Annotated in this window: 79 protein-coding genes, 3 tRNA genes, 3 rRNA genes and 1 pseudogene; 72 read left to right on the plus strand and 14 right to left on the minus strand. The window is 55.3% G+C overall.

What is annotated here, in order from left to right; all coding sequences use genetic code 11:
* The first annotated feature begins 425 nt into the window (after window positions 1-425).
* The 18 genes from G556_RS0105445 to G556_RS0105530 all read left to right on the plus strand — a co-directional run bounded on the left by G556_RS0105445 (window position 426) and on the right by G556_RS0105530 (window position 19,548).
* Window positions 426-1,946 (plus strand): 16S ribosomal RNA (locus tag G556_RS0105445).
* 278 nt (window positions 1,947-2,224) lie between these two features.
* Window positions 2,225-5,319 (plus strand): 23S ribosomal RNA (locus G556_RS0105450).
* An 84-nt stretch (window positions 5,320-5,403) separates the two neighbouring features.
* Window positions 5,404-5,520, plus strand: a 5S ribosomal RNA gene (gene rrf / locus G556_RS0105455).
* The 16S, 23S and 5S rRNA genes sit together here, the layout of an rRNA operon.
* Window positions 5,521-5,730: 210 nt before the next feature.
* Window positions 5,731-7,674: a hypothetical protein gene (locus G556_RS11420; protein ID WP_155941751.1), complete on the plus strand. Its 1,944-nt coding sequence runs from the start codon at window positions 5,731-5,733 to the stop codon at window positions 7,672-7,674.
* Window positions 7,658-8,650, plus strand: coding sequence for an HAD-IIA family hydrolase (locus tag G556_RS0105465; RefSeq protein WP_028822039.1), 993 nt, complete (start codon window positions 7,658-7,660; stop codon window positions 8,648-8,650). The genes G556_RS11420 and G556_RS0105465 overlap by 17 nt, the downstream gene beginning before the upstream one ends.
* 10 nt (window positions 8,651-8,660) lie before the next feature.
* A complete protein-coding gene (locus tag G556_RS0105470) occupies window positions 8,661-8,849 on the plus strand; it encodes a hypothetical protein (protein ID WP_162139759.1) in 189 nt (62 codons plus the stop codon).
* Window positions 8,849-9,589, plus strand: coding sequence for a TlyA family RNA methyltransferase (locus G556_RS0105475; RefSeq protein WP_028822041.1), 741 nt, complete (start codon window positions 8,849-8,851; stop codon window positions 9,587-9,589). Before G556_RS0105470 ends, G556_RS0105475 begins: the two co-directional genes overlap by 1 nt.
* 46 nt (window positions 9,590-9,635) lie before the next feature.
* Window positions 9,636-10,520, plus strand: a complete 885-nt coding sequence (locus G556_RS0105480) for an NAD kinase (RefSeq protein WP_016455655.1) — start codon at window positions 9,636-9,638, stop codon at window positions 10,518-10,520.
* A complete protein-coding gene (gene recN / locus G556_RS0105485) occupies window positions 10,520-12,196 on the plus strand; it encodes a DNA repair protein RecN (RefSeq protein ID WP_028822042.1) in 1,677 nt (558 codons plus the stop codon). The genes G556_RS0105480 and recN overlap by 1 nt, the downstream gene beginning before the upstream one ends.
* A gap of 219 nt (window positions 12,197-12,415) precedes the next feature.
* Window positions 12,416-13,456, plus strand: a complete 1,041-nt coding sequence (gene pyrB / locus G556_RS10355; protein WP_036916101.1) for an aspartate carbamoyltransferase — start codon at window positions 12,416-12,418, stop codon at window positions 13,454-13,456.
* 36 nt (window positions 13,457-13,492) lie between these two features.
* A complete protein-coding gene (locus G556_RS0105495) occupies window positions 13,493-14,134 on the plus strand; it encodes an NUDIX domain-containing protein (protein WP_016455658.1) in 642 nt (213 codons plus the stop codon).
* Window positions 14,134-15,063 (plus strand): site-specific tyrosine recombinase XerD, encoded by a 930-nt coding sequence (gene xerD / locus G556_RS0105500; protein ID WP_028822043.1) that lies wholly within the window; start codon window positions 14,134-14,136, stop codon window positions 15,061-15,063. The genes G556_RS0105495 and xerD overlap by 1 nt, the downstream gene beginning before the upstream one ends.
* A gap of 62 nt (window positions 15,064-15,125) precedes the next feature.
* A complete protein-coding gene (locus G556_RS0105505; protein WP_028822044.1) occupies window positions 15,126-16,004 on the plus strand; it encodes a ParA family protein in 879 nt (292 codons plus the stop codon).
* Window positions 15,995-16,354 carry a hypothetical protein gene (locus G556_RS0105510; RefSeq protein WP_051176719.1) on the plus strand — a complete coding sequence of 120 codons (360 nt, stop codon included), beginning with the start codon at window positions 15,995-15,997 and terminating at the stop codon, window positions 16,352-16,354. The genes G556_RS0105505 and G556_RS0105510 overlap by 10 nt, the downstream gene beginning before the upstream one ends.
* A 2-nt stretch (window positions 16,355-16,356) precedes the next feature.
* A complete protein-coding gene (locus tag G556_RS0105515; protein ID WP_016455662.1) occupies window positions 16,357-17,181 on the plus strand; it encodes a segregation and condensation protein A in 825 nt (274 codons plus the stop codon).
* Window positions 17,178-17,804, plus strand: a complete 627-nt coding sequence (scpB, locus tag G556_RS0105520; RefSeq protein ID WP_028822046.1) for an SMC-Scp complex subunit ScpB — start codon at window positions 17,178-17,180, stop codon at window positions 17,802-17,804. Before G556_RS0105515 ends, scpB begins: the two co-directional genes overlap by 4 nt.
* Window positions 17,797-18,528, plus strand: coding sequence for a pseudouridine synthase (locus tag G556_RS0105525; protein WP_028822047.1), 732 nt, complete (start codon window positions 17,797-17,799; stop codon window positions 18,526-18,528). Before scpB ends, G556_RS0105525 begins: the two co-directional genes overlap by 8 nt.
* A gap of 18 nt (window positions 18,529-18,546) precedes the next feature.
* Entirely contained in the window at window positions 18,547-19,548 is a 1,002-nt protein-coding gene (locus G556_RS0105530) for an FKBP-type peptidyl-prolyl cis-trans isomerase (protein WP_162139760.1), read from the plus strand.
* A 9-nt stretch (window positions 19,549-19,557) separates the two neighbouring features.
* Here the strand turns inward: G556_RS0105530 and gluQRS are convergent, their stop codons facing one another.
* The 4 genes from gluQRS to G556_RS11425 form a co-directional block, all read right to left on the minus strand.
* The gene (gluQRS, locus tag G556_RS10360; RefSeq protein WP_081675525.1) at window positions 19,558-20,454 is read right to left on the minus strand and encodes a tRNA glutamyl-Q(34) synthetase GluQRS; all 897 of its coding nucleotides are present in this window, start codon (window positions 20,452-20,454) and stop codon (window positions 19,558-19,560) included.
* Window positions 20,455-20,590: 136 nt separating this feature from the next.
* Entirely contained in the window at window positions 20,591-21,472 is an 882-nt protein-coding gene (locus G556_RS0105540) for a hypothetical protein (protein ID WP_028822049.1), read from the minus strand.
* Complete coding sequence (locus G556_RS0105545) at window positions 21,456-22,505, minus strand: hypothetical protein (RefSeq protein ID WP_155941752.1); 1,050 nt, start codon at window positions 22,503-22,505, stop codon at window positions 21,456-21,458. Before G556_RS0105545 ends, G556_RS0105540 begins: the two co-directional genes overlap by 17 nt.
* 42 nt (window positions 22,506-22,547) lie before the next feature.
* Entirely contained in the window at window positions 22,548-23,006 is a 459-nt protein-coding gene (locus G556_RS11425) for a hypothetical protein (RefSeq protein ID WP_155941753.1), read from the minus strand.
* On the opposite strand from G556_RS11425, the gene G556_RS11430 reads away from it, so the two are divergent.
* From G556_RS11430 to G556_RS10365, 13 genes and pseudogenes are all read left to right on the plus strand, one after another.
* Complete coding sequence (locus G556_RS11430; protein WP_155941754.1) at window positions 22,993-23,709, plus strand: hypothetical protein; 717 nt, start codon at window positions 22,993-22,995, stop codon at window positions 23,707-23,709. The genes G556_RS11425 and G556_RS11430 overlap by 14 nt on opposite strands.
* 482 nt (window positions 23,710-24,191) lie before the next feature.
* Window positions 24,192-24,344, plus strand: a pseudogene (locus G556_RS11860) (glycine zipper domain-containing protein); the annotation flags it as partial.
* A gap of 22 nt (window positions 24,345-24,366) precedes the next feature.
* Window positions 24,367-24,834, plus strand: a complete 468-nt coding sequence (locus tag G556_RS11440; protein WP_155941755.1) for a hypothetical protein — start codon at window positions 24,367-24,369, stop codon at window positions 24,832-24,834.
* Window positions 24,791-25,264, plus strand: a complete 474-nt coding sequence (locus G556_RS0105560) for a hypothetical protein (protein ID WP_028822053.1) — start codon at window positions 24,791-24,793, stop codon at window positions 25,262-25,264. The genes G556_RS11440 and G556_RS0105560 overlap by 44 nt, the downstream gene beginning before the upstream one ends.
* A complete protein-coding gene (locus tag G556_RS0105565; RefSeq protein WP_028822054.1) occupies window positions 25,265-25,984 on the plus strand; it encodes a hypothetical protein in 720 nt (239 codons plus the stop codon).
* Between the two features lie 116 nt (window positions 25,985-26,100).
* Entirely contained in the window at window positions 26,101-27,069 is a 969-nt protein-coding gene (locus tag G556_RS0105570; protein WP_028822055.1) for a helix-turn-helix transcriptional regulator, read from the plus strand.
* A complete protein-coding gene (locus G556_RS0105575; protein WP_036916103.1) occupies window positions 27,059-27,997 on the plus strand; it encodes a helix-turn-helix transcriptional regulator in 939 nt (312 codons plus the stop codon). The genes G556_RS0105570 and G556_RS0105575 overlap by 11 nt, the downstream gene beginning before the upstream one ends.
* On the plus strand, window positions 27,994-30,714 hold the full coding sequence (locus tag G556_RS0105580) for a DEAD/DEAH box helicase (protein WP_028822057.1): 2,721 nt from the start codon (window positions 27,994-27,996) through the stop codon (window positions 30,712-30,714). Before G556_RS0105575 ends, G556_RS0105580 begins: the two co-directional genes overlap by 4 nt.
* Before the next feature lie 52 nt (window positions 30,715-30,766).
* The gene (hisF, locus tag G556_RS0105585; protein ID WP_016455670.1) at window positions 30,767-31,531 is read left to right on the plus strand and encodes an imidazole glycerol phosphate synthase subunit HisF; all 765 of its coding nucleotides are present in this window, start codon (window positions 30,767-30,769) and stop codon (window positions 31,529-31,531) included.
* Window positions 31,532-31,755: 224 nt separating this feature from the next.
* The gene (locus tag G556_RS0105590; protein WP_016455671.1) at window positions 31,756-33,504 is read left to right on the plus strand and encodes an acetolactate synthase large subunit; all 1,749 of its coding nucleotides are present in this window, start codon (window positions 31,756-31,758) and stop codon (window positions 33,502-33,504) included.
* Window positions 33,504-34,013 carry an acetolactate synthase small subunit gene (ilvN, locus tag G556_RS0105595; RefSeq protein WP_028822058.1) on the plus strand — a complete coding sequence of 170 codons (510 nt, stop codon included), beginning with the start codon at window positions 33,504-33,506 and terminating at the stop codon, window positions 34,011-34,013. The genes G556_RS0105590 and ilvN overlap by 1 nt, the downstream gene beginning before the upstream one ends.
* 29 nt (window positions 34,014-34,042) lie before the next feature.
* Window positions 34,043-35,071 carry a ketol-acid reductoisomerase gene (gene ilvC, locus G556_RS0105600; protein WP_024110946.1) on the plus strand — a complete coding sequence of 343 codons (1,029 nt, stop codon included), beginning with the start codon at window positions 34,043-34,045 and terminating at the stop codon, window positions 35,069-35,071.
* Between the two features lie 179 nt (window positions 35,072-35,250).
* On the plus strand, window positions 35,251-35,925 hold the full coding sequence (locus G556_RS10365) for a DUF3152 domain-containing protein (RefSeq protein WP_051176723.1): 675 nt from the start codon (window positions 35,251-35,253) through the stop codon (window positions 35,923-35,925).
* On the opposite strand, the gene G556_RS0105610 is transcribed toward G556_RS10365, so the two are convergent.
* Both G556_RS0105610 and G556_RS0105615 read right to left on the minus strand, forming a co-directional pair.
* On the minus strand, window positions 35,922-36,977 hold the full coding sequence (locus G556_RS0105610) for a 3-isopropylmalate dehydrogenase (RefSeq protein WP_028822059.1): 1,056 nt from the start codon (window positions 36,975-36,977) through the stop codon (window positions 35,922-35,924). The genes G556_RS10365 and G556_RS0105610 overlap by 4 nt on opposite strands.
* Window positions 36,978-37,033: 56 nt before the next feature.
* Window positions 37,034-37,318, minus strand: coding sequence for a YgaP-like transmembrane domain (locus G556_RS0105615; protein ID WP_028822060.1), 285 nt, complete (start codon window positions 37,316-37,318; stop codon window positions 37,034-37,036).
* A 115-nt stretch (window positions 37,319-37,433) separates the two neighbouring features.
* Between G556_RS0105615 and G556_RS0105620 the strand changes: the two genes are divergently transcribed.
* The 7 genes from G556_RS0105620 (at window position 37,434) to G556_RS0105650 (ending at window position 42,751) form a co-directional block, all read left to right on the plus strand.
* Window positions 37,434-38,513, plus strand: coding sequence for a branched-chain amino acid aminotransferase (locus G556_RS0105620; RefSeq protein WP_028822061.1), 1,080 nt, complete (start codon window positions 37,434-37,436; stop codon window positions 38,511-38,513).
* A gap of 23 nt (window positions 38,514-38,536) precedes the next feature.
* Window positions 38,537-40,132, plus strand: coding sequence for a citramalate synthase (gene cimA / locus G556_RS0105625; RefSeq protein ID WP_028822062.1), 1,596 nt, complete (start codon window positions 38,537-38,539; stop codon window positions 40,130-40,132).
* A gap of 25 nt (window positions 40,133-40,157) precedes the next feature.
* The gene (locus G556_RS0105630) at window positions 40,158-40,958 is read left to right on the plus strand and encodes a fumarylacetoacetate hydrolase family protein (RefSeq protein ID WP_028822063.1); all 801 of its coding nucleotides are present in this window, start codon (window positions 40,158-40,160) and stop codon (window positions 40,956-40,958) included.
* Window positions 40,955-41,893: a CPBP family intramembrane glutamic endopeptidase gene (locus G556_RS0105635; RefSeq protein WP_028822064.1), complete on the plus strand. Its 939-nt coding sequence runs from the start codon at window positions 40,955-40,957 to the stop codon at window positions 41,891-41,893. The genes G556_RS0105630 and G556_RS0105635 overlap by 4 nt, the downstream gene beginning before the upstream one ends.
* Window positions 41,894-41,952: 59 nt before the next feature.
* Window positions 41,953-42,026, plus strand: a tRNA-Gln gene (locus G556_RS0105640).
* A gap of 28 nt (window positions 42,027-42,054) precedes the next feature.
* A tRNA-Glu gene (locus tag G556_RS0105645) sits at window positions 42,055-42,127 on the plus strand.
* 147 nt (window positions 42,128-42,274) lie between these two features.
* Window positions 42,275-42,751, plus strand: a complete 477-nt coding sequence (locus tag G556_RS0105650) for a hypothetical protein (protein WP_028822065.1) — start codon at window positions 42,275-42,277, stop codon at window positions 42,749-42,751.
* Between the two features lie 143 nt (window positions 42,752-42,894).
* On the opposite strand, the gene G556_RS0105655 is transcribed toward G556_RS0105650, so the two are convergent.
* Complete coding sequence (locus tag G556_RS0105655; RefSeq protein WP_028822066.1) at window positions 42,895-43,614, minus strand: IclR family transcriptional regulator; 720 nt, start codon at window positions 43,612-43,614, stop codon at window positions 42,895-42,897.
* 50 nt (window positions 43,615-43,664) lie between these two features.
* Between G556_RS0105655 and leuC the strand changes: the two genes are divergently transcribed.
* From leuC to G556_RS0105745, 18 genes are all read left to right on the plus strand, one after another.
* Window positions 43,665-45,062: a 3-isopropylmalate dehydratase large subunit gene (gene leuC, locus G556_RS0105660; RefSeq protein WP_028822067.1), complete on the plus strand. Its 1,398-nt coding sequence runs from the start codon at window positions 43,665-43,667 to the stop codon at window positions 45,060-45,062.
* A gap of 9 nt (window positions 45,063-45,071) precedes the next feature.
* Window positions 45,072-45,671 (plus strand): 3-isopropylmalate dehydratase small subunit, encoded by a 600-nt coding sequence (gene leuD, locus G556_RS0105665; RefSeq protein WP_028822068.1) that lies wholly within the window; start codon window positions 45,072-45,074, stop codon window positions 45,669-45,671.
* 88 nt (window positions 45,672-45,759) lie between these two features.
* On the plus strand, window positions 45,760-46,542 hold the full coding sequence (locus G556_RS10370; RefSeq protein WP_051176724.1) for a lysophospholipid acyltransferase family protein: 783 nt from the start codon (window positions 45,760-45,762) through the stop codon (window positions 46,540-46,542).
* Between the two features lie 27 nt (window positions 46,543-46,569).
* Window positions 46,570-47,694 (plus strand): D-alanine--D-alanine ligase family protein, encoded by a 1,125-nt coding sequence (locus G556_RS0105675; RefSeq protein WP_028822069.1) that lies wholly within the window; start codon window positions 46,570-46,572, stop codon window positions 47,692-47,694.
* A gap of 5 nt (window positions 47,695-47,699) precedes the next feature.
* Window positions 47,700-48,653, plus strand: coding sequence for a thiamine-phosphate kinase (locus G556_RS0105680; protein WP_028822070.1), 954 nt, complete (start codon window positions 47,700-47,702; stop codon window positions 48,651-48,653).
* Window positions 48,654-48,718: 65 nt separating this feature from the next.
* The gene (locus G556_RS0105685) at window positions 48,719-51,199 is read left to right on the plus strand and encodes an FtsK/SpoIIIE family DNA translocase (protein WP_211219439.1); all 2,481 of its coding nucleotides are present in this window, start codon (window positions 48,719-48,721) and stop codon (window positions 51,197-51,199) included.
* Between the two features lie 182 nt (window positions 51,200-51,381).
* A complete protein-coding gene (gene rimO, locus G556_RS0105690; protein WP_028822072.1) occupies window positions 51,382-52,770 on the plus strand; it encodes a 30S ribosomal protein S12 methylthiotransferase RimO in 1,389 nt (462 codons plus the stop codon).
* A gap of 18 nt (window positions 52,771-52,788) precedes the next feature.
* Window positions 52,789-53,460 (plus strand): CDP-diacylglycerol--glycerol-3-phosphate 3-phosphatidyltransferase, encoded by a 672-nt coding sequence (gene pgsA, locus G556_RS0105695; protein ID WP_028822073.1) that lies wholly within the window; start codon window positions 52,789-52,791, stop codon window positions 53,458-53,460.
* The gene (locus G556_RS0105700; protein WP_028822074.1) at window positions 53,457-53,927 is read left to right on the plus strand and encodes a CinA family protein; all 471 of its coding nucleotides are present in this window, start codon (window positions 53,457-53,459) and stop codon (window positions 53,925-53,927) included. Before pgsA ends, G556_RS0105700 begins: the two co-directional genes overlap by 4 nt.
* Before the next feature lie 102 nt (window positions 53,928-54,029).
* On the plus strand, window positions 54,030-56,084 hold the full coding sequence (locus G556_RS0105705; protein ID WP_233418194.1) for a beta-glucosidase family protein: 2,055 nt from the start codon (window positions 54,030-54,032) through the stop codon (window positions 56,082-56,084).
* Between the two features lie 65 nt (window positions 56,085-56,149).
* A complete protein-coding gene (locus tag G556_RS0105710) occupies window positions 56,150-56,344 on the plus strand; it encodes a DUF3046 domain-containing protein (protein WP_016455693.1) in 195 nt (64 codons plus the stop codon).
* Window positions 56,345-56,541: 197 nt separating this feature from the next.
* Window positions 56,542-57,603 carry a recombinase RecA gene (gene recA, locus G556_RS0105715; RefSeq protein ID WP_024110908.1) on the plus strand — a complete coding sequence of 354 codons (1,062 nt, stop codon included), beginning with the start codon at window positions 56,542-56,544 and terminating at the stop codon, window positions 57,601-57,603.
* A gap of 35 nt (window positions 57,604-57,638) precedes the next feature.
* On the plus strand, window positions 57,639-58,097 hold the full coding sequence (locus G556_RS10375) for a regulatory protein RecX (protein WP_016455695.1): 459 nt from the start codon (window positions 57,639-57,641) through the stop codon (window positions 58,095-58,097).
* Between the two features lie 135 nt (window positions 58,098-58,232).
* Window positions 58,233-59,687 (plus strand): ribonuclease Y, encoded by a 1,455-nt coding sequence (gene rny / locus G556_RS0105725; RefSeq protein WP_028822076.1) that lies wholly within the window; start codon window positions 58,233-58,235, stop codon window positions 59,685-59,687.
* Between the two features lie 41 nt (window positions 59,688-59,728).
* Window positions 59,729-61,198: a tRNA (N6-isopentenyl adenosine(37)-C2)-methylthiotransferase MiaB gene (miaB, locus tag G556_RS0105730; protein WP_028822077.1), complete on the plus strand. Its 1,470-nt coding sequence runs from the start codon at window positions 59,729-59,731 to the stop codon at window positions 61,196-61,198.
* Entirely contained in the window at window positions 61,198-62,142 is a 945-nt protein-coding gene (gene miaA, locus G556_RS0105735) for a tRNA (adenosine(37)-N6)-dimethylallyltransferase MiaA (protein WP_028822078.1), read from the plus strand. Before miaB ends, miaA begins: the two co-directional genes overlap by 1 nt.
* Window positions 62,143-62,154: 12 nt before the next feature.
* Window positions 62,155-63,585 (plus strand): GTPase HflX, encoded by a 1,431-nt coding sequence (gene hflX, locus G556_RS0105740; protein WP_028822079.1) that lies wholly within the window; start codon window positions 62,155-62,157, stop codon window positions 63,583-63,585.
* A gap of 88 nt (window positions 63,586-63,673) precedes the next feature.
* Window positions 63,674-65,542, plus strand: a complete 1,869-nt coding sequence (locus tag G556_RS0105745; RefSeq protein WP_233418195.1) for an ATP-dependent DNA helicase — start codon at window positions 63,674-63,676, stop codon at window positions 65,540-65,542.
* On the opposite strand, the gene lexA is transcribed toward G556_RS0105745, so the two are convergent.
* The gene (gene lexA / locus G556_RS0105750) at window positions 65,539-66,321 is read right to left on the minus strand and encodes a transcriptional repressor LexA (protein ID WP_051176726.1); all 783 of its coding nucleotides are present in this window, start codon (window positions 66,319-66,321) and stop codon (window positions 65,539-65,541) included. The two genes, G556_RS0105745 and lexA, sit on opposite strands and share 4 nt — an antisense overlap.
* Before the next feature lie 216 nt (window positions 66,322-66,537).
* Here lexA and G556_RS0105755 point away from each other — a divergent pair, with 216 nt between their 5' ends.
* From G556_RS0105755 to G556_RS0105785, 7 genes are all read left to right on the plus strand, one after another.
* The gene (locus G556_RS0105755) at window positions 66,538-66,876 is read left to right on the plus strand and encodes a hypothetical protein (protein WP_155941757.1); all 339 of its coding nucleotides are present in this window, start codon (window positions 66,538-66,540) and stop codon (window positions 66,874-66,876) included.
* A 248-nt stretch (window positions 66,877-67,124) separates the two neighbouring features.
* Window positions 67,125-67,583: a transcriptional regulator NrdR gene (gene nrdR / locus G556_RS0105760; protein ID WP_028822083.1), complete on the plus strand. Its 459-nt coding sequence runs from the start codon at window positions 67,125-67,127 to the stop codon at window positions 67,581-67,583.
* Between the two features lie 72 nt (window positions 67,584-67,655).
* Window positions 67,656-70,496, plus strand: a complete 2,841-nt coding sequence (locus G556_RS0105765; RefSeq protein ID WP_028822084.1) for a vitamin B12-dependent ribonucleotide reductase — start codon at window positions 67,656-67,658, stop codon at window positions 70,494-70,496.
* A 66-nt stretch (window positions 70,497-70,562) separates the two neighbouring features.
* Entirely contained in the window at window positions 70,563-70,889 is a 327-nt protein-coding gene (locus G556_RS10380) for a TraR/DksA family transcriptional regulator (RefSeq protein ID WP_036916106.1), read from the plus strand.
* 21 nt (window positions 70,890-70,910) lie between these two features.
* The gene (locus tag G556_RS0105775; protein ID WP_028822085.1) at window positions 70,911-71,876 is read left to right on the plus strand and encodes an ABC transporter substrate-binding protein; all 966 of its coding nucleotides are present in this window, start codon (window positions 70,911-70,913) and stop codon (window positions 71,874-71,876) included.
* A gap of 258 nt (window positions 71,877-72,134) precedes the next feature.
* Window positions 72,135-72,824, plus strand: coding sequence for an amino acid ABC transporter permease (locus G556_RS0105780; RefSeq protein ID WP_446250271.1), 690 nt, complete (start codon window positions 72,135-72,137; stop codon window positions 72,822-72,824).
* A gap of 5 nt (window positions 72,825-72,829) precedes the next feature.
* Window positions 72,830-73,594, plus strand: coding sequence for an amino acid ABC transporter ATP-binding protein (locus tag G556_RS0105785; RefSeq protein ID WP_155938447.1), 765 nt, complete (start codon window positions 72,830-72,832; stop codon window positions 73,592-73,594).
* 52 nt (window positions 73,595-73,646) lie between these two features.
* On the opposite strand, the gene G556_RS10385 is transcribed toward G556_RS0105785, so the two are convergent.
* Window positions 73,647-74,138: a DedA family protein gene (locus G556_RS10385; RefSeq protein WP_036916108.1), complete on the minus strand. Its 492-nt coding sequence runs from the start codon at window positions 74,136-74,138 to the stop codon at window positions 73,647-73,649.
* Window positions 74,139-74,233: 95 nt separating this feature from the next.
* On the opposite strand from G556_RS10385, the gene G556_RS0105795 reads away from it, so the two are divergent.
* Together G556_RS0105795 and G556_RS10390 are read left to right on the plus strand one after the other, a co-directional pair.
* Entirely contained in the window at window positions 74,234-75,172 is a 939-nt protein-coding gene (locus G556_RS0105795) for an AEC family transporter (RefSeq protein ID WP_016455716.1), read from the plus strand.
* An 89-nt stretch (window positions 75,173-75,261) separates the two neighbouring features.
* Window positions 75,262-77,712 (plus strand): phosphoketolase family protein, encoded by a 2,451-nt coding sequence (locus G556_RS10390; RefSeq protein WP_036916109.1) that lies wholly within the window; start codon window positions 75,262-75,264, stop codon window positions 77,710-77,712.
* A gap of 188 nt (window positions 77,713-77,900) precedes the next feature.
* Here G556_RS10390 and thrB read toward each other — a convergent pair whose 3' ends face one another.
* On the minus strand, window positions 77,901-78,803 hold the full coding sequence (gene thrB, locus G556_RS0105805; protein WP_028822087.1) for a homoserine kinase: 903 nt from the start codon (window positions 78,801-78,803) through the stop codon (window positions 77,901-77,903).
* A 73-nt stretch (window positions 78,804-78,876) separates the two neighbouring features.
* On the opposite strand from thrB, the gene hrpA reads away from it, so the two are divergent.
* A complete protein-coding gene (gene hrpA, locus G556_RS0105810) occupies window positions 78,877-82,770 on the plus strand; it encodes an ATP-dependent RNA helicase HrpA (RefSeq protein WP_028822088.1) in 3,894 nt (1,297 codons plus the stop codon).
* Between the two features lie 45 nt (window positions 82,771-82,815).
* Here hrpA and G556_RS0105815 read toward each other — a convergent pair.
* Together G556_RS0105815 and G556_RS0105820 are read right to left on the minus strand one after the other, a co-directional pair.
* Window positions 82,816-82,889: transfer RNA gene (locus G556_RS0105815), tRNA-Ile, on the minus strand.
* A 46-nt stretch (window positions 82,890-82,935) separates the two neighbouring features.
* Window positions 82,936-83,862: a hypothetical protein gene (locus G556_RS0105820; protein ID WP_028822089.1), complete on the minus strand. Its 927-nt coding sequence runs from the start codon at window positions 83,860-83,862 to the stop codon at window positions 82,936-82,938.
* A gap of 94 nt (window positions 83,863-83,956) precedes the next feature.
* Here G556_RS0105820 and G556_RS0105825 point away from each other — a divergent pair, with 94 nt between their 5' ends.
* Genes G556_RS0105825 through G556_RS0105845 form a run of 5 tightly spaced genes read left to right on the plus strand, consistent with a single transcriptional unit; the run spans window position 83,957 to window position 88,890 of the window.
* Window positions 83,957-85,174: an AAA family ATPase gene (locus G556_RS0105825; protein WP_028822090.1), complete on the plus strand. Its 1,218-nt coding sequence runs from the start codon at window positions 83,957-83,959 to the stop codon at window positions 85,172-85,174.
* Window positions 85,175-85,180: 6 nt separating this feature from the next.
* Window positions 85,181-86,230 (plus strand): DUF58 domain-containing protein, encoded by a 1,050-nt coding sequence (locus G556_RS0105830; protein WP_028822091.1) that lies wholly within the window; start codon window positions 85,181-85,183, stop codon window positions 86,228-86,230.
* The gene (locus tag G556_RS0105835) at window positions 86,227-87,219 is read left to right on the plus strand and encodes a VWA domain-containing protein (protein ID WP_051176728.1); all 993 of its coding nucleotides are present in this window, start codon (window positions 86,227-86,229) and stop codon (window positions 87,217-87,219) included. The genes G556_RS0105830 and G556_RS0105835 overlap by 4 nt, the downstream gene beginning before the upstream one ends.
* 3 nt (window positions 87,220-87,222) lie before the next feature.
* Window positions 87,223-88,161: a VWA domain-containing protein gene (locus G556_RS0105840; protein ID WP_028822093.1), complete on the plus strand. Its 939-nt coding sequence runs from the start codon at window positions 87,223-87,225 to the stop codon at window positions 88,159-88,161.
* Window positions 88,162-88,179: 18 nt separating this feature from the next.
* On the plus strand, window positions 88,180-88,890 hold the full coding sequence (locus tag G556_RS0105845) for a YggS family pyridoxal phosphate-dependent enzyme (RefSeq protein WP_028822094.1): 711 nt from the start codon (window positions 88,180-88,182) through the stop codon (window positions 88,888-88,890).
* On the opposite strand, the gene G556_RS0105850 is transcribed toward G556_RS0105845, so the two are convergent.
* Entirely contained in the window at window positions 88,877-90,691 is a 1,815-nt protein-coding gene (locus tag G556_RS0105850) for a S9 family peptidase (RefSeq protein WP_028822095.1), read from the minus strand. The two genes, G556_RS0105845 and G556_RS0105850, sit on opposite strands and share 14 nt — an antisense overlap.
* A 171-nt stretch (window positions 90,692-90,862) precedes the next feature.
* On the opposite strand from G556_RS0105850, the gene G556_RS0105855 reads away from it, so the two are divergent.
* Complete coding sequence (locus tag G556_RS0105855; RefSeq protein ID WP_028822096.1) at window positions 90,863-91,345, plus strand: DUF3145 domain-containing protein; 483 nt, start codon at window positions 90,863-90,865, stop codon at window positions 91,343-91,345.
* 103 nt (window positions 91,346-91,448) lie between these two features.
* Here the strand turns inward: G556_RS0105855 and G556_RS0105860 are convergent.
* A partial coding sequence (locus tag G556_RS0105860; RefSeq protein WP_028821653.1) for an IS3 family transposase occupies window positions 91,449-91,752 on the minus strand: 304 nt, incomplete at its 5' end.

Genomic DNA, 91,752 nt, shown 5'->3' on the forward strand with positions numbered 1-91,752 from the left:
AAAATTCCACAGTGGGCTTGACTTTTTGGGGATTGTCTGTTAGACTGTTTCTGCTGGGTTGTGACCTTGCAGGGCTTTGATGGTTCTTGTTGGTCTGGTCTGGTGTGTATCAAACGATTTAGGGATTTGACAAGGGTTCTGGTTGTTTGGTAGAGTTTTGGAGCTGCCTTTTCTGGGTCCTGCTTTTTGTGGGGTTTGGTTTTGTGCGTCCGATGTTTGAGAACTCAACAGCGTGCTTTTTAGTCAATGCCAATGCATTTTTGCATTTTGTTTTTAATCCCGTGCCATTCTTTTTGGATGGTTCGAGATTCCTTTGATTACTAATGATTTGACCAGTTTTTGGTCTTTTGTCAGTTGTCGAATTTTCTGTTGACGGTTTTTTGCAGGCTTCCTTTTGTTTGGTTGCCTGTTTTGCCGATATTTTTTTGACGGAGAGTTTGATCCTGGCTCAGGACGAACGCTGGCGGCGTGCTTAACACATGCAAGTCGAGCGGTAAGGCCCTTTCGGGGGTACACGAGCGGCGAACGGGTGAGTAACGCGTGAGTAACCTGCCCCCCTCTCTGGGATAACAGTTGGAAACGGCTGCTAATACCGGATATTCAGACCTTTAGGCATCTTTTGGTTTGGAAAGTTCTGGCGGTGGGGGATGGACTCGCGTCCTATCAGCTTGTTGGTGGGGTAGTGGCCTACCAAGGCGACGACGGGTAGCCGGCCTGAGAGGGCGACCGGCCACATTGGGACTGAGATACGGCCCAAACTCCTACGGGAGGCAGCAGTGGGGAATATTGCACAATGGGGGAAACCCTGATGCAGCAACGCCGCGTGCGGGATGACGGCCTTCGGGTTGTAAACCGCTTTCAGCCATGACGAAGCTTTTGTGACGGTAGTGGCAGAAGAAGCACCGGCTAACTACGTGCCAGCAGCCGCGGTGATACGTAGGGTGCGAGCGTTGTCCGGAATTATTGGGCGTAAAGAGCTTGTAGGCGGTTTGTCGCGTCGAAAGTGTAAACTCAGTGCTTAACGCTGAGCCTGCTTTCGATACGGGCTGACTAGAGGAAGGTAGGGGAGAATGGAATTCCCGGTGGAGCGGTGGAATGCGCAGATATCGGGAGGAACACCAGTGGCGAAGGCGGTTCTCTGGACCTTTCCTGACGCTGAGAAGCGAAAGCGTGGGTAGCAAACAGGCTTAGATACCCTGGTAGTCCACGCCGTAAACGGTGGGTACTAGGTGTGGGGGACATTCCACGTTCTCTGTGCCGTAGCTAACGCATTAAGTACCCCGCCTGGGGAGTACGGCCGCAAGGCTAAAACTCAAAGGAATTGACGGGGCCCCGCACAAGCGGCGGAGCATGCGGATTAATTCGATGCAACGCGAAGAACCTTACCTGGGTTTGAAATATACCGGAAACGTCTAGAGATAGGCGCCCCGTAAGGTCGGTATACAGGTGGTGCATGGCTGTCGTCAGCTCGTGTCGTGAGATGTTGGGTTAAGTCCCGCAACGAGCGCAACCCTCGTCTAATGTTGCCAGCAAGTTATGTTGGGGACTCGTTAGAGACCGCCGAGGTCAACTCGGAGGAAGGTGAGGACGACGTCAAGTCATCATGCCCCTTATGTCCAGGGCTTCACGCATGCTACAATGGTCGGTACAGTCAGTTGCGAGCCTGTAAGGGTTAGCGAATCTGTAAAAGCCGGCCTCAGTTCGGATTGGGGTCTGCAACTCGACCCCATGAAGTCGGAGTCGCTAGTAATCGCAGATCAGCAACGCTGCGGTGAATACGTTCCCGGGGCTTGTACACACCGCCCGTCAAGTCATGAAAGTTGGCAACACCCGAAGCCAGTGGCCTAACCCTTGTGGGGGGGGAGCTGTCGAAGGTGGGGCTGATAATTAGGACTAAGTCGTAACAAGGTAGCCGTACCGGAAGGTGCGGCTGGATCACCTCCTTTCTAAGGAGCCATTTTCAACCGTTTGGTTGGTGGTTTTGTGGAACATTGACTTTTGACTGATCAGGTTTTTCTGGTTGTTTAGTACTGCTTGCTTTTGTGAGTGTGGAACGCGCTGGTTTGGTTTGGTTGGTTTTTTGCACGCTGTTGGGTTTTGAAGCCTCGGATTTTGGCTTCGTGCGGTCAAGCGCGCATGGAACGTTTTGTTTGTTTTGTGTGGTTTGGTTTCGCCCGTATTTTGAGAATTACACAGTGGACGCGAGCATCTTTGTAGATTTAAACAACAAGCTACTAAGTGCAATCGGTGGATGCCTTGGCACCAAGAGCCGACGAAGGACGTAGTAACCTGCGATAATCCCTGGGGAGCTGGTAAACGAGCTTTGATCCGGGGGTCTCCGAATAGGGAAACCTCGAAGTTACCGGAGTTGTGTCCGGCGGCCTGCACCTGAATTTATAGGGTGTTTGGAGGGAACGTGGGGAAGTGAAACATCTCAGTACTCACAGGAAAAGAAAACAATTGTGATTCCGTTAGTAGTGGCGAGCGAAAGCGGAAGTAGGCTAAACCGCATCTGTGTGATAGTTGACAGGCGTTGCAGGTGTGGGGTTGTGGGAAGTGTTTTGATCAAGCTGTTGATTGGTCGGAGAGTTAGAAATCATTAGTTAAGTAGAAGCGTGCTGGAAAGTTGCGGCATAGAAGGTGAGACCCCTGTATGCGTAAGCTAGTGACTCTTTTAATGCTTTTTCCCAAGTAACACGGAACCCCTGAAATTCCGTGTGAATCTGGCGGGACCATCCGCTAAGCCTAAATACTCCTTGGTGACCGATAGCGGACTAGTACCGTGAGGGAAAGGTGAAAAGTACCCCGGGAGGGGAGTGAAATAGTACCTGAAACCGTTTGCATACAATCCGTCGGAGCCCGAGAGGGTGACGGCGTGCCTTTTGAAGAATGAGCCTGCGAGTTAGTGGTGTGTGGCGAGGTTAACCTGTGTGGGGTAGCCGTAGCGAAAGCGAGTCCGAATAGGGCGTTTTAGTCGCATACTCTAGACCCGAAGCGTTGTGATCTATCCATGGCCAGGTTGAAGCGACGGTAAGACGTCGTGGAGGACCGAACCGACTTAAGTTGAAAATTGAGCGGATGAGCTGTGGATAGGGGTGAAAGGCCAATCAAACAACGTGATAGCTGGTTCTCCCCGAAATGCATATAGGTGCAGCGTTACGTGTTTCTTTCCGGAGGTAGAGCACTGGATGGTCTAGGGGGTCTATAAGCTTACCGAAATCAACCAAACTCCGAATGCCGGAAAGTTAGAGCGTAGCAGTGAGACTGCGGGGGATAAGCTTCGTAGTCGAAAGGGAAACAGCCCAGATCATCAGCTAAGGCCCCTAAGAGATAACTAAGTGGAAAAGGATGTGGAGTTGCGGAGACAACCAGGAGGTTGGCTTGGAAGCAGCCACCCTTGAAAGAGTGCGTAATAGCTCACTGGTCAAGTGATTCTGCGCCGACAATTTAGCGGGGCTCAAGTTATTCGCCGAAGCTATGGCATTTACACATGTACTTGATCTTTGATCCAGGTGTGTGGATGGGTAGGGGAGCGTCGTGTGTGTGTTGAAGTGGTGGGGTGACCTGACCGTGGAGTGCACACGAGTGAGAATGCAGGCATGAGTAGCGAATGACGGGTGAGAAACCCGTCCGCCGAATATCCAAGGGTTCCAGGGTCAAGCTAATCTTCCCTGGGTAAGTCTGGACCTAAGGCGAGGCCGACAGGCGTAGTCGATGGATAACGGGTTGATATTCCCGTACCGGCGTGTCAGCGATCCTGCTGAACGAGATAATGCTAAGCATGCAAGGGACTTTTTTTCACCTTCGGGTGTTTGATTGTTTCCGAGTCTGTGACCCAAGTCTCTTTTAGGCAAGCTACGGAGGGACGCAGGAAGGTAGCCGTACCGGGCGATGGTAGTCCCGGGCTAAGAGTTCGAGGGTGTCTAGTAGGTAAATCCGCTAGGCGTTTATCCTGAGGCTTGACGGGTAGACCGTATGGTCGAAATCGGTGATCCTATGCTGCCTAGAAAATCTTCGTTAGCGAGTTGTCATGTCCGCCAGTACCCTAAACCGACTCAGGTGGATGAGTAGAGAATACTAAGGCGTTCGAGAGAATCGTGGTGAAGGAACTCGGCAAAATACCCCCGTAACTTCGGAATAAGGGGGGCCGGAGAGGTTTATAGCCTTGATGGCCGCAGAGACCACGCCCAAACGACTGTTTATCAAAAACACAGGTCCGTGCCAACTTGAAAGAGGATGTATACGGACTGACTCCTGCCCGGTGCTGGAAGGTTAAGGGGAAGTGTCAACTTTTGTGAAGCACTGAACTTAAGCCCCAGTAAACGGCGGTGGTAACTATAACCATCCTAAGGTAGCGAAATTCCTTGTCGGGTAAGTTCCGACCTGCACGAATGGAGTAACGATTTGGGCACTGTCTCCACCATGAACTCGGCGAAATTGCATTACGAGTAAAGATGCTCGTTACGCGTAGCAGGACGGAAAGACCCCGGGACCTTTACTATAGTTTGGTATTGGTGATCGGAACGACTTGTGTAGGATAGGTGGGAGACTTTGAAGCTCAGACGCTAGTTTGGGTGGAGTCATTGTTGAAATACCACTCTGGTCGTTCTGGTTATCTAACCTAGGTCCATTATCTGGATCAGGGACATTGCCTGATGGGTAGTTTGACTGGGGCGGTCGCCTCCTAAAAGGTAACGGAGGCGCCCAAAGGTTCCCTCAGCCTGGTTGGCAATCAGGTGTCGAGTGTAAGTGCACAAGGGAGCTTGACTGTGAGACTGACAAGTCGAGCAGGAACGAAAGTTGGGACTAGTGATCTTACGGTGGCGTATGGAAGCGCCGTAACTCAACGGATAAAAGGTACCCCGGGGATAACAGGCTGATCTTGCCCGAGCGCTCATAGCGACGGCATGGTTTGGCACCTCGATGTCGGCTCGTCGCATCCTGGGGCTGGAGTCGGTCCCAAGGGTTGGGCTGTTCGCCCATTAAAGCGGCACGCGAGCTGGGTTCAGAACGTCGTGAGACAGTTCGGTCCCTATCCGCTACGCGCGTAGGAGTCTTGAGAAGGGCTGTCTTTAGTACGAGAGGACCGAGACGGACTAACCTCTGGTGTGCCAGTTGTTCTGCCAAGAGCACGGCTGGTTGGCTACGTTGGGAAGTGATAACCGCTGAAAGCATCTAAGTGGGAAGCACGCTTCAAGATGAGGACTCCCGCCCTTTGTGGGGTAAGACCTCCGGTAGACTACCGGGTTGATAGGACAGATGTGGAAGTGTAGTAATACATGGAGCTGACTGTTACTAATAGGTTGAGGGCTTGTTTTTTCTACAAAGATGTACGCGTCCACTGTGTTGTTCTTGGGGTACGGACGGCAACCCTTTTGGGGGTTGGTCCTAACTCGATAGTGTTTCGGTGATGATAGCGGAAGTGAAACACCTGGTTCCATTCCGAACCCAGAAGTTAAGCCTTCTAGCGCCGATGGTACTGCAGGCGGGAGCCTGTGGGAGACTAGGTAGTTGCCGGACTTTTTAATGCCCTCCAGGCTTTTGTTTGGAGGGCATTAACTTTTCACACACAAAAATTTTTTGTTGGTGCAAGAGATCTCCATTGCTATGGGGTTAATGAGTTGTTATTCTCCCTTGCTCATTGACAAATCATGTTTAGTGCATTATCTGTAACCATCACTAAATGGTTATGATTGGTCGAACGCCTCTATATCAACTGGAAAGAGTTTCATGGATTCACGCTCAAACGACGGAAGAGACCGTCGTAATTACGAACAACGCGCAGATCGAGCCGGTGGACGAAAGCAGAACTGGGGATCTAGAGGGCGCGGGCGCTCCGGCGGAGGTTCATGGGGCAACAGTTCCAAATCCGAACGCTCAAACTATTCTTCTGGACGCAGCTTCGGAGGAAAGAAACGATTTGATCTTGATCACAAGCAGGGGCGTCCATACGGAAAGTTCGACAATCGTCGGGACGATCGCAACTTCGAAGACCGTTCAGAACGCAGGGATCGTAAGCGTTTCGATTCTCGAGGCGAAGGCAGCAACTGGAACCGCAAGGGCTCCGAAGACAGAAATCGTCGTAACAGTTGGAATGATCGCAGGGACGGCGACAATCGTAACGGGCATTCGTGGGGCGGTGACCGAGAAGACAAACGCAGTTGGAACAAGAACCGTTCCACTGACAAACGCAATTTCGGCCGCGACGATAACAAGGGACGCAAGCGTAATTTCGATAACCGCTGGAGCGATTCAGAAGATCGTAATAATCGTGGTTTTGACCGTGGCGAGCGTCGCGATGATCGTCGTGGGTCTTGGAACAAGTCCCGGGATTTCGATCGCAAGCCTTGGGGAAATAAGCGAAACGATCGTCACGACGATAGGCGAGATGGCGCGCGTGGCGAAAAGCGTTGGAACAACAACCGTAATGATCGTCGCTGGGACGATCGGGGCGGTGAAAATCGCTGGGAAGAGCGTAAGGACAGGCAGCCAAGAGAACGTCGTTGGAATGACCGACGTGAGGAACGTGGCTTTGACAGGCATGATGATAGACGCGGCCAGAAGCGTTGGAATGATCGACGTGACGATCACGGCGGCGAAAAGCGCTGGGGCGATCGCAGTGGCTTCAAGAATTATGACAGAGACTCTCGTCGCGATGACAGGCCAAATAACCGTTCGTGGGATCGCGAGCCCGGTAAATTCGATCGTCGTGACGAAGACAGGCGATCGCGTGAAGACCGTCACGAGGTCAAGCGAGATCACAGGAGCTTCCGTGAAGTTCGCAACGAGCGTCTAAATCCTGGCCTGCAGAGGCCGGAAAACGAGCCCGAACCGCTAGTAGATTTCGACGAGAAGTCCATTCCGTTCACTGTGCGGGCTGAACTTCGCGGTCTTCCCAAGGATCTTTCTGAACAGATCCAGGGCCACATCGCCGGCGCGATGGCAAGCATTGAAACTGACATGGAACTTGCTCTGGGGCATGCTCGGGCAGCTCGGCGCCTAGCTGCCCGTCTGCCAGTAATTCGTAGCATCGCTGGTGAGGTTGAGTACCAGGCTGGAAACTTCGATAAGGCACTCAGCGATTATCGAGCCGTCTTGAGGATGACCGGTAATCAGAACTATCTTCCCGTGATCGCTGACTGTGAGCGAGCCGGCGGTAAGCCTGAAGCTGCACTCCGCACTCTTAGGAATGCCAAGGATCTTGACGTTGAGCAGCAGGCTGAGGCCGTTCTTGTCGAATCAGGCGCTCGCGAAGACATGGGACAGCGCGAAGAGGCCCTTCGAGTTCTCAAGAATCAGATTTCTAGCGGGCTGGGCGGCCGATACGAGCAGGCCAGACTGCGATACGCCTATGCGAACCTCTTGGAACTAGCGGGTCAGACCAGGCAGGCGGAAGAGTGGTTCACGTCAGCTGCTAAGTATGACGACAATAACGAACTAGATACCGCAGCGCGCATCTCTGCGATAACGGGTGAGGAAATCGTTGAAGAAGCTACTGAGGAGTTCGAGGTTCTCGATGTCGACTTCGAGGAAGAACCAATCCATGACGATAGCCTCGATGGCAGCGAAGAAGAAATGGTTCAGGACGAGACTTCCGAGGAAGACGAACAGCCCGAAGAAGACGCTGATGAGCTCGAGCAGGACGAGAAAGAGGAAGATGAATCGTCTAATTGATCCGTACGACTGCGCCCTTTTCGACCTCGACGGGGTCGTATATCTGGGCCCCGAACCGGTAGTTGGTGCCCCCGAAGGCATCGGCAAGCTCAGAGAGCTGGACAAGAAGATCGGGTTCGTGACTAATAACTCCGGCAGGCTGCCCGAGACCGTCAGGGACCAGCTAAATGGCATGGGCGTCTATTGCGAACTCGAAGACGTCGCCACAAGCGGCCAGGCATCCCAAGATATGCTGCGCAAGGACCTAAAGCCGGGCGCTAAGGTGCTCGTCTGCGGAGCAGAAGCCTTCGACGACAAGGTTCGCGAGGCGGGTTTTGAGGTCGTCAAAACCTACGCTGATTCTCCCGAAGCAGTGATTTGCGGTTACAACCCCAAGATGCCTTGGGAACTTATCGACGAGGCGGCTCTGGCGGTGCAGAATGGCGTGCCCTGGTACGCCTCTAACCCGGACGCGACACGTCCCACCGATCGAGGAATCGTGCCGGGCGCTGGCGGTGTGCTGATGTTGATCGAGCTTTGCGCTCCTGGTCACAAGCCCGTGATTGCCGGTAAGCCGTACCGGCCGTTACTGGACTACACGATCGAACGAATGGGCGTTTCCGCTCCGATTTTCGTGGGTGACAGGCTGGACACCGATATCGAGGGTGCATACAACGTGGGCATCGACTCGTTCATGGTGTTTACCGGAGCTCATGGCAAACGCGATCTGATTTACGCAGCAGAGCACCAGCGTCCCACTTACATCGGCGCCGATATTCGTTCCATGAGCGAACCCGCACGCACTGCAACCGTGGATGGGCACGTCGCCACATGCAACGGGACCACCGTTCGGATCGAGAACGGCAGATTAGTCGCGGATGCAATGCCTTCCGACTACGAGGGCCAGCTCGATGCCCTCTGGGCGGGTAGCCAGCTTTCTTGGGCTAACGATGTAGACGCGGAAGACTTTCTGGTGGCACTAGATGACGTCCACTGATGATGCTCCGATGAGTGACGCTGGACGGATTCCCGTTACGGGCAATCACGCGGTCGACAGGGTCTTAGAAGAGTTGGGCGATATATCGGAGTTCTCTCCGAGCGATCGACTAGCCAAGCTTGCTAAGGCCCAAGACGGCCTGACTAGGGTCCTCGAAAGGTCTCGGGAATCAATTCCTATGCCGAAACCGAAAAATTGATTCGGCTAGACAAGGCGGTCCAGGCCCAGGTCAGGTCGCGCACTCGGGCGCAGAAACTGATCAGGTCGGGCAAGGTTCAGGTTAACGGTAAAACCGTCCTTAAACCCTCATTTGGAGTCGGCGAATACGACGTAATTGAGGTTGAAAACGATCGCTGGGTTTCCAGGGCAGCCTACAAACTTCTTGGCGCGCTTGAGGGGCTTCAGGAAGCTGGCATCCAACTTCCGGAAAGCCCGAGGGTGCTTGACGCAGGTGCATCGACAGGTGGCTTCACTCAGGTGATGCTTGATGCGGGTGCCCGTCGGATCTATGCGGTTGATGTCGGCCACGATCAACTCGATGAGACAATCCGCTCACACGAGCGAGTAGAGGTCAGGGAAGGTCTCAACCTGCGCGATTTAGTGCTTTCAGATTTGGATTCCGAGCCAGTCGACTTGATTGTCGGGGATGTGTCATTCATCTCGTTAAAACTGCTATTGAAACCGCTAGCGGGTGTCCTCAAACCAGATGGATTGGCGCTATTACTAGTTAAGCCACAGTTCGAAGTTGGCAAGGATCAGCTCGGAGCTGGCGGTGTCGTGCGAAGCGATGAGCTTCGTCGTGAAAGCGTAACCGCAGTAATAGAGGAGGCAAGAGGGGTCGGATGGAATCCCATCTGGAGCGCAGACAGCAAGCTGCCTGGACCATCTGGGAATCGCGAGATTTTTGTCTGCTTCAGCGCGACCGGGCAGAACAATTGAATGGGCTGGCTTAGGCAGCCTAGAACTAGCAGATAAGCTCGAAGGTATGAGTCGAAAAGTCGCGTTCGTGGTGCATCCTGCCAAGCCTGAGGCGGTAGATGCCGCATTGGAATTCGCTCAAGGGATGAGCGAGAAAGCGATTGAGTGCCTGGGATTGGGGCAGCGCGCCGAATTAGTTGCAGATAAGTGCGCGAACGTACAGATTTGTCGGCCTGAAGACCTCACCAACGATGTCGAGGTGATGGTCGTTTTCGGTGGCGACGGCACAATTCTCGCCGCGGCAGAGATGGCCGTGCCACATGGCATACCTCTGCTGGGTGTTAACCTTGGACACGTCGGATTTCTCGCGGAACTCGACCCCTCGAACATTCCAGAACTAATCGAACAGGTTATTTCTAGGCACTACGATGTCGAGGAGCGCTTGACTCTCGACGTCAGCGTCAACGACAACGGAGAAGAAGTCTGGCATTCTTTCGCCGTCAATGAGGTGACGATCGAGAAACATGCCAAGACGAAGATGCTGGATCTGCTTATCGAGGTCGACGGGCTACCGCTATATCGGTTCGGGTGTGACGGGTTGCTAGTCTCAACTCCAACGGGGTCTACCGCTTACGCTTTTTCGCTTTCTGGGCCGGTTGTGTGGCCTGACGTCGAGGCCTTTTTGGTTGTTCCGATGGCTGCCCACGCGCTGTTCGCGCGTCCACTGGTGCTTGCCCCTGACTCGCAGGTGGATGTCTGCGTTGCCGACGACACTGGGTCCCAGCTTGTCTTGTGGTGCGATGGACGTAGAACCGTCGACATGCCGCCGAGCGCGAAAATTAACGTCAAGCAGAACGCTAAGAAAATGCTCGTGGCGCGCCTTTCGGAGCAGCCTTTTACTTCCAGGCTAGTTAAAAAATTCAAACTAAATGTCGAAGGATTTAGGCACTAATGCTCACTAGTCTTCGCATTAAAGATTTAGGCGTCATCTCGTCGTCAACCCTGGATTTTGAGTCAGGAATGACTGTGCTCACGGGCGAAACCGGAGCCGGTAAAACGATGATTGTTAGCGGCCTCGGGCTGCTGCTCGGAGCGAGAAGCGACTCTGGGCTTGTCCGTCTAGGTTCCCAAAAGTGCCTGGTCGAGGGAACTTTTGATGCAGACAAAATAGTTGACGAGCTAAGCCAGTGCGGTGCCGAGATCGATGACGGCGAGGTTCTTTTCGCTAGACAAATAAGCAAAACTGGCAGATCTAGATCTTTCGCGGGTGGTGTGCAGATTCCGCTTGGCAAGCTAGGAGCTCTGACCGGAGAGCTTGCAACTTTGCACGGGCAATCCGAGCAGATTCGGTTGGGCACTTCGGAGCGTCAGAGGCAGGTGCTAGATCATGCTGCAGCACATGAGCAACTGCTCGAGGAATACCGAGAGCTATATGCGTTGCGGGCCCAGACCAGGGATGAATTGACGGAGGTCCGAAACAACGCTCAGGCCAGGGCCAGGGAACACGACGTTCTTGCTTACGGCTTAGACGAGATCGAAAAGGTGGATCCCCAGCCCGGCGAGGATAAGGAACTCGCCGCAGAGGCCGCAAGGCTCCAGGCAGTCGATGATTTAAGGACCCTGGCGGCACGAGCTAACCGTGCACTGTCTGGATCTCCGAGCGGCGATATAGACGAGCCTGGCGCATCTGGGCTGTTATTCGAAACCGTGAAAGCTCTCGAGCAGGTTGCCGACCTTGATGATTCTGGTGCCCAGCTTGCCGAAGCTGCTCGGCAGGCGAGTTTTGCTGTCGAAGATCTGTCTTCGAGCGTCGCAAGCTATCTCGCCAACCTGGAGGGCGACCCTCTGAGGCTGGAGGCTATTGGCCAACGCAGGGCAAAGCTGCAGGAGCTGACCCGCAAGTACGGTGATTCTATTGATGACGTGATTGCCTGGGCGCAGAACGCCAGCAAACGCGTTCTAGAGCTAAGCGACGATGACTCGAAGATAGCCAAACTATCGGAGCAGTTAGCCAAAATCGAGGCAAAGCTGCTTGAGGTCGGCAAGAGACTCAGCACGAGCAGAAAAAACGCAGCGGACAGGCTGGCTGAGAAGGCGATGGGGGAGCTGACCGCGCTCGCCATGCCGCATGCCAGGTTGATTTTCCACCTAGACCCTTTAGACGAACCCGGCCCTTGGGGTTTGGAAAAGGTTCAGCTACTGTTTTCCGCCAATCCAGGGAGCAAACCTGCGCCGCTAGCCAAGGTCGCATCTGGCGGTGAGCTGTCCCGAGTCAGGCTGGCACTTGAAGTGGTATTGGCGGCAGGAGACGAGGGCCACGTCTTCGTGTTCGACGAGGTCGATGCCGGCGTCGGCGGTGCGGTGGCGACCGAGATTGGTCGCCGCTTGGCCATGCTAGCTAAGCATTCCCAGGTGATCGTCGTAACCCACTTGGCCCAAGTAGCAGCCTTCGGCGACGCACATTACATGATCGCGAAATCAAGCGACGGCGAGGTTACAACCAGTGGAGTGACGCGGCTCGACGACGAAGCCAGGCTTACCGAGTTGGCAAGAATGATGGGCGGTTCCGATACGAAGACCGCTCTTGCCCACGCCAAAGAACTCAGGCAGCAGGCTGAAGATATTTAGAGGAATCGTGCCCAATTCCTAAGCGAGCTAGCCCAAATTGATTAGCGACACTGGTCACAATCTCTAATGAGACTATTTAGTCTCGACGAGTGGGCTTGAGGAGATGGCGAAAACGCTTAAAGTGCGAGAGTCTTCGGCGCCTTTTCTCACCTTTAAATCTCGTCTTTCAATGGGTAACGCTTCAGCGGTATTCTGCTAGAAAACACCTCGGAGGTATCGATGAATCAGCTGCCATTATTTGGTCACGGCAGGCACTTGCTATCTACCCAACAGTTCAACGACGAAAATCTGAGCAATCTTTTTGCCCTGGCGGATGCAGTCGATCCGATCGCTGCCGGCGAAGCGGTTTGCACGGTCCTTGACGGTGCAATCCTTGGCTCGTTGTTCTTCGAGCCCAGCACGCGAACTCGCCTAAGCTTTGAGTCCGCATTCCTCAGGCTCGGCGGCGAAGTAACGACCACTACCGGGTTCACCTTCTCGTCAATGGCTAAGGGGGAGTCGATTCACGACACCGCTCGAGTAGTTTCCGGATATTCCGATGTGTTGGTCGTTCGCCACCCGGATGAGGGCTCTGTACAAGAATTCGCCAACGCTTCGCTTGTTCCAGTTGTTAACGCTGGAGACGGGGCAGGGGAGCACCCAAGCCAGGCGCTTCTTGACGTTTACACCCTCAGCCGTGAGCTGAAGAAGCGCGATCTCGGCGTCGATAGCAGGACCATCGCGATCATTGGCGACCTGAAATACGGCAGGACCGTTCACTCTCTGATGAAGCTGCTCAGCTTGCACAAGGGCCTCACCTTCAAGGTGTACAGCCCGTCCAGCCTCGAACTGCCCGAGCCGATTGCTGAATACGCTAGAGCGCGCGGCCATGAGGTAGTTGATTGCGACAGCGTCATTGAAGCCGTATCCGGTTCGGATGTTGTTTACTGCACACGTGTCCAGCGCGAGCGCATGACCGACGAGGTTAAGCGTGGCGACAAATTCCGCGGCAGGCTGCTGGACAAGCAGATGCTCCGCGAAGCAGACGCGCTCGACATCATCATCATGCACCCGCTGCCAAGGGATTCGCGTTCGGCAAGCTTCGACCTGTCTGACGACGTCGATGACCTGCCTGGCCTGTCTATCTTCCGTCAGACCGACAATGGCCTACGAATCAGGATGGCAATCTTCCTGACCGTTCTGGGGTGCTCCGTGGACTCGGTGAAGGCCACGCTTAAGCAGCGTCCGTGGCACGCGAAGCTGGATTGGGACGTAAAATAGGTTCCTCTGTTCTCTCGATCGCCTAATGTTGTAGACATGATCGATCAACAGGAGTCGTGGAAGGTAATCCGGCACACGGTTAAGGCCGAGGGCAGGGTTCAAGACTTCATCGAGGACGAGGTTGAGCTTCCCTCCGGTGGGTCAATGGTTCGTCAATACGCCGATCACCCCGGAGCGGTGAGCATCATCGCGCTGGATGACAAAGGGCGAATCGCGGTCGTCGATCAATACCGGCACCCGGTTCGGATGAGGCTGATCGAGCCCCCCGCAGGGCTGATGGACGTCGCACACGAAGATCCGCTAGTGGCTGCCAAGCGCGAGCTTGCCGAGGAAGCGATGCTTTCTGCCGGCAAGTGGTCTGTCTTGGTCGATATCTTCACTTCGCCTGGTGGTCTTGCCGAGCCCATCCGTGTCTACTTGGCCCGCGATCTCAAACCCGCGCCTCGTCCGGAAGGCTTCGTCGTGGAGGACGAAGAAGCCGAAATGAGCGTGCACTGGATAGATCTGGACGAATTAGTCGAAAACGTCTACGCGGGTAAGATCCAGAGCCCGACCATGGTCAACGGCGTGCTTAGCCTCAAGCTTGCGCTGGAACAGGGCCGCGTCGAAGATCTGCGCCCAGCCGATTCGCCTTGGCCTGCACGTGAGCGTCTGGTCGAACGCAGGTCGCAGTCTTAATGGGGCTAGACCGGCTGTTACAGGGCTATCTCGATCACGTAATCGTCGAACGAGGGCTATCTATAAACACTGTCGCCGCGTATCGCAGAGATCTAGGCAGGTACATAGACTGGCTAAAAGCTAGGGCCGTAGACGATATAGACGTCGTCGATTCAGAGACGATCAACGCGTATCAAACGCAATTGTCGACTGGAGACAGCGAGCATCCGGCACTAGCGAAATCTTCCGTCGCGAGGTCGATGGTGGCCATCAGGAACCTGCACTCTTTCGCCGCCCAGGAGGGGCTGACGAAAGAGGACGTCGGTAAGTCGATAGCCGTCCCGAAACTGGGAAAGAGGCTGCCGAAGGCGCTAGATATCGACGAGGTGCAAAGGCTGCTGGGCTCTATCGACACCTCTGAACCGCTAGGGCTCAGAGACTCTTGCCTCCTAGAACTTTTATACGGCACCGGAGCCCGAATCAGTGAGGTTCTTGATTTAGACGTAGATGACGTCACTCCTGTGCTGGAAGATCCCGATTCGGGGCTGAGGCTATTAGGCAAAGGCAGTAAACAGAGGATCGTCCCGCTTGGTTCATACGCCCGGAAAGCGCTAGATGCGTGGCTGGTTCGTGGGCGTCCCGCTCTGCTGGGAAAGGCTAGAAAATCTACTGCTGCGCTTTTCCTGAACACGCTAGGTCGCAGGCTTTCCAGGCAATCCGCTTGGGCCATCCTGCGTGAGCGTGCGGCCGGTGCTGGCATCACTAAGGAGATAAGCCCGCACAGCCTTCGGCACAGCTTCGCCACCCACCTTCTCGAAGGCGGAGCCGACATCAGGGTCGTCCAAGAACTGCTAGGTCACTCGTCGGTAACAACGACTCAGATCTACACCGAAGTGACGATCGAAAAGTTGCGTGAGGTCTATATAACCGCACACCCCAGGGCAAGGTAATGCGCCAGTTCTAAAAAGCAGACTTGTCGACTATTGTTGTTTTCGAACGATAGGAGCGTGTGATGAGCGATGAGCTCTTTGAATTGCCAGAACAAGACGAGGAAAACGTCGATTTAGCTGGCCGTCCCATTCCGGACTATCCCGAGCCTCAGCCCCCGGCCCCGGGCCCAAAGAACGCCATCGTCATCTCTATGACGAACCAAAAGGGCGGGGTCGGTAAGACCACTAGCAGCATTAATCTCGGCGCAACGATCGCAGAGACCGGACGCAAGGTGCTGCTCGTCGACTTCGACCCGCAGGGTTCTCTTTCCGTTGGGTTGGGAGTAAACCCGCACACTCTCGAACTGAGCGTGTACAACCTTTTACTCTCGGATCAATACAGCTTCGACGACGTGGTTATTCCCGACGCGGCGCCAGGCTGCGATCTGCTGCCCGCAAACATTGACCTGTCAGCCGCAGAGATCCAGCTCGTCAGCGAGGTTGCTCGCGAGTTGACGCTCAAGAGGCTGCTTTACAAGGTTCGCGATCGCTACGACTACATCATCATCGACTGCGCGCCTTCGCTCGGCCTGCTTACGGTCAACGCTTTGACGGCGTCGAATTGGGCCCTGGTGCCTCTCGAGTGCGAATTCTTCGCGCTTCGTGGCGTCGCTCTGCTCTACGACACGATCAACAAGGTGAAGGACAGGCTTAACCCCGAGCTCGATCTGCTGGGCATCCTGCCGACGATGGTGGACACCCGAACGATCCACACTAGGGAGGTCTTCGAGCGAATCATCGAGGCTTTCGGAGACAAGGTCTTCCACACCATAATCAAGCGCACCGTCAGGTTCCCGGAGACGACCGTGGCTGGCGAACCAATCACCAGCTACGCTCCCTCTTCTCCTGGAGCTGACGCATATCGCCAGCTGGCCAGGGAGGTGCTCGCACGATGCGAGTAGATCGCAGCTCGATAGCAGCTAATCTCGAGGCCAAGACTTCGGATCTGCCGGGAGCGAACGAACTCTTTCGTAAGACGATGGGCCAGCCTGCGCAGGAGCAGACCAAAAAAACGCCAGCTCCGAAGCAGCAGGACCAGGCTCGTCCGAAGCATGACGAAAAAATCACCGTCTACATCTCCAGCGAACAGCTGATGGCCTTAGAACAGGCGAGGCTGAGGCTCAAGGCGGAGTTTGGTCTTCGGGTCGATCGAGGCAAGCTGGTGCGTGCCGCAGTCGCGCTAGCGACCAACGATCTGGATGAGCGCGGTGGCGAGGCCAATGTTGTCAAGATGCTTGAGCAAGAGGGCTAGACATGGCTGCCGCCTCGGACGAACACAGCTTCGTCGACGTCGAGGGCAACCCGTTTACCGTTAGCCTGGACAATTTCGAGGGCCCCTTCGACCTCTTGCTGCAACTAATCTCGAAGCGGCGCCTAGACGTGACAGAGATCGCGCTGAGCGAAGTCACCGACGAATTCGTTGCGCATGCGAAGGCCGGGACGAAGATCTGGGATCTAGCGACGACCAGCCAGTTTCTGCTCGTTGCCGCCACGCTTCTGGACCTTAAGGCTGCTCGACTGCTGCCGAAGGGGGAAGTGGAAGACGAGGAGGACCTGGAAATTCTCGCGGCCCGCGACCTCCTGTTCGCAAGGCTCTTGCAGTATCGGGCGTACAAGGAAATTTCTAAGTGGTTCGCTTCTTCGCTAGAGGCTGCGGAGCATATTCACTACAGGCCCGGCGGGCTAGAAAGTAAATTCGCCGACGTGCTGCCGGAGGTGCAATTCCCAGGCGGACTGGAACGCTTCACAAAAGTTGCGGTGAAGGTTTTCACGCCACAGGAAATGCCGGAGATGCCGCTGAGTCAGCTGCACATCGTGCAGGTGAGCGTGCAGGAAGAGGGTACCAAGGTGGTAAAAAAGCTGCGGGCGGCGAAAACAATGACATTTCGGGCGCTATGTGCCGACGCCGACAAGCTACACACAGTGGTTAGGTTCCTTTCTTTGCTGGAGCTATTCCGTCAGAAGCAAGTGACTTTTGAACAACTAACACCTCTCGGCGAGTTGACCGTGCATTGGTCCGGAAGAGACAACGGCGAAATTCAATTCAGCGGAGAATTCGACGAAACGAGTGAAGAATGATCGAAGAAACTGAGCTTGACCGAACCCCGCAGGAGATCTCGGGAGAACTCGAGGCGATCCTGATCATGGCCACCGAGGCCCTCAGCGTCGAAGAACTAGCGCATGCAGTAAGCGCGGAGGAATCCGTCGTCAGGGAAGCCCTAGAGGCGCTTTCTGAGTTCTATAACGAAACTGGCAGGGGATTCCAGCTCCGAAATGTTGCCGGCGGTTGGCGTTACGCTACTCGTCCTGAGCACGAGGAAGTAATTAAAACTTGGATCATCGAGGGCCAGCAGAACAAACTTACGCAAGCTAGCCTCGAGACGCTCGCCGTCATCGCTTACATGCAACCCGTCTCACGGTCGAGAGTCTCCGCGGTCAGGGGAGTGAACGTTGACGGCGTGGTGCGCACGCTCATCGCTCGTGGGCTCGTCGAGCAAGAAGGAAACGACGAACAGACCGGCGCCACGATGCTCAGAACCACCGAGTATTTTCTCGAACGGCTAGGCTTGGCTAGCCTCGCAGATCTACCACCTATCGCGCCGCTGCTGCCGGATGCGAACCTGTTGGAGCAGGAACTAGCCGGGCTGGCTGGCGAACCAGAAGAAAACGCCGACGAAACGTCAGGAGAAGAAAATGAGTGATGACGACAAGATTCGGCTGCAGAAGGTGCTCGCTCAGGCGGGCGTCGCTAGCCGCAGAGCAAGTGAAGAAATGATTGCCGAGGGCCGTGTCGAGGTCAATGGCGAAATCGTGCTGCGCCAAGGTTTACGGGTAGATCCGGACAAGGACGAGATCAGGGTGGACGGCTCCCGAATTCCGACCGCGCGCAGGCATGTTTACGTCGTGTTGAACAAGCCTCGCGGCGTGGTTTCCACTATGGACGACCCCCAGGGCCGCGAGACGCTGCTCGACTACGTGGATTCGCGCACAAGGCTGTTCCATGTAGGACGTCTTGACACGGATACCGAAGGCCTGATTCTGCTCACCAATGACGGTGAGTTCACCCACCGCATGACGCACCCCAGTTACGAGGTGTCGAAAGTATACCTAGTGGAATGCGAAGGCAGGATCGAGAACCACGCGCTAAAGCGGCTGAAGAAGGGCGTAACGCTGGAAGATGGCCCCGCGCGAGCAGATAATGTGAAGCTGGTTTCGCGCACGGAATCTCGCTCCATGGTCGAGGTCACTTTGCATGAGGGCCGCAACCGAATCGTTCGCCGAATGTTCGACACGATCGGCCACCCCGTCCGCAGGTTGTCGCGCATCAAGATCGGGCCGGTCAAGCTCGGCAGGCTGAAAGTAGGCGAGAGTAGGGAACTGACCCGCAACGAACTCGGCGAGCTTTTAGACCTAGTAAAGATGTAACAGGTAATGTTTCATAGCGTGCAGAAACGTTTTGTAAAAGTTCTATCCGCTGCTGCAATCTCAGCTTTGATGCTGACTGGTTGCTCGGGCGGTAACGCAGATAACGCCGACAGCTCCGCAGCCCCTTCGGGCAGCCCGTCGGCCACCGCCTCGGTCCAGAAGAAGAAGCTCGGCTCGCTTGACGACGTCAAGGTATCGGATAACTTCGGCGAAAAGCCGACCGTCGAGGGCATCGACTACCCGGTCGAGGTAGAAGAAACGATGTCTAAGGTGATCGTCGAGGGCGACGGTGCCGAGGTACCCAACGATAACGCCACCGTCGAGGTGCACTACATGGGCATTAACGGCACCACCGGCGAGACCTTCGACGATAGTTACAACCGCGGTAGCTCCACCTATTTCCCGCTTGACGGCGTCATCAAGGGATTCCAGAAGGGCCTGGTCGGCAAGAAGGAGGGCAGCCGCGTTCTGATCGCAGCCGCCAGCTCCGACGGCTACGACCCGATGGGCATGCCGCAGGCGAAGATCAACCCCGGCGACACCTTGTTCTTCGTGGTTGATGTTGTTCGCACCGAGCAGCCGGCAGTTTCCGGCAAAATGTCCAGCCCGGCAGGCTTCCCAAAAGTTAGTGACCAGGACGGCAAGCCCGTTATTGACATAGCAGGAGTGGCTGCGCCGAAAGAGGCAGCCTCTGCGGTTCTGGTCGAAGGCAAGGGACGTGCGCTGGCAGACGGCGACATCCTGAAGTCGCATTCCGTGTGCACCACCTGGGATGGAAAGCAGTACTACAGCGACTTCGGCAACAAGGCCGTGATCGATGCCAAGGCGTCTCAACAGAAGCCGCTGGAGCCCCTCTGGCAGCAGTTGGTTGGGAAGAAGGAGGGCAGCCGCGTGCTGGTCTCTCTTCCCGGTTCTGTTGCTTACCCGAAGGGCAACCCGAATCCGCCGCTAGAGCCGAACACTTCGGTTGCTTGCGTGGTGGACATCCTCTTCACTCAGCCCATTCCTAAGCAGGGCTAAAAACGGAGTCTAAAACAGGCTTCCGGAAATGACCCAGTCGTTCCAGATCGCCTCGCTTTGGCGCCAATCGGTGCCGGCGAGGCGATCTTTTAGTTCTTTTGGCGTATTTGCCGGGGGCAGGCCGGCGGACTCGCAAAGCTTCGCGAAAAACTCCCGAGGTCCTGCCTCAAGATCTCGAAGCGTGTAACCGCCGTCGCGTTTTGCAAGCCTGTCTCCGTTTTCGTTAACGGCAAGACCAACGTGGACGTAAGTGGGCACCACGAAGCCGAGTTTTGAGGCAAGCCATGCTTGGCGGGGCGAGGAGTCGAGTAGGTCGCGGCCACGAACGACCTGGTTCACTCCGCCGAGCCCGTCGTCAACCACGGCCGCTAGGTTATATGCGGGCGTGCCGTCGGCGCGGAATAGTACAAAGTCGTCGACAACGCCGGTGACGTCTCCCGCATGGATGTCGTGGACCGTGAAAGTTGCTTGTTCGGCGCGAACGCGGATCGCTGGTTTGCGGTTCTGCCGTTTTTCGTCCCGCTGGGCTTGGGTAAGGATCGCGCACGTTCCGGGATATGGGCGGTAGTCGCCGTGCGGTGCCTGCGATGCTGCTGCGATTTCGCGTCTAGTGCAGAAACACTCGTAGGTTTCGAGCTTCGACGCCGCCTCACGGTAAACCTCGATACGTTCGGACTGGCGCCATACCGGTTCTGGCCAGCTGAGCCCGAGACTACGAAGGTCTTCGATCTGCCTGCGAGCCACGCCGGGTGCTGCCGCCACGCGCTGCTGATCCAGATCCTCCACGCGCAGCAGCATCTGGCCACCGTCAGCGTTAGCGAAGAGCCAAGCGAGCAGTGCGGTACGTAAATTACCGACGTGCAGATCAGAGGTTGGGCTAGGGGCAAAGCGACCAATGACATTCACCTATACAAGGTTAGCTGCTGTTACTTTCCTCCAACCAAAGGTCGATGCATGAGGCAGTCAGAGAATCTAAAACCGAATCTTGTAGTAACTTCACCACGGTATTGCTTTGCCCTTCGGTAGCACTATCGGTGGTGTTTCAGGAGTTCTTCTTGCCATCTTCGAGAGGATTGGTTGTTTGTAGGGCGTCGGGGAGTATCAGGTTGAATGCTTCTGAGGCTCGCTTCGATAGCCAATGGTAGGGGGATGGGTCAAGGTTGCCTTCGTTTTCGAATGCTTTGACTATGTGTTTAATTTCTTGGGTGTTGAACAAGATTTCGTATGGGGCGCTGTAGACCCATTCGCAAACGGTGATGTCTTGTGTTTCTTTGTTAAATTTTTTGTTGCTGGGTGGTACCCGGCACAGGGATCTCCAAGACCACCAGTCATTAGGATTATCGGAATACTGCACCATTACGTAACCGTTTGTGCCCCCGCCTACTCGAAGGGCTGTACCGTTTATCGTGTATTCCAAGAACTGAAGGTCTTTACCATCTAACTTATTGAGTGCACGGTACGTAAAACGAGCCTGAGGCCGATCCAAATTCCCATTCTTAACCCAAGCACGCAACCTAACACCATGAATAAAAGAAAACTCTTTAATATGCAAAAGCTCACGATCCGGCTTCGAAGAAAGCCAAGAATCAGGCAGATGGCCAGCAATCCACAATCCATACCACATCGAGAAAAACCAAATGACACCCAAGTCATATTTACGAGGAGTCGAAAAGCCGATAGCGGCAAATCCTGCGAACTGAATAAGACGTAAAATCCAAATGAAATACCATTTCTTAGTCCGGAGAAGAAAAACAGAAATAACTGTCCCAGCAAGAGTGAATAAGATGGCATCCCCAACAGATATTACAGCTCTATGCAAATTTCCAAACCAGGGAAAAATAATAAAAAAAGCAGGATAGAGAAAAGTTGTAATTATGTTTTTCAGTAAGTCTACAGGCTCTATTTTCTTATTTCGAGAGTACATTATCAATTACCCCTGTAGCTATGTCTGCACCAAAACCAATTAAGGAATCATAGGCTGTGCCATACCACAAGCGTTGGGTGTTTGGTGCCGAGAAATTTGTAATCCCTTTGAGCGTACGTGGGTGAGCTATCCCGTATTGACTCATAGAATTTAATCCCCGCAATTCTATTTTGTTCGCCAACCCAGCATTTCGAGCAAAGTACTGACCTGTGTTATCAATCGCGGTTCCAATAAGTGAGGTTGTTGCTGCACGCCTAATATCTACCTGGCCCTCTGAAATATAGTCATCAACAGCGCTACCCAAAAAATCACTTCCCGTCGATAATCCAGTCGAATAAACTCTAGAACTAACACCCCCAAGATCCTTCGCCAGAGTATTTCCTGCGGGGCCAGCAAAACCACCAAGCCCATTCGCTACAGAGCCACCTGCCGCAGCACCCAGCATCCCAGACGCAGTAATCGGTGTGCCATAAATCCTACTGTTCAACAAATACGCTGCCTCCGAAGAAGCAGCACCGGATGCCGCATTAATAGAAAAACTAGTCAACAAAGCTTTCGAAGTATTGCCTGCAGCACTATTCGCCACATACGCGGCTTTACCTGCAGCAAAACCTGATTCGCCGATCAGGCCAGTAACAGCACCCACAGCGCTATCTTGGCCTACTCTTGTCCAGTCCACGTTTCCGGTGGAATACTTTTGCACTCCGATCGAGACACCTCCACTAAGCAAAGCTCCCGATGCTGCCATAAGCGCTATTCCTGCTGGTCCGCCAACCCCGGTAGCCATCAACGCCACACCACCGGCTATCGCTGCCGCAGCTGCCGGAGGAGCAGCTTTTAGTGGCGGGCTCACTATTGCTACCCAGAAAACATTTAATGGAAAAGTTAATTGGAAACAAGTCGGAGTATCAGCTCTTATCGGTGCAGCAACAGGCGGATTCGGCGGCTGGGTAAAAACAGCGTCTATGGCTGGGGAAGGCATAAAAGGAATATCAACAATATCTGGCGTTAATGCGGGAATTGGTGGAGTCACCTCTTCAGCTAGCTACGCATTATCTCCAGGGGACAAAAACACTCAAAGATACTTTGCAGCTTTGACGTCAGGAATTTTAACTGGAGCCATTTCTGGTGCTGCCGGCCCTGCCGGTGGAACAGTAGCAAAAACTGTTTTTAACAAGAAAGCTACTTCGGTTTGGGCATCGGGCTGCACTGCTGCGATAAACACTTTGGGATCAAGTGCGGGTTCTGTAACGAAAGACATTCTTTCTGGCGAAGAAATATCGCTAAACGATGCTTTATATTCCGGCGCTTCTTCTGGATTATCGTCGACACTTTTCGGGAAGATATTGCCGGACCAGCGAGGAACCACAACATTAAAACAAGCTTCACATCTTAGTGTGCGTACTTTTAAATGACTAGTCAATCCGAGCGGCCCGAATGCGAAGCGCTTGTTGCAGGGGGCTGCTGAAGGTGCTGTAATGGAAGTCGGAGCTGACAATTTAATCGAGGTTGTAAAGTAAGTGATTGAAAACAATAATTTCTTAGCTAAGGGGCTAGGGCTTCGTTCGGTTTTTACGATATGCGTTTTTGTGGCGCTAATATTTTTGCCTTTGATAAGTGGAGACATTTCTGCACTAATCGCACATTTACAAATGGCAGCTTTTTTCTTGTTTTTAATGGCAATATTGGCTCGTACTTCGAGAGCTTGGTTCGCATTTCCACTAATTTTAACGCTAGTACTAGGATTTCGCATCTCAAAATTATTTTCTCAACCCATACCACCACTTTTATGGTTGCTATCGGGGGCTGCACTATTTTTGACATGGGCAGATATCGTAGTTTCTCATAATAAAAAAGGTTTAGCCATTTTTGCAAAAAAAATACATACTAAAAAGTTGGTCTCAAAGAAAGAAATTGTCAGGTTTCATCTGTTTTCGTGGGTGATGCTTTTAGTGCTTGCATCTTTATATGCGATTGCGCTTCCTTTAACGAGCAATCAGTCAATCAAAACGTTGTTAGCGTTTATCTTATTCGGCTCCATCGTTGGAAGCTTATTAAGTTTTATGTGTGGGAAGTATAGGTGGTTGATTGTATTATTTATTGCTCCAGCGTTCATAAGTTTAACCATTCGCAATCCTTCGGCAATCATTGTTATTTTATTTTGCTGGCTTTCGGGGTACATTGTTTCATGTCTCATTGAAGGCGTTCCCGGCTTGCCGATTCGCAAAGCTTCCTAGGTGTTTTAAAATTTTTATTATTCATTCAAGCCTGAGCGCATAGATTTGTATGCCGCGACTATTTCGGTAATCAATTAGGCCTCTTTCTAGATCTAGTTTAACAACAAAAATATAGCCATCTTGGCAATTATTTAAAAAACAAACGTTCGGCTTTAATTTGAATACATTCGGGGACACCTCGGACAAGATATTTAGAATAGGAAAAAATTGCTACTTTCTTAGGCAAAGCTGAGATCAAAGATCCGCACATAACACTCGATAAAAGTATTGGTAAGCTTCCAACCTGGGCGAAGAATACCGGTAGAGGGCTCGGATGGTTGTCTGCGGGGTTAACCTATTACGACGAATATGCGGAGAGCTATAACGAGAACACGCTTAAACACCCTGAGTGGACAGAGTTTCAAAAAATGACTGCCAGTAGCATAGAAGGCTTAGGTGTTGCATGAGGCTCTGCTGTTGGTAACTGGGCTGGGGCTAGAGGCGGTGCCGCTCTTGGGGCGGCGATAGGGTCAGTTTTTCCTGGTCCCGGAACTCTTGTCGGAGGTCTTATTGGGGGACTGGTCGGAGGGTTTGTTGGAGGAAAAATTGGTGAGGTAGCTTCAGAAAAAATCGCTGAAAAGGTTAAAACTTTCTAGAAAGAAAATAAAGAAACCATTTATGCTTGATGCTTTAATAAATCCAGTAACAATCTTTCTGTTCGGCGTTGTGTTGTTGGGGTCAGGCTTTGCTGGTTACAGGGGGAAAATTAAGCGTTGGTGGGTGTATCGAGAGAATTATGTTTTCCATTCATTGCCCGCTCATGTTACTGCGGGAATAGCCTTAGTTCTTTCAGGCCCCATGTTTTATTTCCCAGATTCTTGGAACGGTCACTGGCTGGTAAAAATTCATGGTGTGACCATTTGTCTTCTTCTAGGCGTGTCTGGGATCGCAATTTTCTGGGTTCCGCGTTGGGCGTTACCTAAGTGGTATGTGGCTGATCGTGATGCTTTTCGGGCGAATAAGAGGCTTTTGGAGTATTTGTCCGATGAGCGCAAAAAATTTGAAAAGCGTCCCGCCGTTGTTGGTTTGAAAAGAAAATGGAATGATCATCAAAAACGAGTTTTATTCCGAATCGTTCAAGATTGAAACGCCATATGTGCATATCCACTATCCGGATATATTGACGCCGCTCGATCCTGCAGAAATAGACCTTTCTGGTGAAGAGAACGTAGATGCGATCCTGGCGACTGTTGAGCAGGAAGGTCTTGTCTTTAGGCCCAACATGGTTGTCACTTCCGATCCCAGCGCCTATCCACTGGTAGATGCAGCCTACGCAGCTTACGAGGCCGCTTTGGATCAGCATTCGGACGCGAGACTGCTCTCAACTGATCTCGTTCCAGTCGAGGACGAAGAAGGTACTCCTATTGGGCGAGTGTTTAGATTCGTCTATCGACGCGACAGATTCCAGGATGTGATTGTCAAAAAGTGGGTTTTCGCCACCGGCCATACGCACCTGCACTTTTCGGCTTCGTTCCTGCCCTCCCAGGCCGCCATGATCGAGGGGGCCTTCGATTGAATGGCCGATCATCTGCGGTTCAAAGCCTCCCAGGCTGAACTCGTTGCCAGCGCGGAGCGATCCACCCAGTGCAATATCCCGATTGATCCCAGAAGCCCAGAACTCGGCTTTCCTCTTGAAAACGTGGCAGGATTCAGTTCTGCGAATGTTCGAGGAGAGCGGATCTTTGGCGAAGAAGGACTTTCTACCGTCTTAGGGCAATACAAAATAAGCACAGAAAGCCCGTCGCTGGCACGAGTATTTTTAACTGGCGCTGAGCAGCGCAATATGTATACGGCGTTTCTGCTGGCGGAAGGTGTTTTTGTCATCAGATCAGCCGGTGAGAATGCCTTCAACTATGAGGCCGGAAAATACACGGCCTACATGATGACCGAAGAACAGCTGCTAGCCGATGTCTTTAACTGGATGGACGTTAAACCCGGTTTCGTGAATTCAGCTCCAGAGCGACTTTCGCTCGAAGAATACGAAGAGCGCATCGGAGCTGAAGTGCCCTGGCAAGAGGTGTTAGTTGGCTTCTTTTCTACTTCCATCAGATTTGCTCGTGATCGGGGCGGAGCGCTCTGGGAGGCAATCATGCCTCAGCCTGGGATAGTCGAAGTTTCTGAGCTCCCATCCGCCATTTTGGTTTCAGCTATTTATGACGTCCTGGAGATAGTGGTTAATGCGACAGCGGCCGAAATTAAAGAAAAGAAGAAAAAACGCCTGTTCTGGAAGGGCTAGTTTTTACTGGCCACAGAAAGTCGAGACTTTCGGCTCGGACGAAACAAAACACCTGCTGTCCAAATCGTATTGAGCTGCCTATCATAGTGATTCAGTTGGCTGCTAGATTTGATTTCGTGGCGCAGAAGAAATCAGAGCGGTTGATGAATTTAACGATCATGCTGCTTTCCGCCAACAAATACGTCTCCCGTGACGAGATCCGAGCCCGCATAGAGGGTTATAGAGACCTGAACGATTCCAACTTTGAGCGCACATTTGAACGCGACAAGGACGAGCTGCGCGCCAGAGGCGTCCCAATCGAGACCGGCAGCAACTCGGCACTTTTCAGTGACGAGACCGGCTACATGATCAAACGAAGCGATTATGAACTCCCTGAAGTCCAGTTCAGCAAGGATGAGACGGCTCTACTTTCGCTAGCATCGAGCGTCTGGCAGCAGGCAAGCACTTCAGACCAGGCTAGGAAGGCCCTGCTAAAGCTGCGAGCAGGTGGAGTCGAAATCGAATCCGATCGCGAGGATGGAGTGCTGGAAACTCGGGTGAGTGTTGAGGACCCGTCATTCGAGCCGATCTGGGAGGCGCTCGCTGAAAAGCGCGTAGTCTCTTTCGAGTATCGCAACTCTCCGGCCACGAGGATCGTTCAGCCGTGGCGTCTAGTTATGCGCTCAAACATCTGGTACCTGCTGGGCTACGACGTCACGAAGGAATCGTCGCGAATCTTCAGGCTTAACCGCATAACGTCGAACGTTAAGATTGGCGAGGTCGCCGATTATGAAATTCCTGATTCGCAAACTTTAAACGACATGGCTGCTTCGATCGCCCCTAGCGGTGACAACGGCGAGGCCGTTTTGGCCATTCGGAAGTCTCACGCGCCCGCTCTTCGTCGCCGCGGCCAACGCATCCAATGGAGAGGTGAGCTTCCTGAAGGCTTTCAGGCCTGGCGGGTTAGGCTGCCGTACAATCCCGTGGTCGAAATCGCAAGCTTTGGCTCGCAGGTGCTTGTGCTCGAACCGGACCAACTGAAAAACCAGGTGATCAAGCGATTAAAGCAAGTGGTAGGTGCCCACGGGGGTGAGCATGAAGAATGAAGACCAGCTCTGCAGAATGTTGGCGATTCTTCCTCTTGCCCAGAGCGGAGAGAGCCTGACAACCAAGTCGTTGGCAAAGATGTTTGGCATAACCAAACGCCAGGTTATAAACGATCTTTCGACGTTATTCATGTGTGGTTTGCCGGGCGGATATCCGGACGATTTGATCGACGTCGATATGGACGCGGCCATCGACGATGGCGTGATCCAGATCAGCAATGCCGAGTACCTGAACAGGCCGCTGCGTCTGACGCAGGACGAGGCTATGAGCCTGCTCGCAGCGCTTGAAGTTGTTCGCGAGGCGGCCACCGGAGAACAAGCGAAAACCGCGAATTCTGCGATAGCGAAGCTTGAAGAAATCACGGGCGCCGGAAGCGGGGTCCATTTCGATATTTCGACGGGTTCTGACGAAGTGCGCGATCGGTTAGCCGCCGCAATCTCTAATAACAACAGAGTCAAACTCGTCTACGATGGCGCGTCACGGGCCGTCACGACACAACCTGTCATCGACCCGGTTCTCATCGAGGTCAGACATGGAGTGGCATATCTGAACGCTTGGAGCTTGGACGCCAAAGATTGGCGGGTCTACAGGTTCGATCGAATAATCAGCGTGGAATACACCGGGCAGAGCGCCGAAGACCACGGCGAGGCGCCGAGCGGCCAGTGGTTCGAAAAGGAGAAGGATGTCGTGATCGTCCTCGCTCCGGATGCCGCATGGGTTTGCGAATACCACCCGTGCGAAGTTCTCGAGCGCAAAACTGATGGCTCGGTGCGCGCCCGATTCAAAGTGGCGAGCGACGCCTGGCTCACGTCGATTCTTTTGCGTCTTGGCGACGGCGCCCGCGTCGAAGACGAATCTCTAGCGAAGGATGCCGTGCACGCCGCGCAACAAACACTGAAGATGTACGACCAGATCGAGAAACAATGACTGACACTGAGATGCTGGCCGAGTTCTCGGCTGGCTACGGCTTTAAATTCGACGATTTCCAGATCAAGGCATGCCAGCGAGTCTTGGATGGCTCCGGCGTTTTGGTCGCAGCTCCCACAGGTTCGGGCAAAACAGTGGTTGGAGAATTTGGCTGCTGGCTTGCTTTGCAGACCGGCAAAAAATGCTTCTACACCACACCGATTAAGGCGCTTAGCAACCAGAAATATCACGACTTGGTTGCCCGCTACGGAGCCGATTCGGTTGGCCTGCTCACCGGCGATCAGTCAGTTAACTCCGAGGCCGACGTCGTCGTCATGACTACCGAAGTGTTGCGAAACATGCTCTACGCGGGTTATCGTACGCTGCAGGGTCTTGGCTACGTGGTGATGGACGAGGTTCACTACCTGGCCGATCGATTCCGCGGCGCCGTCTGGGAAGAGGTTATTCTTGGCCTGGCGCCAGACGTCGACCTGATCTGCCTATCCGCCACGGTCAGCAACGCGGAGGAATTCGGCGAGTGGCTAGACGAGGTGCGAGGAGACGTCGCGGTTGTCGTCAGCGAAAAACGCCCAGTTGATTTAGCCCAGCACATGCTGGTCAACGAACAAGTGATCGACCTGTTCGTTAATGGCAAGGTGAATCAGAAGCTGCTCAAGCTGGAGCGCGGCGAAGCCAGAAACCAACGCGACGATTCCAGGAGGCCCAGAGGGCGCTCGGGTAAGGGCAAGCGCAACGTCAGCTTTGGTTCCGGAAGGTACGGCGGTGCAGCCGCTAGCCGCTATCGCGATCGCGGCGACGATAGAAGAAAAACCCTCCGGCCGTCTAGGGGACAGATGGTTCGGGGCTTGGCGAAAGAGAACCTGCTGCCCGCGATCGTTTTCGTGTTCAGCCGTGCTGGATGCGATGGCGCGGTTCAGCAACTACTTGGCACCAACATCGTGCTGACGAATTCAGCAGAGCGCTCCGAGCTAATGCGGATCGCTGAAAAGTACTCCGCACAGTTGACCTACGATGACAAGCTGGCGCTTGGTTGGGACAATTTCATCGAGGCTCTTGGGCGCGGTATCGCGGCTCACCACGCAGGATTGCTGCCGGCATTCAAGGCGATCATCGAGGAGGGCTTCACCAGGGGCCTGATCAAGGTGGTATTCGCAACCGAAACCCTAGCGTTGGGAATCAACATGCCTGCCAGGACCGTCCTCATTGAACGGCTGGTGAAATACAACGGTGAGGCGCACGTCGACATCACGCCCGGCGAATACACCCAGCTAACTGGACGTGCGGGCAGACGGGGGATCGACACCGAGGGACATGCAGTCGTCGCATGGCAGCCTGGCATCGATCCGCGTGCTGTCGCTGGCCTGGCGTCGAAGCGAACCTACCCGCTTCGTTCCAGCTTCACTCCCAACTACAACATGGCCGTTAACTTGGTCGGGACTATAGGTAGAGACCGAGCGCGAGCACTTCTGGAGCAGAGCTTTGCCCAGTTCCAGGCAGATCGAAAGGTAGTGAAGGCAGCCAGACTGCACGCCACCGAAGCTAACCGGGCCAAAGAGCTTTGGGAACAAGCCACTTGTTCTAAAGGTGACTTCCGCGAATACGCGAACCTTCGTGTGCAGATCAGCCAGCTCGAAAATGAGGTTGCGAAGCTGCGTAAGGGCGACAAGCGTGCCGAGGTGTTGGACTTCCTCTTCGGACTGGAGCCTGGAGACGTCATCTGGGTTCCTGCAGGCAAACACAAGGGTTGGGCTGCGGTCGCCGATCCTGGACGTCCGCCAGTGCCACATCCACTGGTGATGACGCAGAAGCACATTGCTTTGAGGCTGACCGACGGTGACTTTCCAGTTCCGGGTGTTGTGCGCTCAAGGGTTCGGGTGCCGAAGAAGTTCGACCAACGCTCGGCAGCCGACAGGAAGGCGTTCGCGAGATCGCTTGATGCTCGGCTAGAGACTATCGACCGGACTCCACCTCCGGCATCGAAGCCAGGCAGAGATAAGCAGCTTGCGGCCGAGATAGACGAGATGCGCGCCCAGCTCCGAGAGCACCGTTGCCATTCTTGTCCAGATCGGGAGGCCCATGCGCGCAGCGCAGAGCAGGCTATTCGTATCGAGCGCAAGGTTGCTCCTAAGCCGAAGAGCCGAAATTCTATTTCCGCACAGTTCGATCGAATTTGCCTAGTGCTTGACTCTCTCGGTTATCTAGACGGCGATGTGGTTACCGACGACGGAAAGATGCTGCAGCGCATCTATTCCGAACTAGATCTTGTTGTTGCAGAGTGCGTGCGGCAGAACGTCTTTGTTGATCTTGACGTGCCCTCCTTGGCGGCAGTGCTTTCGACCCTCGTTTATGAGGCTCGACGCGCTGATTCGGGCAGGTTCTTCTCTATGCCAGACCGCGATTCCGAGGCCGTGCAGACGCAGGTTCGTCGAATCTGGCGAGACATCAACAAGGTTGAGCGCGACGCGAGAGTGGAGCGTAGCCGTTCGCCAGAGATCGGGTTCGCTGAGCTGGCCTATCGATGGGCTGCTGGCGAAGGGCTTGCCGACTTGCTGGATGACTCCGACATGCCTGCCGGCGACTTCGTGCGCTGGGTGCGTCAGGTTATCGATCTAGCAAGCCAGCTATCAAACGCTCCTGGAGCGCAACCGATTCGGGAAACCTGCCGGGGTGTGGTCAACTCCATGCGTCGTGACATAGTCGACTTCGGCGCCGAATAGTTCCTTTGGACGAAACCTGGAAAACTCTTGTTGGGCAGTTAAGCTTTAGCTCATGAGTTTAGCTATCCGTGTCATTCCGTGCCTCGACGTCAACGCCGGACGTGTGGTCAAAGGCGTCAACTTTGAGAACCTGCGGGACGCCGGCGATCCGGTTGAACTGGCAGCACGCTACAACGAGCAAGGCGCCGACGAGCTGACTTTCCTAGACATTTCCGCGACCAACGAGGGCAGGGCGACGACCCGCGACATGGTGCGTAGGTGCGCCGAGACCGTCTTCATTCCGCTAACCGTAGGCGGAGGGGTGCGCTCGGTTGAGGACGTCGATGATCTGCTGCGTTGTGGAGCCGACAAGGTCGGCATCAACACGGCAGCGATCGCTAATCCGCAGCTGCTAACGGACGTAAGCAATAGGTTCGGTAAGCAGGTCGTCGTGCTCAGTCTTGATGCCCGTCGCCAGGACGATCAGCCTTCCGGCTTTGGCGTCACCACTCACGGTGGCAAGCGCCCGGCGAATTTGGACGCAATCGAGTGGGCCAAGGAAGCACAAGACAGGGGAGTTGGCGAGATCCTGTTGACATCAATGGATGCCGACGGCACGACTAGCGGTTTCGACATCGAGATGATCAAGGCAGTACGCGAGGTCGTCGACGTCCCGATCATCGCTTCGGGCGGAGCAGGCACGGTTCAGCATTTCATCGATGCCGCAAAGGCCGGCGCAGATGCGCTTTTGGCGGCATCAGTTTTCCATTACGAAACCATTACGATTGCCGAAGTCAAACAGGGTTTGGCAAACGCTGGGATAGAAGTAAGAAAATAACCTTATCCACCATTTGAGACGCATTGTGAAACGGTAAAACTTGCCGATATATTTTCATTCATGCGTAGCAACGAGCTAGTAATCGTTTAGCGCTTCTCGGCAGAATCTTGCCGGCCGGTTGGTCTGCAAGGTAGTGAAGCTCAGAAGCGCTCCCTCGAATGCCCAAAGGCATCGAGGGTTTTTTATTATCTAGCGGTTGCGCGTCGAAAATATGGAGGAGCAAGATGGCAGACCAGTCCGAAAAGCAGCTACCGATGCTGACAGGCGCCCAGGCGCTTATTACTTCTTTGGAAAAAGTAGGCGTAGAAGTAGTTTTCGGTCTTCCCGGTGGCGCCGCGCTGCCTATTTACGATGCGCTATACGAATCCTCTCTTAAGCAGGTTTTGGTTCGTCATGAACAAGGTGCGGGCCACGCTGCAGAGGGCTACGCTTTGGCTACTGGACGCGTAGGCGTCGCAATCCTGACCAGTGGCCCAGGCGCCACCAACGGTGTCACAGCGCTGGCCGATGCATACATGGATTCGGTGCCTTTGGTCATGATCACCGGTCAGGTTTCCTCCGAGTCAATCGGCACCGACGCCTTCCAAGAGGCCGATATCAGGGGCATTACGATGCCGATCACGAAACACAACTTTTTGGTTAAAGACGCGCGCAACGTTCCGGAGATCATCAAGGCTGCATTCCACATCGCCTCCACTGGGCGTCCCGGCCCCGTTCTGGTAGATATCACTAAGAATGCGCAGAACGACACCGTGCCATTCGACTTCACCGACGAGGTGAAGCTGCCCGGATATAAGCCGACGGTTCGTCCGCACAACCGCCAGGTTGAGGCCGCAGCGGACCTCATCTGTGAGTCCGTCAAGCCCGTTTTATACGTCGGTGGCGGCGTGGTTCGCGCTCGTGCTTGGCAGGAGCTGAAGGACTTGGCTGAGCTAGCCGGTATTCCGGTGGTTACCACGCTTCCTGCGCGCGGCGTTTTCCCCGACGATCACCCGCTGTGCCTGGGTATGCCTGGCATGCATGGCACAATTCAAGCCGTCGGAGCTATGCAGCGCTCGGACCTTCTGATTGCTGTTGGCACCAGGTTCGATGATCGCGTCACCGGCGCGTTGGACACGTTCGCTCCGAACGCGAAAATCATTCACGCCGATATCGACCCAGCCGAGATCGGTAAGAACCGTGCCGTCGATGTCCCGGTCGTGGGCGACGCAAAGATGTTCCTCGGGCAGCTGCTCGACGAAATGCGACACAAGCGGATCCCCGATTACTCGGAGTGGACCGCCAAACTGCAGGTCATGAAGAAGCGCTACCCGCTGTCATGGGAGGCCGGTGACGAAGGTGGGACCGGCCTGAGCCCGCAACAGGTGATTAAACGGATCGGCGAGATTTCCGGACCGGATTCAATCTTCGTCACCGGAGTTGGCCAGCACCAGATGTGGTCGGCCCACTTCCTGCCGTTCAAAAAGCCTGCACAGTGGATGACGAGCGCGGGTCTGGGCACAATGGGCTACTGCGTTCCGGCAGCCATGGGAGCGAAGGTGGGACAGCCGGACAAGGTCGTGTGGGGCATTGACGGTGATGGCAGCTTCCAGATGACCAACCAGGAACTCGTTACCTGTGCTTTGAACGGGATTCCGATCAAGATCGCGATCATCAACAACAATACGCTCGGCATGGTGCGGCAGTGGCAGACACTGTTCTACAACCAGCACTATTCGAACACCGACATCAGGACCGATTCGCTGCCGAACTTCCCGATGCTCGCGCAAGCGATGGGTTGCGCGGGTCTGAGGGCAACCTCTGTAGAGGAAGTCGACGAGGTGATCAACAAGGCGATGGAGATCAACGATCGTCCGGTAGTCGTCGAGTTTGTCTGCAAGAAGGACTCGATGGTTTGGCCGATGGTTGCCGCAGGCACGAGTAACGACGAGATCAAGGTGGCCCGCGAAATGGCGCCAGATTGGGAGGACTAATGACCACGCACACACTTAGCGTTTTGGTGCAAGATCACCCAGGTGTTTTGACGAGGGTCGCTTCTCTTTTCAGCAGGCGCGGGTTCAACATCGAATCCCTGGCGGTCGGGCCGACAGAAAAAGAAGGGGTTTCGCGAATGACGCTGGTCACGGTTGTCGACGACGAAAGGTTCGTCGAGCAGCTCGTGAAACAGCTGAACAAGCTCGTGGAAGTCTTGAAAGTTTTAGAGCTTCCGGAGTCCTCCGTGTGTCGCGAAATGATCCTGGTGAAGGTGCGCTGCGATAACACCAATCGCAGCTCCGTCATCGACGTGGTTAGCCTGTTTAGGGGCAAAGCAGTTGACGTTGGACTGACCTCAGTGACTATCGAAGCCACTGGAAGTCACGACAAACTAGAGGCGTTGCTGACCATGCTTGAGCCTTACGGCGTCATCGAGCTGGTTAAATCCGGGCAGGTTGCGCTAGGTCGCGGCCAGAAATCAATCAATGAAAAACGGGCTCGCGCCTAGCGTGCTCGAAAAAAATAAGGAAGGCAAAAATGGCTGAAATTTACTACAACGACGACGCAGATTTGGCAGTAATCCAGGATCGTTCCGTCGCCGTCATCGGATATGGTTCTCAGGGCCACGCACACGCGCTCAACCTGCGCGATTCCGGTGTTGACGTTCGCGTCGGCCTGGCGGAGGGCTCCAAGTCTCGCGCCAAGGCCGAGGCCCAGGGTCTGCGCGTACTCAGCGTCGCTGATGCCGTTAAGGAAGCAGACGTCATCATGATCCTGGTTCCCGACCAGGTTCAGCGCAACGTCTACCGCGACGAGATCGCCCCGAACCTGAAGGACGGCGACGCGCTATTCTTCGCCCACGGCTTCAACATCCGTTACGGCTACATTCAGGCTCCTGAGGGCGTTGACGTCTGCATGGTTGCACCGAAGGGCCCGGGTCACATCGTTCGCCGCGAATACTCCGACGGCCGTGGCGTTCCGGTTCTGGTTTGCGTCGAGCAGGACGCTTCGGGCAAGGCCTGGGATCTGGCTAAGTCCTACGCGAAGGCGATCGGCGGCCTGCGCGCTGGTGGCATCAAGACCACCTTCGCGGAAGAGACCGAGACCGACCTGTTTGGCGAGCAGGCCGTGCTGTGTGGCGGCATGTCTCACTTGGTCCAGGCTGGCTTCGACACCCTGGTCGAGGCTGGCTACCAGCCCGAGATGGCCTACTTCGAGTGCCTGCACGAACTGAAGATGATCGTCGACCTCATGATCGAGGGTGGCATCAGCAAGCAGCGCTGGTCCATCTCCGACACCGCTGAGTACGGCGATTACGTCTCTGGCCGTCGCGTCATCGATCAGCACGTCAAGGACAATATGAAGGCTGTCCTGGACGACATCCAGAACGGCGCGTTCGCGAAGCGCTTCATCGACGACCAGGATGCTGGCGCTCCTGAGTTCAAGAGGCTGCGCGAGGAGGAGGCCGGTCACCAGATCGAGGCCACCGGTAAGGAACTGCGCAAGATGTTCAGCTGGATCGAGAACACCGACGACGACTACACCGAAGGCACCGCTGCACGCTAACCGTTGCTAATCGGATAACTGGCCTGGTCATTTTTGACCAGGCCAGTTTTTGTTTCTGGAGAACAGCGTAAGTGCGAATGATTGGTTACCTGCGAATTGTCGCTAATGTGGTTTCTGTGAACCGACCACTAGCGCTTTTATTCGCATTGTGCTGTGTCGTGTTTTGCGCATGTGGTTCAATGACTGTTTCGCCGGGCAGCTATGGCCTTTCTCCGGTTGCGAAAACCACTCCCGGGAGCCCTAGCAGCGTTGAGCCTTCGGCTAGCCCACAGCCGACCTTTTCCACGAGCATGGATTCCAAGGGAATCGTGCACTCGGACGCCAAATCAACAGGATCGTTCCTGATCAATAAAAGCTCCGCGGATTCTGCCAGGGAAGGTAGAAAGATCGTCTATGCGGTCCGGGTGGAGGATAGCCTTGGTCTTGATCCCGAAGAGGTTGCTAAGAAGATCCAAGAGACTCTGGATGACGATAGGGGCTGGGCGCCGATCGATAAGGTTTCCTTCCGGCTCGTTCCCGATCCCGATGACGCCGAACTGATCGTGACTTTGGCCACTCCTGCTACTGTAAACGAGTTTTGCAGACCTTTGGACACTCAAAGCTGCTGGAGCTGCCGGGCGGGTGAGGCAGTTAACCTGAACGCAGATCGGTGGATGTACGGTACGACATCGTTTTCTGATCTGAGTATCGAGGAATATCGTTCCTACCTGGTCAACCACGAGATCGGTCACTACCTCGGTAGGGGGCACCTGAGCTGCCCGGGGCAGGGCATTCCGGCCCCGGTGATGCAGCAGCAGAGCATGTCGGTTGATGTTTGCAAGCCGAACGTGTGGCCTGCAAACGATCCCGATTAAACCAGTTTTGCTACCTTGTCGCCGATCTGGGAGGTGGATAGAGATTCGTCTCCGCGGTTGGCCATGAACTCGCTGACGGCCGTTCTGATCCGTTCCGCATCTTGCGGTCGCTCCAGGTGATCCAGCAGCAGCGCCATCGAGCTGATCGCGGCGACCGGGTCGGCGATTCCCCTACCAGCGATGTCTGGGGCGGAGCCGTGCACGGGCTCAAACATAGAGGGGAATTCGCGCGACGAGTTGATGTTTGCCGAAGGAGCGAGCCCGATTCCGCCAGTGACGGCAGCCGCCTCGTCGGTGATGATATCACCAAAGAGGTTATCGGTGACTATGACGTCAAAATCCTGAGGATTTGTGATCATCTTGATCGTGGCCGCGTCGATGTGCAGGTAGTCACGCTTCACCTGCGGGAATTCCTCGCCGATCTCGTTGAAGATTCGGTTCCAGAGCCCGCCCGCGTTCACCAGCACATTGTGCTTGTGCAGCAGGGTGACGTGGTTGGATCTGCGGGTGGACAGCTCGAAAGCGTAACGAACAACTCGCTTCACCCCGTGAGCGGTGTTTACGCTTACCTCTGTGGCTACCTCCTGGTCGGTTCCAGCGCGAAGCTTGCCGCCGTTTCCGCAGTAGAGTCCCTCGGTTCCCTCGCGGACAACGACAAAGTCGATCGGCTCGCCGTTGGTCACCCATTCGGCCAGCGGGATCTGCTGGTTGGGGTAGACCTTGGAAGGACGAAGATTGACGTCCTGGTCTAGGGCAAACCGAAGCTTCAGCAGCAGCCCGCGCTCGAGCAAGCCGCTAGGGATGGTGGTCGAACCGGGGGCGGCGCCGACGGCACCGAAGATGATCGCATCAGTCTTCTTAAGCTCCTCCAGAGTGTCGTCGTTAAGTACCTCTTGGGTGGCAAGCCAGTGCTGAGCACCGAGGTCGAAATCGACAAATTCGAAAGTGTTTTCGCCCACCGTCGCCTTTAGTACCTTGAGTGCCTCGTCGACTACCTCCGGTCCGATTCCGTCGCCTCGGATAACTGCAATTCTCGCCTGCTTAGAAGTCATGCCGGCTAGCTTAATGAAAGCTCAAGCGGTCAACTGTTTAGTCTCAGCAGACAGTTTTAATTGGCCTTATTGAGCCACTCGCGCACGCTCTTCCAGCTGGCGCAATCGGTGGTGTCGATTTCCAGGTTCTTGTACAGCGACGATCGTCCGGTCAGTGCGGAGATGCCCATGGAGCAGCCGAGAAGCGTGTTGATGATCCGCCTTAGGCCATGATGGGAGCCAGACCTCGTGAAGAAGATTGCGGACAGCAATCCGCGAAGTGCACGATCTGCCTGACCAATGTTCTGGTCTAAGGGACGATCGATGAATACGTACTGGGGCTCCTTCTTTTTCCTGCCCATGGTTACTCCTAATTAATGGTTCAGGTAAGTTACGTTTTCAAGTATATAAAAGGCCAAGCGTTTACTGATTGGACTATGAATTTCTCTGCTTCTTAATAGGGTTAGCCTTACTTGCATGTCGCTGAAATTTGAATTACCAGAAAACCCGAGTTTCTTAGCCGATGATGCGATAGCTACGATCCACGAGAACCCCGGTTTCGGGAAGTTCTTTACAGATCACATGGCTGTTGCCGATTGGAATCATGAAGACGGTTGGAAGAACGACAGGCTTGTTCCGTATTCTCCCGTTGCGATGGATCCGGCCGGCGCCGTATACCACTACGCGCAGGAAGTGTTCGAGGGGATGAAGGCCTACCGTCATGCTGACGGCTCCGTTTGGCTGTTCCGTCCCGAGCGCAACGCCGCGAGGATGGCGGATTCCGCAAAGCGTCTGGCCCTGCCCGCGCTTCCGGTGGAAGACTACCTGAAAGCTGTCGAAAACCTAGTTAAGCTCGATGAGCGCTGGGTGCCGGGCGGTGAAGAACAGAGCCTCTATATTCGTCCGTTCGAGATGGCTAATGAGGATTTCCTAGGTGTTCGTCCTGCAGAGACCGTGGTTTTCGTGGTCATCTGCTCCCCGGTTGGCGCCTATTTCACCGGTGGTGTTCATGCGGTAGACATCTGGGTCGAGTCGCAGTACGCCCGCGTCGCAGTGGGCGGAACTGGTTCCGCTAAGTGTGGCGGAAACTATGCGGCTTCGCTGCTGCCGCAAAAGCTCGCTGAGAAGAAAGGTTGCAGCCAGGTGCTGTTCCTTGACGCAGCAGAGCACCGCTGGCTCGAGGAGCTTGGCGGAATGAACATCTGCCTGATCACGAACAACGACGAACTGGTCACTCCGGAGCTAAACGGAAATATTCTTCCGGGTGTGACCCGCGACTCGCTTCTGCAGCTAGCCCCCGATCTCGGTCTGACTCCGATCGAACGTCCGGTCAGCTACGAAGAAGTCCTTAACGGGATCGAATCCGGCGCGTTCGTAGAGGCGTTTGCCTGTGGCACTGCTGCAGTCATCACCCCGATCGCGTCGCTGCAGGATGCAGACGGCGTTTACGCCTTCAAGGGCGAGCCCAAGAAATCTCTTGAGCTGCGTAATCACCTGATCGATATCCAGTACGGGCGCGTCGAGGACACCCGTGGCTGGATGCACCGGGTTGTTTAATTTCGAGAGGTAGTAGCAAACAGATGAGTAGCCCACTGGCGATGCCAGATGTGTTCCACATTTACGACACGACTCTGCGCGACGGTAACCAACAGGAAGGAATGCACCTTTCGGTTACCGACAAGTTGCGGATAGCAAGACTGCTGGATGAACTTGGCGTCAATTTCATCGAGGGTGGCTGGCCGGCAATGGTCGCTGGAGACGAGGACTTCTTTAAGTCTGCTGCCACAGAGCTCGAGCTGCGCAATGCGAAGCTCGTCGCATATGGCCGCACCCGTGAGCCCGGACTTACCTGCGAGAACGATCCGGCGCTAGCCAAACTCGTCGAGGCTAATACCGAGGTAGTTTGCCTGGTAGCGAAGGCCCACGATGTTCACGTCTACGACGCGCTCCGCACGACGCTCGAAGAGAATTTGGCGATGGTCGACGAGACCGTGCGCTATCTGGTGGGCTTGGGGAAGAGAGTGTTCGTAGACCTGGAACACTTCTTCGACGGCTATAAGGCAAATCCCACCTACGCGATGGCGGTGCTGCGCAAGGCGGCAGAAGCTGGGGCGGAAGTGGTGGTGCTGTGTGACACCAACGGCGGGATGCTGCCGCACGACATGGGCGACATCGTGTCTGCTGCCACCCAGGTTGGCGTCGACCTCGGTGTGCACTGTCAGAACGATTCCGGCTGTGCGGTGGCCAACTCCATGTCTGCCCTTGATGCCGGCGTGATGCATGTGCAGGGCACGATTAATGGCTACGGTGAGCGTTCCGGCAACGTCGACCTGACCACGGTGATCGCCAATCTGCAGCTTAAGTACAAGTGGCAGGTGATCAGCCCCGGACAACTCGGGACGCTGACGTCCATTAGTAATTCCATCGCAGAGATCGCCCATCAGCCGCTCAACCCGAGGCAACCGTTCGTCGGGCATTCGGCATTCGCCCACAAGGCTGGGCTGCACGCCAAGGCGGTGCAGATCAACGAGAATCTCTATCAGCACGTGGATCCTAGGGCCGTGGGTAACAGCACCCACATGGTTATCAGCGAAATGGCTAGCAGGGCAAGTGTTCAGGTCAAGGGCGAAGAACTCGGGTTGGATCTCTCCGACCGCAAAGTCGCCGATCAGATCGCTGAGCTGGTCAAGCAGCGCGAGTCCAAGGGCTATTCCTACGACCTCGCGGACGCTTCGTTCGAATTGCTGGTCCTTGACTATCTCGATCAGCTAGAATTGCCTTTCCAAGTGGTTAGCTGGAAGGTCGTGTCTGAGGACGATGGTTCCGAAGAAAACTCGGTTTCCGAGGCGAGCGTGAAGCTGATCGCTAATGGTTTGCGAGAAGGCGTGATTAGCGTTGGCAATGGGCCTGTTAATGCGCTCGGCCAGGCTCTTATTCAGGCCCTGAGTGGTGAGTATCCGTTCGTCAAAAGCTATAGCCTCACCGACTACAAGGTTCGCATCCTCGACATGGAAGCCGGAACTGACGCCGTCGTGAGGGTGATGATCGTCACAACGGACGGCGAAACCACCTGGACAACGCTCGGCGTTGGCACCGACGTCATCGAGGCGAGTTGGGAAGCATTGGCTGACGCTTATCACTACGGCCTGATGAAGGGCTACGGTTCGAATAAGTGAGCGATAAGCGATTAGGCTTTAACGCATGAGAATCGCTCGATTTGTGCTTGACGACCAGCCCCAATATGGGCTGGTCGAACTCGAAGAGGACCAGGGCTCGCACCCGCAGACTATCGCCGTTATCAATCGCGACCCGCTAGCTGGGCCGGTCAACTACACCGGCGAGCGAGTCGATCTGGCGGACGTGCGTCTACTTGCCCCCGTGATTCCGCGTTCGAAGATCGTCGCGGTTGGGAAAAACTATCCTCAGCACGCAGCCGAGTTCGGTTCGCAGGTGCCCGAGAATCCGCTGCTTTTCATTAAGCCGAATACTTCGGTGATCGGACCGAATGAACCGATCGTCAAGCCCGCAGAGACGCAGGACCTGCACTACGAAGGCGAGCTCGCCGTCGTTATCGGCAGGATCTGCCGAAGGGTTCCGCTGGAACGCTCGCAGGAAGTCATTTTCGGCTACACGGCCGCTAACGACGTAACTGCCCGTGACATCCAAAACGCGGAACAGCAGTGGACCAGGGCTAAGGGTTTCGACACCTTCTGCCCGCTTGGGCCATGGATTTCGACTCACCTGGACCTCAATGCGGCGGGCGATTTGGCCATAAAGACCACCCTGGACAGAGAGATTCGTCAAGAGGACACGACGAAGTCCATGGCGTTCGATGTTGCCCACCTGGTCAGCTACATAAGCCAGTTCACGACGCTGCTGCCCGGAGACGTCATCCTCACCGGAACTCCGGCTGGAGTCGGTCCGATGGAATCTGGCCAGCAGGTTAGCGTCGAAATCGAGGGGATTGGTACCTTGACCAACCCGGTTATGGACGAGAAGTGATTTTTACTGCTCCGCTGCAGACGCCAGAACCGGGCGTCAATTACACGCGCGTTTTGGCACGCGATGACGACGCCGGCGTCACCAACAAATCTTTGGTCGGGTTGCTATGTGTCTTCTTCGGCTACCTAGTCGTGGTCATGGCGGTCGCTTATGTGGTGGTAAGCCTCGGTTGGCTGCTGCGCGGCCGCCCTGGGACCCTTGCCGAGTTCGCCTCCTACGCCATGCATTATGAGTACCCGGAGGGTCTGCTGGGCAGCCACCTTGGCCTCGCGACTATGACGCTGATCTGTTTCGGAGTCGTGTATTGGATACATCGGGTTCGACCGCGTTGGCTAGTCTCGGTGCAGCCTGGAATGCGGTGGCGCTATCTTCTTGCGTGCCTGCTAGTTGCATGCGTGGCATTGAACGCCATCTACTGGCTAAGCCGAATCGGCCAGCCATTCCAGCCTGACCTGCCCTCAAATGCCAGCTTGTGGTTTGCTTCTATCCTTATCGCTAGCCCGTTACAGGCAGCCGGGGAGGAGTTCGTGTTCCGCGGGTATCTCATGCAGTCCGTTGGCACATTCGCAAGAAGTCCGTGGGTTTCCGTCGCCTTCTCCGCGGCTATTTTCGCGATGATGCATGGCAGCCAGAATCTGCCACTCTTCGTCGATAGGCTCGGGTTCGGGTTGTTGGCCGGCGGCCTCGTCGTGCTAACCGGTGGGCTTGAGGCGGCGATCGCGGCTCACGTCATTAATAACGTATTTTCGTTTGGCTACGCGACGCTTACCGGAACTCTGACACAAGCACACGCAATCTCGGTCTCCTCATGGACGACTACCGGATGGGATTTGGCCGCCTACGCGATCACGTTCGCAGGCTGCTGGTTTGTGGGAAAGAAAATGAATGTTGCCCGTAAAACCCCCAATTTTGTATCTGGGGCAAAGACCGTGTAATGTTTCATTCCGCGCGTTAAGCGAGACAACAAAATAGTTTGCTAGTTGAAACGCTGAACTGGGGTATGGGGTAATGGTAGCCCGACGGTTTCTGGTTCCGTTAGTCTAGGTTCGAGTCCTAGTACCCCAACCAAGAGTTTCTAGCAAGAAAAACTAAACATGGCCCCGTGGTGCAGAGGCCTAGCACGCAGCCCTCTCAAGGCTGAAACGGCGGTTCGAATCCGCTCGGGGCTACAAAGCAAAACCCTATCTGACTAGGGAATGCGTAGCAAAAAGGGTGAGATTAGACCCCCTCCAACCGGCGCGTGCATCTAGCGTGCAACTTCTTTACGGTGAGACAGTTGTTCCCATTTGTGGCTCTCCACTCGTCTGATTGCCGGCATGAGCGACGATTTCTCCCCATTCACTGACGATGGCCAGAACTCGCTACAGCGCTTCATCCCGACCAAAATTGGTGATTCTGACGGAATGACGATAATGGTGCTCTCCGGGGACGAAAATAAATATCAGCTCAACGCTGTCGGACCTGTGACTAAGGACGGCTGCACTTTGCAAAAGTTCTTTTCTGCAAACGATGGGCTCACCGATGTGAGTGTCCCTTTTGCTTGTGGAGCTGAATACGTCGATCCCGCGATGGATTACTTGCTCATGCCGGACAGCAAGATGCCCGACGTTGTTTCTACCTATCGCACGCTATACGAGCAATACAACAAAGAGACCTTTCGCGTGACCTCGTCAAATGGCACCTGCGACTCAGCCGCTAGAAAATGCGCGGTTGTAATAATGGTAGTTGACTGCGCTTCCGGTCGCAGAGAAAGCGAGCTGTCGATTTTTAGCCGAGCGCTTTTCGCTTCGTGACTTATAAATATCTGCCAAACTCAACGCGCTAAACCTTGGTTTTACTAGTCACCTTTTCTGGCGCCTTGTTGACTAGGCGTTATGCTTTCGGCTAGCGCTCAAGAACTTTTAGTGAGTTGAGTTTGGCAGATTTTCTAGTCTCTCTAGTCATCGTCGCGGGCGAGCATCTCTGACAGGTGCTCGGCTGCCGCGATCACCGCCGGCGCGTGGAGGCGTCCGGGCTGGCGGGTCAGGCGCTCGATCGGGCCTGAAACTGAGATGGCGGCGATCACCTTGCCCTGCGGAGAACGCACCGGAGCGCTAACCGAGGCGACGCCCGCTTCGCGTTCTGCGACGGATTGTGCCCAGCCGCGCTTGCGTACGTTGCTTAGTCCGACTGCGGAAAAGTTTGATTCCGTCAATCCGCGAGAGAGCCTCTCTGGTTCTTCCCAGGCCAACAACACTTGTGCGGCGGATCCTGCCGTCAGGGACAGCTGGCTTCCGACAGGGATTGAATCGCGAAGGCCGCTGGGTCGGTCTGCGGCAGAAACACACACCCTGGTTTCGCCCTGACGCCTATAAAGCTGTGCGGATTCTCCTGTGATGTCGCGCAGGCGTTCCAAGACGGGGTCCGCTTTCACGAGTAACTTGTCGTCTCCGGCTGCCACCGCGAGCTCAACTAGGCGTGGTCCGAGCACGAACCTGCCTTGAAGATCTCTGGAGACTAGGCGATGAAATTCGAGCGCCACTGCAAGTCGATGCGCGGTGGGTCGTGCTAAGCCTGTGGCCTGTACTAGAGTAGCAAGTGTCATTGGGCCCGATTCGAGGGCCGTCAGCACTGAGGCTGCCTTGTCTAGTACGCCTACGCCAGAAGATTGTCCCATAGTTTGAGATTAGCATCTCATTAGCTGGATGGCTACCGGATAATGGAAACATGGGAAAAACGCTTAGCCAGAAGGTATGGGATGATCACGTTGTCAGGCGATCTGCAGGACAACCCGATTTGCTTTACATCGACCTTCAACTGCTGCACGAGGTAACAAGCCCGCAGGCCTTCGAAGGGCTACGCATGGCTGGTCGCAAAGTGCGCAGGCCAGATCTGACTCAGGCCACCGAAGACCACAACACTCCTACGCTCGACATTTTTTCACCAATCGCGGATCCCACGAGCAGGAATCAGATCGAAACGCTTCGCAAAAACGTCAAGGAATTCGGTGTTCCTGCATTTCCTTTGGGCAATGACAACCAGGGCATCGTCCACGCAATCGGACCTCAGCTTGGCCTGACCCAGCCTGGAATGACAATCGTGTGCGGCGACTCGCACACTTCGACTCATGGCGCGTTCGGTGCGTTGGCGTTTGGAATTGGCACCTCCGAGGTGGAGCACGTGCTCGCCACCCAGACCCTGCAGCAAAAGAAGCTGAAGACCATGGCAGTGAACGTCGAGGGCGAGCTGCCCGAGGGCGTTGTGTCAAAGGACATCATTTTGAAATTGATTTCTATGGTTGGCACCGGCGGTGGCGCGGGGTACGTCGCGGAGTATCGCGGCTCCACCATCCGCAGCCTATCCATGGATGCGCGCATGACGATCTGCAACATGTCCATCGAGTGGGGAGCTAAGGCCGGCATGATGGCTCCGGACCAGACCACTTTCGATTACCTGAAGGACAAGCCATACGCGCCCAAGGGCGCCGATTGGGACGAGGCTCTCGACTACTGGAAGAGCTTGTACAGCGATGACGATGCTGAATTCGACCGCGAGGTTTACATCGATGCGACCAAGCTGACTCCGTTCGTCACCTGGGGAACGAACCCTGGGCAGGGCATCGAACTGGGCGATCGGGTCCCCGATCCCGAGCAGTTCGAGAACTCCACGGACCGCGCCGCCGCAAAGCGTGCGCTGGAATACATGGATCTGCGCGCGGGCACGCCGATGCGCGATATCAAGATTGACACTGTGTTCTTGGGCTCGTGCACTAACGGACGAATTGAGGACCTGCGCATGGCAGCGGACGTCGTCTGTGGCAAGAAGATCAAGGATGGTGTCCGCATGCTTGTCGTCCCCGGGTCGGCTGCAATTCGCAACCAGGCGATGGAGGAGGGCCTAGACAAGGTTTTCACCGACTTCGGTGCCGAGTGGCGCTTCGCCGGCTGCTCCATGTGTCTGGGCATGAACCCGGACAAGCTGACACCGGGGGAGCGTTCCGCCTCCACAAGCAACCGAAACTTCGAAGGACGACAGGGCCCCAAGGGCAGGACCCACCTGGTTAGCCCACTCGTGGCGGCAGCCACCGCCATCACGGGTCATTTGTCCAGCCCCGCCGATCTGTAAAGGAAAACCATGGAAAAGTTCACTTCGCACACTGGCATCGGTGTTCCGCTACAGCGCAGCAACGTAGATACCGATCAAATCATCCCTGCCGTCTACCTGAAGCGCATCGCGCGCACCGGCTTCGAGGACGGCCTGTTCGCTTCTTGGCGAAAGGACGAAGATTTCATTCTTAACCAGCCCGAGTACAAAGACGGATCTGTTCTGGTCGTCGGCCCAGACTTCGGCACTGGCAGCTCGCGTGAGCACGCCGTTTGGGCCCTGCAGAACTATGGCTTCAAGGTGGTCATCGGCTCCTGCTTCGGCGAGATCTTCCGCAACAACGCGGGTAAAGCCGGCCTGCTGATTGCCCTCGTGCCGCAGGAAACCGTAGATGCGCTTTGGGAGTACACCAAGGCTAATCCAGGCGCGCAGATCAGCGTCGACTTGCCTAGCCAAACCATCACCGCAGGCGAGGATAGCTACGGGTTTGAAATTGACGAGTACACCAAGCACCGGCTGCTTAATGGGCTTGACGATATCGCTATCACGCTAACCCACGAGGACGATATCGCCGCATTCGAGAAGAATCGTCCCAGCTGGAAGCCGCGCACGCTGCCGAAGCTGGTTTAGCTAATCTGAAAAGACCGTCCCAACCAAAACAATTTTGGCTGGGACGGTTTTTCATGCTTTGACCAACCAAAGATTAAGCTTGGTTAACATGTGCGAGTCGGCAAGGTTCAAGACCTGGGGCAAACTGCGAAGACTAAACGACGAATCGACCGATTCGTTCGCCCTGGCCTCGATCTCTCCGCTTCTAAAACCGCTATTTAGCCCGGTGGCGAAGTTCTCGTGGCAGGGCGGTGAGAACATCCCTAAGACGGGGCCCGTGATTATCGCAGCGAACCACATCTCCTCGCTCGATCCTGTCCTGCTCGGCCTATTCTTAGCCCATCAGGGCCGGTGGCCGCACTATCTGGCCCGCGCGAATCTATGGGAAAACAAGCTGCTTAAGAAGATTCTTGTAAACAGCGGGCAGATTCCCGTTCATCGCGCAACAGCCAAGGCCATCGAATCGCTTGCGGAAGCAGAGAAGTCACTAGTTAAAGGTAATGCCGTGATCATCTATCCGGAAGGCACTATCACTTTTGACCCGCTGGAATGGCCAATGGCGATTCATGTCGGAGTCGCAAAACTGGCGCTTATGGCTAAGCAGAACGTTGTTCCCGTGGGGCAGTGGGGTGCTAATTATCTGCTTCCGCCTAGAAAGATTAGAAAGCCGAGTCTCAAGCGCCGGGAGATTAGGGTCGTCGCTGGCCAACCGGTTGACCTTTCAGATCTATTCTCAGATTCCCCGGACAGGGAAAGCGTCGGTGAGGCGAGCCGCAGAATATTCAAAGCGATTCTTGCTAAAACTGCTGATGCGAGACGGGAGCTCATCCCCGAAACCGTGTGGAATCATAGGAAAAAGCAGCGTGTGTCTCCAGTCGAGCCCGTGCGTTAGCCGTTCACAATTTTATTTAGGAAACTGATGCAAAAACGTAAAACGATAGCGGTAATTTTTGGCGGTCAGAGCACCGAACACGAGATCTCGTGCTTAACGGCTAGCGAGGTCGTGAAGGAACTCGACCCGAGCAAGTACGAGATGGTTTGTGTCGGCATCTCGCCCGAGGGTATTTGGCATCGTTACGGCGTAGAAGAAGTAGCAGGCCTGCATGTCGAAGACAACAAGCTGCCACGCCTTGGCGAAGACGGTCCCGTAGCCGTCGCTATCCGCGATGGGGACGGCCTGCGGATCGCGACACATGTTGGCGATAGCCTCACGGATCAGGTGAAGATCGATTGCGTATTCTCTTTGCTGCACGGCACATATGGCGAAGACGGTACGCTGCAGGGAATGCTCGAGATGTTCGGCGTCTCTTACGTTGGCTCGGGCGTCACCGCAAGCGCAATCGGCATGGATAAGCACTTCATGAAGTTGGCGCTGCAGGCCGCCGACGTGCCGATCGGACCATTCGAGCTTGTCAGCTCGGCACAGTGGCTGAACGAAAAAGAAACGACGATCAAGCGCATCGCAGATCGGCTCGAATTCCCGGTGTTCGTCAAGCCGGCTCGAGGCGGTTCGTCGGTTGGTATCTCTCGAGTCGACGAGCTTACTGGTCTCGAGGAAGCGGTGGAAGAAGCTCGCAAGTTTGATCCCAAGGTGATCGTCGAGCAGGGATTCATCGGGGCTCGCGAAGTGGAGTGCGCGGTGCTGGGCCCTGCAAAGCTAGGAGAGCGCCCGAGAGTATCCTGTCCTGGTGAGATCGTCGTCAACAAGGACGCCGAGTTTTACGATTATCAGGCTAAATACCTGCCCACCGAGGGCCAGGTTGACCTCAACATTCCGGCAAAAATCGATGAGGAGACATCTAAGGTTGTGCGAAAGCTTGCCGTCGATAGCTTCCTGGCGCTGGATTGTGAGGGGCTGGCTAGGGCAGACACCTTCGTAACCGCGCAGGGTGAGGTTTATGTTAATGAAGTAAACACCATGCCCGGATTCACCAAGCTGTCGATGTTTCCAAGCCTTTGGGAGGCCTCTGGTCTTAGCTATCGCGAGTTGCTGACCGATCTGATCGAGCAGGCGCTAGCACGCCCAGTGAACGTGAACAGGTGATACGGGTGGCTAACGAGGAAACCATTAAAGAGGTCGGCGAATTCGGCCTGATCGAGCGCATTACAGGCCAGCTTTCAATGCCAGCATCGGTTTCTGTCGGCCCAGGCGACGACTCTGCGGTTTTCTCCGTAGACGGCGACGCCGTAGTTTCGACCGACATGATGGTTGAGGACGTCCACTTTCGCCGGGATTGGTGCTCAGGATTCGACGTCGGCTGCAAGCTAATCGCTAGAAGTTTCGCCGATCTCGAGGCGATGGGGGCCACCAGCCGAGGCTGTGTGGTGGCTATTTCGATGCCCGAAGAACTGCAGGCAGAATGGTTCAAAGATTTCTTCCAGGGAGTCTCTGCGGAGGTCGCTAAGGCGCGAGCAGTTCTCGTTGGTGGCGATATTACAAGCGGAGAAAAAATTGTCGCTACCGCTACAGTTTTTGGTCAGATGGAGGGTCGGGCACCAGTTTTGCGCAGCGGGGCTAAACCAGGAGACGTGGTTGCTCTTTGCGGTAGGCAAGGATGGGCTGCAGCAGGATGGGCGACGCTGAGCCGTGGTTTCCGCTCACCCCGTGCCGCGGTCGACGCTTATCGATGCCCCGAGGTTCCTTACGGGGCTGGCAGGATTGCCGCTGCTGCTGGCGCGAACGCGATGATCGACGTCTCGGACGGTCTGATCGCTGATCTGGGGCACATCGCCGAAAAGAGTAACGTCTTAATCGACATTGATTCTTCAAGCCTCGAGATTCCTGGCCCGCTGCAAAACGTCGGCGCTGCGCTTAATAGTGATCCCTTAAATTTTGTGCTCACCGGTGGCGAGGATCATCCCTTGGTGGCCACGTTTGCCGATTACGTGCCACAGGGTTGGGCGCAGATCGGTCGGGTCCTGGATCCAGTCGAAGGCAGCGCGAATGTCCTGGTCGACGGCGAGGAATGGGAAACCGAATATTCCGGTTGGACCCATTTCTGAGCAAAGTTCGGTATCGACGGCGTGGAGACGTCGCTCATTTTCCCTCGCCCGCTACTGTAAGACATATGGCGTCCCGCATGTCTTCCCCCTCGCGGCCGGCGACCAAGAAGGCTACTGCACGCCGTCCTTCGGGCGGCAGCAAGAAGGCCTCTTCGTCGCGCGGCAGAAAGACTGTATCTAAAGCCACCGCAAAAAGGACGGGTAGCAACCAGAACGGAATCCTGCCCCGAATTTTCCGTGGCCTTTCGAAGGCCCTCGGTAGCGGTGTGCGCAAGATCGGACGAGGAGCCCGCGATGTAGATCCCGCGGTGCGAAGCGATGGGGTAGGCCTGACGCTGCTTTTCTTGGCCGTAATCGTAGCGGCAATTTTCTGGTTCTCGATGCCCGGGTTGCTCGGTGAATGGTTAAGAATCGGCATCAGCACGGTTTTCGGCATCGCTAGCTACGCTCTGCCTCTTCTGCTAATCGTCATGACCTGGCGAACCCTCAGGGATCCGCTTGCTAACGGTCCGGGAGGCCGTCAGCTGATCGGTTGGTCTCTTATTTTCTTCGGTGCACTGGGCGTGATCAATCTCATGCACACTCCGCTGCCGAAACCCTCTGATCAGATCGCCATGCGCGCGGCTGGCGGTTTCGTGGGATACATTTCCAGCTCCATGCTAGTGCAGCTAATGCCGGTTTGGATTTCGGCATTTCTGCTTGCGCTCGTAGCCATATTCGGGACTTTGATAGTCATTGGTCGCCCCGTCAGCGAGCTTGTCGAGGACGGCCGAAAAATCTACACGAGCGTCATGGAATTCTTCTTTGGCCGCCCGGAACTGGCGGAGGAGAAACTCGAGTACGGCGTAGATAAAGCATACGATTCTCCGCTGGTTGAGGAGGCCGAGGACCTCTACTCGGATATCTCCGAAGACTATTTTGCGGATGTCGTGGAAGAAGAGCCGGACCCCGAAGCCGAAACCGAGGCTAAAGCGAAGTCAAAGAAGGCCGAGGTCGCCGAACCGGTTCAGCCCGAACTGATCGCTCCCGAGCACACACCCGCCCCGGTTCGTTCCGAGCAGCTGGAGCTGTCGGGAGACGTGCAGTACACGTTACCTTCGTCCGAAATGCTTAAGGCCGGCACGGTTCCTAGGGCGCGCACCGAAGCTAACGATGAGATCGTGCACAGGCTTCAGGACGTCTTCACTGAGTTCAACATTGACGCAAACGTAACTGGCTATACGCGTGGCCCGACGGTTACCCTCTACCAGGTTGAGGTCGGGGCAGGCACGAAGGTCGAGAAGGTCACGAATCTCTCAAAGAACATCGCTTACGCGGTCGGTTCAGCCGACGTGCGCATCTTGGCTCCGATTCCTGGCAAGTCCGCGATCGGCGTCGAGATTCCTAACCGCGATAAAGAGGTCGTTTCTTTGGGTGATGTGCTGCGCAGCCAGAAGGCTCAAAACGATCATCACCCGTTGGTGGTCGGCCTTGGTAAGGACATCGAGGGCGGCTACGTGATCGCCAATGTGGCTAAGATGCCGCATCTTCTGGTCGCCGGCGCGACCGGTTCCGGTAAGTCCAGCTTCATCAACTCGCTGATCACTTCTGTGATGATGCGTGCAACCCCAGATGAAGTACGCATGCTGTTGGTCGACCCGAAGCGCGTAGAGCTGAATCACTACGAGGGCATTCCGCACCTCGTCACGCCGATCATCACCAGCGCTAAGAAAGCTGCGGAGGCACTGGAGTGGGTCGTTTCCGAGATGGATCATCGCTACGACGATCTCGCGGCTTTCGGATTCAGGCACATCGATGACTTCAACAAGGCCGTAAAGGCCGGCCAGGTCAAGGTGCCGGAAGGCTCCGAGCGCAAGCTGACGCCGTACCCGTACCTGCTAGTAGTCGTGGACGAGTTGGCGGATCTGATGATGGTTGCTCCGCGCGACGTCGAGGATTCGATCGTTCGTATCACTCAGCTCGCCCGAGCCGCAGGCATCCACCTGGTGCTGGCAACCCAGCGTCCGTCTATCGACGTGGTAACCGGCTTGATCAAGGCGAACGTTCCAAGCCGTTTAGCCTTCGCCACCAGCTCGATGACAGATTCGCGCGTTATTCTCGACCAGCCAGGTGCAGAGAAGCTGGTTGGCCAGGGTGATGGATTGTTCCTGCCGATGGGCGCTTCCAAGCCGATGCGTGTCCAGGGTTCCTGGGTCACCGAGGCGGAAATCCGTGACGTCGCAGATTACTTGAAGGAGCAGCTAGAGCCCCAGTACCGCGATGACGTTCAAGCTGCTGTCGCAGACAAGCAAAAGCCTGCCGAAGACATCGGCGACGACTTGGACACCGTTCTTGAAGCGGCTCAGCTGGTCATCGAATTGCAGCTCGGTTCTACGTCCATGTTGCAGCGAAAGCTGCGCATCGGTTTCGCCAAAGCTGGCAGGATGATGGACATTTTGGAGAGCCGCGGCATCGTCGGTCCAAGCCAAGGCAGCAAACCCCGCGAGGTGTTGGTTGGTCCGGACGGCCTGGACGATGTGCTGGAAAGCCTGAAGACCGGGGCTTAGCATCTCAATATCTGGGGATTGCTCTGGAAAACTGCCTTTGCGGAGTGCTGCCAGAAAATGCCGTTTGGCCCTGCCGGGTCTGTAAATATCGCTGTACGTCTCCAGCCATGAAGGTATGGATTTGCTAAGCCAGGGAAGCAAAGTTAATCATTTTTCTGGGCGTGAGGGATACTAGAAGACGTATGAAAACTTTGAAGCAATCCCCGCGTACCTCGGTGGCCATGGTGACCCTCGGCTGTGCTCGTAACGACGTCGATTCAGAGGAACTCGCCGCACGGCTGGACGCCGGCGGGTTCCAACTCGTCCCAGACGCAACCGATGCTGACGTAATCGTGGTCAATACCTGTGGCTTTATCGATCAGGCGAAGAAGGATTCAATCGATACGCTCCTTGAAGCCAGCGATCAGAAAGCAAACGGTAGGGCGCAGGCCGTGGTAGCCGTTGGCTGCATGGCAGAACGCTACGGTGATGAACTGGCCGAAGCGCTTCCTGAGGCCGACGCGGTGCTCAGCTTCGACGACTATCCAGATATCTCTAAGCGGCTGCGCAGCATTCTCGCTGGCGGCCACATAGAGGCCCATAAGCCCCAAGACCGCCGAACACTGTTGCCGTTGGCTCCGATCAAACGTTCGGCCAAACGGGTCAAGAGCACCAGACGTCGCAGGCTCACTAGCGGCCCATATTCTCCGCTCAAGATTGCTTCTGGCTGCGACCGCCGATGCGCATTCTGCGCGATTCCTGCCTTCCGCGGCTCTTATATCTCTCGTCCGGTCGAGGAGGTCATAGAGGAGGCCGAATGGCTGGTCCAAGAGGGCGTCAAAGAGGTCATGCTGGTCAGCGAGAATACCTCCAGCTACGGAAAGGACCTGGGGGATAGGCGAGGTCTCATTAAGCTGCTCCGCGAGCTGAACGACGTGCCGGGTCTTGAGCGCGTCAGGGTCAGCTACCTGCAACCCGCAGAAATCTATCCGGGTCTGCTCGAGACGATGGCCTCCTTAGAACACGTGATGTCCTACTTCGACATCTCGTTCCAGCACGCTTCTGCTTCCGTGCTTCGCAGGATGCGTCGATTTGGTGACGAAGAGAACTTCCTCAAGCTGCTGGAAACGGTCCGTCAACTAGATCCTCAATCAGGAGCTAGGAGCAACTTCATCGTGGGTTTTCCGGGTGAAACCGAGGAAGACTTCGAGACGCTCTGCGACTTCGTCCAAGAGGCCCGCCTGGACGTAATGGGCGTGTTTGCATACTCAGATGAAGAAGGCACAGAAGGCGAAAAACTAGAGGGCCACCTTCCCGACGATGTCATCGCCGACCGAACTCGAATTCTCACAGACCTAGTGACCCAAATGATGGATCAACGAGCAGCCGAGAGGGTGGGCGAAGAGGTTAGCGTCTTAATCGAATCGTTAGACGAAAACAGCGTTGTCGGGCGCGCCGAGCACCAGGGGCCCGAGGTAGATGGAGAAACTAGAATAGAAGACGCTGATCCGCAGGAGCTTCGGGTTGGCGATATTGTTATAGCAAAAGTAGTAGATAGCTTTGGGGCCGACCTAGTGGCCAAGCAGGGCTAACTTTGGCGCTCTAGGGTGGTGGGTAAAATTTCTGATCAGAATGAGAGCAGGCCGAAGCTCGGCTTTAAGTGGAATGTGCCAAACATTCTAACTCTTTTGCGAATAGCGTTAGTTCCTGTTTTTCTGATTGTCTTCTTGGCTCATCCGCACGATCAAGTTTGGCGATTCTGGTCTACGGTCGTTTTCGCGGTGGCTATCCTCACCGACCTTTTCGACGGAAAGATCGCCCGCAAGTACAACTTGATCACCAATTTCGGCAAAATTTGGGATTCGATCGCAGATAAGGCGCTGACCGGTGTCGGGTTCATCGTTCTCTCGATTGTCGACGAGCTGCCCTGGTGGATGACCGTGATCATTCTTCTCCGCGAATGGGGGATCACCGCCATGCGGTTTGTGATTCTCAAGTACGGAGTGATGGCGGCAAACCGTGGCGGCAAGCTCAAAACTGTCATCCAGTCGGTCGCACTGATCATGTTCCTGCTCGGGCTTCCTGCTCTTGGGGCTTGGTGGTGCGCGCCCAAGTGGATCGCAATGTGGATTGCCTTCTTGCTAACCGTTTACACCGGCGCCGAATACATTTTCGAGGCCGCAAGGCTGCGAAAAGCAGCGTTAAAAGCTGGCCATCCGGTAGACATTTCGACTGTTGAGCAGGAACCGTTTATCAAGCGAATTTTCAAGGGCAACAAGTGAGCCTCGCCAGTCATCTTCTAGACGAGTTGGCCGCCAGGAGCATGACTCTGGCCACCTGCGAGTCGCTTACCGGAGGCCTAATAGGCGCCACGATTACTTCCGTACCCGGGGCATCGAGGGTGTATCGGGGAGGACTGGTGGCATATGCCAGCGACCTAAAAACTTCTCTCGTCGGTGTTGATGGTGATCACGTCGCAAAGTACGGCGTGATCAACTTGTACACGGCACAGCAGATGGCTGAAGGCGCTGCGAAACTCTGTGGCGCTGATGCCTGCGTCGCGGTGACAGGGGTCGCCGGCCCCGATCCGCAGGACGGCAGCGCGCCCGGTACCGTCTGGGTTGGCTACGTCGTTCCCGGAAAAACAGATGCGGTTCTGCTTTCGCTTAACGGGACTAGGGAAGAGATCCGTAATCAGACCGTCGAGGCAGCTTTAGAAACTCTGTTGCAAGCTCTGGCAACAAGCTAATCGTTGCTGCATGCTAGCTAGAGTCTTTATATGAGACAAACTTATCCGTGGCAAGATTCCACTAAGTCGCCGCGGGAACGGGCAGAGTTGCTCGTTTCGGCAATGACTATTGAACAAAAGATCGCACAGCTTCATGGCGCGATGGAAACTATCGATATCTATGCAGTCAGCAATCAGGCAACTACAGCCGAGGAGATGGAACAACTAGCCGCTCAAATCCGGGTGGAGCGTCACGTAGCCGCCATCGACGAACTCGGCATTCCCCGCTTCAGGATAACTAACGGTCCTGTCGGCGTCGGTATGGGCGATGGCACCCCCAGCCCGCCGGCCACCGCATTGCCGATGACCATCGGTGTAGCAGCCTCTTTTGACCGTGAAGTAGCGAAGGAATACGGCGACGTAATTGGCTCTGAGACCGCCACGCTAGGCCAGCACGTGCTTGAGGGGCCTGCGGTCTGCCTGCACCGCACAACTATCGCGGGCCGTAACTTCGAGTATTTTTCCGAAGATCCTTTCCTGTCGGGCGTGATGGGCGTCGAAGTGACTAAGGCGATTCAGTCCCACGACATCATCGCGATGGTAAAGCACTACGTGCTCAACGATCAGGAGACAGAGCGCTTCCGAAACAGCGTTGAGGTCGACGAAAACGTTATGCGCGAGCTTTATTTGTTGCCCTTCGAAATGGTCATCAAGGACGGCGAGTGCGCCGCGGTGATGAGCGCTTACAACAGGATCCGTGGCGTCTACGCTACAGAGTACTACTACACGCTGACCAAGATTTTGCGTGACGAATGGGGCTTTGAGGGCTATGTTCAGTCCGACTTCTGGTCGACCAGGTCTGCAGCTCCGTCTTTGAACGCGGGTCTTGATCACGAGATGCCGGATGCTAAGTGGCTTAACGAAGAAAACGTCAAGGCCGCCTTGTCAGATACCAGCCTGGAAGAAAAGACCATCGATCGAGCACTGATCAGGCGCTACACACAGATGTTCCGTTTCAACCAATTCGATCGGCCATACGATCCGGGAGAAATCGACGCCAAGGCGCACGGTGAAATCTCGCGAAAGCTTGGGGCCCAGATGGCAGTCCTGCTTAAGAACGACGAGGGCCTGCTGCCGATCGAGCCGAGCGGCAAGATCGTCATTATTGGGCAGAAAACGTTCGCAGGCAAAGCATGTCAGGGCGGCGGTGGCTCCTCTAAGGTCGACCCGCTGTACACGGTCGATCCGCTTCCTGGCATGCAGGACATCCTGAAGGAGATGGGCGCAGACGCCACTGCGGAGCTATTTGTCGTAGCCGACGACCTGTCTAACCTGGGCGATGCCAAGAAGGCCGCAGAAGACGCCGACATCGTAGTTCTGATGGCTGGCTTGGTGGCCACAGAGGGTGCAGATATGCCGGATGCCAACATGTTCAACGATCAGAACACGATGCTCGATGAGCTGCTAGGAGTTAATCCCAAGACGATTTTGGTGATGAAGGACTCCGCACCAGTTCTGATGCCTTGGGTCGATAAGGCACCGACTATCTTGGAGGTCTGGAATCAGGGCACCGAGGATGGCCACGTGGTTGCCGATCTCATCTTCGGGCGTATCAACCCGTCGGGCAAGGTGCCAACCACCTATCCGGTAAGCGAGGACGATGTTTTTTATGCCGGACACCCGGAGCGCTACCCAGGTACCGACGAGGGCGCAGGTTACCCGGTCATTCGCTACTCCGAGGGCCTACAGGTGGGCTACCGCTGGTTCCAGGCTCAAGACATCAAACCGTTGTTTGCTTTTGGTCACGGTTTGTCGTACACGAGCTTCGAGCTGTCGGATTTCACCGTGAACACGGACAAGGTAGGCGATTCGCCGGTTACTGCAACCGTCAAGGTGACAAATACCGGTTCGCGTGCTGGTGCGGAAGTCGTCCAGGCGTACCTCGGAATTCCCGTCGACGGTCAGCCGCCTAAGCGCCTCGTTGGCTTCGACAAGGTTTACTTGGAGCCGGGCGAATCTAAGACGGCAAAGATAGTTATCGACCCGAATGCGACAAACCACCCGTTCAGCGTGTGGTGCAACGCATTGGGGGATTTCGATATCAAGCCAGGCGACTACACCTTGTACGTAGGCACTTCGAGCGAAGACACCTCTTTGACGAAGGTGCTCAAGAAGTAAAATTATGCTGCATGGGCCCACGCTTTTAAGCGTGGGCCCTTTTGCGTATGTCGTAACCTAGTCAAGTGCGCGAACAAGAGTTATGGGCCAAGCTGAAGAAGGCCCTGGGGGATCCGTACTACCTGGTCTGGACAGAGCAGGCCTGCGTGCCCGGGCTGGATTCCAAGACGGTCCGCCAGGCATTGGACTCTGGCCTCAACTGCAAGAAAATCTGGAGAGCGGTCTGGAGCTTCCTGGAACTCGACGAAAAAGAGAAATGAGTTTGCCTCAAACTTTTAAATCGAACAAGTGTTCGGCTAAAGTTTAATTGTTGCTCGACGCGAGTGTTGACCAAGGCGGCTGGAGTGTTGTCGCTGTGAATTTTTGTCAGTGCCGTTAACTACAGTGATAACCGTCGTAGAGAAAAAGGTTTTACCGGCTTGCGTGCCGGACTTTGGATAGGAAGGTAAGGCTTAAGATGGCTGCTGCTTCAAATCGTCAAAAAGCGTTAGACCAGGCCCTGGCGCAAATCGAAAAACAATTCGGTAAGGGCTCGGTCATGAGGATGGGGGACCAGGTCAACACACAGATCGAGGTCATCCCGACGGGCTCAATTGCCCTCGATATGGCCCTCGGCGTTGGGGGTCTTCCTCGGGGCAGGATCGTCGAGATCTATGGTCCCGAGTCCAGCGGTAAGACCACCGTTGCACTGCACGCAATCGCTAGTGCGCAAAAACAGGGCGGGATCTGCGCCTTCGTCGATGCGGAGCACGCGCTCGACCCGACTTATGCTGCGGCCCTTGGCGTAGACGTAGAGCAGCTTTTGGTTAGCCAGCCAGACAACGGTGAGCAGGCGCTAGAGATCGCCGACATGCTGGTTCGTTCCGGCGCGATTACATTGGTTGTCATCGACTCCGTCGCCGCGCTGACCCCGAAGGCTGAGATCGAAGGCGAGATGGGCGACAGCCACGTCGGTCTGCAGGCGCGACTGATGAGCCAGGCGCTGCGAAAGATGACGGGTCCGCTAAAAGCGAGTAACACCACCGCGATCTTCATCAACCAGCTTCGCGAGAAGATCGGCGTTATGTTCGGCAGTCCAGAAACAACCACTGGTGGCCGCGCGTTGAAGTTTTACTCGTCCGTGCGTCTGGACGTTCGACGCATAGAAACCTTGAAGAACGGCACCGACATGGTCGGTAACCGCACCCGAGTGAAGGTCGTTAAGAACAAGGTTGCGCCGCCGTTCAAGCAGGCTGAATTCGACATCATGTATGGAATGGGCATCAGCCGCGAGGGCAGCCTGATCGATATGGGTGTGGACACCGGCATCATCCGCAAGGCCGGCTCCTGGTTCACATATGGTGACATCCAGCTGGGGCAGGGTAAGGAGAACGCCCGTAAGTACCTGATGGAAAACACCGAGATGGCTAACGAGATAGACGCCCGAATTCGCGAAGAGCTGTCTCCTAAGAAGCCTGAGGAAGAGGCGGAAGAAGTTCCGGAAGGCGTCGATCCTGAAACTGGTGAGATCGAATTCTAGAGTCTTCGTCCGATTCTCATCTTGAGGCTGTAGCGATGGCTAGAAAGCTGGCGTTGCGGCGTTTAGATCGCAGATCGTATAGCCGCGCTGAACTCACCGAATACTTGCTTGGCAAGGAGGTGGGTGAATCAGCTGTTAAAGAGGTCATGGACCGATTTGAAGAAGTCGGCCTGATAAATGACAGGGCCTATGCCGAGATGTGGGTTAGGTATCGACACGAGAACAGGAAGCTTTCTAAGCGTGCAATCTCAATCGAGCTGAGACGCAAGGGAGTGGCTGAGCACCTCATCAATGACGCTTTGCAGGCGATTGATGTCGACCAGGAATACGAGGCGGCTAGGCAGCTGGCCGTTAAAAAGGCCAGAAGTCTTGGAAACGTAGACAGAAGAACCGCGTATCGACGAGTTGCCGGTGTGCTCGCCAGGAGAGGTTATTCTTCGTCTCTGGTCAGCGACGTGGTTTCCGCTGTTTTAGATGAGTGGTGCGGCGACTGATTTTGCTCTAATCTTTTCGTTCTGACATCTGAGGATCAAAGAATCCAATTAGGTGTTAAAGGATATGCTCGAAGATATTGCATATCAATGGCGAGTTTTCTTTCTGCTCGCCCGAAAATAGACGAGGAGTGTGACATGCCCATCATCATGATGTGGGTTGCTCTTGGGCTCCTCTTCGTTAACTTGATTGTTCTTGTTTTGTTCTCGATTCGCGGTTCACGAGAGAACGAAGCGGATAAGCAAAAATCGCAAGCGCTCGAAAAGCAACGTGAAGCTCTGGCTGAACATCAAATTAAGCTGACCGAGCGAGAAGATAACCTTGCTGCCGAAGGCAAGAGACTGCGGGAAGAATCGTCCAGAATTAGCGATGAACTGGCGTCGGTGCGTCAGCGCAGGGACGAGGTCGAATCTGCAAGCGAAGAGTTAGCGAAGCACCAGGAGCTAGCCCGAACGGAACTGGAAAGAATTAGTGGCCTAACTCACGATGAGGCTAGGGCTGAAATCATTGCTAAAGTTGAGGCCGACGCGAAGATCAAGGCGAGCAAACGGGCCAAGCAAATCAACGACGAAATTATCGACGAAGCGCAGCGCAGAGCTAAGAAAATCTTAGTCACCGCGATACAGCGTGTAGCTGCAGAACAGACGTCTGAATCGGTCGTCACAACGGTAGATCTTCCTTCGGACGACATGAAGGGCCGAATCATCGGCCGCGAAGGAAGAAATATTCGTGTCCTCGAGCAGATAACTGGAGTAAACGTCATCATCGATGACACGCCGGGTGTTGTTTTGCTGAGTTGCTTCGACCCCGTTCGCAGGGAAGCTGCTCGGTTGACTCTCACCGAGCTAATCGCCGACGGTCGGATAAACCCCTCACGCATCGAGGAGATGCATAAGCGAAGCGAAGAACTGGTTGCGGAGAGCTGTCGTCGTGCAGCCGTAGAGGCCCTGAACAGTCTCAACATTGGCGATGTGGCGGAGCAGCTTTTGCCCGTAATCGGTGCGCTTCAGTATCGCACCAGCTATGGGCAGAATGTTCTTCAGCACATGGTCGAGTGTGGACGGCTCGGTGGCGCGATGGCCGCGGAGCTTGGCCTGGACGTTGCAAGCTGCAAGCGGGCCGCTTTCATGCACGACATCGGCAAGGCAGTTGTTACCTCCGGCGATGGTTCTCACGCACTCGAGGGGGCTGAACTCGCCAAGCGATATGGCGAGTCCGAGGAAGTCGTAAACGCAATCGCTTCCCACCACGGAGAAGTCCCTATGATGTGTGTCGAGGCGGCACTTGCTCAGGCTGCTGATGCCATCTCTGGGTCAAGGCCGGGTGCTCGTCGAGAGAGCTTGGAAAGCTACGTCCACCGTTTAGAGCGCATCGAAGAGATCGGGCGTCAGCATGACGGTGTTGAGCGTGTCTATGCTATGCAATCCGGTCGTGAAGTTCGTGTCATGGTTCTCCCAGATAGGGTGCCCGACAATAAGACGCAGCTGCTTGCCGATCAGATTGCAGACGAGATCCAGAGCGAGTTGACCTATCCCGGAAACGTCAAAGTGGTGGTCGTGAGGGAATCTAGGGCAACCGCTACCGCGTCCTAAAGCTAAAAAGCTCACGTTGATCGTCTAGACTCCCATGAGTTATGACTGTTGAAGCTGAAAAACCGCGCACCTACCAGGTGATTACCTACGGGTGCCAGATGAACGTACACGATTCCGAGCGGATCAGCGGGCTTCTTGAAGAGGCCGGCATGGTCAGGGCCCCTGAACCCGTCGGGGAGATGGCGGATGCCGACGTCGTCGTGTTCAACACTTGTGCCGTTCGTGAGAATGCGGATAACCGTCTCTATGGCAACCTCGGCCACATGAAGAAGGTCAAGGAGACCCGTTTGGGCGGAATGCAGATTGCCGTCGGCGGGTGCATGGCGCAAAAAGATCGTGATCTGATCACGAAGAAGGCGCCCTGGGTGGACGTCGTTTTCGGCACAAACAACCTGGGTTCTCTTCCCATGCTTCTGAAGCGTGCAGAAGTAGAAGAAAAAGCTCAGGTGGAGATCAAGGAAGCGCTGCAGACATTCCCGTCTAACCTTCCTACTCACCGCGATTCCGCCTACTCGGCTTGGGTGGCAATCAGCGTCGGTTGTAACAACACCTGCACTTTCTGCATCGTGCCGAGCCTGCGAGGCAAGGAGACGGACCGCAGGCCAGGAGAAATCCTCGCGGAAATCGAGATGTTGGTTGCGCAAGGCGTCCAAGAGATCACGCTGCTAGGGCAAAACGTGAACACTTACGGCGTCGAGTTTGGCGATCGTCAGGCGTTTGCCAAGCTGCTGCGAGCCTGTGGCGAGATCGAGGGACTTCGTCGGGTCAGGTTCACCAGTCCGCATCCGGCTTCTTTCACGTCTGATGTGATAGATGCGATGGCCGAAACACCTAATGTGATGCCCAGCTTGCACATGCCTCTTCAGTCTGGCTCGGACAAGGTGCTCAAGGACATGCGTCGCAGCTATCGCTCTAAAAAGTTCCTTCGCATTCTTGACGAGGTGCGAGAGAAGCTGCCAAATGCGGCCATCACTACCGACATTATCGTCGGGTTCCCAGGCGAGACTGAGGATGATTTCCAACAGACAATGGACGTCGTGCGCCGGGCCAAGTTCTCCGCCGCCTACACGTTCCAGTACTCGATTCGTCCCGGAACTCCCGCAGGCGAAATGGAACAAGTACCCGGTGACGTTGTCCAAGATCGCTACGAAAGACTAGTGGAACTGGTCGACGACATCGCCTGGGAAGAGAACAGGAAGCTGGAGGGGCAGCTCGTCGAGGTCATGTTTGCCGTTGGCGAGGGCCGAAAGGACGGATCGCAGGATCGCATCTCCGGTCGCTGCCCGGATAATCGTCTGGTCCACGTTGCAGCTCCGAGCGCAGGCGAGCCAATGCCGCGTCCTGGAGATATTGGCTGGGTGAAGGTTACTCACGCAGCACCACACCACCTGATAGCTGACAGCCCGATCGAACGCCTCGAGAGGACTCGTGGTGGAGACGCTTGGCAGGCGAGGAACGAAGCTCCAGCACCTGGCGTAGCCATCGGAATGCCCAAATTAGTGCGCAAATAATGAGCCAGCAGGTACCTCCACTCATCGTTCTGGTGGGCCCGACCGCAAGCGGCAAGTCCTCCCTTGCTATCGAGCTGGCGAAGCAGATCGGCAAGGCCGAGGTGATAAACGGCGATTCGATGCTGGTCTATCGAGGCATGGACATCGGCACGGCTAAGCCCTCCGAGGAAGAACGCGCGGAGATTCCGCATCACCTGGTCGATGTGCTGAACGTGACTGAGACTGCTGCGGTAGCTGATTTTCAGCGCATGGCGCGCACAGCTATCGCCGAGGTGAGGTCTAGATCCGCGGTACCGATTTTAGTTGGTGGCTCGAACTTGTACGTCCGTGCCGTTGTAGACAAGTTTGACTTCCCGGGAACCGATCCCTCGGTAAGGGCCAAATGGCAGGCTAAGTGTGACGAAATCGGCCCGCACGCGCTACATGAGGTGCTTGGGGAAAAAGCCCCTGAGGCTGCAGATCGCATCGAGCCAGGTAACGGCAGGAGAATAGTGCGGGCCCTAGAAATATTCGAATTGACCGGTTCCGTGTCAGGGAAGCTGCCTGAGCCAAGATACGAACTTGAAAATGTTCATCAGTTCGGCATCAGGATCGCAAGGTCGGTTCTAGACAAAAGGATCGCCGATCGCGTCGAAAAGATGTGGCAAGACGGTTTAGTCGACGAGGTTCGCGGCCTGGTTCCGAAAGGTTTAAGGAAAGGCTTAACCGCGTCGCGGGGCCTGGGCTATCAGCAGGTGCTAGCGATGCTGAACGGTGAGATCAGCGAGGAAGAAGCTAAGGAACAAACTATCGTCGGCACCAGGAAGTTCTCTCGAAAGCAACTCGGTTGGTTTAGGAGAGACCCAAGAATCACCTGGCTATATGCGGGTGACCCCGAGAACGTCTCCAAGGTTTTGATGCAGCTCGGCACGGGCCTCGGTAATTCTTTTGGTGCAGCCAACTAGGCTAGAAGCCAAATGACGCAAGAATTCGAAGACATTTCCGCCGATGGTGAAGACCCCGAAGCCCAGCTGGAGCTCCCAGAGGAAGACCAGCTCGATCTAGCCGAGCGCTTGTCACTTCGTCGCGTTCCTGGGCTTTCGACGGAACTCGAGGACGTCAGCGACGTCGAGTACCGAAAACTTCGTCTGGAGCGAGTAGTGCTCGTTTCTGTTTGGACTACCGGAAGCAAGGCCGACGCACAAAACGCGCTTTTTGAGTTGAAAGCGCTCGCAGAAACTGCAGGTTCCCAAGTCTTGGATGGGCTAATTCAGCGACGGCAGCGTCCAGATCCTGCGACCTACATTGGCAGGGGCAAGGTAGGAGAGCTCCGAGACTCAGTTATTGCTAATGGTGCGGACACCGTCATCTGCGATGGCGAATTGGCTCCTGCTCAGCTCCGTAACCTCGAGGACAGGGTCGGGGTAAAGGTGGTTGACCGAACCGCGCTCATCCTTGACATCTTCGCCCAGCATGCAAAAAGCGCGGAGGGCAAAACACAAGTCGAGCTGGCCCAGCTGAACTACCTAAAACAGCGCTTGAGGGGCTGGGGCGGCAACCTTTCCCGCCAGGTCGGTGGTCGGGCTGCTGGTGGCGTCGGCATCGGTGGTAGGGGACCTGGCGAAACCCGGATTGAGACCGACCGAAGAAGAATCAACAGCAGAATCGCGATCCTGCGAAAAAAGCTTCGTGAACTAGATAGCACACGAGAGATCAAACGAGCAGAACGTCACCGTCGCCAGGTGCCTTCGGTAGCGATTGTTGGATACACTAACGCCGGCAAATCTTCGCTGCTGAATAAACTCACCGATGCCGGTGTGTTGGTGGAAAACGCGCTGTTCGCGACTTTGGATCCGACGACCAGGCGCGCTCAAACCGCCGATGGTAGGGTCTACACGCTTACCGACACAGTTGGGTTCGTTAGGCATTTGCCGACTGATCTTGTGGAGGCTTTCAGGTCGACTCTTGAGGAGACCAACCAGGCCGACTTGCTGATGCATGTCGTCGATGGCGCCGATCCGGACCCACAGGGCCAGATCACCGCTGTGCGTCAGGTGCTGAACGACATTGGTGCAGGAGATATTAGGGAACAGCTCGTCATAAACAAGTGCGACCTGGCCGATTCTGATCAAATGATGATTTTGCGCAGGCACTATCCGGATGCCATTTTCTGCTCGGCTCGCACTGGGCAAGGAGTTAGCGAGCTCCGCGAACGAATCGAACAGCTGCTGCCACGTCCGGAGGTGGAGATTCATGCGATCGTGCCTTGGAACCATGGTGAATTGGTCGATAAGGTGCACAAGCAGGGGGAGTTAATCTTTAGCGAGTATCTGCCCGAAGGCACCGAGATAAGGGCGCGGGTGCATGGCGGTTTGGCTGCCGAATTAACCGATTTTCTCTGCGACTAGTTAGGACCTTAAGGTGTCTGATTCACTCAACTGCTTGGACGCAGCTGTCGAAAAGCTGTCCGGGCATCCTCGCGATGGCCAACGGAAGATGGCTCAGGCCGTGGAGGCGAGTTTAAATAGTGGGCGGCACCTGCTCGTGCAGGCCGGGACAGGAACTGGTAAATCTCTGGCTTACCTAGCCCCTGCAATGGTGTGGGCATGCGACAACGATCCGGTAGTAGTAGCAACGGCAACGCTCGCACTGCAATCGCAGCTGGCTAAGAAGGATATTCCGCTTATTCTTTCTGCGATCGAAGATGTCACCGGCACGAAACCAAAGGTTGCGGTTCTGAAAGGACGCTCTAACTACGCATGCCTGATGCGGGTTAATGAGGTTGTGGCTGAGCAGGACGCGCTGATCGGGCAACCAAGCGATTCCGGCTCAACTAGTTCGCTGGGTAAACAAGTTGTCGAACTTCGCGAGTGGGCTAATGACGAGATCGACGAAGGTTCTGGAGAGCGCGAAGATGCACCCGCTCACACCGATCTGGCTTGGAAGCAGGTCTCAGTTAATTCCAGAGAGTGTATCGGCGCTCAGGCGTGCAGTTTCGCCGATAAATGTTTCGCGGAGCGCGCCCGAACTAAAGCCGGTGAGGCAGATCTGGTGATAACTAACCACGCTCTGCTTGCCATCGACGCGATGGCGGACAATAACGTTCTTCCGGACCATTCCGCGGTGATCATTGACGAGGCGCACGAACTTACAGATCGGGTCACAGGAGCCGCGAGCGCGGAACTAACGGCTGCTCTGATTGCTCGCGCCGCGAAAAGTTGCTCTCCTTGGGTTAGCGACGAGCTAGCTGAACAGTTGACAGATGCCGCAGAGGATTTTTCTGCTGCTATTTCAGATTGCGAACCCGGCAGGTTGACCGAGCCAGGAGCTAGCCCCGTCTTGGCTGCGGACGTTGTTCGGCAACTGATGAGGAACGTTATTTCTGCGATGAGCGGCGGCAACGCCACTCAGGCACCCGAAAAAGCGCAGTCTGCGGCCATGGCATATGAGGTGCACGAGGTTGCTAAGAGGATCTCCGAGCTTTCCAGCCACGATGTGGTTTGGCTGACGGTTAGCGACAGATTCGGGTCAAGTATTAACGTGGCACCCCTTTCTGTTTCCGGATTGATGCGTGAAAAGGTTTTGGACCAGGTCACCACGATCATGACCTCTGCGACGCTCGCGGTCGGCGGTAAGTTCAACTCGGCTGCCGGATCTGTTGGGCTTGCCAAGTCGGACGAAGGAAGCGTCTGGTCCAGTCTGGACGTGGGATCGCCGTTCGAATACGCAAAACAGGGCATCCTTTACCTGCCTTCGCACATGCCCAAGCCGTCTCGCGACGGTCTTAGCGAAGAAGTGCTCAAAGAGATAACTGAACTGGTCTGGGCCTCTGGCGGACGCGCTTTGGGGCTTTTCGCCTCCCAGCGCTCTGCGACCGCGGCCGCAGAATTCGTTCGGGCTCAGCTGCCTGCCATGACGGTGCTGTGTCAGGGCGAGGCTCAGATCTCGGAACTCACTAAAAGGTTCGCAGCGGAACCGAACACCGCGCTATTCGGAACTTTGAGCCTGTGGCAAGGTATCGATGTGCCGGGAGACTCTTGCCAGCTGGTTGTGATCGAAAAAATCCCCTTCCCCAGGCCCGATGATCCCCTCATGCAGGCCAGAAAAGATGCCGTCGACAGGGCTGGCGGCAATGGTTTCATGTCAGTTGCTGCTTCGCATGCGGGGCTATTGATGGCTCAGGGCGCAGGACGTCTGATCCGCAGGCAAAGCGACAGGGGAGTCGTCGCAGTTCTAGACAGCAGAATGGTAACCGCCAGATACGGCTCGTTCCTGTTGAGGTCATTGCCGCCGTTTTGGCGAACGAGAGACCACGAAACAGTGGTTTCGGCGCTACAAAGACTGGCTAAATCGGCAGAAATTTAGATCTTTCGGAGGACTGCTACCACCTTGCCCAGGATGGTTGCGTTGTTGCCGTTGATCGGTTCGAAAAACTCGTTGTGCGGCAACAGCCAGACCTGGCTGGGTGTCTTTTTCAAAGTTTTGACGGTGGCCTCTCCGTCTATCATCGCGGCGACGATTTCTCCATTGGACGCATCGGGCTGGCTGCGTACTACTACGTAGTCTCCATCGCAGATTGCCGCGTCGATCATCGAGTCGCCGCGGACCTCTAGCATGAATGTTTGGCCGTGGCCGACAAGCTGTTGGGGCAGCGGCATGACGTCTTCGACGTGTTGCTCAGCAAGGATTGGAGCTCCGGCTGCGATCTGGCCGACTAACGGAACCTCTACGGCGTCCGATGGCATCCGCGGTTCCCTTTCGTGCGCTTCTTGCTGCAGACCTACAACTTCCAAAGCTCTTGAGCGGTTGGGCTGACGCACTAGAAAGCCCCCGTTTTCTAATGTTTTTAGCTGATGGGAAACACTCGATGGGCTAGCGAGCCCCACGGCCCTAGCCATTTCTCGGATCGAAGGCGGGTATCCCCGCTCCTTGATGCTGGAGTCTATGACGCTGAGCAGGAGCAGCTGTCGTTTGGTGAGCCCCTCGAATCGGGAGTCGGCAAAGAAGAACTCTGGAATCTGACTTTTCAAAGTCGCATCTAGAGAAGACTCGCTCGGTCGACCGGCTTTTTTGCCAGCGCCAGTTTTTTTTCGAGCAGCCGTTGCGGCGCCCAATTTCGAGTTTTTCCTAGGGTTTCCAGCCATGTTTTCAATTTACTTTAAGCGGAATAAATAATCAAACACCCGTTCGAGTGTGGATAAGCGCATTTTTTGTCAGACCCGGCTGGTTGACTTGTTTTCAAGCTTGAAGCGTGAAGTAAAATAGCTTAATCTTTAATCGAACACATGTTCGAGTAAGCTTAAGCTTTGGTCGACCGGTTGAAGCGAAAGTTTTGTCTCGCGGTATGGGAGGAAGTCGAAATGAGCATCATGTTGAGGGAATCCGGTCAGGAAGCCTTGGTCGTTGAGATGCCTACGAGGGCTCGTGGTGTTCGCGTGGAGCGAGGTGCTCGGCTGAGCGCACCTGGGTGTAGGCCTGTTCAGCCTTCAGCTCCGCTTAGAACTTCTGAGCCTATGGTGTTGGCGTTGCCTTCGGAGGAGTCGCTCGAACAGGAGCAGTTGAGCAATCGTTGCATGGGTGCAATTATTGCCAGTTTCGTCGTTGCGGTTTTACTCGGTGCTGGCGTTGCTGTGGGGCAATATTTGGGTACTGATTCCGCTGCTTCTCAGCAGTCTTCAGTGGTGATGTCTGTTCGCTGAGCTTTGCTCAGGCGCTCTATGCTGGGTGGAAAGATGATTTTTTGCCTTGAGCGTGGGGCGGTGTTGAACGGTTTTCGGTATGGTGTAATGTTGTCAACATCTAGTGGTTGACGCCTGGTTAGCTAACTAATTGTTGTGGTTTTCGAGCTTTTATCGAGTTGATCATTGCTCTTAAAAGTGCTACAACAGACATTTTGTTTTAAGGCTGAAACAGCGATTTCCGCTAGGGGATGAAGGGAACCGCAAACATGCACTGTCCGTACTGTCACCATGGAGAATCCAGGGTGTTGGATTCGCGTAATGCAGACGAAGGCGCGAGCATTCGTCGGCGTAGGCAGTGTCAAAAATGCGAACGTCGCTTCACTACAATCGAGCAGACTCAACTGGTCGTTGTGAAAAGAAGTGGGGTTGTTGAGCCTTTCAACCGAGAAAAAGTAGTTAACGGGGTTCGTAAAGCCTGTGAGTCAAGACCTGTGACTGAAGAGCAACTGGCTCATCTCGGGCAGCAGGTCGAAGACAAGTTGCGTGCAACTGGCCAAGCCGAGGTCAAAAGCGGCGATGTTGGATTGGCCATACTCGGCCCGCTTAGCGAACTTGACGACGTGGCGTATCTGCGATTCGCAAGCGTCTATAAGGACTATCAAAGCGTTGACGATTTTCTTTCCGAAATAGAGGGGCTGAAGTCCCGTAGAGTCGGCGTCGAATAAAAACTTGCACTAAATCCATTGGGTTTTGTGCGCTCAAAATCAAACCAGTGGAATCTAATCGAGAGGTAGATAATGACTGACACTCAGACTGCCGAAGGCAGGCAGCCAGGGCTACGCATTGAGAGAAAATTTGCAACCCCCGGCGTGCATCCTTATGACGAGGTCACCTGGCAGTTGCGTGATGTGGTGCAGACGAACTGGAAAACCGGCGAGGAAGTTTTCAGCCAAAAGGGCGTTGAATTCCCCGACTTTTGGAGCCAGAACGCGGCTACCATCGTTACCACGAAGTATTTCCGTGGCGCCAAGGGCAGCCCAGAACGTGAAACCAGCCTGAAGACCCTGATCGATCGCGTTGTCAACAAGTATCGTCAGACTGGCGAAGAGAATGGTTACTTCGCTAACTCTGAAGACGCTCAGGCCTTTGCCGACGATCTGACCTGGCTACTTCTGCATCAGTACTTCAGCTTCAACTCTCCGGTTTGGTTTAACGTTGGCACGAATGCCAAGCAGCAGGTTAGCGCCTGCTTCATCCTCTCGGTCGACGACTCGATGGAGTCGATTCTTAATTGGTATCGCGAAGAAGGAATGATCTTCAAAGGCGGATCTGGTGCGGGCCTGAACCTCTCGCGCATTCGCTCCTCGAAGGAGCTGCTGCGTTCTTCAGGTGGCACTGCTTCCGGCCCGGTTAGCTTCATGCGAGGCGCCGATTCCTCCGCGGGCACCATCAAGTCTGGTGGCGCCACTCGTCGCGCGGCGAAGATGGTTGTGCTCGACGTCGATCACCCCGATATTGAAGAGTTCGTTGAGACCAAGGCTCGTGAAGAAGACAAGATTCGTGCCCTTCGCGATGCTGGCTTCGACATGGATCTTGGTGGCAAAGACATCGTCAGTGTTCAGTATCAGAACGCAAACAACTCGGTTCGTGTCTCCGACAAGTTCATGCAGGCTGTCGAGGACAGCAAGCCCTTTGATCTGATCTCGAGGACGACTGGCGAAGCCATTGAAACCGTAGATGCGCGGGATCTTTTCGACAAGATAGCGAAGGCTGCCTGGGAGTGTGCTGACCCTGGCATTCAGTACGACGACACTATTAACCGGTGGCACACCGACCCGAACTCTGGTCGAATCAATGCCTCGAACCCGTGCTCGGAATACATGAGCCTGGACAATTCCTCGTGCAACTTGGCTAGCCTCAACTTGTTGAAGTTCCTTCGTGAGGACGACACATTCGACGTGAAGCGCTTCATCGAGGCCGTCGAGCTGGTCATCACCGCCATGGAGATCTCCATCGTGTTCGCGGACTTCCCGACCGAGCCCATCGCCGAAACCACTCGCAACTTCCGCCAGCTTGGCATCGGCTATGCGAACCTCGGCGCCTTGCTGATGGCCCTCGGCAAGGGCTACGACAGTGAGGGAGGCCGCTCTCTGGCAGCGGCGATCACCTCTTTGATGACCGGTACTGCATACCGCCGCAGCGCCGAAATCGCTGGGATCGTTGGCCCCTACGCTTGCTACGAGAAGAACGCCGAGCCGCATAAAAATGTCATGCGTATGCATGCCGAGGCGAACGCCAAGATTAACACTTTGAACCAGGTCGACTACGAGGTAAAGGCAGCGGCTGCCGACCAGTGGAGTCAGGTCGTCGAAGTTGGTGAGCGTAACGGATACCGCAACGCTCAGGTTTCGGTTCTCGCGCCTACCGGCACTATTGGCTTCATGATGGACTGCGATACCACCGGTATCGAGCCGGACTTTTCGCTGGTTAAGTTCAAGAAGTTGATTGATGGCAGTTCCATGCAGATGGTCAACCAGACCGTACCGCGCGCTTTGAAGAACCTTGGCTACTCCAAGGAGCAGGCTGACGAAATTGTCGACTACATCTCTGAGAAGGGCAATGTGGTTGATGCGCCGTATCTGAAGCTCGAGCATTACGAGGTTTTCGACACCGCCATGGGTGTTCGTTCCATCGAGCCGATGGGGCACGTGCGCATGATGGCTGCCGTTCAGCCGTTCCTTTCGGGCGCCATTAGTAAGACCGTAAACCTACCGGAATCGGCGACCGTCGAGGATATCGCCAACGTTTACATGGCCGGTTGGAAGATGGGTCTTAAGGCAGTCGCTGTCTACCGTGACAATTGCAAGGTTGGTCAGCCGCTGTCTGCCGTCAAGAAGAAAGAGGAGAAGAAGGAATCTCCGGCCACTGAGGTCCGCATCGAGTACCGCCCGAAGCGTACTCGACTGCCGAAGTCTCGCGCGGGTCGCACCACCCGCTTCTCTGTTGGTGGTGCAGAGGGCTACATGACCTCTGGAGCATACGATTCTGGCAAGCTGGGTGAGGTCTTCCTGAAGCTGGGTAAGCAGGGGTCGACTCTGTCGGGCGTCATGGATGCATTCTCCATCGCCGTCTCGATCGGTTTGCAGTACGGTGTTCCGCTGACCACTTTCGTCCAGAAGTTCACGAACCTGAAGTTCGAGCCCGCTGGCATGACTGACGACCCGGATATCCGCATCGCGCAGTCCGTCATGGACTACATTTTCCGCAGGCTTGCGCTCGACTACTTGACTTTCGATGAGCGTTCCGAGCTCGGTATCTACACCGCTGCGGAGCGTGCCCACTACGTCGAAACTGGGCGTTACATGAGCGAAGAGGATGAAGCTCAGATGCCGGAGTATGAGCAGCTGAAGAACGACGCCGGTGACGACATCCGCACCGATGAGGCCGGTCCGGTTCAACCCAGCCTAATCTCGGATGGTCGAGAGGAATCGCATGCGCACACCACTAGCGAGCTTCTCGAGGAAATCACCGGAATGGAGGTCGACGCTCCGCTGTGCATGATCTGCGGTACGAAGATGCGTCCTTCTGGAAGCTGCTATGTCTGCGAGGGCTGCGGTTCTACTAGCGGTTGCAGCTAAACTCAAGTGATTAGCTTTTTGGCCGGGCGGGTTTTCCCGTCCGGCCTTAGGCATTTAGGAGGCATTGTGGATAACGATGAAATACTCGCAAGGCTGAATGAACGCGAGGAAGATCTGAAGGCTCAGCTGGCTGAACTGGCCAAGCCCGTGGATCTAGATGGTGCAATCGGCTTTGGTAAGCGCATCGGGGATGGAACTATCCAGGCTGTGCAGGCGTTTAACGACTCGTTCAGTGCGCAGAATCTCTCAGATCTGCTCGCTCAAGTTCGTCGTGCGAAGCAAAAGTTGGCGGAGGGCACGTACGGAAAATGTGACGAGTGTGGAGAGGAAATTGGAAAGGAACGTCTCGAATTTAGGCCTTGGTCTTCCAAATGTGTTAAACATGCTGTATAACTAATAATTATTCCATTAAAGATGAACGAGCCGATCTACAGCTTCGGTTCGGACCGAAGGACGAAGGGCAAAATCGTGAACAAGAAGATCATCTCCGCTGGACTGTTGACCTTGGCACTGACGCTGAGCGCTTGTGGTGGTGCTGGTAGCGAAAATGGCGCTGCAAAGTCCGATAAGGACCGAAGCTACGACGTTTCCGCAATTCAAAAGGACGAAACGATCGCGGCTAAACTTCCCGAAAAGATTAAGAACAACGGAAAGCTGGTAATCGGTGCTGCCATTGATTACGCACCAGCCGAATTCCGCGCTGACGATCTGCAAACCGGTATTGGTTACGACGTCGATTTAGGCAAAGCATTGGGCAAGGTCCTAGGCGTTGAGACAGAACTTAGCGCTGCTGAATTCGCTAGCCTGCTTCCCGGTATGGGCACCAAGTACGACCTGGGTATTTCCTCCTTCACTGTTTCGCAGGAGCGTACAGATGCCTATAACATGATCGCTTACATCAAAGTGGGCTCTTCCTACGCTGTCCAGAAGGGAAATCCGAAGGAACTTAACCCGGATGATGTTTGCGGCAAACACATTGGCGTCCAGACCGGCACTTCTCAGGAAGATCAGCTGCGCGAGATGACTAAGGAATGCATGGCCGCAGGCAAACCTGAGATCAACGTCGCTAGCTACGGAAAGCAGACTGACGTCACCACCAACCTCGCCGGCGGCAAGATCGATGCGATGTTCGCCGACTCCACCGTCGCGGACTACTCAGTGGCAATGACCAACGGTCAGCTTGAGGTGATCGGTGGAATCCGTGATTCTGCTCCGCAGGGCATCGTCGTTGACAAGTCCGACGAGCAACTGACCGAGGCCGTCCAGGAAGCTATGCAAAAGCTTATTGACGACGGCACCTGGAACAAGATCCTTGAGTCTTGGGGCGTTAGCACCGAGGCTGCGGTGACTACCGCTGAACTGAACCCGAAGGTTGACTAAGTGTCGAAGGAAAAAGTCGAACTAATTAACGCCAAGCCGGTTTTTAAACCGAGCTTGTGGGTGTGGGCGGCTATCGTTCTGGTGCTCATGGCCATGTTCGTGCATGGCCTGATCACCAACCCCAACTATCGCTGGGATGTGGTCTGGGAATACTTGTTCGATTCCCGGATTCTGATGGGTGTTGGCTGGACGCTGCTCTTGACGCTGGGCGCAATGATCATCGGCATAACGCTTGCCGTGACGACCGCAATCATGAGGATGGGTACGAATCCGATTCTGCGCGCCGTGGCATGGGGCTACATCTGGTTGTTCCGTGGCACCCCTGTTTACACGCAGTTGGTGTTCTGGGGTCTGCTGCCGGTTCTGTATCCGAGGCTTTCACTGGGCATTCCGTTCGGTCCTGAGTTCTTCGTGTTCACCACTCAGGACGTCATCAACGCGGGCGTCGCCGCAACGCTTGGTCTGGGCCTGAACGAGGGCGCTTATCTGTCAGAGATTATCCGTACCGGTTTTAATTCTGTCGATAAGGGGCAGACTGAAGCTGCAACGGCTTTGGGTATGAAGCCTGGGCAGGTGCTGCGCAGGATCATCATTCCGCAGGCGATGCGCGTTATCGTTCCTCCGACCGGTAACGAGACCATCTCCATGCTTAAGACGACTTCGCTGGTTACCGCAGTTCCGTTCACGCTGGAGCTAACATTCGTTACCAACGCGATTGGTAGTCAGACCTTCCTTCCGGTTCCTCTGCTGATGGTCGCCATGATCTACTACCTGATCATTACCTCCATCTTGATGGTAGGCCAGACTCAGCTCGAGAAGTACTATGGACGTGGCTTCGACGATGATCAGGACGCTTCGACAAAAAAGTCTAAGTTTGGGTCCCGCCAGCAGATGATTGCGGCGTCGGGCACTGTTAAGGATCAAATCAATTTGGATGTGACGCCATGAGCGAAATGGTAAAGGTAAGCGAGGTTCACAAGTTTTTCGGTGACCTCCACGTTCTAAAAGGCATCGACCTTGATGTTGCTCACGGCGAGGTCTGCGTGGTGCTAGGGCCTTCGGGTTCCGGCAAGTCCACGCTGATCCGTTGCATCAACGAGATGGAACAGATCGACGCCGGCCGCATTTGGGTTGATGGTGAGTTGATGGGCTATCGCGAAGAGGAAAAGAACGGTGAAAAGGTTCTTTACCGTCTTCGTGATGAGGATATCGCCAAGCAGCGCTCCCGGATCGGCATGGTCTTCCAGAAATTCAACCTGTTCCCACACATGACCGCCCTCGGCAACGTCATGGAGGCGCCCGTCCACGTTAAGAAAATGTCGAAGGATAAGGCCAAGGAGCTGGCAATCAAACAGCTGGAGAGGGTCGGCCTCGGTGATCGCGTCGATCACTATCCGTCGCAACTTTCCGGTGGTCAGCAGCAGCGCGTTGCTATTGCGCGAGCTCTCGCTATGGAGCCTGAGCTGATGCTCTTCGACGAGCCGACTTCCGCTCTGGACCCTGAGCTGGTGGGGGAGGTCCTCGGCGTTATGCGTGAGCTAGCTGAGGATGGCATGACTATGATCGTCGTTACCCATGAGATCGGTTTCGCTCGAGAGGTCGGAGACCAGTTGATCTTCATGGATCAGGGCTTGATCGTCGAACGAGGTAAGCCCCGTGACGTGATCGATAATCCGACCCAGCCGAGGACCAAAGAGTTCTTCAGCAAGGTTCTTTAAAAAACTATTTGCAAATATGAAAATCGCCGCCTGATTAAGGGCGGCGATTTTCTTAGTTCTGGGCAAGATGCTCTTGTTCGGCTACTTTGCGATTTCTTCTTACGAAAAGATAAATGAGCCCAGCAACGGCAACGGCAATGGTAATCGTCACTGCGGGTGACTTGTCCCAGGCCCAGCCGATCAGCCTGAATCCAACCATTCCTACAGTGGAATAGATAATCGCCCACAGAAGGCAACCGAGGATGTTGGCAGGCAGGTATCGTCTCATGGGCATCTTCGCTGCTCCAGATGCAAGAAGAACGAGCGTTTGAAAACCTACCGTCGCAAAGCACAAAGCGACGATCGGAGCGCCATATCGGCAGATTAGATCTTGGGCTCTTCTATATCCCGCAGACTCGAGGTAGCTCGATAACAGCTCGGTTTTTGCAAAACCGGAAACCAGACCCCGACCGATCAGGTGGAATAGGTTAGATCGGAAGAAGACGATGACAAAGAGCGCGGCGAACAACACAGCCCAGGGCGCATCCCAGTCGAAAGGGTTCACAAAACCTCCTCTGAATAAGGCACACCTTAACCAATTGCTAAAGCCGAGACGAAAATAATTGATGGATGAATCTGGCCGTGCCATATACTTGCGGCGTGTTAAGCGCATTGAGCGGGTTCGCTACTATTTGGGCGATTGCCGGTGTCGGTTGGGTTTTGGCTCACATCGGCATCCTCGACAGGTCTGCTCAGGAGGCGCTAGCCAAGACGTCGTTTCGTGCGGGTCTGCCATGCCTTCTTTTCGCTTCTATGTATCGAGCCGATCTGGGGCGAATCTTTTCCTTCAATGTCTTGGCATCGGCAAGCGCGATAGTGCTGACAGCGCTCATCTATGTGGTCGTATCGCGATTGATCTGGAAGCCGAATCTCGGCCACGCTGTCATCGGCACGTTTGCGTCTAGCTACGTGAATGCGAACAATATGGGCGTGCCTATAACGCTTGCGGTGATTGGTGATTCCAGCTGGGTGGCGCCCGTGCTTCTGGTTCAGGTGCTCCTACTCCAGCCTCTCGGACTTTCCATCTTGGATGCTCAACTGGTGAAGAAGAGCGGTCGCGAAGTTTCTAAACTGAGCTACCTGAGCCTGCCGTTCAAGAATCCGATGACGATCGGTGTGCTTTTAGGGATTTTGAGCAATATCGTCAAGATCGAGTACCCCAGCGCATTGCTGAGAACCGTCGAGATCTTAGGAGATTTCTCCGTGCCAGCGATGCTGATTGCTTTTGGTGTCTCCCTGCGGATAGGTCCCATCCCAGGAAGGCAAAATGCTGGCGAGACCTGGTTCATCGCGACACTAAAGACAGTTGTCATGCCTTTGGTGGCGGCACTTTTGTCAATCTTTGTGTTCAAGCTCGACTCTGTAACAACTCTTGCTGTGACGGTCATGGCAGGTCTACCGTGTGCCCAGAACGTGTTTGTTTTCGCCATGCGCGGCAAAGAGTCCGTGACCATGGCTCGCGACGCGATTTTCATCACCTCATTCGCCTGTATACCCGTGATCACAATCTTCGCAACGGTGCTACATGCCGTGTACTGAGATAAGACTCGGATCTTGATTTTGGCAATTAATGCAATCCTTTACCGCAGGCACTGTTATTGAATTGTGATCAGTAATAGCCTGAAGATATGTCAAGGGTTGAAAAATTCACAAAGCAAGAATTGCTCGCTGTCGATGCTTGGTGGCGGGCAAACATGTACCTGAGCGTGGGGCAGATTTATCTGCAAGAAAACCCGCTTCTGCGGCGCCCGCTTAGCGCCGATGATATTAAGCCGAGGTTGCTTGGTCACTGGGGAACCAGTGCCGGTCTCGGCTTTATTTATGCCCACTTGAATCGACTGATAAAGAAGACAGGCCAGTCAACGATATACATCGCCGGGCCAGGCCACGGCGGCCCCGCATTGGTTGGTGCCTCTTATCTCGAGGGTACGTATTCCGACTGCTTCCCTAAAGTGACTCAAGACTTTAGCGGGATGCGTCGACTGTTCAGGCAGTTCAGCGCGCCCGGAGGCATTCCGTCGCACTGTTCCGTTACGACCCCCGGTTCGATTCACGAAGGCGGTGAGCTCGGATATGCGTTATCGCACGCATTCGGTGCAGTGTTCGACAATCCGGACCTTCTGGTGGCTGCCGTCGTCGGAGACGGCGAGGCGGAAACCGGTCCGCTAGAGGGCAGCTGGAAGGGCATTAGCTTCCTAAATCCCGTACACGATGGTGCGGTGCTGCCGATCCTGCATCTCAATGGCGCAAAGATCGCTAGCCCGAGCGTTCTTTCGCGAAAAGATCCCGACGAGGTGACGAGCCTGTTCGAGGGTCACGGATACGAAGTCGTCTGGGTAGAGGGCGACGACCTGCCGTGGATGCACGAGAGGTTTGCGGCGGCGTTGGCTTACTGCTACGACCGGATTAAGGACATTCAGGAATCTGCTCGCCAAGGTAACTGGGACGGATCTCGTCCGATTTGGCCGATGATCATTCTGCGTACGCCTAAGGGCTGGACGGGTCCGCACCAGGTGGACGGTAAAACGGTTGAGGGCACGTGGCGTGCTCACCAGGTACCGCTGTCAGGTGTCAAGCAGGATCCCGATCATCTAAAGCTCCTCGAGGAGTGGATGCGCTCGTACAAGATCGAGGAATTGTTTAATGAAGATGGGTCGCCCAGCGAGCTTGTCGAATCGAACAACCCCGAGGGTGATCTTCGGATGTCCGCAAATCCGCACGCTAACGGTGGATTGTTGACGAAGGACCTCAACCTGCCTGACTTCAAGCAGTACGCCGTTGAGGTGACGCCGGAGACTAGGGCGAGTGACCGACTCGAATCGACTCGAAAGCTCGGAGAGTTCCTGCGCGATATCTACCGGGACAATCCTGATAACTTCAGGCTGTTTTGCCCGGATGAGACAAATTCGAACCGTCTTGGAGCAGTATTTGACGTGTCCGACCGCACCTTCATGGAGCGCGTAAACGTCATCGACGAGAAGCTCAGCCCGCAGGGCCGCGTAATGGAAGTGCTTTCTGAGCACAACTGCCACGGTTGGCTCGATGGCTACAACTTGACTGGCCGGCACGGAATGTTCGCCAGCTACGAGGCATTCGGAATGGTTTCCGCGTCCATGACTATGCAGGCCGCTAAGTGGCTGCAAGAGGCCAACGCTCTCGACTGGCGAGCCAAGGTGCCGAGCACCAATATTTTGCTCAGCTCAACCTGCTGGCGTAACGACCACAACGGTTTCAGCCATCAAGCTCCGGAACTTCTGCAGATCGTGTTGAACATGCGCGGTGAGGTGGGCAGGATTTACTTGCCGCCGGACGCCAACAGCCTGCTTGCCGTCAGCGACCACGTGTTCCGCACTAAGAACTTGGTTAACTTGATCGTCCAAGATAAGCAGCCTCAGCCGCAGTGGTTGAGCATGGACGATGCCATCGAGCATTGCAACCGTGGCTACGGTATCTGGGATTGGGCTGGCAGCGAGGGGCTCGGCGACGAGGATCCTGACATCGTCGTTGCCTGCGCAGGCGATGTTGTGACCATGGAAGCGGTTGCTGCGGCTGAGATTGTTAAGACCGTGTGCCCGCAGATCAAGATCAGGTTCGTTAACGTCGTTAACCTGACCAGTCTCTACAGGCCTAAGGACCACCCTAGCGGCATGAGTACCCAGCACTTTAAGGATCTGTTCACCGACGACGTCGATGTAATCTTCGCCTTCCACGGTTATCCGGGCGCTATCCACCAGCTGGTGCATGGCCGTCCCGATGCGGATCGCTTCCGCGCTCGTGGCTTCAAGGAGCAGGGCACCACGACGACACCGTTCGACATGGTGGTTCGTAACGAAATCGATCGTTACCACTTGGTGATGGACATCCTCAATAACGCTAAGAGGGTGCCTGATAACGCGATCAAGCTGTACCGCTGGTGCGAGTCGCAGCTTGCTCGTCACCAGGAGTACATCGTGGAGCATCTGGAGGATATGCCCGAGGTCCGAAACTGGAAACTCGGCAGTTTTGAGGCTCCTGATCTGGATGCCAACCCGAACCATAGCGAGGCGCACGTAGCGCGTCCTCCGCTGCCTGACCGCTAGAAAGAAGCGTGATAAGTGGGGCCTCGAGGGGCTCCACTTCTCACGTCTAGCCAAAAAAATTTGCCAAACTCAACGCTCAAATTCCGGAGCTTGTCTTTCAAAATGATGAATAAGGCTCTGACTGGGGCATTCGCGAAATCTCAAGGGTGTTGAGAATCTATTCAGGTGAGTTTGGCAGAAAAATCAAGTTACTGAATTTTTGCGCCCTCAGTGTCGATCCCTGGGGTAAGCATCCGCCAGCCGTCCGCGCTTGCAGCTTTCGCGGCGTCCTCGTCGACCTCGCCGAGCACCAACACGGTGGGGCCGGCCCCGGAGATGACGGCCGGGTGGCCCCCGGCGCGGAGCCGGTCGATCAGTTTCATGGTTTCGGGCAGCACGCCACGACGGTAGTCCTGGTGCAGCCTGTCCTCGGTGCCTTCCATAAGCAGGTCGCGTCGCCCATTTAGCGCGAGCATCAGCACCGCGGCCCGGCAAGTATTGAAAACCGCGTCCTCTCGGGGAATCGAGTTCGGCAGCACCGCACGAGCTTTTTCCGTTGCCAGACGCAATCCGATAGGGGGTGCGAAGAGCGTCACGGGCTGCGTGGCATCGACGGGCATGGGTGCGGATTGGGGCTTACCCTTGTCGTCCATCCAGGCAACCGTCGCGCCGCCGAAAACTGCAGGCGCCACGTTGTCAGGATGTCCTTCGAATGCGGTGGCGATGGAGAAGATCGTGTGGTCGTCAAGGCTGGATTCGTCTTCCGCGAAGCCGCGGGCAAGCATCAGGCCCGCGACGATCGCCGCAGCCGAAGAACCGAGCCCCCCTCCCTGCGGGATTCGGTTGGTGCAGTGCAGCTCGAAGCCGCTCTGGTGCAGTCCAGCTGTTTCTAGGCCGACTCGCAGAGTGCGCACGATCAGGTTTCCGTCGTCGCCGGGGACGCTGGCTCCTGCGCCTTCGTCCTTGGCGTAGACACGGGTGTGTCCGGAAATGGGACGCGCGGTTACCTCGTCGTAATAGCGAAATGCCATTCCGAACGAGTCGAAACCGGGACCCATGTTTGCCGTCGTGGCTGGGACCCTAACCTTGACCGTGGTGTCTTTGACCTGCATAGAAGCCCACATTACAGGTGGTATGGCGCATATGGAACGAACGTGTTGCCTGTTGGTTTAGGCTAGATGGGATATGTCTGAGCCAACAATCGATTTTCCGGCACTGCCGATCAGTTCCCACGTTGACGAGATAGTGGGGCTGTTGAGGGAGCATCCCGTCATCGTTGTGGCCGGTGAGACCGGTTCGGGTAAAACCACTCAGCTGCCAAAGATGTGTTTGCTCGCTGGCAGGCAGAGCATCGGGCACACTCAGCCCAGGCGGATAGCCGCTAGGAGCGTTGCCGAGCGAATCGCTGAAGAAACCGGCACGAACCTGGGGCAGCTAGTTGGCTATCAGGTAAGGTTCACTCGCCAGACCGGTGCCGATACCCGGATCAAGCTCATGACCGACGGAATCTTGTTAAACGAGATCACCCACGATCGAGATCTTCGAAAATACGACACGATAATCATTGACGAGGCGCACGAGCGAAGCCTGAACATCGATTTCCTACTCGGATACCTAAAACAGCTTTTGGCTAGGCGTGACGATCTAAAGGTGATCATCACATCGGCGACAATCGACACAGCTCGGTTTTCGAAACATTTTGGTGACGCCCCGATCGTTGAGGTTTCCGGACGCGGTTATCCGGTCGAAATTCGTTACCGTCCGCTGGCTCGTGATGGCCAAGAAATTGAGCAGTCCGAGGGCATAGTCGAGGCGGTCCGCGAACTCATCGGCGTTGGCCGTGGCGACATCCTGGTTTTCTGTTCGGGGGAGCGCGAGATTCGCGACGCGCAAGATGCGATTGATGACGCGATCACCGCTAAACGGCTTGCTCCGATGGAAGTTTTGCCGCTTCACTCCAGGCTCTCCGCCGTGGAACAGCATCGGATTTTCCAGTCCCACAGGGGACGGCGAATCGTGATATCTACGAACATCGCAGAAACCTCCCTGACGGTGCCGGGAATTAGATACGTCATTGATGCCGGAACTGCGCGTATCTCCCGCTATTCCGCAAGGACCAAGGTGCAGCGCCTGCCAATCGAGCCGATTAGCCAGGCGTCCGCGAATCAGCGGGCAGGCCGCTGCGGCCGTGTCGCACCCGGCGTGGCAATTCGGCTATACAGCGAAGAGGATTTTGCGGCTCGTGACGAATTCACCGAGCCGGAGATCCTTCGCACTAATCTTGCTTCGGTAATCCTCCAGATGGCCAAGGCCAGGTTGGGAGACATTGAGAATTTCCCGTTCGTTGAGGCTCCGGATTCCTCTCAAATCGCCGACGGCGTTCGACTGCTCGACGAACTCGGAGCCCTTGCTAAGCGCAAGCCGACCAGGCTGACTCGTGTCGGACACGCGCTCGCCGAACTTCCGATCGACCCGAAGCTGGGCAGGATGCTAATCGAGGCGTCCAGGCGCGATTGCCTAAAGGAAGTACTGATAGTGGTTTCTTTCTTGGGCATTCAGGACATTCGTGAACGGCCGGCGGAGCAGCGCGAGCAAGCAGATCAGCTTCACGCCAGGTTCTTTTCCGATGCGGCAATGGATCAGCCTCTTGCGGGCGACAAAAAACAAAAAGAGCACGTCGATTACGGTCAGGCGAAAGCAGGTGAGCCGCTGCGCTTCACCGTGCACACTTCTAAGACTGAGCGCGCCCGGGCGATGAACGCAAAAAAGGTGAAAGCTAAGGCCCAACCCGGCGGCGACAGCGGAGGAGACATAATCGCGATCCTTCGCATGTGGGGCTACTTGAAGGTCAAACGCAAGGAGCTTTCCGGAAATCAGTTTCGTAAACTTTGCCGCAACGAATTCTTGAACTTTATGCGCACCCGAGAGTGGCAAGACCTGCACACTCAACTTGGTCAGATCTGCAAGTCGCTGAAGATGAAGAAGAACGATAAACCAGCCTCTTACGACAAGGTGATCATCAGCGCTCTTTCGGGACTGCTGGGAAATATCGGATTCCAGCTGCCCCGGCCTGAAAAACCAAAAACCGGAAAGCGGCTCAGACGTCCATTAACTGAATTCCAGGGCGCGAGGGGAGCCAAGTTCGCCATCCAGCCGGGCTCAGCTCTGGCCAAGAATCCTCCGCAGTTGGTGGTGGCTGTGGAGTTGGTTGAGACTTCTAGGTTGTGGGCGAGGACGGTCGAAGAGATTCAGCCTGAGTGGGTTGAGCAGATCGGCGGGCACTTGTTGAAGCGAAATTACACGGAACCGCATTTCGCCGCTAGCCGCAATAACGTCGTGGCAAGGGAACGTGCAACCCTGCTTGGTGTGCCGATTTTCGCCGACAGATTGGTGAATTTCGGTCGGATAGACCCTGCAGAGGCGCGAAAGATTTTCATCCAGACTGGCATCGTAGAGGGTGAGTGGCGCCCGGACGATCGATACGCTAACCACGACTTCCTTAGGCACAATCGAGCCGTGCTTGCGGAAGCGGATGAGATCGTCGACCGGACTCGTGGCAGCGGAATTTTCGTCGACGATCGAGATATTTTCGAGTTCTACGACGTGCGCTTGCCAAGCGACGTCAACTCCCAGTCCACTTTCGACAAGTGGTGGAAGAAGTATCCCGATAAGACATTCCTCGAGTTTGATATCGACCTGTTCGCAGAAGAGGAAGACATTGCGTCCGCTCGCGAGCAGTTCCCGGACAGGTGGCAGTTCGGCGCCCTTAATTTGCCGGTCAGCTACGAGTTCGCTCCTGGAGCCGGCAGGGATGGCGTCTCGGTAAAAATGCCACTCGCGCAGTTGAACCAGATCTCTCCGGAACCGTTCTCGTGGCAGGTGCCTGGGCTTCGCCTAGAGCTGGCGACGGAACTGATCAGGCATTTGCCTAAGCAGGTTCGCACGCAATTTGTTCCTGCACCAGATCATGCGCGTGCCGCATTAACTTGGCTCGAGGAGAACGGGGCGGATAGAACCAAACGTTTTTGCGACGAGCTGGGACGCGCGCTATTTGCACTGAACGGTGTTGCAGTCGACTCTAATGATTGGAACCCGTCCAAGGTGCCCGACCACCTGCAGGTCGGGTTCGAGGTGACCAGGCCCGGACGAGACGCCGTCTACAGTAACGATCTGGGCGAGCTGCGCAAAGATCTTGCCGTTCAGGTTGCAAAAACGATTAACAAGGTGGCACCTAAGTCACAGAAGTCGGATAGTTGGACTTTCGGCGATATTCCCCAAACCAAAAAGGTCAAGCGTTCGGGCATCACCGCGATTGGATATCCTGCGCTTCGCGACTTCGGCTCTAACGTTGGGCAGGTGCTCGAGGAGACTGAGGAGCGACAGCGGACGACTCACTCTAGGGGAGTGCGGCGTCTTCTTCAGCTGGTCAATCCGGACCCGACACGCTGGGCGGTTTCAAGGATGCGTAACGACCAGAAGCTGGCGCTGCCGTCCAGCCCGTACGACTCGATGCAGGATCTGCTGACGGACGCCTGGTTGAAGGCGGCTGGGCAGGCGGCGGAGGCGCACGGCGGGTTGTTGGTCTGGAACGAGAAGGATTTCGACAGGCTGGCCTTAGAAGTTCGCAAGGAACAGGCGGACCAGATGGTCAGAGTGGTGGACGTGGCTGCGAAGGTCTGCGAGTTGGCCGCTCAGGTTCGCGTTCAAGCTGCGGAGAGTTCAATCGGTGACGAGATATTACAGCAGCTTCAGGACCTGTACTTTCCTGGGTTTATCTCGTTCATTAGAGATCCCTGGTATCGGCAGCTGCCTAAGTATCTTCAAGCGATGCTTTCGCGGATGAGTTCGTATACTGTGAACCCGAATAGGGATGTGCAAAATTCGAATGTCATCTATTCGTTACTAGACGAATACGATGCGCTTTGTGACCGCCTGCCCGCCGGGCCGATTCCCGATGAGGTGGACGATATCGCCTTCATGATCGAGGAGTTGCGCGTGCAATTCTTTGCGCAACAGCTCGGCACTGCGGTTCCGGTTTCAGCTAAACGAATCAGGAACAAAATATCGCAAATCTTATAAAAAGCAACAAAAGCTGCTTCAAAAAGTGGATTTTGAGGAGGATAGTAGGACCTGCGGGGCTCGAACCCGCGACAAAGGGATTATGAGTCCCCTGCTCTAACCTGCTGAGCTAAGGTCCCGAAACGGACTTGCCGAAGTTTCATTATATAGGAAGCCAAAAAATAGTTAAAGCTTGGTGCGCCCGTTGGTCGGTTTCGGCGAGCTCTCGCCCTCGTCGTTCATCGAGGGCTGCTTAGACGGATCTGCGTTTGGATCCTCAGACTCTCGAGCGGTTTCCCCCTCGCCTGGGGAAGCCGATTGACTATCCTGAGGGCTCGCGGACTGGCTTTCTCCGGACTCTCCCTGATCGGGGGTAGAGCTTTTTTGGTCGGCTGACGATTCAGACTCGCCCTGGCTCGGATCGTTGGAGCTTTGGCTCTGATTTTGAGTCGGGACAGGAGGCTGTGGTTGCTCCGGGGGCGTGTTCTGGAAAAGCAGCACCGCTATGAGTAGCCCAAGACCTGCTAGAACTATCGTCATTAGCCAGGCGGCGAGGATGGGCAAGACACCCGCACGATCGTGACGTCCTGGCCAAGGAAGCGGCCAAACTCGCCACCGGCCCGTTGACGCGTCCTTCTCCCAAGGAAGTAAATAGTCGGGTCCGGCATCTTGACTGACGGGGATCGAAAGGTCGATAGTTCGAAGCAGGCGGTTAGCCTCGGCGATCGACCGTTCGCTTCCGTCGTATGCCAATGCGACCCAGGGCGCCACCTCTTCGCCGGACAAGTAGGGGTCGTCGTATTCGTGGTCATATTTATCGCTGAGTCGGCCTCGGTTCTGACCTTCGCCGCCCATCGCTATGACGGTCTGCTTGTGCATCTTGTTGATTTCGCCGCTTAAGCGATCTCGAACGGCGGCGTCGCCGGCTGCTCCTGCGTTTAAGCGAAGCAACAACACTTCTGAACCGAAGCTGGAGTGCCCAAAATAAACAACCGCTCCTCGGCTTGCAGTCATTCTTGCGTCCAACCAGAAGCTGCCGATTTTCGGAGGGTCGCTAGCAAGCAGCGGATACGCTTGTGGCCCGCTGCCGGGTAGAGAGCTTGGCTGATGCATCGTTAGCAATCCTAGCCCCACCGTCTAAGTTCTTCGACTACTCACAGGTTGGGTTAGTACCCTTGTAATCAAGTCCAAGCAATCTAGGAGAATTGTGACCATCACTGACGTGCAGGACACCAAAGCGGCTTCAGCACTGTTGAAGGAAGCCATCGCCGCCATCCAGCAAGTAATCGTCGGGCAAGACCATATGGTTCAGCAGCTGATGGTTGGCTTGCTAGCTAAAGGCCACATCCTTCTAGAAGGCGTTCCCGGAACCGCGAAGACTCTCGCGGTGCGCACTTTCTCCAAGGTTGTTGGCGGCGACTTCGCGCGCGTTCAATTCACCCCCGACCTGGTGCCCAGCGATATAGTCGGCACCCGCGTTTACTCGGCCTCCAAAGAGACCTTTGACGTTGAGCTCGGGCCTGTTTTTGTGAACTTCGTTCTAGCAGACGAAATCAACCGCGCACCTGCAAAGGTGCAGTCCGCGATGCTCGAGCTGATGGCAGAAAAGCAGGTGACCATCGCCGGCAAGACGTATCCGCTGCCGGATCCATTCACCGTGATTGCCACCCAAAACCCCGTCGAATCCGAGGGCGTCTATCCTCTTCCTGAGGCTCAGCGAGACCGCTTCCTGCTTAAGGTCGACGTGCCCTATCCCAAGGGCGACGAAGAGTTGGAGATCCTGCAGCGGATGGCTGTTAAGCCCCCGCAGGCAACCCAGCTTCTAGACCCAAAGATAACTCTCGCTCTTCAGGAAAAGGCGGCGAGCATCTCCGTGCATCAGCTGGTCAACGAGTACATCGTCAGGTTAGTGCTGGCGACTAGGAACCCCGCCGACTTCGGGCTGGAAGACCTGAAACCGATCATTCAGATCGGCAACTCTTCTCGTGCAACGTTAGGCCTTTCGGCCGCTGCCAGGGCGCTGGCGCTGATTAAGGGTCGCGACTACGTGTTACCAAGCGATGTTCAGGAGATCGCCCCAGACGTCATGGCGCACAGACTCACCCTAAGCTTCGATGCGATAGCCGACGACGTGTCCGCGCTGGACGTCGTCGACAAAATTATTAAAACTGTGCCGGCACCTACACCAGTGTGGAAGGGTGACAAGAAAAATTCCGCTGGAATAGCTGCCCGCGCAGCAAACACTCCGCCGGTCCCTAACGCCCAGACGCCTGCACCTGCGGTTCCCAACGTTGTGCAGAATCCCCAACTGCAAAAGACGCCACCTGCGCAGCAAAGCTCACAGAGAATCATTCGTCGCCGCCCTGTCAATCCAAATAGCGGCAACCTGAACTTCCCTCCGCCCAATCCGGGTAGCAGAAGGTAGAAACGGATGCCTCCGATTGACTTCGAGCCTCCCAAGTTCCAAAAGCAGCTCGCCTCCGCCAGCGTAATCAGCGAGCCCAGCGGGCCGACCATCGGCGTTCACGATCTTGCCCCCGAGGCGGCATTAAACCGACTCGAACTAAAGATCGTCCGCAGGCTGGAAGGATTTTTGCAAGGCGACCACTTGGGGCTGATCCCAGGAACAGGTTCAGACCTGAACGACGCCCGTCCATACGTTCCGGGTCAAGACGACGTCAGAAAGATGGATTGGGCAGTCACGGCTCGAACCATGGTGCCTCACGTGCGAGACACAATTGCTGACCGCGAGCTAGAAATTTACGCGCTGCTGGATTCGACTCCCTCGATGAACTGGGGAACTGCATCCGTCACAAAACGGGACCTCGGCATCGCCGCCATCGCCACCCTCGGTTTCGTCAGTCAGAAGATGGGCGACAGGTTCGGTGGGCTGGTGTTGCATTCGGACGAGGTTCGCCGTTACCCGGCAAGATCAGGCAGACAGGCGCTATACGGGTTGCTCAGAAAACTTTTGGAAGACCCGATCGAAAAAGACGATCCGTCACCAAATCTAAGTCTCGTCGATGGCATCGAGGCCCTAGTCCGCACTCAGAGACGCAGGGGAATGAGAATAGTGGTCTCCGATTTCCTCACCGCCGGAGACGAAGACGTAGATCCGAATTCACCGCCAGCTTGGGAGAGGCCCCTGAGGCGTCTCGCAGTGCGTAACCAGGTGCTTTGCATCGAGGTGATCGACCCCGCAGAAATCAATTTTCCAGACGCTGGGGAGCAGTTGATACGAGATCCGGAGACTAATTTCTCCAGGTTTGTAAACACCTCCGAGGCGAGGGCGCGTAGGGCCATTGACTATGCAAACGCCGCCCAAAGACGCAGGACCGCAGCGGCGATGAGACGAGCCAGCGTCGGTCACTTGGTACTTCGCACCGATTCAGATTGGGTAGCTGATATCGCAAGATTCGTGCTCACCTACCGGCGCACAGCGGGAGTAATTCACCAGCCTCCTAAGGGGGTGGCGAAGTGAACGAGGAAACCATTCGTTTTCTGTTCTGGGATTTCCTCGCACCTGAACGACTCTGGGCGCTCATCCTGGTTTTACTGCTAGTAGTTGCATACATTGCGCTACTTGGGCTGCGAAGGAACCGAGGCATCCGGTATACGCAAACCGCGATAGTCGGGGCTGTTCTACCCAGACAAAGCCAGTGGCGCCGCCACCTGATAGTGCTAACAGCTCTGCTGGCTTTGGCTGCCGTCATTTTCGCTTGGGCTCGGCCCGCGGGCAAGGAAAAGGTGCCCCGCGAGCGGGCCACAGTTGCTCTCGTCCTGGATTCCTCTATCTCCATGCAGGCGACGGATATCTCTCCGAATAGATTCGACGCATCAAAAAACGCGGCGATTAACTTTCTGGATGGTTTGCCTGCCAAATACAACCTTTCTGTCATCAAACTTGCTGGTCAGCCCAACACGCTCATCCCGGCGTCCAAAGACAGGGGAGCGGCCAGGCGCGCCATCGAGCTCATGGAGCCGGCAGAGGGCACGAATATTGGCAAGGCTCTTGACCAGGCGATCAGCACTATCCAGTCTGCTCCCGGCGAATCCGAAACTCATGTTCCGGGCATGATCGTTTTGCTCTCCGACGGCGGCGACGGCGGCGCGGTTCCCGGCGAATCGATGTCACCAGGCACGAAGACCGCGTTAGAAAAGGCAAAAGAACTAGAAATACCCGTCTACACCATCGCCTACGGCACTATGAATGGCTTCGTCGACGTGGACGGCGAACGCTTCAACGTCGCCCCAGACACAGAACTCATGTCTCAGATCGCCTCCCAAACTGGCGGAGAAACTATCGGGGCAAAGAGCCCAGAAAAACTCAAAGAAGCCTACGAGAAAATGAACAGCGCGATTAGCTACGAAGAGGTCAACAAAGAGATCACCGCCAGGTGGGCCTTCTACGCCTTGCTATTCGCCACCATTGCCTGCATTGGCGGCATCAGAATCGCGGCTAGGGGGTAGTAAATGGAGTTCTTGAATCCCTCCCGGCTGGGCTGGCTGGCGCTGGTGGCTGTCCTCGCGATGGCCTATTTGTTGGTCAGCGTCAAGAGCGGTCGAAAATCCAGGGAGAGCTTCGGCGGAGCAGTGCCCAGGCAATCCGGGGTTAAAAGACATCTGAGCGTGATTGCATGCCTTCTTTCCGTAGCGACCCTCGTGATCGCCTGGGCTCAGCCGCTAGGAGTGCACCAGGTGCCAAGGCAGAGAGCGACGGTTGTCGTTGCGATCGATGTGTCGCATTCGATGCGCGCCCAGGACGTGACGCCCAGCAGAATCGAATCTGCGAAGAGCTCGGCAAAAGAATTCGTCGATCTGCTGCCGCAAGAGTTCAACGTTTCTCTAGTCCTTTTTGCCGGCGACATTGAGCTTCAGACCGTGCCGACAACGGACCGGTCGAGTGTGAAAGCATCTATCGACGCGGCCCAGATGGCGCCCTCCACGGCGATCGGCGAAGGTATTTATTCCGCGTTAGATTCGCTCCGATTCGCTCCGCCCAACCCGGACGATCCGGAAGAGCCTGTGCCAGCGGCAATTGTGCTCCTATCTGACGGTTATACGAATGTTGGACGAAAGTCTGCTGACGCTGCCGCAGCCGCAAAGAGCCAGGGGGTGCCCGTATACACCATCGCTTTCGGTACACCGGGTGGCTACGTTCGTGAAAACGGTCAACGTCTGCCGGTGCCAGTCGACCATGCCGAATTAGCCACTGTGGCGAATATTTCCGGCGGCAAAAAGTACTCCGCAGAGTCCAGCAGCGATCTTAAGAGCGTCTATGAAACCTTGGCGATTTCTCTCGGCTACGACGAGGAAAAAGTGGAGATCACCGAACGCTACGCGGGCATAGCAGCAATCTTCGCGCTGTTAGCCGCGGCGGGCGTCATCTCTCTGGCTGCACGGTGGCCCTAACTGGCTAGGCTAGAAGCTATGAGCAGCGATACTATCTCTTCGAATTTGGTACAAGTTAAGGCCAGGATCCAGGCTGCCTGTGAGCGCGCCGGCAGGGATCTCTCGGAAGTCAGGCTTTTGCCTGTCAGTAAAACCCACCCGAGCGGGGTTCTTCGTGATGCCGTCGCCGCTGGGGTTCGTGAATTCGGCGAAAATCGCGTCCAGGAAATCGACACGAAACGCGCGGAAATGAGCGATCTTGACTTGCACTGGGCCCTTATCGGTCCGCTGCAGTCGAACAAGTGTCGTATCGCTGCTGAGATCGCAGACGAATTCCAGGCGCTGGAACGCCTCAAGGTTGCGAGAATGCTCAATCGTCGCCTAGACGAACTGGACAAAGACCTGGACGTGCTCATAGAGGTTAATACCTCAGGCGAAGAGTCCAAACACGGTCTGAACCCCGGAGACGTATTGGATTTTGCGCAGGCGCTGGATGAGTTCCCGAGGCTTTGCCCCCGAGGCCTAATGACGGTAGCGATTCCCGGTCCGGACATGGGCAAGGTCGCTGCTTGCTTCGAGACCCTCCGCGATCTTCAGGCGAAGCTCAAAAAGAACATTCCTGCGCATTCATGGCATGAATTGTCTATGGGCATGTCCGGCGACTTCGAACTTGCGATCGAGCATGGATCGACGTGCGTTCGTGTCGGATCCGCCATCTTCGGCGCCCGCGAGTATCCTAATCGAGCTTAAGAACTCTAACCGCAAAGCGGTATTGGGCTTCCAGCGAATCCTTTCGAGCTTGAGAGCCGCGGAAACCGTGGCTCTCGTTTTCGAAGACGATCAGCTCGACCTCGACGCCTGCATCACGAAGGGCCTCGGTCATACCCTCTGATTGTTTCAGTGGCACAATCGGATCTTCGCTGCCCTGGAGAATCAGCATCGGGCAACTTATTCTAGAGACCGAATTGATGGGGGAGCGCTGCTCGTAGCGCTGCTTCTCTTCCGGCCACTGCCCGACCAACGAGTCTAAGTATCTGGCCTCGAACTTTGGCCCGCCAACCATGGCGCTCAGGTCTGCTACGCCGTATCTGCTGATTCCGCCTGCGAACGCATCGGAATGCGCCAGTGCGGAGAAAACGGTCAATCCGCCAGCCGATGATCCGCTGATGATAGCTTTCTTGCCGTTGACGAGACCTTTGTTAACAGCCATTTCGAGTCCGGCTATGACGTCATCGCGATCGGCGATCGTCCACGATTCGCGCAGCCTATTGCGGAACTCACGACCGAAACCCGCAGAGCCAGAGTAGTTGACGTCCAGCACCGCGAAACCTCTAGACGTCCAAAACTGAACCTGTGGATCGTACTGGTCTGTGCGGAACAAGGTCGGCCCGCTGTGGGCGAGAACCAACACCGGAGGCAGCTGATCGGCGGTATGCTTCGGGTTCTGCGGGGCATAAAACCATGCCTGTGCTCGGCCTCTCGGGCCTTCGAAAATCAGCGACTTGGCCACCGAGATCTCGTCGCTGCTGTGAGAAATCTTTATCTCGTAGATAATTTCTGTTTTGCCCGACGCAGACACCTTGACGATTGCAGGCCCAAGATCGCTTCTATGCACGATTGCGTAGCCGAAGTCGCCATCCGAATCGATGGAATCCACTTCTGAAACTTGCAAAAGCTTGGTAGTTTGGCCGTTTTTAAGCAGGCCTAGCCACGCTTTGCCCTCGACTCGCAGACTGACTAACTGACCATCGCCAAGTGGGGCGTGGGCCGCATTTGTCGCAATCCATTGAGGAATATCGAAGTCGTATGGCTCGTTGTGCAGCGCTTCAACGTGCCCGCCGTCGTCTATCCGATGAAGGTTGTAGTAGCCACTTTCGTCGCTGACATAAACGAGCGAACCGTCCGATTGCCACCTGGGGTGTTGCACGCTTACTCCGTCCAGGCCGCTGCCGGGTTTGCCCGCAACCAGCTTCGGTAGCCGGCCAGTTTCGCGGAGTTTAGAGAAAAACAAGCACGAGGAATCCCAGGGCATAGCTGGCTGCTGCCACTGCGTCCAAGCAAGTAGTCGATCCGGGCCAGGAGCCGGGTTGGCGTAAAAGTCTGCGTCGCAGACAATTTGCTTTAGTCTCTTCGTCTTTAGATTTATTTCGATGATCGAAGAATTATCATCTTCATCCTCTTGCACTGCGTAGACGCAATCCATAAAAATTTTTACGCCGCCCAGCCTTATCGGTTGATCGGTTAGTTTTGTCAGCTCGTCCCCGTCTAAAAGCCATAGGGTCTCGTCGGAGACGAATACAACTCGACCTGCGTCTACGTCGTATGCTCCGCCGCCGTAGCTGTACAAGCGCGACCGAACATCAAAATCCGGGGTTAGCTCCGCAACCTCGCCGCTCGTCATGCGCTTGATCGTAGTTCTGCCATCCTGCATAGGGAGGGACTCGAGCCAATACAGCGAACCGCTATCTGCCACCACGCTGCTGATGCTGACGCTTGCGGAAAGAACATCATCAATGCTGAAGGTCGAAGACCAAGTGCCAGTCGAAGTCATATCAGTGATCCTAATCACTGGGTGTGAGAAAAAAACTTGTCATTTAACAATCTCGCCCATTATTTAAATGCTGTGTAGAGGTGAAATCTGAATTCATAGCAAGTAGCATATGGACAGGCCTTGATTCAGCTTGGTTGTTGGGGAAGACACCCGAGTTGATTGGAGAGGCCGATGAATACAAGTGGCGCGATCTTTATTCACTCCGCGCCTGCTGCGCTGTGCCCTCATATCGAGTGGGCAATCGAAGCGGTTCTCGGGCACGACGTCGAGATCGACTGGAGCAGCCAGCCCGCCGAACCGAGGATGTCGCGCGCCGAAATATCTTGGACCGCCGCGCCGGGTACGAGCGCCGGCCTGGCTAGCGCACTCAGGCACTGCAAGCAAATCAGGTTCGAGGTGACTGAAGACCCAGTTGACGGCCACGGAGAGCGCTACATGTTCACTCCTCGGCTAGGCATGTTCCACTCCTTAACCATGGAAAACGGCGACATCGCTTTGGGTGAGCAACAGCTTCGCGCGTTGCTCGACACCGCTAAAGACGGCGAATTGCGTCACGGTCTACAAGATCTTCTCGGAGAGCCCTGGGACGATGAGCTCGAACCGTTCAGGTATGCAGACGACTACACCGTGCGCTGGTTGTCAGCTGCGGTTTAAAGCTAATCGAGCCAAGGGAACTAATTGTTCTTGTGGCAAAATAAAAGTGCCGGCCAATTATGAACTGTCCCCCGATTGTTGGATGGTTTAAATAGTATCCGGTTTAGGCTGTTAGGGCATGAGTTCGGTATTGGGCCGGGCTCATGCCTTCTAGTTTTTCTTGGATGCGTGCGGTGTTGTACCAGGTGATGTATTCGTCTAATTGACGAATGAATTGGTCAATAGTTTTGAAGGTTTCTTGGTGGTAGAACTCCACTTTGAGGTGTGAGAAGAAGTTTTCTGCTATGGAGTTGTCATAGCAGTTACCTTTTCTAGACATTGATTGAATCGCGCCGAGTTTTTCTAGTTGGTGACGCCAAGAAGAGTGTTGATAGTGGAAACCTTGATCAGTGTGGACGATCAAGCCC

The organism is Propionimicrobium lymphophilum DSM 4903 (assembly GCF_000423485.1).
GTDB classification, from domain to species: domain Bacteria; phylum Actinomycetota; class Actinomycetes; order Propionibacteriales; family Propionibacteriaceae; genus Propionimicrobium; species Propionimicrobium lymphophilum.

Excerpts from the sequence above, each read along its gene's own strand:
- G556_RS0105465 (WP_028822039.1), top strand. The coding sequence starts at position 7,658 with ATGAATCGTCTAATTGATCCGTACGACTGCGCCCTTTTCGACCTCGAC.
- G556_RS10370 (WP_051176724.1), top strand. The coding sequence starts at position 45,760 with ATGTGCGAGTCGGCAAGGTTCAAGACCTGGGGCAAACTGCGAAGACTA.
- miaA (WP_028822078.1), top strand. The coding sequence starts at position 61,198 with ATGAGCCAGCAGGTACCTCCACTCATCGTTCTGGTGGGCCCGACCGCA.
- G556_RS0105745 (WP_233418195.1), top strand. The coding sequence starts at position 63,674 with ATGGCTCAGGCCGTGGAGGCGAGTTTAAATAGTGGGCGGCACCTGCTC.
- G556_RS0105820 (WP_028822089.1), bottom strand. The coding sequence starts at position 83,862 with ATGCATCAGCCAAGCTCTCTACCCGGCAGCGGGCCACAAGCGTATCCG.
- miaB (WP_028822077.1), top strand. The coding sequence starts at position 59,729 with ATGACTGTTGAAGCTGAAAAACCGCGCACCTACCAGGTGATTACCTAC.
- lexA (WP_051176726.1), bottom strand. The coding sequence starts at position 66,321 with ATGGCTGGAAACCCTAGGAAAAACTCGAAATTGGGCGCCGCAACGGCT.
- G556_RS0105495 (WP_016455658.1), top strand. The coding sequence starts at position 13,493 with ATGATCGATCAACAGGAGTCGTGGAAGGTAATCCGGCACACGGTTAAG.
- G556_RS0105620 (WP_028822061.1), top strand. The coding sequence starts at position 37,434 with ATGTCGCTGAAATTTGAATTACCAGAAAACCCGAGTTTCTTAGCCGAT.
- scpB (WP_028822046.1), top strand. The coding sequence starts at position 17,178 with ATGATCGAAGAAACTGAGCTTGACCGAACCCCGCAGGAGATCTCGGGA.
- nrdR (WP_028822083.1), top strand. The coding sequence starts at position 67,125 with ATGCACTGTCCGTACTGTCACCATGGAGAATCCAGGGTGTTGGATTCG.
- recA (WP_024110908.1), top strand. The coding sequence starts at position 56,542 with ATGGCTGCTGCTTCAAATCGTCAAAAAGCGTTAGACCAGGCCCTGGCG.
- G556_RS0105655 (WP_028822066.1), bottom strand. The coding sequence starts at position 43,614 with ATGGGACAATCTTCTGGCGTAGGCGTACTAGACAAGGCAGCCTCAGTG.
- G556_RS0105540 (WP_028822049.1), bottom strand. The coding sequence starts at position 21,472 with ATGTACTCTCGAAATAAGAAAATAGAGCCTGTAGACTTACTGAAAAAC.
- G556_RS0105560 (WP_028822053.1), top strand. The coding sequence starts at position 24,791 with ATGATCATCAAAAACGAGTTTTATTCCGAATCGTTCAAGATTGAAACG.
- G556_RS10390 (WP_036916109.1), top strand. The coding sequence starts at position 75,262 with ATGTCAAGGGTTGAAAAATTCACAAAGCAAGAATTGCTCGCTGTCGAT.
- G556_RS0105610 (WP_028822059.1), bottom strand. The coding sequence starts at position 36,977 with ATGACTTCTAAGCAGGCGAGAATTGCAGTTATCCGAGGCGACGGAATC.
- G556_RS10365 (WP_051176723.1), top strand. The coding sequence starts at position 35,251 with ATGACTGTTTCGCCGGGCAGCTATGGCCTTTCTCCGGTTGCGAAAACC.
- G556_RS0105765 (WP_028822084.1), top strand. The coding sequence starts at position 67,656 with ATGACTGACACTCAGACTGCCGAAGGCAGGCAGCCAGGGCTACGCATT.
- G556_RS0105580 (WP_028822057.1), top strand. The coding sequence starts at position 27,994 with ATGACTGACACTGAGATGCTGGCCGAGTTCTCGGCTGGCTACGGCTTT.
- G556_RS0105845 (WP_028822094.1), top strand. The coding sequence starts at position 88,180 with ATGAGCAGCGATACTATCTCTTCGAATTTGGTACAAGTTAAGGCCAGG.
- G556_RS0105525 (WP_028822047.1), top strand. The coding sequence starts at position 17,797 with ATGAGTGATGACGACAAGATTCGGCTGCAGAAGGTGCTCGCTCAGGCG.
- pyrB (WP_036916101.1), top strand. The coding sequence starts at position 12,416 with ATGAATCAGCTGCCATTATTTGGTCACGGCAGGCACTTGCTATCTACC.
- G556_RS0105480 (WP_016455655.1), top strand. The coding sequence starts at position 9,636 with ATGAGTCGAAAAGTCGCGTTCGTGGTGCATCCTGCCAAGCCTGAGGCG.
- G556_RS0105705 (WP_233418194.1), top strand. The coding sequence starts at position 54,030 with ATGACTATTGAACAAAAGATCGCACAGCTTCATGGCGCGATGGAAACT.
- ilvN (WP_028822058.1), top strand. The coding sequence starts at position 33,504 with ATGACCACGCACACACTTAGCGTTTTGGTGCAAGATCACCCAGGTGTT.
- G556_RS0105630 (WP_028822063.1), top strand. The coding sequence starts at position 40,158 with ATGAGAATCGCTCGATTTGTGCTTGACGACCAGCCCCAATATGGGCTG.
- G556_RS10375 (WP_016455695.1), top strand. The coding sequence starts at position 57,639 with ATGGCTAGAAAGCTGGCGTTGCGGCGTTTAGATCGCAGATCGTATAGC.
- G556_RS0105575 (WP_036916103.1), top strand. The coding sequence starts at position 27,059 with ATGAAGAATGAAGACCAGCTCTGCAGAATGTTGGCGATTCTTCCTCTT.
- G556_RS0105855 (WP_028822096.1), top strand. The coding sequence starts at position 90,863 with ATGAATACAAGTGGCGCGATCTTTATTCACTCCGCGCCTGCTGCGCTG.
- ilvC (WP_024110946.1), top strand. The coding sequence starts at position 34,043 with ATGGCTGAAATTTACTACAACGACGACGCAGATTTGGCAGTAATCCAG.
- hrpA (WP_028822088.1), top strand. The coding sequence starts at position 78,877 with ATGTCTGAGCCAACAATCGATTTTCCGGCACTGCCGATCAGTTCCCAC.
- G556_RS0105685 (WP_211219439.1), top strand. The coding sequence starts at position 48,719 with ATGGCGTCCCGCATGTCTTCCCCCTCGCGGCCGGCGACCAAGAAGGCT.
- rimO (WP_028822072.1), top strand. The coding sequence starts at position 51,382 with ATGAAAACTTTGAAGCAATCCCCGCGTACCTCGGTGGCCATGGTGACC.
- G556_RS0105850 (WP_028822095.1), bottom strand. The coding sequence starts at position 90,691 with ATGACTTCGACTGGCACTTGGTCTTCGACCTTCAGCATTGATGATGTT.
- rny (WP_028822076.1), top strand. The coding sequence starts at position 58,233 with ATGCCCATCATCATGATGTGGGTTGCTCTTGGGCTCCTCTTCGTTAAC.
- G556_RS0105650 (WP_028822065.1), top strand. The coding sequence starts at position 42,275 with ATGAGCGACGATTTCTCCCCATTCACTGACGATGGCCAGAACTCGCTA.
- G556_RS11420 (WP_155941751.1), top strand. The coding sequence starts at position 5,731 with ATGGATTCACGCTCAAACGACGGAAGAGACCGTCGTAATTACGAACAA.
- hisF (WP_016455670.1), top strand. The coding sequence starts at position 30,767 with ATGAGTTTAGCTATCCGTGTCATTCCGTGCCTCGACGTCAACGCCGGA.
- leuD (WP_028822068.1), top strand. The coding sequence starts at position 45,072 with ATGGAAAAGTTCACTTCGCACACTGGCATCGGTGTTCCGCTACAGCGC.
- G556_RS0105775 (WP_028822085.1), top strand. The coding sequence starts at position 70,911 with ATGAACGAGCCGATCTACAGCTTCGGTTCGGACCGAAGGACGAAGGGC.
- G556_RS0105470 (WP_162139759.1), top strand. The coding sequence starts at position 8,661 with ATGAGTGACGCTGGACGGATTCCCGTTACGGGCAATCACGCGGTCGAC.
- hflX (WP_028822079.1), top strand. The coding sequence starts at position 62,155 with ATGACGCAAGAATTCGAAGACATTTCCGCCGATGGTGAAGACCCCGAA.
- G556_RS0105830 (WP_028822091.1), top strand. The coding sequence starts at position 85,181 with ATGCCTCCGATTGACTTCGAGCCTCCCAAGTTCCAAAAGCAGCTCGCC.
- G556_RS0105780 (WP_446250271.1), top strand. The coding sequence starts at position 72,135 with ATGGGTACGAATCCGATTCTGCGCGCCGTGGCATGGGGCTACATCTGG.
- xerD (WP_028822043.1), top strand. The coding sequence starts at position 14,134 with ATGGGGCTAGACCGGCTGTTACAGGGCTATCTCGATCACGTAATCGTC.
- G556_RS0105590 (WP_016455671.1), top strand. The coding sequence starts at position 31,756 with ATGGCAGACCAGTCCGAAAAGCAGCTACCGATGCTGACAGGCGCCCAG.
- recN (WP_028822042.1), top strand. The coding sequence starts at position 10,520 with ATGCTCACTAGTCTTCGCATTAAAGATTTAGGCGTCATCTCGTCGTCA.
- G556_RS0105505 (WP_028822044.1), top strand. The coding sequence starts at position 15,126 with ATGAGCGATGAGCTCTTTGAATTGCCAGAACAAGACGAGGAAAACGTC.
- G556_RS11440 (WP_155941755.1), top strand. The coding sequence starts at position 24,367 with ATGCTTGATGCTTTAATAAATCCAGTAACAATCTTTCTGTTCGGCGTT.
- G556_RS0105615 (WP_028822060.1), bottom strand. The coding sequence starts at position 37,318 with ATGGGCAGGAAAAAGAAGGAGCCCCAGTACGTATTCATCGATCGTCCC.
- cimA (WP_028822062.1), top strand. The coding sequence starts at position 38,537 with ATGAGTAGCCCACTGGCGATGCCAGATGTGTTCCACATTTACGACACG.
- thrB (WP_028822087.1), bottom strand. The coding sequence starts at position 78,803 with ATGCAGGTCAAAGACACCACGGTCAAGGTTAGGGTCCCAGCCACGACG.
- G556_RS0105785 (WP_155938447.1), top strand. The coding sequence starts at position 72,830 with ATGGTAAAGGTAAGCGAGGTTCACAAGTTTTTCGGTGACCTCCACGTT.
- G556_RS0105840 (WP_028822093.1), top strand. The coding sequence starts at position 87,223 with ATGGAGTTCTTGAATCCCTCCCGGCTGGGCTGGCTGGCGCTGGTGGCT.
- G556_RS0105565 (WP_028822054.1), top strand. The coding sequence starts at position 25,265 with ATGGCCGATCATCTGCGGTTCAAAGCCTCCCAGGCTGAACTCGTTGCC.
- G556_RS0105510 (WP_051176719.1), top strand. The coding sequence starts at position 15,995 with ATGCGAGTAGATCGCAGCTCGATAGCAGCTAATCTCGAGGCCAAGACT.
- G556_RS0105675 (WP_028822069.1), top strand. The coding sequence starts at position 46,570 with ATGCAAAAACGTAAAACGATAGCGGTAATTTTTGGCGGTCAGAGCACC.
- G556_RS0105515 (WP_016455662.1), top strand. The coding sequence starts at position 16,357 with ATGGCTGCCGCCTCGGACGAACACAGCTTCGTCGACGTCGAGGGCAAC.
- leuC (WP_028822067.1), top strand. The coding sequence starts at position 43,665 with ATGGGAAAAACGCTTAGCCAGAAGGTATGGGATGATCACGTTGTCAGG.
- G556_RS0105755 (WP_155941757.1), top strand. The coding sequence starts at position 66,538 with ATGAGCATCATGTTGAGGGAATCCGGTCAGGAAGCCTTGGTCGTTGAG.